This is a genomic window from Streptomyces violaceorubidus (genome assembly GCF_000717995.1).
In the GTDB taxonomy this organism is placed as follows: domain Bacteria; phylum Actinomycetota; class Actinomycetes; order Streptomycetales; family Streptomycetaceae; genus Streptomyces; species Streptomyces violaceorubidus.
This window is the reverse complement of sequence record NZ_JODM01000024.1, coordinates 1-89,134: the sequence shown is the minus strand read 5'-3', so window position 1 is coordinate 89,134 and position 89,134 is coordinate 1. Positions and strand designations below refer to the sequence as shown.

The following is an 89,134-nucleotide window of genomic DNA, read 5'->3' as shown; positions in this document are numbered from 1 at the left end:
CCCGCCGTCGACCCACCCGCCGTCACCGGTACTCCTCCAAGTGCTCCTGAGCCTGCTTCGCCAGCGAACACCCGGCGCACGAGAGGTTCTCCCCGAGACAGTCGTGCCCTCCCGTGATCGGGTACTTGTGCGTCACGGCCGCCAGGTCCACGTAGCGCTTCAGCAGCTCCTCCGCCGCCTGCACGCGCTTCCGTAGCACCTCGGGGTCGTCGTCCTCAGGCTGGTAGCCGGGGACCAGCATCCGCTCGTACTTCGGCCGGTACGCCTCACACCCCTCGCACGTGACCGCCGTGCCCTCCGGCAGCGGGCTCTGCCGCATTGAAGCGCCACACAAGGACATGCCCGTCGCCCACGCCTCGAACATCGGCATCCACTGGTACACGGACCAGTGCGTCACGTCCTCCACACCGGGCAGCAGGAGCGGTGCTACGGGCCGCAGGTAGCGGCGGGACGGGTCCAGCTCGGTCATCGTGTGGTCCTTCCGGTCTGAGGGGTTCGGGCGTGGGCGAGGCGGGCCCGGTGGGCGACGAAGAGCAGGCTGGGCACCAGCCACAACAGCAGCACCCCGGGAATCCACTCGTGGGCGATCGTGAGGGAGGCACCGCCCGCGCATGCGGTGACGGCAGCCACCCGGCACGCGTAGGCGGTCATCAGGTCAACGGTCATCGCGAAGCCTTCCGAATGTGGTGGGGACGGGCGTGCCGACGGTGTGTGCGACCCCGACCCTGGTGACGACGGTGGACTTCCGCAGCCGCAGACAGGACCAGCAGGGCAGTCGCCACGGATATCGCGAACATCGCCCACTGCGGCAACGGCTGGTGGGCGAGGGCGTGCCACCAGGCGAGGACGCTTCCGGTTCCGATGACGCCGCCGGCGAGGATGGACAGGGTGAGCCCGAGGTGTGGACGGATACGGTGCACGAGAGGCCCCTTCCGGGCGTGATCGGTGTTGCCCGCTGGTGGCGGTGTCTAAGATGTCCGGGTTTCCGGTCCGGTTTGGGTGGCTTTCCGCGCCGCACGGCGCTCCCGCCGGTAGGCGCGCTCGCCGTCCCAGCACGCCTCACACGGCTCCTCACCACGCCGACGGTGCGCCACGAACCCCGGATGGTCACCATGACGGCGCCGCGGGTCCAGCACACCGGCCGCGACCGCCAGGAACACGGCGTGGGTGATGTTCCGCGCCCCCAGCTTCCGGGCCAGGCGGAGCGCCATCTTCGACACGCTCTTCTCCTGGTAGCCGAGGTCGCGGGCGATGAGGGCGTAGGTAGCGCCGTTTGCGGCTCGTTCGAGGACTGCCAGTTCGCTGGGGGTGAGGCCGGGCCCGCCTGTGGTGGCGGGGCCCAGTCGTGCGGGTGCTGTGGTCACTGGCCTGTCCCCTCCAGTCGGTCCCGGGCGTTGAGCCAGGCCAGCGCCTCCCGCCAATCGACGGGCATGTCCCCCGACGGCCGGGTCTCCCCCGGGTACAGCTCGGCGGGCGGCTGGCGGCGGGTGAGGGCGGCCAGGGCGGCGGCCTGGCGGTCGGCGAGGGTCACGACTGCACCCCGTCCTGCCGCGCCCCGGCGGCGGGCTGGTAGTCGTGCCGGTCCTCGTCGTCGGGGCAGTCGGCGCACTGGCCGGGGGTGACCGGGTCGTCGCCCTCCCCGTGGGCTGTCTTAGGGTGGTCGCACTCGACGCACGGGGCGGCTGCCGTCTCGGCCTGCCGCGTTCCGGCGGCGGGGCAGTCGGCGTAGTGCCCGGCCGGGCGGAAACTTTCGCCCGCGTCGCCACACGTGCAAGCGTTGGTGCCCGACTTGTCCTGCCGCGCCCCGTTGGTGGGCTGGCCGGTGTCGCACTCGGGTCCGCAGAAGGCGTGCTCACCCTCGGCGTGGGCCTCCGCGCGCTGTGCCGCCATGGCGGGCTGCTCCAGGCACTCGCAGTCCCCGACCGTCTGCCCCTCGCAGACGTGCTCGCAGAGCGGGGTGCCCGTGTCGGCGTGCAGGCGGTACTGGTCCAGCAGGCCGTCAACGGCTGCCCATGAGGACGCGTGTCCGAAGCAGGCGTCCCGTTGCGTCTTCAGCCACGCCTCGAACTCGTCGCCCCGACGCGGCCGGTGCTTGGTCTCGGCGGCTGGTGTCTCGTCGGCCATACGGCGCAGCAGGGCGGGGTCGGTCCAGCCGTCCAATGCGGCAGCGATCTTCCGAGCCGCCGCGCCCCGGGTGATCTCGTCGTCCGGGGAAGTGAGGGCGGTCTCCTCGTCAAGGGCGTCGTGCAGGCGCCGCACTCGGGCGACAGCGGCTTCGGCCTTGACGCGCCGCTCCTGCTCCTCCTTCCACACCTTCCGGTAGGTGTCCCTTTCGCGGGCCACGGCCAGGGTGTTGCGGGCATGCAGCTCGGCGTCGGCCTCGGCCTGCTCGATGCGCTCGTCGGCGGTCTGGCCGGTGGTCGTGGGCAGCACGGCGGCGATCCCGGCGAGCGCTTCCGCCCTCGCGGCAGGCACCAGCGTGTCGCCCAACGCGGTCTCCACGACGGCCAGAACGGCCTCGGCGACGGTGAGCGCGGTCTGGTCGGCGGACGGCAGCGACACGGCAGGCACGACCGCAGGCAGCATCGGCTCCCACGTCTCCCTCAGCGTCTGCCCGCACTCCTCCAGGAATCGCCGCACCGCAGGCTCGTCAGCCTCCGTGACCTCGATCTCGTGCGAGCAGTTGAGCCCCTTGCGCTGGATCACGAAGAACAGCAGCAGCGTGTGCCGGTTGCCGGAGCGCTGCCAGTCCCAGCGGAAGAGCAGGTTCAGTTCCCGGTCACCGGTGACGAACAGCGTCTCCTCAGCGAAGTGCTGCCAGGAGTCCCAGCGGGCGTGCTGGCCATTCTGGAAGTAGTTGCTCTCGGCGCAGTAGTACGGGTGGTCGTAGTCCCAGAGGTGGCGGGCGGTCTCGGTGGTCGGGTCGGTCACGGTGTCCTCCGTGGTGGGTGGGTAGGGTTCGGGCACCGGCCGCCCCTGCTTGCTTCAGGGGCGGCCGACCTGCTGGCGGAGGGCTACTCGCCACGCATTTCAATCGCGGTCTCGATGCCCTCCCAGTTGTCGACACCAGCCGCCTCCAGGCAGCGGAGCCAGGTGACGTCCTCGGCCGCTTCGGTCAGCTCTGCCTGGAGGCGCCGGATCTCGGCGAGCAGTGCGGGCACGCCCTCGGCGACGGTTCGGACATCGTCGGACTGCTCGGAGTACTCGCTGAGTCGGGGCACGGCGCGCTCGATGTCGGCGAGCTGCTGGGTGGTGAGGTGGTCGGTCATGGGTTCTCCTGTGGGTACGGTGCGGGCACGGCCCCGGCGGACAGCCACCGCTAGGGCCGGCGGGTTGGGGTGGGTTTCCGGCACACCGGTCACCCGGCGGCGGTGGGGGCCTTACGGCGGCGTCCGAAGGGCAGGCGCGCCCCGAACACACTCCGCGGAGACGGCGCGCCCGAAACGGGCCGCACAGGCTGCGTAGACGCCGTGGTGGGGACTGGGTGCCAGAGTTCCACCCACACGCCGCCGGTACGCCACACGCAGGCTTCACGGCCCGGCACGGACACGTCCAGGGCCGGGACTTGGTCGCCGGGCTGCTGCGGCTGGTGGGTGAGGTAGCCGGTGTGCCGGTCCGCGAACCGGTGCAACGCACGGCCCGGATCGTTGCCGGTGATCTGCCCGGACAGGAACAGGGTGCCGTCGTCGAGGCGGGACGTCTGCCACGCGCTGAGGGATTCCCGGCGGATGGCTTCGATGCCGGTCCAGCAGCGGATGGTTTCCAGCTTGGCGATGAGGATGTCGGGATGCAGGGCGGGGGTGGTCATGTGGGTCTGCTTTCGAATGGAGTATCGAGAGATCTGTGCTGCTCACGCAGCCGTTGTGGTGGAAACCGTGACGGTCTGCCAGCACTGCCAGGGCCGCCGCCCGGACGCGGCCAGATCCGTTGCCTGCTCAATGAGCGCGGTGGCAGTCGCGGCAACCTCGTCCTCGGTGGTCTCGCCAGCGGCGATGAGGGATCCGGTCGGGCCCTGCAAGTCCATCCACCAAGCGTCGCCCTGGCTGTAGGCGACGACTCGATACCGGCTACCGACCGGTTCGAAGGTCCAATAACTGCCGCCGCCCATTTCGACCCAGTCAGCGTCGACGAAAGCCGGCCGGTGGCGCTTGACCGGGGTGGCATGGGCAATTTCGAACAGCTCACCCAGATTTCCGTCACCGGTGAGTGCCTCGTTGACGAGTCGGATCACATCGGCCGAAGACACTCCCGGCTCGTCGCGGAGAACACCGACAACAGATCGGGCGCGCTGAACAAGGTTGTAGTGGTTGTCGCGCCGCCAGTCGCCGCGTTCCTCCTCCAGAAGGCGCAGCATGTGCTTGACGCTGACAGTAACGTCACGGAGGCGGGCGATGTGCTCGGGCTGAGGCTGCGGCGGAAGCCTCTCCAGTGCGCTGACGAGACGGCCAGCCTCGCGGATGTGCCGCTCTACGGCCTCCGCAGCGATCATGTCAATGCGTTCCCGCAGCGCCTGGATCGCCGCGGCACGCACCGTGTCGCCGTAGTGGCGCTGCTTGGTGAGGAGCCGCATGTAGCGGTCGTTGGTGTTGATGTGGTCCCGCTCGGCCCGCTCTGCGTTCTTATTGAGCAGGTCGAGGTCGGTGAGGTGGTCGACGTTCTCGCCGAGCCGGGCGTACTCGTCACGCAGGGCGGCGACCCTTTCAGCGGCACTCATGGTGTTCATGCGACGTCTTCCTGTCGGCGGGTTACTGGCCGTAGTGGTCGGACGGGTCGTCGGGCTGGCCGTCGCGGGATGTGCAGGGGGTGCCGTGGATGCCGGCGGCGAGGTCTTCGGGGGTGGCATCGCAGTCGCAGGACGGCATGTCAGGCGGTACGGGCGTAGTCGACGGCCTTGGCGAGCAGTCCGGGAACCTCGTCCGTGCTGGCGCCGATCCAGCCAGCCAGCGGGCACCAGATCTTCGGGGCCTTGCCCAGCTCGTAGTTGCGGTCGGTGTCGTCGGGGGTGGGGATGCGGAAGGTTTCGACGGCGTGGGGCGCCCAACGGTCACCGGGGGTCTCGGTGGCGACGACGAAGACCGTGCCGATGCGCTGGACGCTGGTGATTCGGGCGTTGGTAACGCCGGTGGAGGCGAGGGCGCGGCGGGCGATGGATTCGCGGAGCTGGGCGATGCGGATGGTGGACATGGGATCCCCTTTCGGGGGGGTGGGGCTTGGATACCTCCACCGTACCCGCATAGACATGGCAATGCAATGCGTAGTGCGGGATTGGAGGCAGGCATGCGAAAGGGGCCCGACCCCAACGGCCAGACCCCTCACGCGCACCACGATCACCTCAGAACGGCGGGCTGTCGTCACCCCCACCCCACGCCCCCGCCGTCGTCCCCGTACCCGGCACACCCGACGCCCACGGATCCTCACGCCCCTCCCGCGACGACGCCTGCTTCGCCTGCTCGTACTGCTGACGCCCCTGCCCGCCCGAGCTGGCCTTTGTCACCTTCGCCGTCGCCGACCGCAGTGACACCGCCACCTCGTCCCCCTCCACCTCGTACACCGTGCGACGCTGCCCCTCACGATCCTCGAACGACCGCTGCGACAGCCGGCCCTGCACCACCACCCGACAGCCCTGGACCACGCTCTCCGCGACGTGCTCAGCCTGCTGCCGCCACACCGTCACCGGAAGGAACAGCGTCTCGCCGTCCTCCCACGCCTGGGACTGCTTGTTGTACGTCCGCGGTGTCGACGCCACCGTGAACTTCGCTACCGCCGTCCCGCTGCTCGTGTAACGCAGCTCAGGGTCCTTGGTCGCATTACCGATGATCGTCACCACTGTCTCGCCAGCCATCAGGCCACCTTCCTCTCACTCGGCTTCCTCGCAGCCAACGACATGTCCCCGTGACCGCACATCGCCTGCCGAGACCCCGGCAGATGCTGCACCTTCTTCGGCGCCCTGATCGGCCCCCCGTACTGCGGATACCTGCGGCCCCGGCATATCTCGCCCACAGTTTTCTGCGACACGTTGAACGACATCGCCAGCGACAGATCCGTGGCTCCCTCCTGCGCTCGGACACGGATCGCGATGACCTGCTCCTCCGTCAGCACCACCCCCGAGGACGACTTCAGCGACGGGAAGGCGCGGCCGGACCGCTGCCACTGCTTCCTCAGCCGGTTCACCCGGTTCTCCGTCGTCTTCCGCGGCCACCGCCGCAGCTGGTCGACGTCAGCGAGCGTCAAGCCCTTCGCAACGCACTGCTTGACGGCCTCCAGGAACTCGGCGTCGGTGAGATTGTCGACACGGAAGCCCTTGATGAACTTGGCAACGGCGACCTGGTCGACGAAGTCCTCGTCAAGGTCCGTGTCGTCGTCGGGGGCGAGGTCGCGGACCTTCCGGTCCTCCGCCCACGACGCCGGCACCGTCAGGGAGCCGTGCTCGTTGAAGTCGAGCCAACCCAGGGCCCGCCCGACGGGCTGCTCCGGGTCGACCAAACCGGCGAGGACGACGATCAGGGCGTCCTTCTCCGCCGCCGACAGGCCGGCCAGGACCTGGGCAACGTCCTCGGGCCCGCCGTCACCGTGTACGAGAACGGCGAGGTTTGCTGCTTCGGGGAGCATCCGCTCGGCCAGGTCACCGCGCTGCTCCGGAGACATGCTGCTCACGCCGCCACCCCCTGACCGGCCGCGGCCGTGTCCTTCTCCGACTGGAAGTACCGCCACGCCCGACCCACCGCGTGATGCCCCACCCCGAGCTCGTCGGCGATCGTCCGATGCGACGCACCCTCCGACACCCGCCGCTCAATGAAGTCCTGCGCGTCGATGCACAGGGCGTACGCGACACGCTCCCCGGAACGCTTCCGGCCCAGCGTCTGGCGCTCCTGCTCGTCCAGGCCGCCCCACACACCGAACCGCTGATCCGACGCCACCGCCCACTCCAGGCACGCCGTACGGATCGGGCAGCGTCGGCACACCCGCTTCGCGGCCTCGATCGCGTTCGTGATCTGTCCTCCCCGGCCTTCGGGGAAGAACAGGGCGGGGTCGGTTTGGGCGCACAGGGCCCGGTCCCAGTTGGGGGCGGGCGTGGCGGGTGTCGTGCCGAGGCTGGTTGTGGTGGTCATCGGGTGGCTCCGGGAAGGGTGTAGAGGCGGATGATCGCGCCGGGCTGGTCGAGGGCTTCGGGGTGTTCGCCGGGGAAGGTCTTGCGGGCGGTGATGGCGATGATGCGGGAGTCGTCGACTACGGCCTGGCCGTCGGCGATTCCGTCGAAAGTCGAGCGGATCAACTTGTCGACGTCGCCCGAGTGCCGGGTTGTGGGCCAGGTGCGGCGGCGTTTGGGGGCGCTGGCGGGCTTGAGGACGGTGAAGACGATGTCGGCTTCGAGCGGCCCGTCCAGGGGCTCGGTGCGGCCGGTGTCGAGCATGCTGTCCATGGCGGCGCGGGTGACGAGGGCTCGCCAGGGCTTGACGCGCTTGGACTGTTCGACGAGGACGGCGCTGCGGCGGCCTGTGGCGGCGTTGGTTCGGTGGCCCTTATAGGCCTTGCTGCCCTGCGGGGCTGGGCGCCCGTTCACCACGATGGTGAGGCGGAGTTGGCGGTCGGTGTCGGGTTCGGGGGCGAGGGCGGTCATGGGGTGGGCTCCAGGGGTTGTCCGCGTCGGAGGTAGGTGGCGTGGCCGGGCCGATGACCGAGATGCCAGAGGCCGCAGAACTTGGTGCAGTGGTAGGGCCGCATGGCGGGGCCGCCTTCGCGGCGGATCTGGTTGGACCGGTTCTTGGCGGCCCGCCGGTTGGGGAAGCGGCTTTTGCCTTGGCAGGCGATCTCGTATTCGGTCATCGGCTGGGTTCGGGGAGTTTGAGGTCGCGGGCGAGGTTGAGCCTGATGTCGTGGGCGATGGCTTCGTTGTGGAGGAAGCGGACGACGATGGCGAGGCGGCCGCGGTGGACGGCGAGGTCGTTTTCGGCGGAGACCAGGTCGGGGTGGCGGTGCTGGAGTTCGCTCGCCAGCTCGGTGACGTAGGCGTCCTGGTCAGCCATCGCTGCCTGCCTCGGGGTACTCGCGGACGCGGAGCTGTGCGGGCCAGTGAGCGGGGTTGCCGCCCTTGGTGTCGCCCCAAGCCGCGACGGTCTTGCCGCCGACCATGGTGTGGCGGGCCCAGACGGATCCAAGCTGCTTCACGAACGGAGCGGCGCCAGCTTGGCGGGCCTCGTACACGAGGTCGTCGATCCACCAGGGTTCGAGGACTCGCGCGCCGGGCCCGGACTCGCCGCCGATGATCAGCCAGTCGACGTCGGTCAGGTTGAGCGACGGCAGCGGTCCCAGGAGGGGTTCGGCAGAGATGAATCGGATGGCGGCCGGGGTGTTGCGGAGGGCAGCGGCGCGGCGGGTGTAGTCGTCGGACTCGATGGACGTGCCGATCCACACGTTGGGCAGGGGCCAGGCGGAGCGGTGGTATATGCCGGACTCCAGGCCGGGCACGTAGGTGGGGCTGTGAGAGGTGGCGGCCCACTCCATGGATGAGCGGAAGTGCTCGCCGGGCGGGTGACCCACGCCGCAGGTGCACAGGTCGGTAAGGATGCGGGCGGCGCGCTCCGGGCGCTTGGTGAGGATCTGGTAGGTGTGCTGCGGAGTGGCGGCCATGACGGCGAACACGCGGGCCAGGAACTCGCGGGGTACCCGGGCGTGGAAGAGGTCGCTCATGGAGTTGACGAAGACCTTGCGGGGCTTCTTCCAGCGCAGCGGCTCGGTGAGCACGTCCGGGTGGATGGTGAGGGCGAAGCCGGGTCCGGAGGTCTTGGGGTTGCCGTCGTTCTGGTACTTGGCCTGCCCCATGCCCTTGAGTCGCTTGGCCATGGTGAGGGCGTAGCAGTGATCGCATCCGGGGCTGATGCGGTCACAACCCGAAGTCGGGTTCCAGGTCTGCTCGGTCCATTCGATGGTGGTCACGGCTGGGGGTGCTCCTTCGGCTGGTCGTTGTCGGCGCGGGCGGCGATGCCTGCGGCTATCTCGCGGGTGGACATGGGCTGGGTGTCGGCGGCTGATGCGGTAGCGCGGGCGACCGAACGGGCGGGGAGAGGGATGGACTCCGTGGCGGGTTCGCCGGGGAGGGGCCGGGCCCAGGTGGGACCGGTGTGGATGCCGAGGGCGGCGAGTTCGTCCGGGGTGAGGGGCTGCACGGTGGTGAGGTCGGCGTGCTCCTGCTGGCAGCGGTCGGCGTGGACGCGGGCCGCGGCGGCGGTGGACGGTGACGTGAGGACGTACTCGTGGATGCCGCCCATGGGGCAGATGGCTTGCCAGCGGAGGGTGCGGGTGGCGAGCGTGTAGTGGAGGGTGCTGCCGTCGGCCAGGGGCCGGGTGGCGGTGCCGTCTCGGTGGTCGCGCCAGTCGCGGATGCGGTGGATGGGCAGGCCGGCTTGGCGGGCGGTGTGGACGGCGTAGATCTGTGCGTCGGTGATGAAGTCGAGGGCGCGGGCGGGTCGGGGCGGGGTGGGCTTGACCAGGGAGAGGCGGGGCTGGGTCTGCTTGCGGGTACGGGGGGCGGTGGTCTTCTTCGCCGTCTTCTTGGCGGGGGTCTTCTTGGTGGTGGTGCGTACGGTCCTGGTCATTGCTGGCTCCCGGTGGTCGGGGTGGGGCTGGTTTCGGGTGGTGCTCCGGTGCTCGTGCGGTGCGGGGGGATGGTTCAGCGGTGGGTGCGGTGGCGCTGGTGGAGGGTGCTGGTCTCGCGGCCCTGCTTGCGGGCCAGCCAGGTCTGGGCGACGTCGGCCTGCGCGTTGATCTGCGCGATGTGGCTGTTGAAGAGGCCGCGGACGGCGTTGGCGTAGCCGCAGACGTAGTAGTTGGCGGGGACGGGGCCGGTGGGGGCGTTGTCGAGCATCTCGTCGGCGCGGCGCAGGAGGTCGTGGACGCTGAGGCCGGCTTGGTGTTCGTCGTAGGCGTCGGCGGCGCCCATGGCGTAGAAGGGGTCGCGGGCGAAGGGGCTGGTGGGCGGGGTGAAGGTCTGCACGGTCATGGCGTGTCCTTTCAGGCGGCGGTCTGGTGGTTGAGGGTGTCGGCGGCGCGGAGGATGCGGCCGATGACCTCGGAGGTGGTGGGCGGCGCGCTGGCGAAGGGGGCGCGGGTGGCGGCCCAGTTGGAGACGTGCTCGATGTAGTCGGGGACGCCGTTGGTCTCGCAGGGTTCGGTGTCGAGGGCGGCGCTGATCGCGCGGATGGCGGCCATGGCGCGGTCGCTGGACTCGATCAGGGCGAGGGAGGCGCACTCGTCGGTCCGAAACTCGGTGGGGACGTCCAGCCGCTCCGGCAACGTGTACTTCTCGGCGGCCATGTAGATCGCTGCGCAGATGTCCAGAGCGCCGCGGGCGTTGACGAACTGCTCTCCGGTGTTGAGTCCTCGGTGGCTGATCAGGTGGGCAGCGAGCTGAAGGACTCGGCTTGTGCTCCGCATGTGGCTTCTCCTGGGGTTGTTCGCCCGGCGGCGCGGTGTCGGCTTCACGCGCCGCCGGGCGGCTTGGGGGTGTTCACTCGTAGATGCGGGCGAACGAATCGGCGGTACGCAGCGCGTCGATCTCCGCGTTGGACAGACGCCGCATCCGGGCGCGCTCCTGGGAGTCGCCCTCGTAGGCGACGAGCACCCACATGCCCGGATCCATCCCAGCGGCAGCCTCTCTGGGTCAGTCGGTGATGGGGCGGGGGTGGTCGTGACCGCAGGTGGGGCACTGGAGCTGCGACAGGTTGCAGTCCGGGTCGTTGACCGCGGTGACGACGGCGCCGGGGAGGGCGGTGTCGAAGATGACGGAGCATCCGCAGCCGCCGGCGTCGTTGCGGCATGAGCAGATGGCCAGGTCGTTGGAGGCGGGGAGCGCGATGCCCGCGGCGATGGCGACGTACTCCATGGCGTCGGTGTAGTCGCTGGTGGTGAGGGCGTTGTCGGCCTTGTCCATGGCCTTGTCAATGACGGCCTGCGCGACGGGGCTCAGGGTCCGGTAGTCGGCTTCGAGGCTGGGGCGGGCATGCGTCATCACGGCCACGGTGGCTCCAGGGAGGGCAAGAGGAGAGCGTTCACCCCTGGTTGGGGGTGGGGTGCTGTCTTGATGTGTCCACCGTACCCGTATAGACATGGCAACGCAATGCGTACGCCGGGGTTGGTTGTGTCAGGGCATGAGAAAGCCCCTGACCACCTGCTGGGGGCAGACGGTCAGGGGCAGTTCAGGGGGTGGCCGGCGTCAGGGGAGGTCGTCGCGGGAGTCGACCCACGCGGCGTGGACCTTGAGGACGGCAGTCCAGGAAACCCAGTTGGCCCGGTTACGGCGAGTCAAGGGGACGCCGTGCTTGCGGCACTGCCGCTCCAGGGTGCTCTTGGAGATCGGGTAGCCGGTCTCTTCGAGGAGGATGACGGCGTCGTCCATCTTCCGCTCATCGCGGGGAACGTACGGGTTTGCCAGTGCTGTGGCCATGCGGCCTCCCATGGTCGGCGGCCATCGTTCGCAGCTCCGGCGGCCGATACGGGTGGACCCTGAGGGTCCGGGTGTGGTGAAGGTGTGCAGTTGTTTCTCGATGCTAGGTACGACTCGCGTACCCCGTTTCAGGTTGCACGCACCTGCCGAATATTCTTGCGGGCCGCCACGTAGAGGTGGGCGAGGCGGGCGAACTCGACGATGGTGGTCAGGCCGTCCTCGTCGACACACTCCAGGTTGGTGCAGACAATCCGCTGCTTCAGGTTGTCCCACATGAGGCCGAAGGTGCCGCATTCGGGGCAGCGGTGCGGGCGGATGACGGCAACGTCGCCAGCGGCTACGGCGTGCTCCAGCTGGTGCTTGTACTCCAGGGTTTCCCGGCGCTGCTGTTCCGCTTCGGGGGCGTTGACGGTGTTTTCCACGCACCAGCGGTAGACGTCCTGCACGTTCTGGGGGACGGGAGCCGCGGCGGGGTTGTTCTCCCGGGTGTACTGGACGACTTCAGCAACGGTCCGATCGACGTGTTCGAGGACGCGGACGTTGATGGGGAGGCCGGGGTGGGTGGCGGTGCCGCGGGGGGTGTTGCCGATGTACGAGTGGCCTTCGGGTCCGGTGACGGGACGCTCACGCATGTAGGCGGTGAGGTCGCGGAATCTTGAGGCTGCGCTGTCTTCCGGCTGGTTCATGGGTTGTTTCCCCGTCCCCTGGGGTCCCCGGGGGCGCGGGGCGTCCGTGCTGGTGCAGGGGGCGCGCGCCGGAGACCAGTTATGCGGTGTTCCGGTTGTTTCCGGACGCCCCACTATGGCATGCGTGGGTCGGAAGTTGAACGTTTCGCGACTGTTGATCAACAGGCTGTTGCACGGGTGTGGCGTGCACGCCGGGGGCAGAGTGGAAGAACCCCCGGCATACTCGGACAAGCCGTCAGGCGGGCATCGTTAGAGCAGAGTTGGGGCCTGCCGCATGCCGTGCAGGGTTTCCAGCAGCCGGTCGAGTTGCTGGTCGTCGATGGTGCCTTGCGCGTGGTGGCCTTGGAGGATCCGCTCCCACACGTCCAGGGTCCGTTGGAAGGCGGCCGCGGTGTGCGGGTCGGTGAGGGACTGCCCGATTTCCAGGAAGCTCGTTTCGATGCTGCTGGCGAACGCGTCGAGGGCCGGGACACCGTTGTCCGGGCTCTGGCCGGTGTCGCGCAGTGCGTGGACCTGGTCGTGGTCCTCGATGTTGCCCATGGGTGACCACCGTTCCCTGACCGCTCGTAGGACACCGCGGGGTCCGCGGTGCTGGTCGAGGGGGATTACGGCCGCGTCGTCGGGGCCGTTCACGTCTGCTGGGACGTAGGGGTGTGCGGGGTCGGCCGGTTGTGCTGCGGACATGGGGCGTCTCCGCTCCTCCGGCAGTGCGGGAAGGGTGCAGGGTCCTCGTTTGCCCGCTCCCTCACGGGTGTGGGCACCCTGGCGCGGGCCGGCTGCCGTTCCGAACCGCGGGTGCCCACTGTGGCACTGATTTTGGCCGGTGGCGAAGACCGGTGGCAGTTTTCACCGGGCCGTGACCGGTTCCGTGACTGTGGTGGCTGGTTCTGTTACGGGCTGCGACGGTACCCGGTGTACAGGCCGGTCGGGGGATGAAGGTGCCCCCGGCACCAGGGGCGGTTGTTGCCGACAACGCCCGGTTTCCGGTGAGGGGGCTAGAGACCTCACGGGCATGCCCGTTCGGTGACGCCAGTCTAGTCACGGTTGCCGTCACGCTGGTAGACGCGTTCCCCACCGGATCCGGGCCGCTCCCGGGGGTGTGGGCGGGGGTTGCGTCGGGACCGAGGGGAGACGCCGGGAGGCTGCGATACGGGGCGGCCCGTTGCTCCGTGGCGTCTCGTGGGGGTTCCTCGGTCCGACGGCCGGCTACCTAGCGTGGGCCGACAGTGGCCAGCCAAGACGGCTTGGATGCACGGGGCAAGGAGCGGGTGCGGGTGTCACCCGAACGGGCGAGGAGAAACCCCGGCAACCCGCCATGTACTGACCATGGTTCAACGACATCGTCCAGTGAGTCGTCGGTCCGGTACCTTCCCTGCGCATGATCGACTGGTAATTTGCTCGCCATGACACATCCAGGCGCCGACGAAGCGCGCGAAAAGTTGCTCGTCAACCTGACGCCCGAACTCCGCAGGGACCTGCGGATCCGGGCGGCCGAGCACGGGCTGAACATGCAGGACGCCGCCGCGTCCGCCATCACCCTATGGCTGGAGTCCCCGCATTCCCCGGAGGTCGAGACTCGCGGTGCCAAGTCGTGGGGGGTGTTCCTTCCCGCCGGCGGCCCGGCCCGGTTCACTGCCGAGTGCGAAGCCCGGCAGCTGACGAAGGTGCAGGGCATGGCGCAGGCCATCGCCCTGTGGCTCGAGGCGCACCCCTCCCCCACGGAGCGCCGGGTGGCTCAGCCGGTGAAGCGGATCCTGGTGGGCAACCAGAAGGGCGGCGTCGGCAAGACGTTCGTTGCCTCCGGTCTGGCGCAGGCCATGGCAGAGATGGGCCTGAACGTCCTCCTGGTCGACTACGACCCGCAGGGCCACCTCACCAGCCGGCTTCAGATTCCGGGTCTGCCGGAGGGGTCGGACAGTCTGCTGAAGCACATGCTCGGTGAGGCGGACCGGCATCTGGCACGGTCGCTGGTGGCGCTGCCGCACGAGCGGTTCGGCGGCCGACTGCACGTGCTGCCCGCATCGAAGGACGCCTTCTTGATGGACGCCAAGCTGGCGTTGCTCCAGGTTGGCCGGGACACCTGTCTGGCGCGTGCGCTGGCGCCGGTCGAGGACGGCTACGACGTCATCATCCTGGATGGCCCGCCAAACCTGGGTCTGGCCATAGACCTCGCCATCAACTACGTGCAGCGCCGTCCGGGCGAGCTCATCGACCACTCCGGGATCCTGGTGCCGGTCTGGTCGGACCGGTCGTCGTTCGACGCGTACGAGATGTTGAACGAGCAGATCGACACGCACTGCCGGATGACGGGCGCGGTGGTGGACCAGCTGGGCTTCGTTGTGAACGCCTACGACCCGCGGAAGGGTGTCGGAACGCGCTCCTTTTACGAGGGGTGGAACGAGCTGACGACGCCGGGGACGCTGGGCACGATTCGGGATCTGGTGGAGGGCCGGGAGGCGTCGGACTATCAGGTGCCGCTGCTGGTGCATGCGCCGGAGTCTGAGCAGGCTCAGGTGATGCGGTCGCTGGCGAAGGAGTTGGCAGCGTGACCCGGAAGGCGCCACCACCGATTCCGGTGATTGGTCAGGGTGGTGGGGATCAGTCGCGTGAGAATCAGCTGCGGGAGTGGGAAGAGAACCAGCGGCGTGCCCGTGAGGCCGCAGCCGCTCCGGTGCTGACCGCTGTCCCTGCTACGGCACCAGCACTGCCCGAACAGGCCGACGGATCGGTGGACGATTCTACGGGGGAGGACGATTCGACCGGGGAGATCGAGGTGGCGTCGGCCGGGGCTGCGGGCTATCTGCCGATGCCGGCGTTCACCCAGCCTGACAGTGACGACCCGGTGGAGCGGCTGGAGTTCTACTCCCGCGGCATCCTCGCTGTGCAGTACGCGGCCCGCGCCAACCACGAGCGAGCGGAGCAGCAGAAGCTGATCGGGCTGGGGCTGCGGTTGCAGGCGATGAAGGATGAGGAGCTCCACAAGACGGCCGGGTTCAACACCTTCGGTGAGCTGACCGACTCCCGGTTTGGGATCAAGAAGCATCAGGCGAACAACATCCTCCGCGTGATGCCGGTCGCGCAGGCCCTCGAGGACATCACCACCCAGGAACTGAAGGAGCGTCCACTGCGGGTGCTGGTGCCGGTCCTGGAGGCGCACGGTCGGGAGGCGGTGCGGGAGACGTGGTTGGAGGCGGCCCGGCACGGCAACGTCACCGATAAGACGCTGATGCAGGCGGCGAACTTCCTCGGCTATGCGCCGCCGAAGGAGCTGCCGGGGCCGACGGTGCAGAAACAGGAGAAGCCGCCCACGGCGGCTCAGGTGAGTGAGTCGTTGCGGGCGGTGGAGAGGATCCGGGAGTTGGCGGAGCGGGATCCGGCGCGTGCTCGTCGTGAGGCGGAGGAGCTGGAGTCCGCGGTGCGTGAGCTGGTGGAGGAGTTGTCGGGGAATTTGGGCTGACGACTCTGCGACGGGCGGCGTCTCGAGGTGGTGACCATGTGGTCACCACCTTGTCGTCATTCTGACCCGAAGGTGGTGACCACATGGTCACCACTCACCGTTGGGCTCGTCGTCCTCGAGGTCGCCGTCGTTGTATGGCTGCCCGTCCGTGTAGGTGGCCTCACGGAAGAGGGCAGTGTGGTCGCGGACAAGTGGGGGCCGCGGGTAGGTGATGCGGGGTTTGGCGGGCCGCGTGGGCGTGGGGGCGGTCATGCGGTGGCTCCGGCGAGGACGGAAGCGGGCGCGGGGTCGGCCAGCTCGAGGGTGGTGGGGTTGATGAGGCCGCGGGCCCACTGGTCGAGCCAGTGCCGTTCGTCGGCTTCGGCGAGGGTGTGCCAGTCGGGGTGTGGGCCATGGGCGGTCTCCGTTCGTGCGGGTGATCGCTGTCACGATGCACCGGAAACCGGCGGACGTTCCCCTGGCTCAGGATGCGTCCCGGCTCGCGGACTGCTTCTTCCTCCAGCCCGAGGGTGTGCCGCCTACCAGCCGACGCCAGTGGTAGCGGAACAGGGGCTCGTCGTGAAAGCCGGAGCGGCGTGCGACCGCCCGGATGGGGAGGTTGGTGGTGGCCAGCAGGTGCTTGGCGCGGTCCATGCGTCTGGCGGTCAGCCATTCCAGAGGCGCGGAGCCTGTGATCTTGCGGAAGTGACGTTGAAAGGTGCTTCGGCTGACGTGGGCGCGGACGGCGAGGTCTTCGATGCTGAACGTCTGCTCGATGTGGGTCTCCGCCCACCGGATGGCTTCGCTGACGTCGCCTATGGAGCGATTGGTGGGCTGGTGTGGTGCGGTCACGTGGTGCTCCGTGGCGGGGGTGTTAGGCGGCGTCGAAGGCTTTGCGGGGCATGGTGCCACCTGCTTTCTCCTGGCGGGCTCGGGCGATGGCGGCTTGGCGGACGGCTTCCGCCTGGTCAACGCGGGCAGTCTCGAGCCGGTCGAGTTCCCACACGCCGTCGCGGTGTTCGGTCTCGTGCTGCCGGCCGGCGCGCAACGCGGCTTCCTGTCGGGCGCGGGCCTGCTCCTCGTAGGGGTCGGTGCGCTGGTGGCTGCCGCGGTGTTGGAGGGCGAGGGCGAGCGTGGCCTGGTAGCCGGGGTGGGCGGTGTCGCGGATCTTCACGGGCCCGGCTGGCGTGGCGGCCGTCTCCGGCTCGAGGGCGCCGTCCGTGGGCTTGTGGTCGGCGCCTGGGGCGAGGACGCGGATGGTGCGGACGGCGGGCTTGCCCAGCTGCCGGTTGAGGTGGGTGACTAGCTGCTGCTGGAAGAGGCGTATCTGGGTGGCGTAGGCGGGGCTGGTGGGGCGGAGTTCGAGGATGCCGCGGTCGGGGTCGTAGGCGACGGCTTGGACGGTTGCGGCCAACTCGGTGGGGGCGATGGTGGCCCATTGGTCGAGGAGGTTGCCGCCGTTGAGTCCGGCGTCCCAGCCTTGTTCGGTCTGGAGGCGTCCGAGGATGGTGCCGAGTCCTTGGGGGTCGCGTCCTTCGCCGCGGGCGGGTCGGGGTCCGCGGCGGGTCTTTCTGGCGGGTGCGGGGTTGGATTTGGCGTTGGCGCGGGCGGCGGCGAGCGCCATGCGGGCCAGGTCTGCACCGGAAGCCTGCTCGGTCACTGGGCCCCCTCAACGACAACTCGGATGCGCTCCCGCGCCACATCCAGTTCCCGTCGCGCTGCCTCCACTCCGGCGAGTCCCTCCAGCCAGTCGTCATCCACGACCCACTCCGGGTGGCGCGCCTCCCACCTTGCTCGCACCTTGGCGTACTGAGTGGCCGTGAAAATGTCCCAACCCTGCTGCGCTATGCGCTTACGCCACTCGATCCGGCTTCTCTCGTACGCCTGTCGAGACACGTCGTATCCAGTAGTGGGGTCGATGTCGGCAAGGGTGATGCCGCGAACAACGTTGAGCGCGATTCGTGCGTCGCTCATGGACGTTCTGTGGTCTGCGTCGTGGACGGGATCAGGATCCGGCCTGTGCCCCCAGTCGTCGGTGGCGGCGAGCCTCTGTATTCGTCCGATGGCAAGACGTCGGAGCTGGTTCCGGTGGACGGTCGATGCAGATGAAGCAGGCTTGGTTGCCTTGGTTGCGCTCGGGACGTAATCGGCCAGGTCGCGCACGACGTTGACGCACCGGACAGATTCTTGGCTTCCCCTGTACGTGTCTTCCTGGGGCACAGGGAACTCCAACTGGATCGACTCGGGTGCGGGATTGGTCCTGGTGTGGGCGCGGAGGACGCGCGGGTACGACTGGTCGAGTTTGCTGCGGGGCATGGTGGGTCTCCTCAGAAGGCGGGGGCGTAGGTGTCGCGGCGGGCGTTGATGCGCTCGAGGGCGAGGGTCTGGTCGACGACCCGGTTCGTGTACAGGCGGCGGGCGTCTCGCTCCCCGAGGACCTGGATCATGTCGAGGATCACGTCGGGGTTCTTGGCGGCCTCGTGACGGAGGTCGAGGACTTCCTGCCGAGTGAGGTCGTCGATGGAGCCGAGCGGCGACAACTCCACCTCGGGCATCTGGGGAGCGAGCCGGTCGCGGATGGCGGCGAATGCCTCGTCCATCGCCCGACGGGCGGCGAGGCTCTGGGGGCCGGCGGGGGCAGCCTCGTAGTCGGCGTGCCGGTCCTTGGCGGCGGTCCGGGACTCTTCCCACATGGTCACGTAGGCGGCGCGCATCGTGGCGGTCATGTCGGCCTTGCCGCGGAGGCGGTCAGCGAGCATTCCGGAGGGGCGTCGGACGCCGTGGGTGGGCATGGGGATGTTCTCGGCGACGGCCTGGACCTCGCGGACAGTCCAGCCGTTGTCGGCGAAGTCCTTGAGGATCCAGGCGATGCGGGGGGTGGAGGCGCCGTGCAGCCACGGAATGACGGTGATGGCTTCTCGGGCGAGCTGGTAGCGGCGGCCGACGCGGTTCAGGGTGCGCGGTCCGCGCTTCGACGACTTGGGGGTGGGGGACTTGCCTTCCCCGCTTGCGAGCTTGCTCTCAGAGGGAGAGTAGGTACTAGCCGCAGAAGAAGCCGCAGAAGTACCCACCCCCATTGGGGTGCAACGGGTACCGGCCGAAACAGGGGTCCGGCGGCGGGGCCGGCGGACCTTCCGGGCGGCCTTCTTGGCGAGCTTCCCGAGGGTCTTCCGGTGCTCCGGTGAGGCGCCGACGGGACGGCGTTGCACCCCTTCGCCGACGGTGCGGATACCGAGGGCCTCGTCAAAGACGACGGGGATGGTCCGCTCGTACACGGACGCCTGGTTGCCTCCGCCGCGGATGCGGGTGCCCTTGCTGCGGTACACGAGGAGTCCGGTCTCGCGGAGCATGCCGAGGTGGTACTGGACGGTCCTCTCGGACACGCGGAGTTTCCGGGCGAGGTAGTCGACGCCGGGTCGGCACTCCTTGAGTGCGGCGATCTCCTGAGCAACGGCGACCGTGGTGGGCCCCCACTTCGGGGAGCCCTTGGCGGTGGGCTTGTAGTGGCCCTTGGTGGCGTGGTCGGTCATCCAGTGGACGGAGGTCATCCAGGAGTGCGGGTCGGGTGCGATACGGCCTGTCGTGGCGTGCAGCCACTGGTGCGGGGGGGCCACGGGGAGTCGGGTTTCGGGGCACTGGGTGTCGACCGTGCGGGGGGATGTTCCTCGCGTTTCGGGCGTGCGGGAAGCGCCAAGCTGACAAGAAGGGGTGCGCTGAGGCACTATGGACCTGCTTCCGGTTGCGCCGGGAGCACAAAAGGGCCCCGGCTTCGGTGGTCTGGTTCGGTCAGAACCTGTAGTTCGCTCCGGGAATCCGGAGCCTTAGCTCGAAGCGCCAACTTCGAGCCGTGGTACGAGGCCGCGCACGGTGCGCCAACACCAGCGGCCAGGCGGTAGAGGATGAGCCCCCGCCAAGGGGCCCAGGAACCTCCCGCCTCAGCTACTCGCTACGTCATCTGCTTCCTCTCAGGTGGATCGCTCTTGGCCGTCCGCCAGGCGACCAGACTGGTAACGCCCTGACTGACGGAGTCGGCACGGTCGGCTGCGGCCAGCAACGCCATTGCGAGGCGGCGGGCGTCCGACGCGTACATGGGGACGAAGTCTTCGCCGGGGAACATCGACTCCGGCGTGGACACGTGGACCATGCCGTCGGCCGTGTCCTGGTCGTCGATGGCCCTTATGACCCACACGTACTGCCGCTTGGTGTACGGGTGGTCCTGCTCGCGCAGGTCCCATTCGTAGCCGGGCATGGAGTGGTCGGCGGGGTTGATGCGGGTGGGCTTGGGGCGCTCCGCACTGTCGGCAACGGCGACCAGCCGGTGGAGTTCGCTACGCAGGTCGGCGAGGGAGAGGTCGTCGGGGCTCATCGCTCCACCTGCCCAGCGTCGCGAGTGGCGTACCACTGGAGTTCGGCCGGGAGATGCCGCCACCATGCGTTCTCCGTGTGGGAAGCCGGGCCGCGGCCGTCGCCTCCGGCGATCCTCCAGCCGGTGCGGCACAGGACGTACTTCATGCCGCAGGAGCACGACGCGTATGCCTGACTGTCCCGACCGGGACGGGTGTAGATGCCGTCGGTGCGTGGCAGGTGGGCGTCGAAGACGTTCGGGTGTTCAGGGCAGAGGTGGAGGGTGAACTCTCCACGGCATTGCTCGCTGTAGGTCAGGGTGCGAGGTCGGCGCCGCTCGAAGGCAAGCTGCCGGGGCGGGACGGCGATGTGGTCGGTGGACTTCAGCTTCCGCCAGCCGTCGGGTACCTGCCGGAGATCCTCGACGAGTTCAGACGCCAAGCAGTGAGGCGCGTCGCAGAGCAGGCGGTATACCGCCTGGGCGGTCATGCGACTGTGCGGGTAGAAGGGACAGGGCCCGGCTGCATCGGCGGTGTGATCTTCACGCCGGATACGCAGAAACTTCGGGGTGACCTGTCTTCGGGGGAACGACCCCGGGTACTCTTTGCCACGTCGGCACCTTCATTCGTCTCAGCAACGGTGAGTGCCGTCAGCCCTCGCGTCCCGGCTTCGCAAACCGGGACTGCCACCAAGGTGGCAGCGGGGGCTTCCGACTTTTCAGTTTGGTGACGCCTGCCATCCAGCCTCGCAACTGACTGAACGTCTGACGTGTACCACATGCTACCGGTTGAACCTGCCACCTGTCCCAGTCCCTTCCCCTGTGTCTCTAGTCCGACAAGTCACACCGGATGTGACCCGCCGTCAGTGCCCGTGCCCCGCCTCGCCGTCCGCCGGATGCGACGGTGCCTCCGGAACCACCAGCCGCCGCGACCGCGACACCAGACCACCCATCGCATGAAACCCCGCCGCCGCGAACACGCCCGCCAGGCGGTCCAGCTGGTCCCGGAACATGCGCGGCGCAGCCGACACCCGCCCGGCGTGGAACCCGACTGCGAGAGCCCGGTCCCACACCGCCTGCACCAGCGCCGGATCCGCGTCCGGCCACATGTCCCGCGCCAGCTTCTCCGGACGGCCCGCCGTCTCCAACTGCCCGTTGGCGATCAGCCCCGCCAGGAACTCGCCCGACGACATCGCCCGGCCGGCGTTCACCGCGTCCGTGCGCATCGTCTCGAACGCCGCGTCGTCGTCGGAGGCGGACGGGACAGGGGCAGGGGTGGTCTCGGTCATGCTGCGGCCTCCAACGGCTCAGAACGGTGCAGGGGAACAACAGGGGCAGACGGCTGGGGCACCTCGAACATCGACAGCTGCCCAGGGCCTACAGGGACCGGCGGCCCGAGAGTGACGCGCCGGCGGGCAGCACCAGGACGACGAGGGCGACCCCGGACACGTCCCCGAAGGACGGCGGGCGCCTCCACAGGCGGCACCGCCCCGGCCGCCGTGCCGCCCGAGCCACCAGACGCGGCCCGGGACGGGGCAGGCGGAGGCGGCACCGCAGGCACGCTGCCGTCATCCCCCACCACCACGTCCGCGTCCAGCAGCCCCTGAGCGACAGCGGCCGCCAGCAGCTCCCGACGCGACACCGCCTGCGGCAGCGCCAGCATCGTCACCAGACGACGACGCTGCCAATTCGCCGTCCGCACATCCACCCCAGCCGCCGACGCCACCGCCCCCGGATCCCAGTGACCGGCCAGCGCCAACAGCACCGCCTCCCGCTGCCCCGTCAACACCAGCCGCCGCGGCGCCGGCACCGCCACCTCATGCCGGTGCTTGATGAACGCCCGATGCCGCTCCAGCCCCGTCCGGGCACCCCACACACCCGCCGGCTCCGCCAGACGAGCCTGCCCGTCCTCCACCACCACCGAGTTGGCGTAGGCGTCGCACTGCACCATCACCGGGCAGTTCAGACACACCTCGACTGCGGCAGCCTGCCGGGCCTCACGCACCCGCTGCGGCTCCGACCCGTCCCGGTCGTCCCCGTGCCACGCGTCCAGCGACAACGAGACGTCGCCCGCCGCACGGCCCCGTACGTCCTGGTCCTCCGCGCACCCGCGGTACCTGTAGTGCGGGTGGTCCTCCCACGCCTGCCTCAACACCCTCGAACTCGTCACAGCGTTCCTCCCTCCGAGGACGGATCTATTCGCGACGGAGCCGACGCCCACGCCTCATCCACCACCAACCCAGCCGCCGACAACACCGACGCCTCCGCGATCTCCCGATCCAGCCGACGGCGGAACCCCTCCAACTGCACCCGCAGCGCCTCGCTGTCCCGGTGCGCGCAGCCGGCCATCAACTCCGCCGACACCGCCCGACACCGCAACCTGGCCTCCCGACGCCGCACCACCACAACGGCGGCGGCCGCCGCGGTGAGCACCACGACGGCCGCCACGCACACACAAGCCCGAGCACCCAAAGCGCTCACCTCCAACAACAGGGGAAGGGACGGACAGATCAGGACCAGGCCGCTGGCCGCGCTAAGGCCGCGTTCTCCGCAGCCTCCGCAGCGTCCAGAACCGCGTTGTCGTGCGCGGCCTGCACCTCAGTGGGTAGCGACCGCCACTCGGCCATCTCCGCCTCCCACCGACGGCGATACGACGACGGACGGCGCCGCTCACGCCACACCACCCACCACGTCCCTACCGCCGACACGAACAGCAGACCCAGCAGCCACCACACGGAAACAGGCATGAGGAACCTCCAACCGGCAGCCGCCGGAACGGGATGGGTGATGCGATGCCCCAAGACGGGGACTTCAGGGAGGTCACGCCTCCAAGAGCCCGCACGACGGCGGCCCCACGAACTACTTGCGGCTACCCGTGAGCCGGTAGCGACGATCAGCAGCAGCGTTGGCTGCACGACAGACGTCGCAGCGCTCGCCAGCCTTCAGATGCCGGCGATACATGCGCGGCTCCCCACACTTCGGCTCAGGCCGCGGAACCCGGCTACGCGTCTTCGGGTGCTTCCCCGGCTTCCAGCCGTTCTCCTTCCACCCCAACACGGTGGACGAGTCCGCGCCGACCCGCCGGCCGATCTCCTTCACGACCACATTCCGACCGTCCAGGATCCGCGCAGCGTAAATCTTCTCCGCGGTCGTGAGCCGGACCCTCTCACCATTCAGGGCGTACTCAATGGCGATGAAGTCCAGGTCCTGGTCCGGGTCGAAGGTGTCGGTGGTCGACGCGTACAGCCGCTCGCGCGGTGCGACACCGACCCGGACCCCGTTCATGCGGCGCTCCTCTCCGTGTCGCCGCCCTGCGCGGCCTTCCCCTTACCCACCTCGGCGATCTGCGCTAGGTACTCCTCGACTGCACCGTCCGCCCGCGCCGCCTGCCAGATACGGCGCACTGTGGCCGCATCCGACGCCTCGTGCGCCTCGTGCAGGTAGTCCCGGTCCTGAGCCGCCGTCGGCTCCGCGACAGCCTCCGAGACCACGCTCGCAGCCTGCGGCTCCGGCTGCACCGGCGGATCCTCCGGCTCCGGCGCGGGCGGCTCCACCGGCTTCCACTCCTGCGGCGGATGCGCAGCCGAGAAGTGCACCACCGGATCCGACGACCCGTTGTTGTACAGCGACAGACCGAACTGGTCCCCGAGGTTCACCGCGCACCGCTTCAGCGCCTGCGACACCGCCGTCTTCATCGCCAGGTCGTGCGCGTCACCGATGGACGGCTGGTTGATGGCGTCACCCGCAGCCGCGTCCTCGAAGTGCGTGATCTTCCGACCGTCGGGGGTGTACAGCGTCAGACGAACCTGCGCTCGGTACACGATGGTCCACTTCGACCGCTCACCGTTCTTTGTCTCCCGCTCGGAGACCAGGTCCAGACTGACGGTGTCGATGGAGAACCCGCCGAACCCGAAGACACGGATGAGCTGGCGGCGGACGTCCCACGCTTCGAGGTGGGCCATGCCGCGGAGCATGCGGACCCGGTTGGCGTGGATACCGCCGTGGAGCATCCGCAGCTGGTACGGGGAGAAGAGTGCAGCCTGGTTTTGGGTGTGCGAGGTGGGGCCCTCCGCCATCGTCCCGGCGGGGGCCTCAACGGCTTGCGCCATGAGGTCTCTCCTATGAGGTTGTGCAGTGATGAGATCCGGCGGGTATCCGGCCCGGTTGTCGGCGTCCAGGCCGGCCCCGCCCAAATGCTACTCGGCCGGCTGACCCAGCTCAAGCGTCAGAATCTGCCGGACGATCGTCCCCGGATACACGCGGATACCAAGCTCATCCGACAGACGCGGCGCCATCTCGTGCAGCGCATCACGCAAGGAATTGTCGATACGCAGCGACAACTTGCCCCAGTCATCAGACGCCCACGTACCCTTCGGCGCCTTCGACGGACGCGGCAACTCCCACGAACCGTCCACCAACGCCCGCACACGCCCGTCCACCAGCGCATCCAGATCCACGCCCCGGTCCCGGGCCGCAGCAAAGTGGTCACGCAACTGGACCGGCATCTGAAGAACCATCGCCGAACCGGTCCCCCGGTCCACGCCCAGCTCCTCACAGACCCAGGCGACGATGATGCCGCCCTCACTGATCCGGTAGCCGGCCTCCTCCGTCAGACGGCCAAGCTCCGCCTGGACCCGGCGCCGCAGGCTGGCGTCCACGTCAACCTGCCACACGGCCTTCTTACCGCGCGTGCGACGACGGCCGACCTTCTCCGGCAGCCACTCACCGGCCAGCACCTTCTCGTACGCCTGCTCTGCCAGAGCACGCTTCGACCATCCGAACTCGGACAGCGCGTCTTCAATGGCGCTCTTCAGTTCCGAATCCATCGTGACGGACAGCGGCGTGGCAACGCCCTGTCCGGAGGTGTCCCTCAGATGCTTCCAGCCGTCCGGGGCGAGTACGGACTCCACCGCCGACGCGTAGTCGTGGTGGCCGTCCTTCTTCAGCTGGCCGGCGGCGGCGTTGAGGAGGTCACGGGTCGAACCAGACACGAGGTGGTGTCCTCTCGAAGGGCGCCGCCCGTCTCGACGGTTGGGCGGGCGCGTGGTGGGGGCGTTTGCCACCACAGTGTCCTCCATTCTGCATAGGGGTGCCATGCCCATTCGGGATGACTGCCGGGGCGGCGCCCCAACAATCCCTACTGTATCCGCCTTAGACGTTGCCTGGCAATGCCTTTCCAGGTATGTTGAGTGCACCGCACCAACCAAGGGGGAGCCCACCGTGAACGCACGCAGCCGCCAGGCCCGCCAGACCCTCCGCAACCGGACCCGCAGCCAGCGCGCCGCCACCCGCATTAACCGCCGCGGCGTTGGCTCCCTCACCACCCACTGCCTCGCCGCCGGCCTCACCCCCAGCCAAGCCCGCACCGTCGCCAGCAGCCTCCGCAAGAACGCCACCAAGGCTGGCGTGCAGGGCGTCACCGGCACCGCCTACCGCAAGGGCCAGGCCCGCACCTGCACCCGCTACACACCGGCCCAGGTCGCAGCCATTGCCGTCATCTACCGGCCCCGCCGCGCCGAGTACAAGGCCTGCGCCGCCAAGCTCGCCCTCGCCGCCTAGGAACGACGAAGGCCACCAACAGAGGTTGGTGGCCTGGGTGATGACTCGAATCGCGCCCCCGAATCTTAACTCCGGAACTCGTCACCGCGCTACCCCTGTCTCTGAACTGGGAGAACACGAAACCATGCAGCAGTTCACCGTCAGATGCGGATGCAGCAGATCCATGAACCCGTACGGACGCGCCGGCCGCAACGCCTTCCGCTGTGGATGCGGCGCCCGCGTCCAGGTCATCGCGGTATCCGTCACCACTCGAATCTGTGCCTTCGACGACTGCCGCATGCTTGCCACCACAAAGGAGCCACTGCGCTTCTGCGCCGACCACGAGGAAGAAGCGGCGACTCTGCTGGCCCATACCGCCGGAGCAGCCAAGGTCCGCGAACTGGAGGAAGACCTGACCAAGTCCGTCTCGACCTGGACCCGCAAGTACGGGGACAGACTCCAACCGGATCCGCAGTACGGACGACATGCCCCACTCGTCTACTTCGCCCGCCGGGAAAAGCTCATCAAGATCGGCAAGACGACGAACCTTCGCCTGAGGATGACCGCCCTGCATGCAGAAGCTCTGGCAACTGAGCCTGGCGGTATCGACCGTGAACGCCATTTGCAGCGCCGGTTCAAGCATGCCCGCGCATCAGCACGGAGCCGCGAGTGGTTCCATCCGACGCCTGACCTGATCGCTTACATCAACGAGTTGCGTGCCACGTCGAGCATCCCTTCGCTTGGCAGCGCAGCGCCGCCCATAGGCCAGTGTGTGGAGCTGAACTCCTACCTCGCGGAGACCGTGGTGCACCAGACTGTCCGAACGCTCACACAAGACGGAGCACTCCTCGGCGGTCGTATCGTGCGATCCAACCGACGTTCCCTCGTGCACGCAGCCGTCACTGGGACCTGGTCCAGCCGAAGGGCTGCTGTAGCCGCTTGCATCCAGGACAAGGCGCTTGAATCAGGGGCAGGCGGGCTCTCCCCTATGTTCACGGTGCCCAGCCTTGACCGCTGCCGTCGCTCGCCCTGCCGCGCCCGCTGGGGATCACTCCAAGACTGAGTAAGGAAACTGAAGTCATGGCCCGTGACCGGCAGGAGACGCTGCTCATCGACCCCGGCGACCGTACCCGCATCTGGTGCCGCGAATGCCACCGAGAGTTGACGGACGAGGTCTCGCGCAGCCGGCGCCTCGGCCCGGAATGCGATCCCGAACCGCGTCACGGCTACGACCGGCACGACGTGGATCAGGAGCCGATACCCGGCCTGTAGGCCAACGTCCGAACGCTGACACGCCGCCGTTGTGCAGGGGGAACGGTTGTCCGTCCAGCCCGTAGCGTGATTCGTGCAGCCTCGGAGAAGGTCCGCAGGCCCGCCCCGAACCCAAGATCGGCAACCTGTACAAAACCTCGGCCACCCCACCCACCAGGAGAAGCAGCGCGCGATCTCCGCCCCGCACCGCGCCACATACCCAAGCCGCCACCAAGTGGGTGGAGGGTCCCGAGGTTTTGTATAGATCTTGATCTGAGGCGTGGTACGGGCACACTAAGGGGCATGGAACCCCGCGCACTCCTCGACACCTGGCTCACCGGCGGCACCCTCCGCCCCTCCACCGCCATCGAGTACCGCCGCGAGGTCACCTCCTGGCTCGACTGGTGCCACGACTGTCGCGTCAACCCCTACGACTTCGGCCTCGAGAACGTGGCCCGCTGGGCACAGGACCGGCACCTCGCCTGGGCCCTCGACGGCCGGCCCCTCGACGGACCCGACACCCTCGCCTGGCTCGCCCACCACCACCCCGACGTCGCGAAATCCCACGACCGACGCATCACCGCACTCACCGGCTACTACACCGCCGCCCGCGACACCGGCGTCATCCGCCAGCTCCCCGAACTCAACCTGCTGCGCTCCGGAGTCGACCGCGACGCCGAACCACCCCGACGCCTCACCCCCATGGAACGCGTCACCTTCTTCACCTGCCTCGGAGGCTGGGGCCCCGACCAAGCCCGCCACTACCTCCGCGACCGCCTGATCGGCTACCTCCTCCTGGAAGGCCTGCGCCCCGGCGAAATCGTCCGCCTCGACATGCGACACCTGTACGAGAACACCGCCGAAGGCACCTGGACCGTCCGCACCCCCGACGACTTCGAGAACGTCGGCACAAAGCACACCCTCGAACCCCTCACCGCAGCCGCCCTCCACCACTACCTGCCCAAACGACCCCGCCCCGCCGACGGCGTCCACGCGCTGATCCTCGGGCAAGGCGGCCGGCCCATTGCCTCCCGCTACCCCAACATGCTCATCCAGCAGATCTGCGCCACCAACCCCCTCCTCGCCCAACGCACCCCACCCGTCACCGCAGACGTCATCGCCCACACCGGATTCTGGGACACGCCCGCAGGCTGAGTAGGATCACAGCCCACACACCGGGGAGGGGCGCCACGATGACGCTGGTCGAGGGCGAGTACGAGTTCACGTGCGACGAATGCGACGGTGAAGGCTCCGTGCAAGTCATCCAGCCGCCCGACGACGAGGACGGCGAGCCCACTCTCGGCTGGGGCCGCTGCGACGACTGCTTCGGAGACGGCCGGCTCCTGGTGGACGAGAAGGAAACCGCCGAGAAGATCCGGTGGGGGCAGGAGCCGACCCGCAGGCCTACCGCTACGTGAGGTCCGCGCTGGAGCTGTCGTCCCAGCCATCCTTACGGACCGGTTCCGGATCTGCATACCGGCGCGCGAAGGGATCGCGGTACCGAATCGTCAGCCCAAGAATGGCGGTGGGCGGCCGCTGACGATATGCCGCCATGACCGTTCCAGGTACGCCTACGGCAACACCTTCTCGGGTGTTGCATGAGACGCACAGCCAGCCGCGTACCAATCCGGTTTCGTGGTCGTGATCGCAGACCATGGTCCGGTCTGTCTCCCCGCAGATGGCACATCGGCCGGCCTGCCAGGTCCGGAGCGTCCCCTCGTCGTCACACTGGGCGGCGGCTACCTCCTCCAAGAGATCAAGAACGCTGGCACTGTAGCCGGTAGTGTCGATGCCTTCCCAGAATCTCCGAGTGACGTCGTCTTCTCCCGGCCGATCTGCTGGCCATGCCCAACAGGCTGGCGTCTTCATATTCCTCCCCTGTTGACGAACCGGTCTACCAAGTGGTCGTAGACGGCGGCTGCGGCCGCAGCGTGCTTGGCCTTGCGGGCGGCGTCGTCGCGGCGTCGGATGTACCGCAGCGTCGTCTCGATAGCGGCGTGGTCGGCGTACTCCTGAATCTCCTCTACTGGATGGCCGGCGTCGTGCATGTGGGTGAGCTTGGAGGCACGCAGGACGTGCGGTGTGAGGTCCCGGCCGGGGAGAACTCCGGCTTCCTCGCCAAGGCGGTTGAGGAGGCGGTCGACGGCGTGACGGTCCATGGGACGGTCATCGTCGGTCAGGAGCAGCGTCCCGCTATCGCGGCCAGCGGTGGCCACGTCGATGAGGTCGCACAGCCGGTTTGGGAGCGGCCAGACGCGGCCCTTCCCGCCTTTGCGGGACAGGTCCAGTCGGCGCTTCCCGCCCGTCTTCTTAAGGTGCTCTAGCTGGGCGGTGCAGCACTCGGTGACGCGGCCGGCGAGGGTGTAGATGAGGACGGGCACGAGGGCCTGGCGCGGGGTTTGGGCGGCGTTGACGACGGCCTGGAACTCTGGGACTTCGAGGATGGGGGTGGCGGTGGTCTCGTCGCGGGGATCGACGCGTGGCCGGTCGTATTTGGTGACCGGTGAGGCGATGGTCTCCTTCGTCTTCCATGCCGCGTACTGGGTGAGGGCGGTGAGGACGGACAGGCGTCGGTTGATAGTGCGGGGCGCCTTGCCCTGGGCCTTCTGTGTCTTGGTCCAGGTCTCGATGATGCCGGGCGTGATGGCGCCGACGTGGAAGCGTTCGTGGCCGCCCAACTCCCGGGCGACGTCGGCCCAGAGACAGACGTCGTCGGCGTAGGCCTGCTTGGACGTGACCGCGGGGACGGCTTCGGAGCCAAGCCAGGAGGTGATGAGGAGGAAGGTGTCGCGGTCGCAGACTTCGGCAAGGAGTTCGAGGCGGTAGCGGCGTGGGCCGAGGCGGCGGGTGCGTGGGTCGCGGCGTGCGACGGTGCCGAGGGTGTCGCGCAGCCAGTACAGGGCCTCTTCCGCGCTGCCAGGTGTGGCGAGTTCGGCGCGGGGCCGGGCGGTGACGGTGTGTTGGGTCATCGTGCCGTCAACTCCGTGAACCAGCGGCGCAGCGCTTCTTGTTCGTCGGGGGTGGCGTGCTTGAGTGCATAGCCCATGACGACTGCGTACATCGAACCTTCGATGCGGCCAGTGCGTTCCCAGTCCTTGGCGAGCCACTGTGCCGCTTCTGCTGTAGCTGCATCGTGCTGCATTCCGTCGTGCAGCGCGGCGGCTACGAGTAGGCGTCCGGTTGCCTCGTCATCTTCAGCCGTCATGATCTGAGTCTACCGTCGATCATCCATAACACACGTTATGCGCGTCGTCTGGCGCGATCCTCCCGCACCCGACGCATCACGGTCACATGGCTGACGCCATAAGACTTCGCGATCCGGTTCGCCGACTCCCCCGCCCGGTACCGTCGCACGATCTCCGCATCCGGGAGATCCATCCGACGATGCCCCACAGGGATGCGCACGCCGGCCGCCGACAGGCGCCGGGAGATCAGGTTCGGCTTCACCCCGAGCTCGGCAGCAATGTCCTGGATCTGCATCCGCTCGTCCACGTACCGGCGCACCAGGTCGGCATCGGACACGGGCAGTTCGATCTCGCGGCCCTTCCGGACCTGGACTTGGCAGCGCCTCAGGATGGTGAGGATGGTGGTGCTGCTGCACCCGTACTCCCGACCGAGGTCGACGGCGGTAGCGCCTTCCTGGTAGCGGGTGACGATTGGATCCGTCGGAAGGCTGCGTACCAGGTACTCGGCTGGCGGCAGCGGGGTGCGGCCACTGGTGGCACCACGGGAGAGACGGGAGACCTGCGCCTTGCTCAGTCCAGAGGCCCTGGCGACCTCAACCTGTTTGACGCCGGCCTGCGCTGCCTGGGCAACGGCTTCGCGGAGGGCCTGGCGGGCGGCACGCTTCAGCGGCGGCAGATCGGCGGCGAGGTACTTCTTCGCGGCCGCGCGTACTTCCTTGAGCGCCTGCTCCTGGCCTGCGGTACTCGACTTCGGGGGCATGTCCATACCGTGCCACGGTCTAGCCGGGACGTTCCCCCCGCTCACGCCAGCCCGAGATCAGGAACATTAACTGGAGCCAGAGGATCTATTGCCTCACCTCACTGCGAGGTCGGCCGCACTAGGGCCTCTTCGGCTTGCACGTACTGCACGGGGCCAGCCCCGTTTGCAGGGCTTCGTAGAGGGTGATGGTCTCGGGACCGTTCGTCAGCTTGCAGCGGTCGTCCGTACCGGTGTGATAGAGGTGCCGCGCCCCTTCGAACCGCTGGGCCTATGCCGCCACTGCGACGCAACCACCATCGTGTCCAGCTGCTCCAAGTGCCGTTGCACCTGCTCCAGTTCCGCCCGAAGTTCCTGCTGGCGTGCGAGGAGCCGTTCACGAGTGGCGGTGGTGGATTCCATGGGGGGTTCGTCCTCTCGCGGTGGGGACGCCGGCGGCGCGTTCCGCATGAACGTACACCGTGGGCCGTGTACGCCGAACCGGTTCGCGTCGATCACCCCGTGATGCACTGCATGTGAGCTTATCAAGCATCACAAAAATGATCTTGACAGTGAATCTGTCGCCAAACGAAGGATCGGACCCCCGAATCGCATAGGAGTCCGATTCTTCGTCAGGAGCCGTTTGGCAGACGGGCCGCCTTCGTGGCGCAGGGGGATGAACAGTACCGGGCGCGGCCCGCAGGGCTCTTATTCTCGGGCGTTTCCCTGTCGCACTCGGGGTTGCCGCACCGCGTCTCCAGTTCGGGCGTCAGCGCTTCCTGCATCGTTCCCCCATCTTCCGTCATAGGAGTAGTTGAGCTACTCTAAGCGTAGCAGTAGTCAAGCTACTCCGCCCCGCCTACGCTGAACCCATGGACCTGACCGGCTACCTGACCTCCGACCAAGCAGCAGAACGACTCGGCATCAACCGCCAGAGCCTCTACAACCTGGCCAACCGATCAGCGGACTTTCCGAAGCCCAAGAAGATCGGACGCACTTCCCTCTGGCCCGAGGAGGGAGTGGACGCGTGGCGGGCACAGCACCCGAAACGACAGGCAACGAAGCGAGAGAAGTGAGGACACCATGACCGTAAGGAAGCCGTCGAAGCCGTGGCGGGTGACCGTCACCGGCCCGGACGTGGAGGCAACATCTCCGTTCACCAGCGAGGCCAAGGCCTACGCCTTCATCCGCGCCAGCCTCGGCGCCGACAGCCCGGCCACCGCTGCGAAGGTGGAGCAGTGGGAGGACGGCGTCTGGCGTTGGTTCGAGACCGTGACCGCCGACGAGATCTGCGCGGCCCAGGCCGCCACCGAGAAGTGAGGACACCGACCATGCGCACCCCGAAGCCGACGAAGACACAGCGAAACGCGCTCGTCCTCCTCGCCGACGGTACCGCCTACCGCAGCACCCGCGCCTTCGCCGACACCAACGTCTACGCCCCGGGCGGCCGGATCACCGCCGCTACCAGCACGGTCCTGGTTCGCAACGGGTGGGCGACGTGGGGTCCCGAGGTAGGCCTGCGTAAGCCATTCCTGCTGACCGACGCCGGACGTGCCCACCTGCCCGCCACCGAGAAGTGAGGACGCCGACCATGCCCGATCTGAGGGTGATCGCTGATCGACTCCAGCGTGTGCTGTCACGTGCACAGGAAGACCGCAGTGAACGCGAGGATCTCGTCGACGGCCCCGATGGCGTCGAGTGCGGCTGGGCCGCGCACGAGCGGTCCGAAATGTGGAAAGCCGTGAATGCCCTACGCGCCGACCAGGGGCGCCCTGCGGTCTCTCTGGACGACGTTGTGCAGGTCGAGCGGCAGGCGTCTGGCCACTCCGACTACAGCCGCAAGTTCGCGTTCTACTGCGCCGAACTCGCACAGCGCTGACCCACGCATGATGGTGCCCGCCTGAGGAAAGCAGGCGGGCACCATCATGCCCGCACCCTACCCAGGCAACGCTGACCGGTGGAAGTTCTGCCAGGAGCGGGAGGCGGTCGGCCCGCGCTGCCCCTGATACCGGGACCCGCGCACCGCGCTCCCGTACGGATGCTCCGACGGGGAGCTGAGCTGGAACACGCAGATCTGTCCGATCTTCATCCCCGGCCACAGCTTGATCGGCAAGGTCGCCAGATTGCTGAGCTCCAGGGTGACGTGCCCCTCGAACCCGGGGTCGATGAACCCCGCCGTGGAATGCGTGATCAGCCCCAGCCTGCCCAGCGACGACTTCCCCTCCAAGCGGGCCGCCAACGTGTCCGGCAGCGACACCCGCTCCAACGTCGACCCCAACACGAACTCCCCCGGGTGCAACACGAACGCCTCACCCGGCAGCACCTCCACCAGCCGCGTCAGATCGTCCTGCTGCACCGAGGGGTCGATGCAGTCATGCCGGTGACTCTCGAACACCCGGAACGCGGCGTCCAGGCGGACGTCGATCGACGCGGGCTGAAGCATCGACTCGTCGAACGGGTCGATACCGAGCCGGCCGTCGGCTATCGCTTCACGGAGGTGCAGGTCGGAAAGGAGCACACCAGGAGGCTACGGCCGTCCCGCCGACGCCTTCCCCACGCTGGCCCGCCGGCCCTCCAGGGCCCGCGTGCACACCACGCACAGAGGGTTCCCGCCCAGCCCATACCGGTGCGTCGGATGCTGACAGCCACGACACGGCCCCACCTGCGACGGCGCGCACTCAGGGGCTGGAGGGACCGGTCTGTCGGAGATCGTGCTCATGCCCGCCACCCTACGACCGGGCAGAGGGAACACCGGGGCGTGACGGCGGGAGACTGGTCACACCGCCCCTCCCCCGCGATCGGAGCCCTTCCCCATGCCCGAACCCCTCCAGCCCGTCTTCCGCAGCAACGTCACCGTGCAGCTGGTCAAGCAGACCGCGTCCGACGCCGACGTTCTCTTCGCCGCCCGCGTCTCCACCCTCGGCGAGCAGTCCATCGACGAGATCGGCAAGGACCCCGAGCGGTCGAAGGGGCTCATCAACTACCTGGTGCGGGAGCGCCACGGCTCGCCCTTCGAGCACACGTCGATGACGTTCCTGATCAGCGCCCCGATCTTCGTGTTCCGGGAGTTCATGCGGCACCGCGTCGGCTGGTCCTACAACGAGGAGTCCGGTCGCTACCGAGAGCTGGAGCCGGTCTTCTACGTCCCCAACATGTACCGGAACCTGGTGCAGAAAGGCCGTCCGGGACGGTACAAAATCGTCGAGGGCACCAAGCATCAGCTCTGGGTCACTCAGAAGACACTGCAGGACTCCTACCGTCTCGCCTACGAGGCCTACCAACAGATGCTGGCGGAGGGCGTCGCCCGCGAGGTGGCCCGCGCGGTGCTCCCCGTCGGCCTGTACTCGTCGATGTACGCCACCTGCAACGCGCGGTCGCTGATGCACTTCCTGGGGTTGCGCACCACCCACCCCGACGCCGCAGTGGCGTCGTACCCCCAACGCGAGATTGAGATGGTCGGCGAGGCCATGGAAGCCGAGTGGGCAAAGCTGATGCCCCTCACCCACGCCGCGTTCAACGCCAACGGCCGCATCGCCCCCTGACCCGGTTCGCACACCAGTTCAGACAGAAGGCGGCCCCGACGGATCCTGAACAGCATCATGCAGAGCCCGCCGGTGCTGAGCCCGGACGACCATTCGGGTCCGCTGCACCACCAGACCGGCCACGACCAGCAGCAGCAACGTTCGGGTCGACCGCAGCACCACGGCCGGCGCCCCGTGATCCCACACGGTGATCGCAACCGTGTACGCGCCCAGCGCGCCGATCGTCAGCGTGAACAACATGATGTGCCGGCCCACCGCAGTCGACCGCCACGGCGCGCACCGGCTGTACACGATCCCGAACGCGAAACTGCACAGGGCGACCAGGCTCGAGGCTGCAAGGTTTGCGAACTGCGCGCAGTCCATCAGCGGTGCCCTCCCTCAAAGGCGTCGCGGAAGATTTCCGCGAAGTGATTGCGTTCCCGCTCGCTCGCCAAACGCTCGGCGACGCGGGCGACAGCGGGACGGTGCGCTTCCACCGCCCGGCGGGCCTTCCGGGCACGGGACAGCGCCGATTCGGCTTCCCTCTGCCCGCGTGTCTTTCCGGCCTCGTCCGGGCGCTGCGGGGCGGGCTCAGGACGGCGGCGCAGCAACCGACGGATCCATCGCATCCCCGGGCACCTCCCCTCGTATGGCACGCAGAACGTGGTCGGCGACCCTCGACAGCTCGAGGAGTTCACCGACCTGGCTCTGCGCTTCGATGCGTGCGGCTTCGCTCTCACGGTGGGCCTCACGCCACATGTCCCGCTCTTTCGCCAGCTCGGCGACGCGGGCGTCACGGTCCTTCCGTACGTCTTCGAGGACCGCTCGGGCGACGAGGCTCCCGCGGAGGATGAGCAGCACGATGAGGGTGACGATTGCCCCGGCCCCGCCTGGCAGTAGGACGCTGACGGCCGACAGGTCATTCACCTCGCTGCTCCTTATGTGTGGGGGGTGGGGTACGCGGGTGCCGCTGCCAGTCGGCCCCTGCGTACCGTGTGGGCATGGTCAGACGGCGGTCGGGTCGTGCTGCTTGGCGAGGGGGCTTGACGTCTCCAGGCTCACGGCGGGGACGGGGGCGGTGACCTCCTTGCGGAGGAAGATGGCGACGGCGCCCTCCACGAAGAGCATCCATAGGGCCTGCTGTTCTGCGCTCATGTCGAGGCCGAAGCCGAGGAACAGGGCGAGTCCAGCTTGGGCGAGGTTGACGATGGCCGCTGCGGCGGCGCCGGTCTTGAGGACGATCGCGGTGGCGAGGGCGACGATGCAGGACAGGACGGCCATGATGGCGGTCTGCTGGTCGTCGGAGACGTCCAGGCCGTAGGCCGACGCCAGCTTCAGAGCGATGGCGGCGAAGGCCAGCAGGTAGACGGGCTCACGCCCGAGGATCTTCACGATCAGGACTCCTTCTTGAGGGCTGCGACGTCGGCGCGGAGCGCGGCGACGTCCTTTCGGAGCGCGGAGACGTCGCCGGGCAGGCCGACGACCGTGTTGTAGATCGACTGGACGTAGCTGGACAGCGTCCACTTGGTGTTCTTGGCCTTGTCCGGGGCGGACTTCGGTGCGGGGATGTTGTCCCGGTGGATTACGGCGTCGCCGATGTCGGCCTTGCTGTACCCCGCCATGGGGTCCTCCTCCTGTGCGGGTGGCTTGGTGCTAGAGGAGCCGGCGCTCCACGAAGCGGGATGGGTGAGGCGTTCGCCGACGTCGGCGCGGAAACGGTCCATGGAGAAGTCACCGCGGCCTTCGACCGGCCCGGCCGGGTCGATCTTTCCGGGCTGCCACTCCTTGTGGCCGATGACGGACGCGGCACCCCAGCCGTGGGCGCGGCAGATCGCTGCCGCCCACCGGACCGCGGCGTCATACTGCACGGCCGGATAGGTGTCCTTGCCGTTGCCGAGGTTGACGATCTCGATTCCGTAGAAGCGGGCGTTGCCGTCGGTGTTCGCCTCGTTGTCGGCGGGCAGCGCGCGCTCGTCGATGACGGCCTGGAGGACGTCACCGTCGCCGGATCCGGCGTGGTTGGCGCGGCCGTGGCCGACCATGTACAGCTTCCCGGACTTCCCGCCGACGGTGTGGCACAGCGGGCCCGGCAGGTCGGCGTGGCCGTCGTAGCAGAGGGCGACGGAGGAGTCCTCTCCGGAGGAGACGGTGTGGTGGATGACGACGCCGTGGACCGGGCCCCATGCGCCCTTGTGGTTGCGGTTGTGGGTGCGCCAGTCGCGGTACTCGACGACCTGGCAGCCTTCCGCTTTGAGGGCGGCGAGGAGAGCGCTCGCGGACAGGGGTGTGGCCATCAGGACTCCTTGGGGGCGGGGCTGACGCGCGGTACCTGAAGCCGGTTCCAGGCGGTCTCGTCGGGGATACCGCTGGTGTCGCCGCCGCCCTTGGGTCGCAGGGACTCCTGGTAGGACTTCCAGGCGTCGCGGTGGGCGGTCGTCCAGTCCGGGCCGAGGGTCTTGCCTGCGGGGGCGTGGCCTTCGCGGGTGAGGCGCGCGCCGGCCGCGGCGTTGATGGGGCTGTAACGGCCGCCGTGGAAGAACTCCCGGCCGGGGTAGGGCTCGTACTGGCCGCTGGTGTCCGCGGCGGGCTCTACCGGTGCGGGGGCTGGGGCCGGGGTGGCGTCGGACGGGCTGTCGGTCTTCTTACGGGCAGCCGTCTCGTCGTGCTGCTTCGGGTCGGGCATTGCCCGTACTCCTGAACTCCCCGCGCCCAGGTGGAAGGGTATGGCGGGCCACTGTGGTGTGGCCGTCCCTCGGAGGGTGGTGCAGGCGGGCGGAGGGTCGCCCTCTTTGATCAGGGTAGGGGCGGCCGGGTGAGTCGTTCCCCCGGCCGCCCCGGACGGTCTATTCCTCGATCGGCTGCGGGTCGAGCTTGTCGGCGGTGAGGATTCGGCAGTCCTTGCCGCAGCAGCCGTCCGCGCCGCACACCACCCTGATGTACTTCAGCTCGCCGTTGTTGGAGTAGAACATCGGGATCGCGACGATCACGTTCTCCTGCGGGCAGCCGGGCGTGACGCACGCGGAGGTGATCGAGTACCAGGTCTGCGGTTCCCAGTTGATGACGTCCGGCTCCGGAACGGGATCCGGGGTGGGCGGCGGCTCCGACGGCGGCTCCTCCACGGGCGGCGGGGGCGGGTCCTCCACAGGCGGCGGAGGCGGTTCTTCTGCCTGGGTCGCTTCGGTCTGCGGAGCGGGCGCGGTTTCGCTCATGATCCGATCACCATCCAGTTGATAACGGTTGCTGTGGTGTTCTCGCGGTTGACCCAGACGAGCATGCTGCTGGACGTCACAGAGGACACGCTGACTCCGGTGACGCCCTGGGCGCCGACGGGAGTACGGACGCCGGGCACAGTGGTTGACGCGGTGGCGTAGCCGCGGAACGTGGTGCCCTTCAGTGCGGTAAAGCTGACGGACGCGCTGGTTGGGGTGCTGGCAGCGGAGGGGGTGATGGTGGTGGTGCCGGTGACGATGTTCCCGGCAGTCATCATCCCGGCGATCACCGTGTTGCCGTCCTTGTCGACGGTGACCTTGTCCGTGTCCCGGGCCAGGCGCAGCAGGTTTCCGGTGTGTCCAGTCTGTGCGGTCACATGGAGGGCGCTTTCGCTGCTTGCCGCCTGCGGTTCCACCCGGTGACGGCCCTTGCTGGTGATCACTCCGGGCTGGTGCAGGAAGTACCCGGCGTCTGCTGCGACAGCAGAGTCCATGTAGCCGATCTCGGCGTAGTCCGCGCGGAGGTTCATGCGGCCGCCGCGGTGGCTGGACGCCGAGGTGCGGCGGATGCGTTCGATGACGGCCAGGTCGTTACCCATGTACGTGCGCCAGGTGCGGTCGGTGAAGCCGTCACCGGCGAAGGATCCGGCAACGATCTGGAGGTTGGCATCGCCGGGGGTGGCTTCGGCCATCTGGATGTACACGGAGTTGGTGCCAGCGGAGTTGAGGAACCGCAGCTGTGGGAGGACGGCGCTGGGGTCGAGCCACATGATGGCACCGCCGGTTCCTTTGACGAGGAGACCGCGGACGGAAAGTTCACCGATGCTTTCGGTGTCGTTGTAGACGAGGATCATGTTCTCGTCGGCTTCGTTGAGGGTGATCCGTTCGCCACTGTCGGCGGTCTGGATCACGGCGCCGTTGATGATGCCGCCGGTGATGGTCTTACCGGTGATGGCGTCGGCGGCGATGGCGGTGGCGTCCACGGCCCCGGCGGCGATCTTCCCGACAGTGATGGCATTCGCAGCGATCTTGTCTGCGGTGACGGCGAGCGCGTCCAGTTTTGCGGTCGTCACCGCACCCGATGCGATCTTGTCGGCATTGACCGCCCCAGCATCGATCTGCAACGCCTGCACGGCAGCCGCGACCAGCTTCTGAGTAGTGACCGCCCCGTCCTGGATCTGCGTACCGCCCAGCACCGGCCGCAGCGACGCATTGTCGAACCACACCGCGCCCGCCGTACCCCCGGACGATTCGATCCGCAGCCGGGCCACCGTCGCCGTTGCCGGGGCCGTGTACGTGCCCGACAGCCTGGTCCACGCATTCCGCACCGGGGATCCACCCGACGCGGCGATGCCGTACGACACGATCCCACCAGCAGCGGTCTCCCACCGGATGTGAACGTTGACACCCGAGCCCGCCCACGCGGTCTCCACCCAGTAGTCGATGCCGATGTTCAGCTGGTCGCCGGGCAGTACCGGAATCGCGGTGATGGACACGGCCCGGTTGGTGGCACTTCCCGCCGTGGCATCGATCTTTAGGGAGGTGGGTGACCCGTTGCCCCTGGTGGTGTCCTGGCTGGCGTAGGAGAGTCCGGCCAGGATGGACGCCGTGTAGGCGCCCTCGAAGCTGGGGTCGGTGAGGACGTTGGCGCCGCCGGTCACGGTCAGCTTGTCCGTGGTGATCGCCCCGGCAGCGACCGTCGCCGACGTGACCGCCCCCGCCTGAATGTTCCCTGCCACCACCGAGTTCGCGGCGAGCTTCCCCGCGGTGACGGCTTCGGAGGCGATCGCCGGGCCGGTCACCGCATTGTCTGCGATCTTCCCGACCTCCACGGCGGCGTCCGCGAGGTTCTCCGCGAGGACCGCGGACTCCTGTAGGGCGACCGTGCCGACCGCATCGGCGGCGATCTTCGCTTCGGTGACGGCGCCCTCCGCGAGTTTCACCGTGGTGACGATGCCGTCCAGGATGTCCGTCGCTACGACCGGCGCAGGACCCAGCGGCCCGGCCTGCGCGGTCGGCGTGGACGCGGTCCCGGACGTGTTCCGGGCGACGAGGAGGACGTACACGGGCTCCTCGCACGGCACGACGACTGTGCCGCCCTGCGGCGTCTCGAACGTCGTCCGCAGCGTCTCCAGCGACGGGGTGAAGCCGCTGGTGGTGGAGGCGTGAACTTCGACGCGCTGCCAGTCCAGCGGGGGTATCGCACCGTCCGCGAACTGACCGTTCCAGGAGACGGTGATCCCGCCCAGGACAGACCCCAGGATCGGCGGTGTCGGGGCTGGTGGTGGGGGCCCGTTGACGATGTTCACCGCGGTCGTGCCGTCACTCTGCACGCCGACGATCGCACGGAGGCTCCCCGTGTCGTCCTTCACCTCGAGGGCGCTGTCTTCGATGCTGCCGCCGTGCGCGTACCGCTGCCCCCGCTTGGCCTCCTTGAGTTCCTGCCGGAGACGGGCGACTTCACTGGTCAGATCTCGGGCCATGGTCATGCCTCCGCGGGGCCGTAGTGGAAGGAGTCAGCGCGGGCCAGGGTGAGCACCGCCTGATCTGGGGATTCGGTGGGCCGGTAGGAATCGGCCAGAATCCGGCACCAGCCCGACCAACTGGTCCACTGGTTGTTGACCGTCACCTGCACGTCGTCACCGATCTGCCACGACCCCAGCGGAGCGTTCGGATGGTGCCGGATGGTGACCGACTCAACCTGGCCCATGACCTTGCGACGTTTCAGTTCCGCAGCTGCACGCCGGCCGAGGACGTCGTTGCCGTTGACGGTGGCCAGGGCGAGGATCGTCTCCATGCGCAGCCCGCCGTCCCGGGACGGGGCTTCCGCCCGACGGGTGGCAGTTCCCTCACCGGAGCCGGTAGCGATGACGACGTTCGCGAAGTCGTCACCGGAGTAGGTAACGGGAACGGCGTCGATGATGTTCACGCCCGTGCGGAAGGCGATGTCGGTGCGGCGAGCACCCAGCCGCGGATAGCCCAGCTTGAGGCGCTTCTCCACCCCGTTACCGAGGTAGCGGCACGTGTTCGTGTACTGGGGTGCGCCCTCCTCAGAGACGAGGTCGTCGAGGTGGTCGCTGAGTGCGGTGTTCTCGTACCAGTACGAGTGCCACGGCTCCTTGGATGTCCCCACCGTGATCTTCGAGACGGTGGAGTCGACGACCACGCCCAGGTTGCCGTCGGGCTGGGACTGGGCGTACGCCCACACATCCCGGATGATTTTGCACGGATCGGTGTTCACGTACGGGCCACGGCCGGCCAGCTCCCCGTGGGTGTCGTGGCGTTTCGTCAGGTACGACGACCAGGACGCGGCCTCGATCTCGAATTCGCCGTCCTGGACGGTGACGTCCCAGATCAGGCCGCCCCACCGCAGGTAGCCGTCGGCCTCCGCGTAGATGACAGCCTTGCCGGGAATCAGCGAGGCCACGTTGGCCTTCACGAACCGCGGCGTGAGCGTACCCCGCAGCTGGCCGGGCCCGTTGAGCTCGTTCCCGAACTCGGCCTTGGCCAGGGGCAGGTCGGGGTGGAGTTGGGCGCCAGTGAGGGCGTGCTGGGTCCAGAACCGCCAGCGGCCCACTACAGCCGTCCCTCAAGGAACTCCACGTCGATCTTGAAGGTGGTGCGGGAGTCCACCCCGATCGTGCCGTCGTTCAGCGGGTCTGTGCGCATGCGGGACACGATCGGCTGATTGGTGCCGCGCATCGCCGCCCCGGGCGTGGTGGTGAGGTCGATCGTCTCGACCATCTCCACGTTGATGCGGCGGACGACCGCGCCCTGGTTGTCGTCGATGAAGACTTCCTGGGACGCCTCTACGCTGCCGAGCTTGAACCGGAACGCGCCGAACACGTCGCCGGTTGCGAGACGGAGCCCGTTCACGGAGAAGATGACCTTCGCGGTGGCTGCCCAGGAGGGGATGGCGAGGGTGGCGAGGGTGACGTTGGGGTGCGTCTTGTAGGTGCTGGACGTCCCGGAGATCTCGATGACCGGTCCGCCGGGCTGGTAGTAGGGGGTGAGGACCCGGTCACGGCGGGGGTTGGCAACCTGCCGCAGATCCTTGATCATGGCGTTGGTGATGGTGGCCGTGGACGCCGGTATGTCGATCCTGGCCAGCGGGATCGCGGAGTATCCGGCGGGGACGGTGGTCGCGCTGGAGGACACGTTGCCGATGACCTCGAAGAACACAATCGGATCCACGGCCGGATCGCGGTCGCCCTCGTACTCGGGGTCCTCCACGCGCAGCACCAGCATGTCGGAACGGCCCGTAGCGCCGGTCGCGGCGACGTCCTCGGTGTCGGAGCCGATGTTGTACGCGTTGTAGAAGCCCTGTACCGGGGAGACCTTGCCCGCGATGACCGCCGAGCCATCGCCGATCTGCACGCCGGCCCCCGGCGTCGACAGGGCCGTAACCTTGAGGTCGGAGCCCGTGGTCACGCCCTGGTTGTCCCGCGCCAGGTCTTTGATCATCATGCGGAACTGCTGCGCGGAATGCTCCGCACCCCGCGTAGCGATCGGAACAGGTACGAGTGCCATCAGATCCTCACAGGGCCTTGTACGCCGGCCACCAGGTGACGGCGAGAGAACTGGTCAGGGTCGGGTCGGTCGCGCGCCAGTGGATTTCGTTCAGGCCCGGGTCGAGACGGAACAGGTCGATACGGGACTGCGGGGTGAGCGCCATGCCGCCGCCGTTGTCGCGGAGGACGGTCCGCCAGCCGGGACGGGTGTCGATCTCCACCCACTCCCCCGCAGCCAGCGAGCCTTGGACGGTCAGCGTCCGCCCGGACGCGACATGCGTGATCGTCGGGTTGGCGCACGGTCCGGTGACCCGCAGCACTGGCCACGTCGGCGCGGTCCCGGACGTGTCGATGAACCCGGGCCGGCCGACGGCTCCGGCCGTGTACTCGATCGTGAACGGGAACACGAGGGGGAAAGTAAGCCCGCCCCGGGTGAGGGCACCGAGCGGCATCGATGTGGTCTGCTGCTCGTCGTAGAACAGCTGGTCCTGGCCGGTGAACTCAATGTCGAGGGGGATCCAGCCGTGCTTGGCCTGCGTAAGGTCAGCGGCCAGATCACGGATCCGACCTCGCACGATGCGTGCCGGCCGGCCGGGGAACTTCAGCCGCAGGTCAGTGGTGGCCCCGCCGGCCAGGCGGACGGCTTCGTCGTCAGCAGCTTCCTGAAGCTGGGCGTGGATGTCGAGGGCGGCCTGCTGGTTCCCGGGGGTCTTGATCCCGGCGTCGATCTTGATGGTGCGGCCGTTGAACAGGTCCGGGCCCAGCCACAGGCCGTCCTCGCCCGGGGGTTCGACGTCCGCGGTCCGCTGCGGCGTCCTGCCGAGCCCTTCGATCGCCGCGATGACGACCGGGGTGCCCTTCCCGATGAGGACCCCGGCCAGTTCGTGCTGCCCGTCGACCAGTTCCACAGGCGTACTCATCGGCTTCCCCTTGCTGCTACGCCGCCGCGCGCCAGACGGCGCAGCTGATATCCCTGCCGGGACTCGACTGCGCGGGCCAGGTCCCGGTCGGACTGACGGTCACCGATGTGGAAGTGGGACTCTCCAACGAGGGGGCCCTGCTCGCGGATGATGACCCGGGACGCCTGCCCGTCGGTGAGGCCGAGGCCGAAGCGGGAGGCGACGTCGCCGAGGACCCGGGTGGCGGAGCCCCGCTTGTTCTGCCCGAGGGGGATGTACGCCTCACCGTGGGTGGACGGCTCCGCGAACCGGATGATGCCGCCCTGCGTGGCGTACATGCCGGCCCGGATGCCGCCGTTCTCGTACGCCTTGCCGCTGTTGGCCTTCGCCAGGTCCTGGAGGAACTTGAGGGCCTTCGCTCCGAGGAGCTGGTGCAGCTTCAGCTTGCCCTTGTTCCCGACCTCGATGATCTCGTCCTCACCGAGACCGGTCTTGTCCGCGACCTGGTGGATCCCGATGTTCTTGTTGCTGATCGCCGCGATGATCTCGATGAACTTCGCCATCTCGTCGGAGGTCATCTGCGCCTTACGCTGCTTGACCTCCTCGTTCGCTTTCTTCGCCTTCGACTTGCTGCCAGCGGCCTCCGCGGCGAGGTCCATCGCGGCCTGGTCGTTCTGCGCGGCAAGCTGCCCGGCGAGATCGCCGTAGCCCATCGCTGCGAGCTTGGCGAGGTTGTTCTGGAAGATCTGGTTGTTGGCGGAGTCGTGGGACAGCTGGGACGTGAAGTCGGACAGGCGGGCCCGTGCTTCCTTCTCCAGGTTCCTGAGGGCGATGGACATCTGGGCGACGTACTTGTCCGTGCCGGTCGCCATCTTCGCGGCGATCTTCAGGCCGTCCTCGCCCATGGATGCCAGAGCACGGGCGACATCGCCGCCGGCCCGGTCGGCTACCTTTTCCAAGTTGCGGTTCCAGGCGGCTGTGGCTTCGCCGAGGTCCCACAGCTTCTTCTCCACCGCGGCAAGGTCGAAGTACTCGACTTCCTTGGTCTTGCCGCCCTTGGTCTTCACCTTCTTCGTCTTGTGGCCGGCCTGCCCGGCTTCGGACGGCGAGTACAGGGATCCGCTGACCGGGTCGTACTGCCAGCCGTCGATCCCGCCGTTGGCGTGCCATTGGATGGAGGCGGGGTCGCCTCCCAGACGGCGGACGGTCTCCTCGGCGATGGCCCGGGACCGGGGTCGCTTCGACGGGCTGAGAGGGATGTAGCTCTCCCCGCCTGTGGAAGGCTCCGCCCAGACCCTCCACGCGCCCGCTGGTGCGATCTGCGCGACGTGGTTCTCCCGCATGCCGCCGTCGGCGTAGAACTCCAGGACGGAGCCGTGGGCCTGCGGCGTGACGCCCGGGTACTTCTTCCCGTCGATGGCACCGCCGGTGCGGACGGTGTTCAGGTACTCCGTCTTGTAGATACCGATGCCGATGTTCTTGCCCTGCATGCCGTTGATGGCGCTCTGAATGGCTTGGACCGCGCTGATGGGGGTGCCGGTCGGGATGGTGATTTTGACGTTCTTCGACCCCGGTACGTCCTCGATCTTGAATCCGAGGGCTTCAAGCTGGGCACGCGCGGCCGCAGTCGGCGCCTCCATGACGATGGTTTTGCCATGGGTGGTGGCGATCTCGTTCTTGACCGCCTCCAGATCGGTGATCGCGGCTGCCGTCTCAGCCTTGATGATCGTGTTGACCTCGGCGGGCGTCCCCAACAGCGTGTTGACGTAGTCCTCGGCTGCCTTCTTGTTCCCGCCAAAGCCCTTGGTGGCCAGCTCCAGCATCTCCGCGCGCAGCGCCTGAGACTTCCCCGACATGGTCGCGAACGACTCGCCAGCCGCAATCCCGGAAACGATCATTTCGTCCTGCGCTGCGGCCGCCTGAGTCATCGCCTCGCCGTTGCGGCGGCCCGCTTCGGTGTGAATGTCGAGGGTGTTGCCGTTCTCCTTGAACGCTGCGGTCAGGTCGTCCAGGGCCTGCTCGTAGTTGATCTCAGCGGAGTAGGCGTCCCGGTTCGTCTCGTTCAGGGCCACCAAGGAATTCCGCAACCCGTCCGCGGCCTGCTTCTGTGCGCTGAGCTGCGCCTGGACGTCCGCAGCGGCCTTCCCGAACAGCCCCATGGAGTCCGCGGCCATGTCCGACTCGAACTTGAGGTCGGCCAGCGAGGAGTCGTAGCCGTCCAGCTCCTCCCGCAGCCGTGCCGCCTCTTCCGGCGACATGCTGGCGGTCATGTACTTGAGGGCGGCCGCAGCTTGCTCAGCGTTGCCGTTGCGGACCAGGTTCGTCAGGGACTCGTCGATCGCGTCGGCGGACTTGGTGAAGTCCTCGGTAGCATCGGAGGCGTCCAGCAGGCCGTTGGTGACGTCCGCACCCCAGTTGTTGATCGAGTCGACCGTACTGGGGTTCATCACCTTGCTGATCTTGTCGTTCAGCTTCTCGAAGTCGGACCCGAACTGCTCGGCGACGTAGCCGGTGGCCTTACCGGTCCTGCCCAGCTGTCCGAGGCTGGTGGTCAGCCGGTCCACGTTGGGCGGGGCAGACTCCCCAAGGTCCCCCAACTCCTTGACCGCCAGGACCACGGCGGCGATCCCCGCGACGACCACGGACGCCTTCGCTGCGGTGCCGAGGGCGAGGAACGCGGCGCGCAGGCCGGCGAGTCCGCCACCGGCGGCTGTGGACGCTGCTGCCAGGCCGACAATCGACGTACGGACCCGGGTGACCCCGCCCGCCAGAGCAGCCATACCGGCGCCGGACAGCTGAAGCAGCTTCAGCGCGGTCGCGGTCTGAAGGATGATCGCGACCAGTTCGGGCGGGAGTGCGGCGACCAGCTTTGCGGCCGCGGTGACCAGCGTCAGCATCGTGGGTCCGGCCTGCGCTGCGCCCTGCGCGAGGGTGACGACAGCGTCACCGATCGCGTTGACTGCCTCCCGCGCCTCCGGCCCGTTCTCCCGGAAGTAGGCGAGGATCTGTCCGACCGCGCCGGCGTCCGCATCACCCTGGGACACAACGCGGAGCAGGTGGATGATCTGGTCGGTGAAGTCGTCCACCTTCGCCTGCGTCAGTTCCCCGACCCGGTCGGCGAACGCGTCGAAGCCTGGGGTGGATACGGCGCCGCCGGCCACGTTCATGAGCCGGTCGAAGCTGCCCGAGAACGCCTCCACCTCGGGGGACAGCTTCGGAATGACCTGCTCAAGGACCGTGAAGCCCTTCTCGACCGGGGCCATGGTGAAGCTGGCCATGTCGTCCGACCAGTCGCCGAACGTGGTCTTCAACCGGGACAGGGCTACCGCGGCTTTCTGCGTCTCCGCCGGCATCGACGCGAGCTGCTGCTGGTAGGCGAGCTGCGCCTGCGCTGCTTCCTTCGACGCTGCCCCGTGGTCGCGGACGGCGTCTTGGTACGCCTTCTCCGCCTCGGAGGCTTCCTTGAGTGGCCCGACCTGGCCGGCGAGGGCGATCCCGAATGCTGCTGCTGCGCCACCAGTCGCGGCGAACGTACCGGCGAGCGGGGCCAGGTTCGCGGCGAGACCCGCAATCAGGGGGACCACGGCGGTCGCTGCGGGGATGAGAGAACCGAGGTTGAAGTCCAGACCCCCGCCGCCACCAGAACCCCCAGGAAGGCCAGGGAGAGGCGTCCGGAGGCCGCTGGTGTCGGGGTCGACACGGACGCGAATGACCTGGTTCATCGACGCCCACCGGACCGCAGCGGACACGTCCCGGCGCAGCTGCATGGGGTCCTGGAGGGCGATGGGGATCTCGATGCGGTGTCCCCACGCCGCCCACCGCACGGCGTCCTCAACTTCGCGGCGCAGCTGCATGCTGTTGCCGAGGCGCAGGTTCACGGCCAGGCCCTGCCCGGCACCGGCTGCGGACAGGGCGGCGGACACGTCGGCCCGCAGGTGGTCGGCGTCCAGGCCGAGGCGGACGCGGAGCCCCTGCCCGGACCCGGCGCTGGTGAGCGCGGCCCGCACATCGGCCCGCAGATGCCCGGCGTCCACATCCAGACGGACGCGGATCGGGTTGCGGGTCTCGGTGCGAAGCCGGTCGATGTCCCGGCGGAGCGCGTTCACGTTCCGGGAGGCGGTGCGGGCGTCACCGGACAGGTCGCGCAGGGTACGGGCGAGTCCAGAGCCCTGGCCGGTCAGACGTACCGACAGGTTCCACTCGGACACGGGCGGGCTCCTTCCTCTACTGGTGGCTGTGCTGCTTCTGGAATTGCAGGGCGGCGTGGACGCTGGTCGGGATGAGGAGGACCTTCACGCCGTGGCCCTCGTCGCCGTCGGGGATCTCCTTCTGCCGGTCGGCGAGGATCTGGCAGCCGATACAGCGGTGCGTGGTGGCCCGGTAGGCGTCCTCGTCACCACCGGCGTCTTCGTCCCACTCGTCGGGCCGGGTGCCGCAGGTCGGGCAGACCTGCTTGAGGTAGTGCTCGTAGGCGCGTGCCTTGCGCCGGTCGAGGTCGGTCCAGGTGCCGTCTCCGTGGCCGCGGTAGTGGCTGTGCGGGATGCCGTACTGGCGGCACAGCTCCATCTCGGCACGGAAGTCGGCATCGTCGATCAGCCTTTTCCCAGGTCACTTCGCTGCCGCTGCTGTACCGTCCACGCGGCGCCCCACAGGCGCTTCCAGTCGTCGAGGGGCCAGGTCTGCATGGCCTGCTGCGCGTACTCCAGCGGCATGTCGTCTGTGGACGCGGCGGCGATCAGGGCGGGTGCGAAGGTGTCGACGTGGAATTCGGAGTTCTGCTCCTCGTCCTCCTCGCCCGGCGGGTGTGCCTTGATGAGAAGTTCGAGCTGGCCCCGCTCAAGGGCCTGGAAGGTCAGGGTGACGGTCGCGCTCTCGTACGCGTCCGTGGCCGCCTTCAACTCGGCCTGCGCTTCGCGGGTCTGCTTCCGGACAAGGGCAAGGGCGTCCTTGTCGGCGTCCTTGCCGAGCGACTTCTCGTAGTCCTCGGCACGCGCGGCGGCCTGCTTCGCGCTCTGGTAGCGGTCGCGGACGTCGGGGTCGGCACACAGGCGAAGTACCTGAGTGGGCTTGGGCATGCTGTCCAGGCGCTTCTGAATGGCATCCCATGCAGTGCTGCTCATACGGAGGGTCTCCATGTGGGAAGGCCCGGCCGGGCGCGTGGCGCCCTTCCCTGAACCGCGACGGCCCGGCCGGGGGCTGGTGGGATGATGCCGGTCAGGTCAGGGTGGGAACGGTGCCGTTGAACAAGGGACGGTCCGTGATCGTGAACTGGACCGTGACCTTGGCAGCCTCGTTGTCGGCTGCGTAGCTCTTGGAATTGCTGACCACAGTCACGGGGAAGACGTCCATGCCCTTGGTGCCAGCGGTCAGGCCCTTGGAGAAGTGAACGACGAAGCCAGTGGTGCCCTTGGCGAGGTCGGTCTCGATGGCGTCGAGGACCGAGTCCTCGTACATGGTCCAGGAGCTGTCCTCGGCGGAGTCGTCACCGCCGATCTTGCTGACGAACGTGGAGTCCATGTCCGGGGTCTCGATGGTCTGGTTGGTCAGACTGAAGCCCTCGACGGACGTGATGTGCGACGAGTAGTCCGTTCCGCCGTCGATCTCGGCGCCGGTGGGGACGAGCGTGTCGGAGGCGATCGTCGGAAGGAAGTAGTACTTACTGATGCCCTTGCGGTAAAACCTTGCCATGGTGGCCCCTCGCGGATAGGGGCCAAGTCGGGGCCCCTGCTACACGTGTTGGTGTGGCGGCCACCTGTGGTGGTGGCGTCCGCGTGGGGTCCCGCCGCGGTGCGGTACTGCACTGCCCCCGGAGGGGCTATCCGGCCGGCTGCTCCTCGAGGAAGAGCCGGTAACGGATCACTGAAGTGATGATTGCATCGTTCTGGTCGGACGTTCCCCCTGCTTCGCGTGCCTCCCGCCGCCAGCAGTGCACGCCGGGCCCGACACTGAGGGCGTTCGTGTAGCCGGGACTGCCGTCCGCAGGACGTTCGACGACCTTCCACCCGCGGTCGGCCAGCCACTGCGCCTGCTCGTCGCCGCCGCGACTGTTCGGGACGCCGGGGGTGGGCCCGGAAACGAACGTCGCCTGGTAGTCGAGGACAGCTGCCCGCTGGTTGTCGGCGAGGGTGGCGGTGTCGTCGGTCCGGTCCAGGGGGTAGAGCAGCGTGTACGGCGGCGGCAGCGGGGCGCCCTTGCTGTCCAGTGGTACGGATCGGAGGCCGACGGGGCGGCCGGTGAGGGATGCCAGGAGTGCCTGGAGGCCCTGGGTGACGGGGAGGCGTTGGATCACGGTCAGCTCCCGAAGATCCGGTCAAGGGCGGCTTTGAAGGCGTCCTCGTACTCTGCGGACAGCTCCGTCACTGCGGGCTCCACGTGCGGGTATGGCGGCTGGAAGAAATGCCGTCCGATGCTGTCGGTCATGTCCCAAAAGCCGAACTCGAGGCGGCGGCCCTGCGGCCGGTCGGTGCCCACGGTCGCCCCGCCACCATCGGGCACGGCGAACGGTTCGGTGCGCCACGAGTCGAAGTAGTCGCCCGTGATGATGTTCGGTCCGGGGCGGCCGGACGCATTGAAGCGGATCATCGCCTGGGCAAGCCGCGCCTGCTGCTGCACCGTGCGGTTCACCTCGGGGCCGACACGGTCGGCGGCCTCCTCCAGCCGGTCGGAAAGCTCGTCCAGGTCCATCACGCCTCCCCGCCAGTCTGCTGGATCTGGTCGAGGCTGGTGACACGGATGACGCCGAGGGTGCCCGCCTGGGAGGGGTCCATGGTGCGCCACTGCCGTCCGACGAGGGCCTGGTCGCCTCCGTCGTGAACGGAGACGACGGTGACGATGGTGTCCCGGGCGGCGATCGGCGCCGCGAGAGGGGTGAAAGCCTTGTACTTGCTGGTGGTCTCGGTCACCCACGGCTGGGTGGCGACGACTGCGGACGCGGTCTCGGGCAGGCTGCCGGACTGCACAGCACCCGGGCCCTCGTACGTGATGGCGCCTTCCGGTACCTCGAATTGGCCGGTGTCGGGGTTGAAGACGGGCGGCCCGCCGGGGGTGACGAAGCGCACCGTGTCGAGGAGGAGCATCCCCTCGACAAGAGGAGCCACGTTGGCGAGGATCCGGGCGAGATCGACAGCCATCAGCGGGTCCCCCCTTCCGTGTTCCGCGCCCACTCCGTGAGGGTCATGAGCATCGCGCATGCGGTGGCGCCGGGCCCGCCACCGTAGTCGGCCCGGTTGAGGGCCTCCTGATCGAGGATCTGCGGGTCAACCGCGGCCAAGAACTCGCAGATCTGGTCGGCGGGGGTCTTGGGCACGCCGACGGCAACGCGGGCGAGCCCTTCGAAAGCAACGTGATCGGACTGCCGGGTGTGCAGGATCAGGGTGGGCAGGGCCGCGGACACGTCGTGCTGAAGGACGTAGCCGGTGACGGACCCGGGCGGGAGGGCTTCGCCGCCGATACGGATGGTGGCCTGGCCAGGCTGGGCGTCGATACGGACAGCGTGCGCCTGCGGCTCTGCGGGGTTACTCATCGTCTTCGTACTCCACGGTGTCTGGCGTCTCCGGGGCTCGTTCGGTGTCGGAGGAGAGTGCGAATCCGAACGGCTGCTCGTCCTCCGTCGTGTCGTCGGAGGGCGGAAGTGCGTGAAAGAGCCGTAGCGCGGCTTTCTCAGCAGCGCGTAGCGAGACGCCTTCGCCGGGATCGGTGCGTATGTCCACGGTGCAACCGCCGGAGGTGATGGTGAGGCGCATCAGAGAAGCGCTCCAGACCGGATCTCGGTTCGGCCGACGAGGTCGAGGCGCGGTAGCAGCTCGCGTTGGCAGTGAGGGTGAGCAACTGGATGGGCGAGGGCGTCTTGGACGGTGCGCAGCGTGCGGTTGGCCCGGTCGGGATCGTTATGCGATTCCCATCCGCAGTCGGGCCCATCACGAACCTCCACCCACTCCGTGCCGAGCTCGTCCAGTGCGGTCCGGGCGGCCGCCGTGTTGGCGGTGGTCACGGCCTGCCAGGTGATGGCGGCACGCGCCCATGCGTCGACCGGATGCCGTGCGTCGTTGGCGTAGACGACGGTGTCCAGCGGGTGGTCGCGGCGGAGCTGGTTGGTGTCGAAGCGGTCGGCGGTACTGCGGGCAGCGTCCTGGGCGGCCCGGAGGAAGGACCGGGCCCGGCGCAGGGCCTCGCCGATGCGGCTGGTCAGGTCGGCGTAGTACTGGGCAGACGCTGCGGTGACCGCGGCCTGGTGACGTTCGGTCCACTGGAAGCGGTCGGTGCGCCGGTCGGCATTCTCCAGCATCTGCCAGGCGCCCTCCCGGTAGATGAGCGGCAGGTCAGCGGACGCCCACCGTTCAGCAAAGGCACCGGCCGCGCGAGCGAACGTACCGAGGCTGGTGTTGAACGCGGCGATCGCCGCACGCAGGGCACGCCCACCGCCGGACGTCCGGCCGGGCCGGATCCGGGCCAGCGCGTTGAGCAGGCGGGTCTGGGCGATGGTGAGGATGCCCCACGCCGCGCGAAGCCGGTCGACAGCGTCGGTGATGAGCGCCAGGAGGCGCTGGCGGAGGGTGCGGCTGCGGCGTCGGACGGGGGTCGTCATCGTCGGGGCCTTGCCTTGAGAACGATCCAGCCGATGCCGGTTCCGTCGTCGGAGCCGTCCGGGTCGTCAGGTGCAGGAATGTCTCCATCCCGGAGGGCGGAGATCTTTCGTTCCAGGGCCTTGATGTTCTCGCTGAAGCCGAGACCGACGATGCCGGTGACGTTGATGGTGGTGGGCTGTGCCAGGAGGTCGGCGAGACGGCCGGTGAGGACTTCGATGGCGACGGCGCGGGCCGATCCGAGGCGGGCGTAACGAGTCTCAAGGTCGGCGAGGTCGGTGGCTGCGCCGAGCTGGGCAAGGAGCCATGCCTGTACGGCGGTGTCCATGGCTGCCTCCAAAGCTGGTGTGGGAAGGGGTGGTGCGGGTGCGGGCCCGCCCTGTGGCGCCCCCACCGTGGGGGCGGGCCCGCATCCCGCTAGTCGCCGCTGGTGCCCTCGTCAGCGACGTCCCGGCCCCGGGCCGGCTTGCGTGCCGCGGGCTTGCGCCCTGACGGCTTGGCCGGCGGTGCGGCCTTGTCGGTGCTGTCCTCGCTGCTGGACTGGTCCTTGCCACTGTCGGCGGAGTCGTCCTGGACGGAGGGCAGCTTCCCGTCCTCCCACGCGTCGGGGTTGGTGACCAGGGCCGCGAGGCGCGGCTCCGGTTCCTCCCCCGGGCGCAGGACGACGGTGCGGTTGCGTTCCGGGTCCTTCACGAACACGGCCTTCACCAGCTTGGCCATGACCGCTCAGCTCCCGAGGACGGTCGCCGAGATGTGGATGTCCGGCACGTACAGCACCGGCATGCCGATCGCGCAGCCACGTGAGTAGATCTGCACGGGGTCATCCTCGACACCGGTGACCACGACGATGCCCGGGGCCTCTTCCCGCGTCAGGGCAGGGTTCGTTCCGGAGGTGAACTTCGCGGCCTCGCGGGTCCGACCGTACTGCGTCTGGCCCCACTCGGCAGCCGGAACATCCGGCACCATGATCCACTTGTTGTCGGGGAGGACGCGGACGTACTGGTCGTCGTTCCAGACTTGGACGTCATAGGTCACGATCGGCGGAAGGCCGTACCGGGCGCGGACGGTGTCGACTTCGTTGGGTGCGAGGGTGGCTGTCGGGGTGCCACCGACCGTGCTGGACCCGTAGTAGGCCGCACGGTACTCCTCGTTGGAGGCGAGCAGGGCCCGTGCCCGACGCGAGGTGATGATCTCGCGGGGTGCCGGCGCGCCGCTGTCCAGAAGGTAGTCCATCCACGCGCGCTCATCGGACAGCGGGGTGGCTGCCGGATCGTCCCACAGCGTCGCAGCAGTGGGCATGTTGGCGGACGGGACGTTCCAGTCGACGTCAAGGCCGAGGCCGGGCAGGCTGACGGCACCGTTGGCCAGGAGCTGACCAGCGGCAAGTTCCTGCGCGGTCTGGATGGACTCCACGTGCCGGTCGACATCGGAGTACAGCAGGTCGATGTACTCCTGCGTGTCCTTGCCATGGTCGACATCGAGGAGGATCTGGTCCATCTCGGAGACCGGGAGGGTCTGGCCGAGGGCAGGCAGCATGCCCTCGTTGACGATCCGCTCGGCCTGCCGCTGCGCCAGCGCAGTCGGCGCGTTGTAGGCGCGGAACTTGGCCGCGTTGACCCGGCGCTTCGCCGAGGTGGTGCGGAACTTGATGCCCTGCACCCGAGTTTCCGGAAAGACCTCGCGGGTCAGCCGGTACTTGGCGGGCGTGTCGATCTGGCGGGCGTACACCGTGAGGTCGGTGTCGTTCGTGTCCCGCAGGAGGAGCTCGAGAGCCTCCATGGTGATCTCCTCCTTCTACCGGTAGTGGATGTTGACGCCGGGCGCGGTGCTGGCGACGTCGGTCGGGTCGAATGGGATGGGGCACTTGTCGGCGAAGACTTCGCCGTGCCACAGCAGCGCGCCGGCGGCCTTGGTGGACGTCGGGTTGAAGCTGATGGCGTCGACGAGGAACCCGGCGAGGGCCTCGGTGCCGTCCGTGGCGGACGCGCCGCCGCCTGCGGTGGTGGTGGCGACGGCTACGGCGGGGCTGGTGCCGCCGGTGAGGCTGGCACCGGACGCGGTCATCTGGGCGACGTCCTCGCCGAGGTACTGGCCGCCGAAGGTGACGACGACCGCGGTGCCCGGGTGCGGGCCGCCGGAGACAGCGACGTCCCCGACGTTCACGTTGGACAGGGCTTCCAGCGCGGACTTCACCTGCGCGGCGGTCGCGTTGTAGGGGATCCCTGCGGTGGTCTGCCCGCTGAAGGTCAGCGTGTACGTACCGCCGGTGGGTCCGCCGGTGATCGTCACGGTCTGGACCTCGCTGCGCGGCCCCGAGTAGGGGGCGTACAGGCCGGACGCGGTGACCTTGCCCAGCGGGATGCCGGACTTCATGACGTTGCGGCCCTGGAGCATCGGGTTCGCGGAGGTCACGTAGTGGGAGCCCTCGCTGAACTTGGTCAGGTCGAGGGTGATGGTGTTGGTGTCCTGGACTCCTACCAGGGACGCGAGCCAGGGCCGGTCGGCCGTGACGCTGTCCGTGTAGGAGTAGGGCTGGAAGTCGTTCACGACTGCCTCTCCTCATAAAACGGCGTGCGGTGACAGCTGCGCCGCTTGGCGCGCGTCCACGAGGAGAGGGCGTGGTCCCGATGCCCCGGCCGGGTGGCCGGGGAGGTCTAGGCGGCGTTGCGGTTGTGGCCGCGGAGGCGGGCCATCTCGAGGCCGCGGCTTCCGGGCTTGCTGGCGGATGCCTGGCGGGGCGGGGGTCCGCCGGCGGGGGATCCGCCCGGGATCGGCGGCATGCTGCTGGCCGGGGCAGTGGCGGGGGTGGCGCCGAAGAGAGCGGCGCGGCGTTCCTTCAGCGCTTCCGCGGTGGCCTGCACGGTGGCTTCGTCGGCGTCGGGGGTCTGCCGCAGGTCGCGTTCGAGGAGAGCGAGAGCGTCCTCGAGGTCGGTGCCGGTGGCGCCGAGCTGGACGAGGGCGGACTTGCGGATCGCGGCCCGCTCGCGGGCGACGGCTGCGGCTTCACGGTCCTTGAGGTCCTGTTCGCGGCGGTCGAGTTCCTCCTGCCGCTTCTGCTCTTCGGACTTCTTAGCGTCCTCGGCCTTCCGAGCGGCGGCGACGAATGCCTTGACGTCGTCGGGGTTGGTGAAGCCGAGGTCCTTGGCGAGGTCCTCGAGGGCTTGGCGGGCGCCGGCTCGCTGGCCTTGGGCCTTTTCCTTGGCGGCGATGCGGTCGAGGTCGTCCTGGGTGAACTGCGGGCTGGGGCCGGGGGGCGGGCCGGGCTTCGGCGGGTCCGCTGGGTTCGGCTCGGGCGGGTTGCCGCCGTCGTTGTAGAACACGGCGAGCGCGTTCAGGCCGGTGTAGGGGTGGGCCCAGCCGTGGGGGGCGGCGAGGCCGGGGCGGCGGTGGTGCTGCGTGGGGGCACGCATTGCAGACAGTCCTCCCGTAGGACGTTCAGGCCCCGCGCCTAGATCCAAGTGGAGCACAGAATCTGTCACGTGTTCCCCCCGCTCCCTTGCTCCCCCTCGTCGTTGTCTTCCTCGGCGGTCAGGTCGCCGTCGGTTCCGTCGACTTCCGGGAACTCTGGGGGCGGGGCGGCGGCCGGGTCGGGTTCGGTGACGGTGACACCGAGGAAGTCCCCGACGAGGCCGGTGTCGCCGGTAGCGTCGGCAAGCGCTCGGGCCTTCTCGAACTGGCGGGCCTGGATCCGTTCGATCTCCCTGGGGGCGTCCTCGATGGGGAACCCTGCCTCCGTGAGCATCTGCACGGCGGTTTCGAGGGAGAGGACGCCGTCCTTGACGCCGGTTGCGGCGAGCTCGAGGACGGCAGCCTTGTCGGTGGGCTTGTACGAGCCGAACACCAGCCGGGCGGGCTGCACGGTGACGTCGGCCCAGTCGGGATGCTGGCTGCCGATGTACAGGCGTTGCACCATCTTCAGGAGCAGCGCGTACTTGTGGTCCCGGGCGAGCCGCATGGACGCAATGAGGGCGTCGAGCGGGCCGAGGGACACGTCCATGGCGTACCCGGACGGTGCTTGGGACGGGTCGAGGGTGCCGAGGGCGACGGCGGGCAGACGTGCGACCTTCGCGGCCCGGTCCTCCAGGTCGTGGGTGCGGTTGCGGAGCTCGGCGAGGTTTTTGCTGGTGTCCAGGGCTTGCATGCCGCCGCCCTCCCCCAGCTTGAGGAGCATGCCGGCCTGGATGGAGTGCACTTCCAGGCGGGAGTCGGTGGCCTTGCCCCACAGGCCGATCATCGGCGCTCCGGTCGTTGCGGAGGCCCTGGCGGAGTCGGTGTCGGTGGACGTCAGCTCGTCGAAGATCTGCAACACCTTCGCCAGGGACGACTGCCCCCAGTGCTCCTCCGCGGGCGGGACGGTGTTCGGGAGGTGGATCACCGGGACGAAGTCCAGCATGAGGTCGAGGTGGTCGAGGACCTCGCCGTCGCCGCGGGTTGCGAACGTCGCAGACTCCAGCGGGAGGGAGTCGACGTCGGGGCTGCCCTTGATGTCCTCCAGGACCCAGGTGGCGTCGGTGAGGTAGCAGGTGACGTAGGACGGGCCGTCGTTCCATGGGTACTGGCGGGCGATCGCCCCGGTCTCCGGGTAGTACAGGTCCCCCGGGGTGAGAGGCGGCGGCACTTCGGCGTCCGGCTGGTCGGGATCCGGGCCGGTAGCGGGGACGGGGGCGCGAACGGCACGGCCGGTCTCGTCGACTCCGGGGGCGGTCGCCGGGCGGATCCAGTCCAGCTCGTAGGTGATGCGCCGCAGCCGCGCCTTGATACCGCGGCGCGGGTCGGCGGGGAGTTCCCACGCGAAGTGGATGCGGGTCGGGTAGTCGCCGGCGTCTCCGTCCTCAGGCAGGATCGGGAAGTAGAAGCCGGGGTCGTGGACGCGCAGTACGGGACGGTTCTTGCCGGGTTCCCACGCGAGCCGGTACACGCCGTCCCCCAGCGTGACGGCCTTGCGTTCGGTCTGCTGGACCCGCATCGGCAGGAGCTCGGCCTCGGCCCAGTCCCGGAGAAGTTCCTGAACGCGGGCGGCCATGGCCTCGTCGGGGGTGGGCTGCTCGCTGTCGGTGTCCGCGCCGGTGACGGTGATGGTCTGTTCGCGGCCGAGGACGTTCGCCATGACGGTGTCGATGAACATGGCGGGGTCGCCGAACTCTCGCTTCTCCCGGGCGTCCAGGTCGCCGCCGGCTTCGGCGAGTTCGGCTGCCTGGTTGTTGTCGTAGGCCTGGAGGAGCTTGTACGCGGCGAGGCGTTTCTGGTCTTCCTCGGGGACCCACATGGCGTTGGCTTCGGGGAAGGCCCGCCGGTTGGGCATGCCGGGGTTGTCGCCGTCGGAGTAGACGGGCTTGTAGTTGAGCCACGACCAGGCGTGGATGACGACCTCGCGCAGACCCACCTCTGCTCCTCACAGACGTTCCCGCCAGTTGGCGGGCCCCGCGCCTGTGATCAGAGTACGGGCCGTTGCCATGCCCGTTCCCCGTGCCCAGGCCCCGTGGGCATTACCGTCGTCCGCGGAGTCGCTGATCCGTATAGGGCTGGCTGCCCAGACCTTCTTGTGCCGGATCGGCCAGCTCGGTCAGGGCGTGCACGGCGGCGTCCATCCGGTCTGGGGAGTCCATACCCGGTAGCCAGGTGACCATCTGTCCCTCAAGTTCGGTGAACTCCCCGACGTGGTGGACCTTGCCCTGCTTGTACAGCTGCGCGATCGGCTCGGCCCTCAACCTTTTGCCCTGCTTGGCATGGACTTCGATGATCGACGGCATCAGCATCCCGTTGGTCTCGCCCTGCCGGGCAAGTTCCTGCCAGCCCTGCACAACGATCTGCCGGGCCATGTCCCCGCCGAAATTCCGTTCGACGAGGATGGCGTCCGCCTGGCGTTCGATGGCCAACTTGCAGACTTCCGCTCCCCACGTCTCGGCTCCCATGGTGCGGGAGCGGTCGTCCAGGACATAGAGGTCTCCGTCGTGGTCGCGCGCGGCGCAGACGAGTCCGACTTCGTCGTTGCGGAGGGTGTCGCCGCCGGCGTGGTCGACAGCGACAACGACGCGGGTGGGGTTGATGCCGGCCCAGGCTTCGGGCTTGAGCCGGTGGCCGGTGATCCATGCCCACTTCCACACCCCGCCCTCAAGGGGTCGGGGTTTTTGCTGGTAGAGGGCGTACCAGACGCGTTCGCCGACGCTCTCGCGGATGTCGGCAAGTTCTCCGGCGTCGTACTGGTCGGGCCACAGGGGGGCGCCGATGGGGCGGTGGAGGGGGTCGTTGGGGCTGTCGGCGAGGGCGGGCAGGTCGATCTGGAGCCAGCGGTGGGGTTCGTGGGCGAGGAGCCGGCCAGAGAGGTCGTCCTCGTGCCAGCGTGTGTTGATCAGGATGAGGGAGGCGCCGGGGGCGCGCCGGGTGAAGAACACTGACCGGTACCACTCCCAGACGCGGTCGCGTTGGGCGGGGCTGGCGGCGTCGTCGTGGCCTTTGAAGGGGTCGTCGATGATGCCGAGGTTGAAGCCTTTGCCGGTCAGGCCGCCGCCGACGCCTGCGGTGACCATGCCGCCGCGGACGCTGGAGCCACGCTTCTGTTCGAGGTCGAATCGGTTCGCTGCGTGTGAGGCGGGGTGGAGTTTGATGCCGAGGACGGGTGAGTACTCCTTGAGCTGGTCGCGTACCCATCGGCCGTGGTCGTCAGCGAGGTCGGCTCCGTAGGAGGCGATCATGACGCGGTGTTCGGGGTGCCGACGCAGGTACCAGAGTGGCCCCCACCGTGAGGCTCGCTGCGACTTCCCATGTCTTGGCGGGCAGGTCAGCATGACCTGGAGGCGTTCACCTGCGGCGATGCGCCGGAACGCGCTGTCGATCATGTCGAGGTGGGCGGCCTGCTTCTCGCGGCGTTCGGTGAGGACGGCTGCGAGGGCTCCTGGGGAGCGGTCCATGGCCATCTCGCGTTCGATGTGGGCGAGTTTGGCTCGGGTTTCGGGGCGGGCGCGGGTGATAACGCGGCGTCGTTGGTCCGCGGGGAGGCTGCGGTAGCGGGTCTCAAGGTCGGTTTGCCGGTCAGGGGCTGTCGTCACCGTCGTCCTCGTCGTCCAGGTCATCATCGACGCCAGCGTCGTCCTCGTCTTCGTCGTCGAGGTCGGTGTCCTGGTTGATGGCGGGAATTTCGGCGTTGTCGCGGTCGGAGATGTCGATGAGGGCCAGGACTTCGGCGGCTTCGCCGCTGGAGAAGGGGATGGCGCCGCCGTCGGGGCCGCTGATCTCGGTGCGTACGGGCACCTTAAGGCCGAACAGTTCGGTGATGTCGGCGATGAGTTTGCGGGCCTGTTCGTTGGCTTTCAGGTCACCGTCGTCAATGGCGAGGGGCATCACTGCGCGTAGCAGGGTCTCGAGGCGGGAGCCTTGGATGAAGCGGTAGAGCTCCGCGTCCTGGACTTCCATGGCCTTGGCCTTTTTGACGGCTCGGGCGAGGTCGGAGCGTGCGGTGCCTGGTGAGATGTTGAAGTGCTCTGCGATCTGGGCTGCGGTGCGGCCCTGGATCTTCATGATGAGCATCTCGGAGCGCCGCTGGGCGACGAGGGCTTGCTTGGTCTTGGAGGCTGGCATGGCGGTGGGGCTCCCGCTCGGATGGGTGTGTGGTTGTGAGGCCCCGCGCCTGTAACGGATGATCGCTGATTTTCGGTGTTCTGTTCCCCTTGCCTAGGGGCTCGGGCATGCTGCGCGGCATGAACGAGGAGAGACGCGGGTGGCGTCCTACCCGAAATCAGAAGATTGTCGGTGTGCTGGTGTTGCTGCTGGTGTGGACGGTGGCGGCGAACCGGTGGACGGATAAGGGCTGCCAGCTGGGCCAGTCGTATCGGCTTGTGGTGACTCATGGTGCGCCGGAGCGGTATGAGGGGTGCGTTGAGGAGGGGCGGGACCGCGTGGAGTACACGGACGACTACTACGGCTGAGGTGGGCGTGGGACGGCCCCGCAACGCCGGGGGTGGCGTGCGGGGCCGGGTGGTCGGGCACGGCCCGGGCCCGTGTGACTTGGGCGCGGGGACACCGGAGTCGATCGGAGTTACCCGGGCCGTGCAGTTCTGAGTGTGGGGTATGCGGGGGCGTTTGTCTGAGACGCGTTCCCCCTGCGGCCGCTTACCGTCGTGCGGGCTGACCGTCGAGGAGCCGGCCAGCGGCCGTGACGAGGTCGTCGGTCTTGGTGATGGCGTGATCGCGTCGGGATGCGAGTCCGGTCTCGCCGGTCTCCCAGCCGTCGCGGAGGGCGTAGGTGGCGTGGGCGGCGTCCTGCGCGGTCGGGGCGAGTGCGGGCAGTAGCAGTTGCACGCGCAGCAGCGGGGCGGTGATTGCGGACCGGGTGGTGTGGGACTCGGTACGGGCCTGGTCCCAGTCCTCGCCGTGTAAGCGGAGGTCTTCGCGGACCCACATGGCGCGGCGGTGGTCGGCGAGTGCGGTGGCGAGGTCGGTGACGGCGGTCAGGGCTTCGGTCCGACGGGCGGTGGTGGTGTCGGCTTTGCGTTGGGCTCGCTGGCTGAGGTGGGCGAGGGTGCCGGTGAGGAGGGTTCCGGCGAGGGTGCCGAGGACGGCGATGACAGTGGCGGTCACGGGGATCTCCTCTACTTGGGCAGCTGGTTGCGGGTGGATGCCCACATGCCGCGGGTGGTGGTGTTCACGGTCCGCTGGTCCTGGACGACGGTGCCGGTGTAGTGCTGGTGGATGACGGGCGGGGCGGCCTGGACGGTCTCCTTGGCTCGTCGTACGAGTCGGGTGAGGGCGAGGATCGGCACGGCGAGTGTGATGGGGGCGCCGGCGCCGACGGCGAGGGATACGGGGTCGGCGTTGCCGAGGGCGTAGATGATGAGGGCGGTCATGCCGCCGAGGGGGATGGAGGCGGCGCCAGCGGAAAGGATGAGGACGCTGGCGTCGGTGGCCCGCTGTGACATCGGGGTGCGGCCGGGTTGGGGTACCGGGAGGGCGTTGCCGATGGCGGGCACGGGCGTCTCGTCTCGGAAGGCGGTGGGGGTGGCGGTGGCTTGGTCGAGGGCCTGGCTGAAAGCGTTGGCGATGCGGTCGATGCGCTGGTCGTCGACAGGCTGCGCGGCGGGTGGGGCGGTGGGCTGGGTCGGGCCTGTCAGGGGGGCGTTCATCGGTGGGTGTCCTTCGGGGCGGCGGGTGGTGAGGGTGGCGGTGGATACAGAAAACCCCCGGGTACGACCCGGGGGTTTTCCTGGTCGCTGGTTGGTTCAGTCGTCGTCCGTGTCGTTCTGCGACATCTCGTTGAAGTAGATCGCCGCGAAACGGACGGCTGAGTTCTCGCTCAGGCCGGCCTTCTTCAGACCGTCGATCACCTCAGCCATGTGGAGCATCGCCTGGTCCATGTGCGTCATCTTCAGGTCCGGGAACTCGTCCGGCTGCATCAGGAACCTCACCGCTGTTGTTGGCCGCGTAGGTTCCATCATCGCCCTTCACGAGCCTGTCTTGCAGCCCAAGGCGGGCACAAAGGTCACGGAAGGTCCGCCCGGACTTGTCGTAGCCAGCCTTGACCATGAGGGGGTACACCTCGGACGGCTTGGCGGGACGGCCGAGGGACGCGAACAGTTCGACGGCGAGCTGGTCGTGGGTCTTGGGGGTGACGCGGGTCTTGGCGAGTTCGATCGCGGCGTCCTGGGCGGCGACCCGCTCGAGCTCGTCTTCGTCGAGCATGGCCTCGGTGAGACGGGGGATCTCCGTCGCTGCGCCGCGGGCTTCGATCGGGTAGCCGTCGTCGTCGAGGGCGGTACCGAGGAGAACCTCGACCGGCGTGGGCTTGGGCCAGGACTGGTAGAGCTCCCACACGCTCTCGTGCATGCGGTCGGGACCGACGTTTCCGTAGGCGTCGCCGCGGAGGTTGGGGATGCAGCGGGCCCAACGCTGGGACCAGGCGAGGCCCATCGCTCGAGCCGTGACCTCGTCCAGGTCGGGACGGCTGGGCGAAAGCTCGCGAGCGGCGTCCATGAACAGGGTCTGCATCCGCCGGTAGTCGGCGGAGCCCTCCGGGAAGGTCTCGGCCATGGTGGCGTATGCCTTGGCGGGGGTGGGCTGGAAGGGGCCCTTGGTCGTGGACATGTAGGCGACAGTGCCGGGGTCGGTGAAGATCGCCATGTCGGGTGCGCCGGTGTCGGGGAACAGCATCTGGAGCTCGCTGCTGTTGTTGGTGCGGAGTCCGATCCGGCCGGGGGTGAGTTCGTCCATGGTGCCGGTGATGTACTCGCGGGTTGCTCGGAGGCCGGTGTTGGAGACGCGGATGTTGACGGAACGACCTTCTTCGATGATGAAGTCGATGCCTTCGAGGACGTCGTCGGGCATGGACTTGGTCTCGTCAACGCGGATGTGGATGGCGGGGATGTCGGGGCGGGCGGGCAGGTTGTCGACGTCCTCGTCTTCGAGGAGGTCGGCGTACTCGGTTTTGCGGGCGGCAATAGCAGCCTTCGCGGCCTGGATGACGAGGCGGCACTCGTCTGCGGTTGTCGCGGGCCAGTCGATGAGGGGTCGGCCGATGCCGTACCGCAGGTAGGGGTTCACGAAGACTGCGGACATCTTCGCGGAGGTGTCGAGGTCGATGACGATGGCGTCGGTGCAACGGACGAGGCCGAGGCCGAGGGTCTTCATGAGGGCGGTCTTGCCGGAGCCCTGGGCGCCGATCGCGATGAACCCTTCGTCCTTGAGGTTGAGGCCGGCTTCCTGGCCGGTACCGATGACGCCGAACCCGATCGGCTCGTTGATCGTGGTGGGGGTGAGCCCGGGGTAGGGGATGGCCCCGGCCATCATGTTCTTTCGGGTGATGGCGATGAAGACGACGTTGCGGGGGACGTTGGCGCCGCCGTCGGAGAAGGCGACGCCGCCGCCCTTGGGGAGGTGGAGGGCTCCGGCGAGTTCGGCTTCGTAGCCGCGGAGGGCGTTGATGTTGAGGTGCGCCGGGAGGGTGATTTTGACGGTTTCTCCGGCGCCGGACGGCCACCGGTCGACGATGGGGTCCGCGACGGCGCCTTCGATGCCGCAGATGTCGTACAGAAGCTTTGCCCAGCCCTGCTGTGCGGCGGCGATCTGCTCGCCGTTGGCGAGACGCCGGTCGAGCTCCTGCTCGGCTTCGCGGGTGGCTTCGCCCCACTTGTCCATGCCGATGTTGACGGCGGCTCCGGCTCCCCAGATGGTGGTGCCGACGGCCATGGTGGTGAGGGTGGGCTGGGTAGCGAGGGCGTACGACAGCCAGCCGGTGGTGGCCATCCATGTGGAGGCGCGGGCGACGAGGACGCGTCGCCAGGAGCCGCGGGCTTTCTCGTAGAGGACGGCTACGCCGGTGGCGAGGGCTCCGGTGGTGGCGCCGGCCTGCCAGGGGATGTTTGCGAGGGGGGCGACGAGGGCGCTGGCGCAGGCGAGTTCGGCACCCCACGCGGTGAGGCGGCCGGGGGTGACGGCGTCGCGGCTGAAGTCCCATCGCTTGTCGGCGGGTGTCAGGGGCTCGAGGCCGGCAGGGACCTCGGTCTTGGTCTTGGTCATCAGACGACGTCCCACTTCTTCTCGGCGTTGGCGCCCTTCCGGGGCTTGGCGTTGAGCTTCAGTTCGCGGGCGTGGGCGCGCTGGGCGGCCTTGATGGCCTTGTGGAGTTCCGCGGAGATGTTCTTGACCTTGGAGGCGGTGGCCCGGACGGTGTCGTCGACGACGTTCTCGGTGGGCCAGGTGTTGGCCATGCGCCGGTACAGCTTGTTGATGGCGTCGGCGACGATGTCGATACCGCGGGCGGTGCCGGCGACTTCGGACAGGCAGGTGACCATGTGGCCGCGGTCGAAGCCCTTCATGACGTTGATGAGCTTCTTGGTGCTCTCCCCGGAGGCGGGGACGAGTTTCCCGGCCGGGCTGGACGTGTTGGTGCTGCTGCCGCCGGGGAGGGCGAGGCGCTGCTGGCCGGCGGACAGGATCGCGGCGCGGAGCTTGGCTGCGTCGAGGGTTCCGGCGGCATTGCGGATGTTCCACCGCTCCTCGCCGAGGCGGGGCTCCATGACGCGGTAGATGTCGGCGCGGTGGGCCTGGACGAACACGGCGAGGATTGTGTCGGCCATGCGGGCGGCGGTTAGTGCGGACACGGCGGCGTTGTTGAGGTGCTTGATGACGGACGGGTGGAGCGGTGCGGTCTTCTGGAGGGCGTTCGCGGCTTCACGGACGGCGAGGGCGAGGTTGCGGCACATGGCGGGGATCCCGACGAGTTCCACGACGTGGTCGGCCATGTCGGCGTCGGCGTCGTTGTGGAGTCCGTTGGCGAGCTGTTCGGCCATGGCGACCAGGAGCCGGTAGGTGAGAGCGCCGCGGACGTCGATCTGCCGGGCTACCGCGACGCCAGCCGTGCGGGTGCCTGCGGCCTGGATGACGGGTACGGGGTAGGTCACGGGGGTGCTCCTTCGCTGTTCCGTGGATGCCGCGAGCGCGAGCAGCTGTTCGGCTCTGTTCAACTCGTAGTCGATCCGCTGGTTCTCCCAGCGGATCCGTTCGGCCTTGACCTTGATGGGGTCGCCCATGGTGCCGTCGCGGGCGGCGTCCTTCTCGGCTTTCTTGCCGGCGGTGATGGCCTGGCGGCGGGCCTGCTTTTCCCGGCGGGCTTTGACGAGGGCGATGCGGTCTTCGTCGATGACTTCGCCGTCGATGACGTCGTCGGGGGCGTGGGTCGGCTTGGGGGGCAGGCCGTCGTCGACGATTTCGGCGTCGATGTACTCGTCCGGGTCGTGATCGGGCTTCGGCGGCAGGTTGTCACCGTGGCCGTCCTTGGGCCCCTTCGGGTCCAGGCCGTCTCGAGCGGTCGAAGACGCAACGTCGTTGCCGACGCCCTTGCCCTTGCCCTTGCGGTCGCGGTTCTTCTTGTCCTTCTTGACCTTCGGGTCGAGCCCGTCGGGCGAGGACGTCCACGTGGTGTCACCGCCCTTGCCGTTCTTCCTACGGCCGAGCTTGTCCTTCAGCTTCTTCGCATCGTTCTTCAGGGCCTTGGATCCGTCGACAAGGCCGTCCTTCATTCCCTTGCCAGTCTTGTCGCCGCGGTTCTTGAGCTTGTCGGCGAGGCCCTTGCCCGTCTTGGCCAGCTTGTCGGCGACCGGGTCCTTCACCTTCGGCTTGCGGTTTTTCCCGCCACCGCCCAGGCCGCTGTTGCCGGTGCCGGGGCCCTTGCCGGAGCCGGGGCTCTTCGGCGTCTTGTGACGGCCGCCGCCACCGGAACCGTTGGGCGTCCGGTGGCCGCCTCCTCCCCCGCCAGATCCGTTGCCGCGACCACGGCCGCTTCCACCACCGGAGCCGGACCGGTCACGGCCGGACTTCGAGCCGTCGGAGTCGTTGCTGGTGGAGTTGTTGTTGGTGTTGTCGTCGTGTTCGCGGCGGCGGGCCCGCCACATGGAGGCGGCGACGAGGACGGGCAGGGTGGCGCCGCCGATGATGGCGCCGACGGGGCCGGCGGTGAGGAATCCGATGCCGATGGCCGCGGTTTCGCCGCTCACGCTGTGTGAGATTGCGGCGTATCCGTTTCGGAGTGTGTTGTCGGTGTTGTTTCGGTTTGCGGTGGGGGCGGGGCGGGGCGGGGAAGGGTTGCGGGGCTGCTGGACGACCACGAGGGGGCCCTGGGGGCTGTCCTGGCTTCCGCCCCGCCCCGCCCCGCCGCCCGTACTGTCACCCAGTGTGATGGGTGCGGGGCCGGGGTTGCCGGGGTTGATCGAGGTAATCGTGTCGGCGCTCACCTCCTTCACTTCCTTTCCATGCTGCTGAGGGCGGCGGCGGTGTTGCGGGCCTTGGCGGGGGTGATCAGGTGCCAGCGGGACGGCCAACCCGGGGCGGTGATAACGGGCTGGACGGCGGGCGCCAGCGGGGTGGCCCGGCGGGGGGCTGCGGACGGGGTGCCCGTCCGCGGCTCCGTGATCGTGTGACGCGGGCTCACAGGTAGCCCCCGTCGGTAATGTTGCGCTGCTTACTACGGGCCAAGACGGTGCGGACGTATCCAGCGTCCGCTTCGATTCCCTGCTGCGCGAGGCGCTTCACGATCTGCGGCGCTGAAGCGCCGGGGTCCGCCGCACGGACGATACGGACCGCTTCAGCCTTCGACACGCCCTGAAGCGGGAGCGCCTCACTGTCGCGCAGCAGGGGCGCCTCACGGATGATGCGGGGCGTCTCAGCGGAAGCAAGTGACACGCGCGACTGCGGCGCTTCATCGGCCTGATCTGCGGTTTCACCGACCGCTTCAGTGCGCTCCACGGTCTCCGATGCGACGGTCAGCTCGAGCGGGCGGCGCCTCTGAAGCTCCCGTGCCCGGTCCTGCCGCGTCACCTCGATGTCGAAGTCCGTGGACACTTCTGCGATGAGAAGTTCGGCGCGCATCGTGCGGCGCCGCATCTCCGCGGCGTGCTGTGCCTCTTCGAAGACGAGGCCGCGCTCCATCTCGGCGAGGGTGGCCTTCTCTGCGTCGGTGAGTGCGGCGGGGTCGCGCATGTCGGCAAGCGCCAGTGCCCAGACGACCTTGGCTCCGAGGGGGAGGAAGGGGCCGGCGTAGGCCATGGCGAGGTTGTTGTCGGCGAGGCCGTGCCAGACGAGGAAGACGGAGACGGCGAGGAGGGCGGCCCATCCGAAGAGGGCGACGGGCCACCTGCGGCCGGCGAGGCGGACGCTGCGGTATTCGGCGTAGATGACGGATCCCCAGACGGCGTCGGCGCATGCGGCGACGGTGATTCCGGCGGGGCCGGCTCCGAGGAGGTCGAACAGGCTCCACGTCGTCCAGATGAGGGAGCCGAAGGACAGGAGGGCGGCGAGCTTGATGAGGGGCGACGTCTTGGCGGTGGTGGTGTTCACTTGGCCTCTTCCTTTCGGGCGAGTCGGTTCTGGTCGGCGATGAAGTCGACGAGGGCGCCTTCGTAGGCGAACCATTCGGTGTTGCCGATGCGCAGGTCGGCGAACTGATGGTGGTGCTTCCGCTCAAGGGGCTTGCCGCCGTCCAGAAGGAGGGCGACGTTCTCTGCGCGGAGCGCGAGGGTGCGGATACGGCGCTTCAGGTCGGTGGTGGTGCCGATCTTGATGCGGTTGCCGTTGCGGATGAAGTAGACCAGGGGTGCGTGCTTGCGGACCGGGATCTGCCAGCGATTGTCCGCCTGTTCGTCCTGCACGGTGGACGGGGTGAGGGTGTCGGTGAGTTGATAGCCGAGGCTGGTCACGATGGCGTTCAGGCGGTTGCGGCGGTGTTCCTTCTCACTGACGTCGAAGGCGGCTGCGGCCTCCTGTGTCTCGCGGTCGTGGATGGCGTCGATGACGGCCTGATCCTCGGCGGGTAGCTCCTTGGTGCGCATCCAGGCGGACCAGGTCATGAGGGAGATCAGCGTCCCCATACCGAGGATGATCCACATGCCGATTCGCTCATCGTGCGCGGAGGCGGACAAAGCCGCAAAGAACAGGACGCTGACGTGGCCAACGGCCCAGGTCTTGCGGTGGTTGCGTCGTACGCGGCGGTTGTAGAACCAGACCTGTTCTTGGTGGAGGCTACTCATCCAGATGAGCGTCATGCCGATGACGAATCCCCAGGCGGAGATGGCGGGGACCGGGTCATTGTCGAGCATGGGACGCCACACGGCCGGCTGAGCGGTGATGGCCAGGTAGAGAACGGCTACACCAAGTTGGGAGGCCCAGGCGATGGTGCCGAGGGCTCGGTCGATGATGCCGATCGTTCTGGCGGACGGCCGGGCGGCGGTGGTCACGGTGATCGGTTCCTTCCGGGTGTGGGTGGGGGCGGTTGTTCAGGCGGTGTGGTGGATGGCCGGCTGGACGGTGTTGTCGGCGTTGTGGTTGTGGGCGATCTGTTCGAGGGCGCTGGCGATGCGGGTGAGGGCGGAGGCGATGGCGATGTTCGCGCGGGCGGTGGCTTCGTGGGCCTGTTGCGGGTTGGGCTCGTGGAAGCCGGTCTTCGGGTTGAGGGCGTTGAGGGCCTGGTCGATGAGCTGGTCGGTGGTGGCCATGGGCGGTGGTCCTTCCGGGGTTCAGGCGGCGGTGGTGAGGTTGTCCGGGTCGGTGGGGGTGAGGGCGTCGATCTCGGCGAGGTTGATCTCGGTTTCGAAGTCGGCGGTTGTCCAGGACTCCAGAGCGCCGTGCTGCTGACGGAAGCCGAGAGCGCTGCGGGTCGTGATCAGCTCGATCACCTGTGCACTGGTCAGGTCGCCCGACTCTGCGGCGGCGTGGGCGACGGCACTGATCTGCGGCCACAGCGACCGGACCAGGGTTTGGGCACGGTGCTGCGCGGCGGACCAGTCGATGCGGATTCCGTCCTTCGCGGTGAGGCTGAGGACGTCGTCACGGTCGTGGTCGGCGTTGGCGAGGTCTTCGGTGGCGGGGGTTCGCAGGCCGTGGTCGTCGAGCCACTTCAGGGCTGCGATCTCGCCTGCTGCTCCTTGAGTGGCGAACTGGGCGGCAAGGGACGGGTGGTAGATGACGTGGGTGATTCCGCCGACGTGCCAGGTGTCCGCGTCGCCGGTGTTGTCGAGGTGGAGGGAGATGAGCTGGATTCCCTTGTGGTGGGCGATGACGGCGTGGGCGGCTTCGTGGTGGGCGGTGAGGAGGAGTGCCTGCTGCCGGGTGAGGGGGAACTCGGGGCCGGTCATCGGGTGACTCCCTGGCGTCGGGCCTCGGCGACGATGCGGGCGATGTTCTCCGCGCTGGCCTTCATCGCGTAGAGCACGGAGATGGTGATCGTGATGGTGGCCGAGATGGGGACGTTGTGATGGGTGATGGTCCAGACGATGCGGGCGGTGACCGCGATCGCGGTGGCCCAGATGAAGATCTGGGTGCCGGTGGGCTTGTTCACTGCGGTTCCTTCCGGTGCTGGTTCGGGCGGGTGGTCGCTGGTCGTGCTGGGCGCCGTACCGCTGTGGGGGTTGTCAGCGGTACGGCCTCCGGCAGGGCCAGAGGGTGGGGGTCCGGTCCCCGCGGGGGGTGTCGGGGGCCGGACCCCGGTCGGAGGGTCAGATCTGGTCGGCTTCGGCATTTAGGGCTGCTGCCCTCTGGCGGTGACTGGTGATGGCGTTGGCTCGGTCGGCTCGGCGCGTGGTCTCCTCCCTCTCGCTGTAGAGGGCGTCCTCGCTGCTGCTGCGTTCGAGGTGGTTGGCCTGTTCGGTGTGGAAGGAGGCGATCTTGCGGAGTTCGTTGCGGAGGCTCATGCCGGGTCCCTTCTGAGCTGGTGGTCGAGGAGGTTCGGTCCTGTGGTTGGAGGGTCAGGTGAGGAGTTCGAGGGCGCGGCTGCTGGTGCGGGCGGCTTCCGCCCGGTCGCGCCACTCGGCGGCGGTGCGGCGGTGGATGGCGGCTTCGTCAGCGCGGCCGAGGTCTTCGAGCTGGCGGGCGACCTTGTCGTCGTGACGGGCGAGACCGTCGTACTGGCGGGCAAGGCGGGCGCGCTGCTCAGGGGTGTAGCGGGGCGGGCGGCGGCGGGTGAGGAGTCGCATGGTGTGGGGTCCTTACTGGTCGAGTGCGGCGCAGGCGGTTGAGGTGCTGGTGCGGAGGTCGGGGTCGGTGAGGTGGTGGGCGGTCAGCCAGCCCTGGTGGGTGGCCTCCTTCTGCTGGTCGAGGGGCAGGCTGCGCAGGCAGGGGTTCGAATCGGGGTTCGTGAGGCGGGCGATGAGGTGGGCGAGGGCGCCGAGGACGTCGGTGCTGTCCGGGGAGCCGACGAGGGTGGCGAGGAGTACCTGCGTCTGGTTGAGGTCGTGCCGACTCAGGGCGAGGAGGCGCAGGCCGTCGCGGATCAAATCGATGCCGGCGTGGACGCTTTCGAGGTCTTCGAGGGTGTCGCCGAGGTCGGTGCCGTGGATCGGGGGGACGGCGTTGTCGCCGGTGTGGACGTGCATCACAGCTCGCCCTCTTCGGTGATCTCGTCGAACGCGGCAACTGCCCTACGCGGGTCCTCGGCGGCGAGCTGCATGAGGAAGTCCGTGTCGAGGCCGATGCAGTGCTCCTCCAGGTCCTGCTCCAGGACCGGGTCCAGGGCGGCGTCGGCCGGGAAGTCGAGGCCCTTGGTGGCCTCCGTGAACGCCCGTGCGGCGGCCAGTGCCTTCGTCGCGATCTCAAGGTCGCGGGCGGACAGGGAGGCGTCGGCGGCGACCTCGCCGGTCGGGCCGAGGAGGATGATCCGTCCTGCGGTGTTGGTGTCGTCGGACAGGTTGAGGATCTGCTCCATGAACGCGAGGAGACGCAGGTCGTTCTCGTTGGGGTTCTCGCGGTTCATCACGCCACCGCCTTGAGGGCCTGCTCCAGGCGCTTCAGCGCGGCGAGGCCGGCGGTCGGAAGCGGCTCGGTGGACGGCTTGCTGACGCGGACGCGGTGCAGAGCCTCGTCGGCCTGCGTGGTGCTCGTGGTGGAGTGCTGTACCGGTCGGATACGGTTCTGCATGGCAGTCGCTCCTGGTTTGGCGGGTAGCGAGTGCCGGGTCCTACGGGGCCCCTGGACGGCCTGGGTGTGCAACCACCCAGGCCGTTTTGGCGTTTCCGGGGTTCCGTTCTTCCCGACGACACCCAATGTAGCGTCCTCGCGCTCCGAGCGCTAGTACTCGCGCTCGGGGTTTCTTTCGGCTAACCTCAGGGGTGTACCGCCGTACTCCACGAGCGCGGCAGCTAACGACAGAGAGAGGAGGTCGACCATGCGCGACACCCCCGGATACGCGGAGATCGCTCAGCACTTCCGTCGGCAGATCCGCGACGGGACGCTGAGGCCCGGCGACACCCTGCCGAGCTTCAAGGCGGCTAGCGAGCAGTTCGGCGTGGCGCACACGACCGTGAACCGCGCCTACCGGGTCCTCAAGATGGAAGGGCTGACGCACTCCAAGGTTGGAGTGGGGACAGTCGTATCCAGCCCCGTCAGCAACAACATCGGCACCCGCCTGGCTTTGCACGCGGCTACCGGTAGCGCTCTCGATGGCGGTGAGGAGTCGCGAATCCTGGAGGTCGGAACCACCGGCGCCGACGAACTGGTGGCGTCACGGCTCGACGTGGCCCCTGGCACGCCGGTTCAGGTACGCCGGCGAGTGGTCAGCCGGAACGGTCTCCCGATCCACCTGAGCAGCAGCTACTACCCGGCCTATGTGATCGCGGTGACTCCCGAGCTGACGGAGCCGGTGTCTACCGGCGCGTCGCGGGAGCTTGCAGCGTCACGGCTGGGCGTGGCCCAGGATCAGGTGCTGGAGGAGGTCACCAGTCGGCACGCCACGGCCGCGGAGAAGGAGGCCCTCGGGCTGACCGCGGGCGAGGTCGTTGTGACGCAGGTGGTTCGTACAGTGACGCTGGAGGATGGTCGGATCGTTGAGGTGGCTGTGAAGGTTGCCCAGGGTTCGACGATCTTGCGTTGGACCACGTCTCTTCGGCCTCAGGAGTAGAACCGTTTTACGGCCGACCGCACCAGCGGCACGGCCGGCCGCCCTACGTGCCGGGCCCTGCGAAGACTTCGGCAGTAGGGAATCCCCGCTAGGAGATTCGCCATGACTCTATCCCGGCTTCCCTCGGACGGAAGTACTCGCCCTGGGGTGCGCCCGTGACCGAGCGCAAGGACCCCGCCTACATCTCGTTCACCGACGCCGCAGACCTGCTGGTCAGACGGGGAATCGTCGGCTCCATGACCCCCCGCGGCCTCCGCCATATGGCGACCGCCAGGAACGGCAAAACAACGCCCGCTAAGCAGCGCTGGCCGTTCGGCGACGGGCCCGGCCAGGAGCCTTACCTGGTAGCGGGCAGGACACGCATGATGCGCACCGCTCGCCTCCTGAAGTACCTGGAGAAGTACCCGCCCAAGGGGCGCGGCCCCGCGCGGGGGGAACGAACCGCACGCGAACCGGAAGAATGATCCCGTAACCGACCGCCTGTGTTCGCAGCCGCAGGCCCGGATATGCGGAACGGCCGGCTAGAGATCGCAGCGATCTCCCACCGGCCGTCCAAGCAGTACCAGCGGATCGCAGCCCGCTGGCGAGTGAAGATCCCTTATAGCTTCGAGGAAGGGCCTCCACGATGGAGAGTACCCGTTGTCACGCGGTTCGTGACAAGTACCCCCTGACGATCCTCCGCACGGCAGAGGCATCGCGATGACTAACCAGGGCGAGTACACCGGGCTTGTCACCGGGTTGCTGCTGGTGGGAGCCACTTCCGGCATTGCCGTATTTGGCACCGCTTCCTCCTCCGCCAACGCGAAGGGGAGGACCTGGTGAGTGCCGAGTCCGTCGGCCAGGATGGCCTGGAAGTCCGCGAAACGTTCAAGCGTGCCTCGGAGTTCGCTCCGCACGTCACCATGACCGACGAGACCTTCTTCTCGCACGGGTGGCAGCCACTCACGATCACCGTGCTCCAGTCCCTCTGGTTCCTTCCAACCGACGCCACCTTCGACATCCCGTTCCTCGTCGACTGGTACGAGAAGCTCGGCTGGAAGGGCGCCAACGGCAAGCCGTTGGGGGCCAAGGTTGTTCGCCGAGAGATCGGCATCATCCGCGACGCGGGGTACGTCACCGTCAACCGGCTTCGCGGCGAGGACGGTACCGCGGTGGGCATCCAGTACTCCGTCTCGCAGCGCCGAAGCGATCAGCCGCAGCCGTCTGAGTCGTGGGTTCCGGTCATTCCGGGCACAGAGGAAATCCGCAGGTCGCACCACGTGGCACCAATGGCCACACGTGGTGAATCGCCACAGGCGGTCAATGGGGAAAAGCCCAGCTCAAACCACGTTGCATCAATGGCCACATGTGGTAAGTCGCCACAGGTGGTCAATGGAACAAAACCGCAGGTCGCACCACGTGGCACCAATGGGTTCCACCCCCCACACCCCCCGGAGGAGGAGGATTCCTCCTCCCCCTACCCCCTCACACGCCCCACGGGCGGCAAGCCGTCACAGACGGAGGAGGGGCCGGAGTCCTCTCCCGAGGACCTCCGCCGCGCCGAAGCCTTCCTGCAACAGATGCAGCGATGGCAGGCCGGTGGAGCCACAGCCCGCAAGCAGGCGCCCCGTCTGCTCCGCACGATGCGCAAGCAGAACTGGCCGCCCCTCGAAGACCTGGACGACACGCAGCGGGCACTCCTTGAAGCGGAGATCTTCCGCAACACCGGTGGCGCCAAGTCCTGGGTGAGGTGCCTGCCCGGCTGGATCGAGGACCTTCGCCTCTACGACCGCGTCCGCGCCCGCACCGGGGCCACGGCGGGCGGTGACGGCCGGGAGCGGTGCCCAGACCACCCCAGCCGCTACCGAGGCCGCTGCATCGAATGCGCCATGGCCGTACCACCGTCCTGACCACGTGCTGCGGGCCGCTCCCATGCCGGGGAGCGGCCCGCGAATCCCCTGAACGCATCACCGAACAGGAGACCTCCAGTGTCCACCAGCATCCCCCCGCAATACCAGCCGGCCACCGACGACAACCCCGACGACGAGCCCTGCTTCACCCGCATCCCCCCGCAGGACCTCGCCGCGGAACAGTCCGTCCTCGGCTCCCTGCTCCTCGCCGGGGACAAGAGCAGCGCCTCCCACCGGTTCTTCGGCGAGATCCTCGACACCGGCATCACCGCCAGCGAGTACTACCGGCCCGCCCACCAGATCATCCACCGCACCATCCGCGACCTGGCCGCAGCCGGCGAATCCGTAGACCCGATCACCCTCACCGCCGAACTGACCAAACGCGGCGACCTCGCCCGCGCCGGCGGAGCCCCCTACCTCCACGCCTGCACTCAAGCCGTACCCACCCCCGCCAACGGCTCCCGCTACGCCGAAATCGTCCGAGCCAAGGCGTACCGGCGGGCCGTCATCGAATCGGCGAACAGCATCCTGGAGTACGCCTACAGCAACACCGGCGACGACGACGACATCCGCGCCCTCGTCGAGCAGAAACTCACCGACATCATCGCGGGAACCCCCGGCGTCAGCGAGGCACCCCCAACCGTCGGCGACCTGTACCTCGACTTTGTCGCCGACCTCGAAGCCGTCCAGGAAGGGAAGAAGACCGGCCTGCCGTACGGGTTTATCGACCTCGACACGCTCACCTCCGGCATGCAGCCCGGCAACGTCACCGTCGTCGCCGCCCAGTCCGGGATGGGCAAGTCCACGTTCGCCCTCAACTCCGCCGTCGCCGCCGCGAAGACCGGCGCCCCGGTCATGTTCTCGTCGCTGGAGATGAGCGAGACCGAACTCATGCAGAAGATCGCCGCCGCCGAAGGGAAGATCGCCCTCCACCACCTGACACACCAGGGCGGCCTCACCCAGGACGGCTGGGAGACCGTGATGCGGCTCGGCCCAGAGCTGTTCCAGAAGCTCCCCCTGCGCGTTTACCGGCCCGACGGCGCCTCCCTGGGCGACATTGCCTCAGCGGCCCGCGCATGCGCCCGTACGGGCGGCCTGGGGCTCCTCGTCGTCGACTACGTACAGCTGGTCGAAGTTGAGCAGTCCCGCAACGCCAGCCGCGAACAAGCCGTCGCATCCGTGTCCCGCGGGCTGAAGAACCTGTCCGTGCAGCTTGACTGCCACGTGATCGCCCTGTCGCAGCTCAATGACGACGGCCTCATGCGTGAGTCTCGGGCGATCAAGAACGACGCATCCGTGGTGATCAAGGTGGAGCGGCCGGACCTGGAAGAAGAAGGGTCGCCGCGCTCCGGCGAGGTGGACCTGTTCGTGGAGAAGAACCGGTTCGGACCGACCGCCCGCGTGACGGTCGCCGCGCAACTCCACTACAGCCGCTTTGTCGACATGGCCCAGACCTGATTCAGGAAGGATGCAGTGGCATGACAGAGCTTCAGCAGACCGAGTACCTGTACGAGCTGTGGGACGCCAACTGGGACGACGGCCCCCTCGGCAATTACAAGGTGTACGCCCATCCGATCACGAAGAAGACCACCAAGCGGATCTACTTCACCTACCTCAACGATCACCGCACGTCGTTCGTTGACCGGCAGAAGATCGAGGCGGACGGCGAGGTCTACCACGGCTACACCATGCGCCGCCTGCACATGGCGCCGCCGGAGATCCCCCACCAGCCGAAGCGTGCCTCCCTGGCGGAGTTGAAGCAGGCGATGGCCGACGCTCACCCGGACCGGGGTGGCACCGATGAGGCGTTCATCGCCGCGCGCCAGAAGTACGAGACGGCGAAGGCGCGGCAGAACGGCGCCTGACCGTCCCGTCGGCGCCTCTGGGTTACGCCTGGGGGCGCCCGACAATCCCAACCGTCTTCCCGCATGGTGGGACACACGCAGTAGCAGTAGCACCCCCCACCACAGGCGCCGCACTCGTCGGCACAGGCATGCTGACCGCAGTCCGCACAGGTCATTGCGTTGCAGTTGCTGCACTTCCAGCTGTCGTAGCTCACGACGTAGTAACCAGCAGCATCTGGATCGGTCACGCTGTGGGCCCGACTCCAGGCGGCGCCGCGGGGAACGGCTGGCGCGTACCGGGAGACGATGCCTGTACGCCCCTCGCCCCAAGGAGCCCCCCGTGACCGACCAGAACGCCCAGGACCTCCTCGCCTGGCTGGAGACCGCCATCACCGCGCGCGAGGAGGCAGCGCGGAAGGCTGCCGCTCTCTGCGGCTGCCACCCGCCTACCCCGGTCTGGTCCTTCCGCGACGGCGACGGTCCGACGGACGGGCGGATCCTCGTTGTCGACGATCCGCACCCCGGCGTGAAGCGCAAGATCAGCCGTCGGTGGAACGGTTCCTACGAGGGCCTGTTCATGGCAGAGCACGTCGTACGCCACGATCCGGAGTCGGTGCTGCGTCGCTGCGCCGCCGACCGGAAGCTGCTGGAGCTGCACCAGGGCGTTCCCAACCACGGTCGGTACAGCGAGCCGGAATGCCCCGACGACTGTGACGGGCAGCACAACGGGCCGTCCGTCTGCATGGCTTGCCGCGACTACGCCGGTGATCCGTTGGAAGCGCCCTGTCACACGGTGCTGGCCATCGCTGAGGGCTACGGCTGGCCTGTCGGCGGCAAGTAGGGGCCCCAGGGTCCGTCGGCTACGGGACTGTCAGTTCGTCCGTGGTCATCGTCATGTCCACCATCGACGGCCCCAACAACAGCGTCGCCACATACCCGCCGCACTCCGACCCGTCCAACAGCGTCGCCTCCGACGATCCCGCACACCCGCCCTCCGCATACGCGGCCGACGCGTCCTCCACGTCCCCGATCGCCTCCAGCGCCTTCGGGTAGGCGGCGGTTGCGCCAGCGGTGTCGATGGCGTCCCGCACGTCGTACACCAGCTCCGTCAACCTCGTGATGTGGTCCACGCACGGCTTCGCTCCGACGGTCTTGCACACGTCGTCCTGGCTACTGCTGGTGGCGGCCTGAAGCTTCGGCGACCACTCGGTGGACAGCTTCGGCCTGGCGGCCGTCGTCTCCGACTCGGCCGGGGCCGCAGACGACGTGGACGGGGCCGGCGAGCCGTCGGCCTTCCCGTCCCCGTCATCTCCGCTCGAGCAGCCCGCAGCTAGCACGGCGAGCAGAACGGCGGCGGTAGCGGTGGTGGTGTGGCGCATGAGTCCCCCAGAGGTGATCGAATCCCTCCGCGCATCATCCGACCCCGTGAAGGCCAGGTGAAGGGAAGTCACCGACCTGTGACGCGTCATCCCCCTTCGTCCGTCGTTCCCAGCGTCCCAGAGCCGACGGCGTAGGAGAATGCCCCCATGCCCGCCCGAACATCGAAAGCTCTCAATGCCTGGTCCGCGTTGAACGACCGTCAGCAAGGCACCCTCGCCGTCATCTACGAACTCGACCAGGGCGCCGAAACCAGCCGACGAGCCAACGCCGCTCGCGGCTACTACGACGACAGGCCCGCCTACGAGTGGCGTCAGATCGACTTCGCCCACGAACCAGCCCTCCGCAATGTCTTCGGGTGGACAGCGCTGCAAGAGCGGCTGATGTGGCGCGGATGGGACAATCAGGGCAACGGCTCCACCATGGCCGCGTTGGAGCGCCGCGGCCTGATCACCCGCGACGGCAAGCCCACCCAGTGGGGCTACATGCGCACCGTCCAGTTGACGCGGGAAGGCCGTGCAGCAGCCCGCGCCGGAACCAGCCTCAACCCCGGCGGCCCCCGCAAAGCGGCACTCGGCCGCCGCTCGTGGGAAGTCCTCGCCCTGCTATGGGCGGCCGACCAGCGAGGCGAGCACCTGAAGTGGACGCACTCCACAACCATCGAGCGAGCCTTGATCGACAAGCACGTTCCGCCCCTGGCCCGGAACCGTGCTGGCTACGACGGGTACGAGATCACTGACCGGGGGCGCGACTTCTACCGCGAGCACTACGCCGCCCACACCGCCGCGCACCCCGACGTTCGCGCACCTCACCCCAATGGCACCGACGCCGAACCCTGGCCACCCGCGGCAGACCGCCTCCTCGCCGAACACAGGCAGCTCTACCGCGGGCTGCTCACCGCATGGAAGGACGCCTGTGCGGCCCGGCAGGCCGCCGAGACCGAAGCCGCCGCACCCCCGCCCAAGGTGCCGGCCGCCGTACCTGACGCAGTCGCCGCACTGGCTGAAGCCCGACACAAGTTGTGGTGCGACACCGCCCAACAGCGGGCCGCGCTCGCCGCCGAGCACGCCGAAGACCTCCACGCCCGGACCGAGCACGGCGCGCGTGGGTACGCCTCTGCCGCTCTCGCTGCCCACCGTGCGGCAGTCTCACAGACAAACCCCCTCGACAGCCTGACGCCGCCAGCGCCGAACATCGAAGACTGGGACGAACCGCCACTGCTGGCACCAGCAGAGACCGGCATCCACGCGCTCGACGCGGAGGCGGCGAAACTGCACGCGGCCGTCGTCGGCAAGCCCATCAAACGTCGCGGGCCAGCGCCCACCCGACGCACCCGCCGCGGCAACGTCCGCATCCCGCAGACCACCCCCACCGAGCCCGGCGGCGCCCTGTACGCACTCGCGGACTACCTGTTCGGCCAGGTCCGGGGCGGCGATCTCACTCGTCGTCTGCACCCGGCAAGCTGACCTCCGGCTCTACGCCGCCGTCCCCGGCCCGGCCTCCCACGGGTCCCCTGTAGGCCGGGTCAGCCCATCATCCACGGGCAGGCGCCGCGCGGGCTCCGTTTCGTCCAGCTCGTAGAAGTGCGCGCACTCCTCACACCGAACTCCGTCCACCAGGTCCTGATCCTCACCGTTGGGACAATCCGACCCGTCCCCACGCCCCGCGCACACCGTGTCCCCTGAAGCGGCCATGCAGCCGACCGTGCGCTGCTTTTACCCCGGCCCGGGAGGGTGCCCGCGGGGGCGTACAGGCGTACCGGTCAGGCACTACGCCCCACCCGGCAGATACCGCCCCACGTGCCCGCCTTTAGCTGGAAGACTGACCGCGTCACCGACAACGCCTTGGAGCACCGACCATGGACCTCGACCGCAGCCCCTCCCAGATGGCCGCCGAAGCCGCCGCCGCCGTACGCGCCCTGAACCACCGCACCCGCACGGCCGGCGACGACTGGCAGTACCCGGGCGACGCCTACAACGTCGTCGGCAACCTGTCCGAACTCGCCATGATGCTCCCCCAGGCCCTCGAACAGGTCACCCGGCTCATCGAAGACCTGAAAGAGACGGGCCGGCTGCGCAGCGACAAGGACACCCTCACCCAAGACCTCGACGAGGTTTTCTACGGCCTGGGCGTAGCCCGCGACGCCGCGCAGCAGCTGTACAGCGCCCTGAACCGCGCCCACAACGGTCTCGGGTCGATCGGCTACCAGGACTGATCGCGGCCTCAGCGGGCGCGTCTGACGGGCGTTCACGGTCCTGCCGGTGCACGATGGTGGCGCGACCCCCGGTCACTGGGGGATAGCGCCCGCAGAGCGCCCCCACGACCCGGTAGCCCGGCGAGGGGAAACGCTGGTCGACCGCCCCCGGACATCGGCGAATTCCAGGGGGCGTCTTCACGCCTGCACGTCCACCCCGGGCCAGTCTGGATCATCCTGAGCGGTTGGCAGCGTCCCGTACCCCTCGTACCAGGGGTTGGTCCACCCGCAGGCACACGAGTACCGGCCCTTGATCCCCGCGATCTCCGTGCCGCACCCACCGCACTGTGACCGGGTGATCTCCTGCCCGGCGAGGAAGTCCGCTGCGGCGGCCGCAGCTTCCATCGGGCTAGCGCACGGTGCGGCTGGTGTGCTCTGTCGTTTCCTGCTCACGGCTTCGACCCTACGCGCGGTGCCGGCGTGTTCCCGGAGATCGGCCCGCATTGAGGGCACAACCAGGACCCGTCAGGGCCCTGCTGGGCTTGGCCGCCGCACTTGTTGCAGTTCATGGCCGGCTCCCTCCGTGGCGTGGTCGAGCCCAGGATGACGCGGGACGGGTGGCGGCGGTAGAGGGCAGAAGTCGACACCACACACCGTCATACGCATTGCACTGCCATGTCTATATGGGTACGGTGGAGGGGTTGAGAAACCCACCGCATCGACCGTGGGGAAGCCGACGCCCAAACCCCGGCACACTCACCACCACACCCCCAACCCGGGAGCCCTGCATGGTCAAGCCTGCATCCGACCGCTACGTCATCGGCCGAGACGGTGTCTTCGCCACGCTCTACGACCGCCAGGAGCAGCGTTTCGTCGTCGAGAACGCCACCGAGGAGCACTGCCGCAAGGTGCGCACCGAACTGGAAGCCTCCCAGCGTCTCGACTCAAACGTGGAGGCGTGATGCCGCAGAGCAGCAGTGGAGGCTTCTCCGGCATCAGTCTCGCCGGACGCTGGGAGTGCGGGAACTGCGGCGCCAGCGGCAACGGCTGGTACGACGAGGAAGACGGCCTCCTCCTCCAGGACCAGGACGGGCAGCCCTTCGACGCCGACGACCACGAATGCGAGGCGTGATGCCGCAGCGAGTCCAGCGCAAGCGCAGCCCCGGCTGGCGCGCAGGAGCCGCCCTCATCGTCGACCGCAGCAGCCGCTACGGAAACCCCTGGCGGATCATCGACGACCACATCCTCCTCCACCCCGACGGCATCACCCAGCCCTTCGGATCTTCTGAAGAGGCCCGCGCCGCCGCCAGCAGCCACTACCGGGCTTGGCTGCACGGAACCGGCCCCGACACCTGGAAGGTCGGACGGAAAACCTTCGACCGACGGCGGGTGCTCGCCGATCTGTGGCGCCTCAAGGACCGCGACCTCGCGTGCACCTGCCCCCTCCCCGAGGTCGGGCGGCCGGACTTCTGCCACGCCAGCGTCCTCCACGAGTACGCGGACCATCCCGAGAGGCTGGCCTTGTGAGCAGCATCCGACCGGACTTCGCCGCTTACGCCAGCATCGAAGCCATCCGCACCCAGTACGAACGCGCTCAAGCCCAAGCCGACATCGCAGCCGACCGGGCCCGAGACCTGTTCCTCCTCCTCTGCCAACGCGAAGACCAAGCCCGCACCGAAAGGACCAGCCCGTGACCGACAAGCCGGCCCTGACCGACCGCGTCAAGAAGACCATCGGGCCCAACATGCTCTTCGGTCTCCAGGACGCCGAGCTGGACGGCGAAGGCGGCGAGCAGCGTATCCGCGAGTGGGTCGACTGGATCGCTGGAGCTGTTGCACCCCTCGTTGCAGCCGAGGTGGAGGCGGAAGTCGATCGGATCCGGGCCGCCGTCACCGAAGGGAAGGGCATCGGACGTCCGCTGACCGCCTCGGACGTCATGGTCGCCCACGAGGTCACCCGCAAGGCCCTCGCCCACGCCCTGAACGCGGGCCTGCACCTGAACTGGCCGCAGCTCGTAGACGAGGCGCAGCGCGCCCGCGAGGCGAACGCGGCCTGGAAGGCGGACGTCGACCGGGTCCGTGCCCTGCACTACAAGCAAGGCGCGTACTGCGCGATCTGCACCGAAGACTTCGGGCGGCTCTCCGCCCCCTACCCGTGCCCCACCATCCAAGCCCTCGACAGCAAGGAGTCGACGACGTGACTGGTCGCCCGCCGTTGATCGCCGACCACTGGTTCCGTGAGGGACCCGTCCAGCCCGACGGCTCCGACGGCTACTGGATCTGCGGCCGCTGTGGCCAGCACCGCGGTGACCACCTCCAAGCCGAGGGCGACTGGCGGAAGCCGCTGCATGCGGTCGTTCCGATGCGGATCCGTCCGTCGCACTGCAAGGCGTGCGGCAGGCACCACCGCCACACCACACACACCCCGTGGCTGTGGGATCAGCTCACCCCACTCACCGACCCGAAGCAGACCGAGGAGGTCTGACCGTGGGAGCAGCACTGCACCTCGCCCACGTCCAGCACACGCCCGTACGGAAGCGGAAGAGGAAGGGCGGTGGCGACGGAGGAGACGGCTACGACGCCCTCGTAGCCCGCGTCTACCAAGACCAGCGCATGACCCCCGAAGCCCGCGAACTCATCCTCCTCCTCGCCTGGCTCGCCGTCCGCGACCCCAACCGCTACGACGCCGACGGGCACCTCATCAACTGGAGGAAGCGCGCCTCAACGATCCTCGACCGGGACTCCCCCGCCAGGCAGTCCCGCCTCGCAGACCTCGTCTACGCCGACCGTCCCCGTTACGAGGACAAACGCGATGGCTGGGAGCAGCGGACGTGTGCCGCACCGATGATTCGCCGGTCCGGTCTGTGCGGGCAGCATGCTGTCGGTCACGACTACACCGTGGACCAGGCCACCGGCTGGAGGACGGCCGTCTGGTACTGCCGCCGCCACGAGCCGTGGGGTCGGGGCCTCCGCACCCAGCGGCTGGCCAACCCCGGGCCCGAACCGATCCCGAACGCCGGCGGTCTGGTCACCTCGTACCTGCTGGCCGACGGGGAGGGGCAGGAGGCGTCGTGGGCGCGCCTGTACAAGGAGGCCGCGGTGTGGCACTACGACCGTCACTGGGAGCCGCCGAAGACGTACGGGATCGTGGCCGACAACTGGCCTATTCCTGGTAGCGATCCCGTACCTGTGCGCGCCCGGCTCCGTCTGGTCATCGGCGGCGGCCTGGAGGACGCGTGACCAGCCGTACGGCCCGGCGTCGGGTCCCGGCCCGGGTCGAGTCCATCGAGGAACGCCTCGCCCTGCCCACACCCGCCGTCCTACCCGGCCAGGAGACCATCCCCGTCGCCACCATCGCCCACCACGCGCACGAAGGCCCCGGCCTGTGGTGCAGAGCAGACCTGTTCGGCACCCGCTGCGGGGAACACCGCGACGCCCACCACCACACCGGCAAGGACCAGCCGTGACCATCACCGCCGAACACGTCCGCGACCACGTCTACAAGCTCATCTACGAGGATCTCAACCTGTGCTGCGGGTTTCCCGAAGACTCCTACGACCTGGTCCGCGACATCCTGACCGCGTTCCGTACCAAGGACGCCGTACGCACGCTGCTCCCCCACGACGGCGCCCGCTATCTGATCCTCGGACTCCTGGACAACGCCGGCCTCATCGAACACGGGTCGACCATCGACGGCGCCTGGCTCACCAGGAAAGGCGAATGGTACTGGCGGGCCCTCACCCGATTCGACTACGACGACATCCAAGGTGACACGGAGACGGCTGAGGGCGTGAGGCTCCCGCATGACGGCAAGGCGTGCATGGACTCCTGCTTCAAGCCGTTCTGGGGGCTGCACTGACCGGTCAGGCTGTCTGCTCGTACTCCGCCCCCACCGGCCCGGTGGGGGCGCTGTCGTCTGCCTTGTTGTCCACCGACAACGCCCACTGATAGATCAACTCGTTCATCGTCGACACCCCCCACAACGCCTTCAACGCGGCAACCTCGTCGGCGAACTTCCGATCCGACACCCCGAACCGGCGGGCGATCGTGGAATGCGACGCAGGCGTACACAGGTTCCGCATGATCTCCCGCTGACGGCGCGTCGTCCGCACCCCCACCATCGCGGAAGCCGCCGACCCCACCGTGTCCCGGGCATCCCCGCGGGTACGAAGATCCCCCACCCAGGGTTCCGCCCGCATCCACGTCTGCTCGAAAGCGCGAGCCAGCACGGCGACCGCGGCAGGATCAGTGATCAGCCACGCGGCGTGCGGCGGTGATTCGGCGACGATGTAGTCGGGGACGACCGCAGCCTCCCTATCCACGATGATCATCCGTTCGAACTTGCCCGGCAGGGTCCGGTACTGCGCCGACCGGCCCGGCCCGCGGTTCGTCATCGCCTGCACGTAGCCGGCCGTCGGAGCATGGTCCCGCACCGTGTCCCGGTACACGGTCCGCAGGACCACGCCGCGGTCCAGAGCAGCCGAGTCCCGCGGCATCGCCTTGTCCAGCAGGGCCTGGTCGCGGGGCCCGCCGGGCTGCGCGGCGAGGATCTCCCGCTGCGCCCCACCCACCACGTCCTGCAACCGTGCGTTCGCGGCCTCGCCACTGTCCAGGTACACGGACGCGCAGCCCGCCACGCGGAGCTGTACGGCTTCGTAGTGCTGGGACAGCTGGGAGGCAATGTCCGGGAGCTGCCGGAGCAGTGCGACGCGGGCCTCGGCTTCGGCGAACAGCTCGGCCGTCCGCTGCTGCACGGCCTGCTTCGGGTCCCGGACTCCGGGGACGCCGCCGGGCTGGTCCTCGAGGGTGATCAGCCCCCAGTCCAGCAGTTCGGTCTGCGCAGTGGGGTGCGCGGTAGTGATCCGCTCGACTTGTTCGATATCCCGTATGGCGCAGGCGCCGAAAAGCCGCAGGGCCTCCGCCGACAATTCCCGACCGCTACCGTGCGCACTGGTTATGGCCAAAGGTCTCGTATCCCCCGCTGAAATCCCCGTGATCGATTGCGTCTTCCTGCACTGCGAACACCCGCACGATCAAACCCTGGAAGACCCAACCAGCGTACGACACAGTGGCCGTGGGGCGTCCCCCGACGCTCGTAGCCAACATCCTCCCCACACCCCAAACGACTACTGCCAGGTAACAGCCGTTTGAGACAAAGGGATTCGCAGCAGGATGGACAGCAGCGAGAATTCGGGCCAGGCGCCCCACTACACGTTCCGGCACCATTACAGAAAGGCCCCACCGTGAAGCCACTCAAGCGACTCACCGCCGCCCTGTTCCTCACCGCGGCACTCGCCGGCGGCAGCCTCACCATGGCCGGTGCGGCGGCCGCCGACGACACCACCGGCACCCCGACCGTCACCGAACCCGCAACGCCCGGCACCGACGGCACGGATGACACGTGGTGGGGTCTCCAGCCCGCCGACCCGGCCCCCGGCGGGACCACGGCGCGTCCCGCAGACACGTGGTGGGGCTGACCCCCCACCGCACGGTAGACCGGCCCGGCAGCACGCCCCCAACGCTGCCGGGCCTTGTCGTGCAGGGGGAACGGTCGGCCCGAACCGCGCGACCGTAGACGCATGACCCCTTCCCAGGCCACCACCACACCCACGCCACTCGCCGTCGACTACAGCGGACGCCCCCTCCACGTCGGAGACACCGTCGCCTACATCGGCACCGACCCCGTCGCCCTCTACAAGGGCCGCATCGTCGTCACCGCCCCGCTCAACATCTGCATCGAGGCTGGCCCCCACCTCATCACCTTCAGCGGCGTCCCCGAATCCCTCGGTACGCAACGGCCGCGCCCTCTGGACGGGACCGTCAGCCGTAACGAACGGGGCGAGAAGCTGCGGTATCCGCAGGTCGCGCTGACCGACACAGAGGACCGCTTCAGTGCCAGCGTCTACCTCGGCAACCAGGAGATCGGCGACGTCACCCGCGAGATGGACCGCATCACCCGAATCCAACGGGACGGCGTCTGATGCCCAGCCACAAGGACTACAGCGAGCGCCGTGAGGCCTACTGCGCCTGGCTCACCGCCAACCACATTGACCCCGGTGATGTCCTCCTGGACGCCGACGTCTACCTCGACACCGCCAGCGACGGCACCCGCGTCATCGTCTACGAGGCGTGCGCCAAAGACGCCCAGGGCCGCAAGCACGTCAACGAACGCGGCGACGGCGTAGCCATCGAATGCCGCACGACGCCGCTCCTGGTGGAGCCGCCCGACTGGTGGGAGCCGTACCGGAAACCCCCCCGCGACCAACTCCTCGCCGTCCTGGACCGCGTGAAGGCCCTCGCCGACGAGGAAGGCGAAGCCAACACGTACATCGAGCGGGCCCGGCTCCGCGCCGTCCTCAACCTGGCCTATGAGACGGAAGGACTGAAGCCGTGACTCAGCAAGCCGTCATCCACCGCACGGAACTTCCCATCGACGACCGACCCCACGGCATCGACCTCACCGGGGAGATCCTCCACACCGCGGTCCGTCGACCTGGCGCCGTGGACGTCTGGTACCAGCCCCGCCCCGACAGCATGGAGCCGATGCGGCGCAGCTTCCAGATCGTCGGCACCGGCCAGCCCATCCCCACCCACCTCGGCTTCGACGTGATCGGCAGCCACAGAGGCACCGCCATCTCCCCAGACGGGCAGTGGGTGTGGCACGTCCTTGAGAACTGGTGCCCGCATCCGGAAGTGGTGGAGACGCCGAGGATGGAGGACCCGCCGGACCGGGCCCCGGGCATCTGTCAGGCGTGCCGCCTTCACCTGATCGGTGACGGGGAAGGGTTCTGGGTGCCCCGGTAGCCCTATCGAGCGGTGGGAACGGGTGCCGGTTTCGTGCCCAGACTGAAGGGCATGCCTCGCAAACCCTCCCGAACCGTCCGTGCCCTCACCACACTCCTCGGAGCCCTCGGCGGCGTCCTCGCTCTCACCGCCGCCACCCTCACCAGCCCCGTCTACAGCGGCACCGGCTGGAAAGCCCTCACCACCGAAGGCATCTACAGCCTCAGCCCAGACCCGTACGAGATCGTGTTCGCCGACACCACCGCCCGCACCAGGCTCGCGAAGTACTTCCTGCTGCCGGCCGCGCAGGTCACCCGGTCCGTCGGCGTCCCCATCACCGTCACCACCACCCTCGACCTCACACCGCTCGGCACGTGCCCGCCCCGGCACCGCATCGTCGTCCACTACCTGCACCAGCCCCTCGGCCAGCCCGGCATGTCCCAAGCCCGCCCCTGCTACGCCACCGGCAACGGCTCCGCGTGGGGCGGGCACATCCTCATGGACTCCGAGTACTGGACCATCCCCACCTGGTTCGGCCCCGACCCGGCCGTGAACGAAGCCCGCCGCAAGGACGCCTCCACACACGAACTCGGGCACATCCTCGGCCTCGACCACCCCAACACCGACATCGACAGGGACGGCACCGTGGAAGCCGGCGAATGCGTCGCCAAGGACTGGCTGAAGCCCGTCATGTGCTCCCCGAACCGTGGCCTGCCCTGGCCCACGGTGGAGGAGACGACGGGTCCGGTGGCCTACAACTTCACGGAGCCGGGGAAGTTCTCGAAGGACTTCGATCTGCCGGGTCTGCGGCAGTTGCTCGCGAACTACGTGCTGCGGCAGGGCTGACCGCGTTCGGGGGACCTTTGTCAGTGGCGCGTGCCATGCTGGGTGGAGCAGCTCGGTAGCTCAGCGGCAGAGCGCGGTACGGCCGTCTTTGTGACTCCGAGGTCGCCGGTTCGAGTCCGGCCTGGGCTGCGGTCCGCCTTCCGCCCCATCACGCGTCCCCCGTCGTGATGGGGCGGTCGTGCGTTCACACCTTCGGCTGCGCGGGTCGCTCTGGGAGGTCCACTCCCGGCCGTCCGACGTACCACTCCCAGAGTTGGCGGGTGATGTTGCTGCGGTCGCTTCCTGCGGCACGTGCGGCGGCGTCAAAGGTTGTTGCGAGGTCGTCGTCGATGCCGCGTAGGACGCGCTGCTTGTGCCTGTGGACGTTGGCCATGGACCGATCCTCTCAGGTGGCTTGCCACCCGTCAAAAGGCCTGCCATAGTAGAGGTGGCAAGCCACCCTTGAGCAGGGGAGAAGGAAATGGACAACAAGATTCTCGTCAGCGACATCGCAGCACAGGTCAACGCCACCGACGACGACGTCCGGGCGCTCGACAACCAGTGGCAGCGAATGATCCGCATCGACACTGACGGCAGCTACTACGTCGAATCCGCCAACCAGAACTACCTCTGGGGCGCTCTCTACTCGACCGCCCAAAACCGCCGAGAGGCCCGCGTGCAAGCCGCCAATGCGCGACTGATCAAGGCATACACCGCACTCAAGACGTCGACCGCCCCGGCATCCCGCAGCGGCCAGATCGCATGGCAGAGCAAGATGATCGGCCTCTTCACCGAAGTCCGCGACGCGCTCGTGGAACTCTGCGACGCCAAGGTCGCCGCCAAGATGATGAAGCCCAGCACCGCCGAGGCGCTGCGAGTGAGGGCCAACCGAGTGCTCCGTGACGCGGAGGGCAACGCCAGCCACGCCGCCCGCCAGATCCGTGCGATCTCCCGCAGCATCTGAAGGTCTCACGGTCATGACTGCACCCAACTGGTACGCCGACGCCGAATGCCGCCGCGAGGATCCAGACCTCTTCGATCCTCGCGGTGAATCGCTCCAGTACCAAACACAGATCGAGCAGGCGAAAGCCATCTGCCGTCGGTGCCCGACTATCGACGCCTGCCTAGCCTGGGCGCTGGTCAACGAGGGCAGCCTAGGTATCACTGATCGGCAAGGCGTCTGGGGTGGCACCACGCCCCGCGAACGATGGGCAATGAGTCGCCCTGCCGGGCGGTCGAGAAGGGCTTGATGAAGAGCTTCCACATCACGACATGGACGCAGTCAGAATCAACGCCGCAGAGGGGTAGAGGCCCCCGGAGACGTACCCCGTCCACCCCGTCCGCGCATCCCCCGTCGCGGCCGGCGCGGACGTGCGTTCAGGGATCCATCAGAGAATTCGGCGAAGGGCGACCGACCCTCTTGCCAACTATGCAGCACGTGATGCATAGTGATGTCACGTCAAGGGGCCAACCCAAGCCCCAACGCACAGGAGGACACCATGTCCAACGTCACCATCAACGAGAAGGAACTCGCCGCGCTCCGCCTCGCCGCCAAGTTCATCACTGACCACGAAGACATGATCTCCTTCTACAACCAGTTCGCCATCGAAATCGCGAAGATCCACACCCCCAACGCCACGGCGAGGGCCTTCATGGACGTGCGAGAGACCGAACTGAAGATCAACCGAGACTTGGAGGCCGTCCTCGACTCCCTCGGCGAAGCTGGCCTCCTCGACTGACCATGACCGACGACCTCTGGACCATCAAACAAGTCGCCGAACACCTCGGCATCAAGCCCAGCAGCGCACGCGGCACCCTCTCCCGCTGGGGAGTCCAAGCCGTAGAACGCCGCATCGACAGCCACGGCCGCGCCCACTCCCTGTACGACCCGGACGAAGTGAAAACGGCCCATGCCAACCGTCCCGGACGCGGAGCCCGAACCGACCGCGCCACCGAGAAGTGAGGACACCAACCATGAGCACTCCGACCGAACTCCGCGCTCGCGCCGCCGAACTGGAAAGCCGCGTGCCCCCGCTCATCGCCGGGCCGCGTACCGACGATGAGCGGATGTGGCTGGAGAAGGCCGCCGCCCTCCGCGCCGAGGCCGACCAGCAGGAGGAACGGGAGTGGGAGCGTACCGGCCGTATCCCGTGCTCGGACTGCGGGACCCTGGTCCGCACCGAGACGCTGGAGACCCTGCCCGCCCACAACTGCACCGCACACCAGCGGGCACGCCGCCACCGCGCCACCGAGAAGTGAGACCCGAGCCCATAGGCAGAAGCGCCCCCGCCTGAGGAAAGCAGGCGGGGGCGCTCGCATGTCAGCCTACGCCGCCCTCCAGGCCGGGCCCCGGGTTGCACACGCCGCACATCTCCACGACCAGCGTCTCGTCCGCCAACGCCTCCGCCACCTCCGCCCGCTCCAGATAACCGTGCTCGCCCTTCCAAAGCCCGCACCCACCCCGATGCAACACCGTCCGCCGGTCCCGCGTCGGCTCCAGCTTCCACCGCGCCTCAGCGAACGCACGCTGCGCCTTCCGCTTCGCCTGCTCCACCTCCGCCTCAAGCGTGCGAATCGTCGCGTCCGTGGTCCGTAGCTGCCAGGCCAGCCACTCCCGCAGGACACGCTGCTTTGAAAGACGTTCTTCCGGGGGCAGATCGTTCATGTGTTCGATCGTACGGGCCGACGAAAAGGGCCCGCCACCTGGGGACTCCCCCAGCAGCAGGCCCTCTCGTACCGCATCCGACTGCGAAGCCGTGGGTGCCCCCTATGCGGTCCGGTCAGGCTACGCCGCACTACCGTAGTCGGGAAGCACCCTGCGCGCCCGCGCCGCGAGCACCAGCGCGTTGGGCTGTACCGGACCCCTTCCGCCCGGCATGCCCGCCAGCACGTCCAGCAGCCGGTCCGCGCCCAGCACGTGCACCATCCGCTCCCAGCCCGGCACAGACACGTCCAGACGGCCCCCAGGGGCGACTGGGGAACCGTGGACGACCAGCATCGGCATCACCATCGACGCCGGCACCCCCAGAGCACGGGCGACCGCGGACGCGTACCCGGCGACCTTCTCCACCTGTACGTGCCGGTCCTCCTGCCCGCAGTACACCCGACCCCGCACCAGCGTCGTCGACCGTTGGGCGTGCCACTTCTTCGAGTCCAGCACAATCAACCCGGCACCCGACGGCGGTATCAGCACGTGATCCAAGTTGAAGCAGCGACCCGGCACCCGCAGGTCATGGAGAACCGTCCATCCGTCCGGTAATCGGGTCAGCAGGGCTGCGGTCCACTCCTCCCCGAGGCGTCCGTGGTCACGTCGGATTGCGGCGGCCTCGAGACGTCGGTCCACGGTGTTGACGCCGAACCAGCGGAGGACGGTCCGCCACCAGCCGCGCCGGGCGGCCGCGTGGAGGCGGGCGGCCTCACCCGCCGTCGACCCACCCGCCGTCACCGGTACTCCTCCAAGTGCTCCTGAGCCTGCTTCGCCAGCGAACACCCGGCGCACGAGAGGTTCTCCCCGAGAC

Annotated in this window: 130 protein-coding genes, 1 tRNA gene and 1 pseudogene; 41 read left to right on the top strand and 91 right to left on the bottom strand. The window is 68.5% G+C overall.

The genetic code is table 11. The features are described from left to right. Nucleotides 1-22 precede the first annotated feature (22 nt). The 23 genes from IE94_RS0124840 to IE94_RS0124725 form a co-directional block, all read right to left on the bottom strand. Nucleotides 23-469, bottom strand: coding sequence for a hypothetical protein (locus IE94_RS0124840; RefSeq protein WP_030188299.1), 447 nt, complete (start codon nt 467-469; stop codon nt 23-25). Further along, nucleotides 466-666 carry a hypothetical protein gene (locus IE94_RS0124835; protein ID WP_030188296.1) on the bottom strand — a complete coding sequence of 67 codons (201 nt, stop codon included), beginning with the start codon at nt 664-666 and terminating at the stop codon, nt 466-468. The genes IE94_RS0124840 and IE94_RS0124835 overlap by 4 nt, the downstream gene beginning before the upstream one ends. Before the next feature lie 302 nt (nt 667-968). Then, on the bottom strand, nt 969-1,364 hold the full coding sequence (locus tag IE94_RS38390) for a response regulator transcription factor (protein ID WP_157849399.1): 396 nt from the start codon (nt 1,362-1,364) through the stop codon (nt 969-971). Further along, complete coding sequence (locus IE94_RS40040) at nt 1,361-1,531, bottom strand: hypothetical protein (protein WP_157849398.1); 171 nt, start codon at nt 1,529-1,531, stop codon at nt 1,361-1,363. Before IE94_RS40040 ends, IE94_RS38390 begins: the two co-directional genes overlap by 4 nt. Continuing rightward, entirely contained in the window at nt 1,528-2,931 is a 1,404-nt protein-coding gene (locus IE94_RS37300; RefSeq protein ID WP_157849397.1) for a hypothetical protein, read from the bottom strand. Before IE94_RS37300 ends, IE94_RS40040 begins: the two co-directional genes overlap by 4 nt. An 83-nt stretch (nt 2,932-3,014) precedes the next feature. After that, entirely contained in the window at nt 3,015-3,269 is a 255-nt protein-coding gene (locus IE94_RS36020; protein WP_037923462.1) for a hypothetical protein, read from the bottom strand. An 89-nt stretch (nt 3,270-3,358) separates the two neighbouring features. Next, the gene (locus IE94_RS0124815) at nt 3,359-3,808 is read right to left on the bottom strand and encodes a hypothetical protein (protein ID WP_030188294.1); all 450 of its coding nucleotides are present in this window, start codon (nt 3,806-3,808) and stop codon (nt 3,359-3,361) included. Nucleotides 3,809-3,850: 42 nt separating this feature from the next. Continuing rightward, nucleotides 3,851-4,723, bottom strand: coding sequence for a hypothetical protein (locus tag IE94_RS0124810; protein ID WP_030188293.1), 873 nt, complete (start codon nt 4,721-4,723; stop codon nt 3,851-3,853). Nucleotides 4,724-4,863: 140 nt separating this feature from the next. Further along, nucleotides 4,864-5,184 (bottom strand): hypothetical protein, encoded by a 321-nt coding sequence (locus IE94_RS0124800; protein ID WP_030188292.1) that lies wholly within the window; start codon nt 5,182-5,184, stop codon nt 4,864-4,866. Nucleotides 5,185-5,332: 148 nt separating this feature from the next. Then, nucleotides 5,333-5,842 (bottom strand): single-stranded DNA-binding protein, encoded by a 510-nt coding sequence (locus IE94_RS0124795; RefSeq protein ID WP_030188289.1) that lies wholly within the window; start codon nt 5,840-5,842, stop codon nt 5,333-5,335. After that, nucleotides 5,842-6,654 (bottom strand): hypothetical protein, encoded by an 813-nt coding sequence (locus IE94_RS0124790; protein WP_030188288.1) that lies wholly within the window; start codon nt 6,652-6,654, stop codon nt 5,842-5,844. The genes IE94_RS0124795 and IE94_RS0124790 overlap by 1 nt, the downstream gene beginning before the upstream one ends. Continuing rightward, on the bottom strand, nt 6,651-7,109 hold the full coding sequence (locus IE94_RS41590) for a WhiB family transcriptional regulator (RefSeq protein WP_063829734.1): 459 nt from the start codon (nt 7,107-7,109) through the stop codon (nt 6,651-6,653). Before IE94_RS41590 ends, IE94_RS0124790 begins: the two co-directional genes overlap by 4 nt. Next, complete coding sequence (locus IE94_RS0124780; RefSeq protein ID WP_051777672.1) at nt 7,106-7,618, bottom strand: RusA family crossover junction endodeoxyribonuclease; 513 nt, start codon at nt 7,616-7,618, stop codon at nt 7,106-7,108. The genes IE94_RS41590 and IE94_RS0124780 overlap by 4 nt, the downstream gene beginning before the upstream one ends. Further along, nucleotides 7,615-7,824, bottom strand: coding sequence for a hypothetical protein (locus tag IE94_RS40035; RefSeq protein WP_157849396.1), 210 nt, complete (start codon nt 7,822-7,824; stop codon nt 7,615-7,617). Before IE94_RS40035 ends, IE94_RS0124780 begins: the two co-directional genes overlap by 4 nt. Beyond that, nucleotides 7,821-8,024, bottom strand: coding sequence for a hypothetical protein (locus tag IE94_RS0124775; RefSeq protein WP_030188274.1), 204 nt, complete (start codon nt 8,022-8,024; stop codon nt 7,821-7,823). Before IE94_RS0124775 ends, IE94_RS40035 begins: the two co-directional genes overlap by 4 nt. After that, on the bottom strand, nt 8,017-8,934 hold the full coding sequence (locus IE94_RS38385; RefSeq protein ID WP_157849395.1) for a DUF5131 family protein: 918 nt from the start codon (nt 8,932-8,934) through the stop codon (nt 8,017-8,019). The genes IE94_RS0124775 and IE94_RS38385 overlap by 8 nt, the downstream gene beginning before the upstream one ends. Then, the gene (locus IE94_RS40030; protein ID WP_030188272.1) at nt 8,931-9,593 is read right to left on the bottom strand and encodes a hypothetical protein; all 663 of its coding nucleotides are present in this window, start codon (nt 9,591-9,593) and stop codon (nt 8,931-8,933) included. Before IE94_RS40030 ends, IE94_RS38385 begins: the two co-directional genes overlap by 4 nt. 74 nt (nt 9,594-9,667) lie before the next feature. After that, nucleotides 9,668-9,997: a hypothetical protein gene (locus IE94_RS0124755; protein ID WP_030188270.1), complete on the bottom strand. Its 330-nt coding sequence runs from the start codon at nt 9,995-9,997 to the stop codon at nt 9,668-9,670. A gap of 11 nt (nt 9,998-10,008) precedes the next feature. Continuing rightward, entirely contained in the window at nt 10,009-10,431 is a 423-nt protein-coding gene (locus tag IE94_RS0124750) for a DUF6197 family protein (protein WP_030188268.1), read from the bottom strand. Nucleotides 10,432-10,657: 226 nt separating this feature from the next. Next, nucleotides 10,658-11,005, bottom strand: a complete 348-nt coding sequence (locus IE94_RS0124740) for a hypothetical protein (RefSeq protein WP_157849394.1) — start codon at nt 11,003-11,005, stop codon at nt 10,658-10,660. A 204-nt stretch (nt 11,006-11,209) separates the two neighbouring features. Continuing rightward, complete coding sequence (locus IE94_RS0124735) at nt 11,210-11,440, bottom strand: hypothetical protein (RefSeq protein ID WP_157849393.1); 231 nt, start codon at nt 11,438-11,440, stop codon at nt 11,210-11,212. A 128-nt stretch (nt 11,441-11,568) separates the two neighbouring features. Beyond that, a complete protein-coding gene (locus IE94_RS0124730) occupies nt 11,569-12,126 on the bottom strand; it encodes a hypothetical protein (RefSeq protein ID WP_030188261.1) in 558 nt (185 codons plus the stop codon). A gap of 249 nt (nt 12,127-12,375) precedes the next feature. Continuing rightward, a complete protein-coding gene (locus IE94_RS0124725; protein ID WP_157849392.1) occupies nt 12,376-12,810 on the bottom strand; it encodes a hypothetical protein in 435 nt (144 codons plus the stop codon). 719 nt (nt 12,811-13,529) lie between these two features. Here IE94_RS0124725 and IE94_RS0124720 point away from each other — a divergent pair. Next, a complete protein-coding gene (locus tag IE94_RS0124720; protein WP_030188257.1) occupies nt 13,530-14,675 on the top strand; it encodes a ParA family protein in 1,146 nt (381 codons plus the stop codon). Next, the gene (locus IE94_RS0124715) at nt 14,672-15,583 is read left to right on the top strand and encodes a hypothetical protein (RefSeq protein WP_157849391.1); all 912 of its coding nucleotides are present in this window, start codon (nt 14,672-14,674) and stop codon (nt 15,581-15,583) included. Before IE94_RS0124720 ends, IE94_RS0124715 begins: the two co-directional genes overlap by 4 nt. Before the next feature lie 87 nt (nt 15,584-15,670). Here the strand turns inward: IE94_RS0124715 and IE94_RS40025 are convergent, their stop codons facing one another. From IE94_RS40025 to IE94_RS0124645, 13 genes are all read right to left on the bottom strand, one after another. Then, nucleotides 15,671-15,835 carry a hypothetical protein gene (locus IE94_RS40025; RefSeq protein ID WP_157849390.1) on the bottom strand — a complete coding sequence of 55 codons (165 nt, stop codon included), beginning with the start codon at nt 15,833-15,835 and terminating at the stop codon, nt 15,671-15,673. Nucleotides 15,836-16,045: 210 nt separating this feature from the next. Further along, the gene (locus tag IE94_RS0124705; protein WP_030188252.1) at nt 16,046-16,414 is read right to left on the bottom strand and encodes a helix-turn-helix domain-containing protein; all 369 of its coding nucleotides are present in this window, start codon (nt 16,412-16,414) and stop codon (nt 16,046-16,048) included. Between the two features lie 22 nt (nt 16,415-16,436). Next, a complete protein-coding gene (locus IE94_RS0124700; RefSeq protein ID WP_037923456.1) occupies nt 16,437-17,222 on the bottom strand; it encodes a DciA family protein in 786 nt (261 codons plus the stop codon). Continuing rightward, nucleotides 17,219-17,878, bottom strand: coding sequence for a hypothetical protein (locus IE94_RS0124695; RefSeq protein ID WP_030188248.1), 660 nt, complete (start codon nt 17,876-17,878; stop codon nt 17,219-17,221). Before IE94_RS0124695 ends, IE94_RS0124700 begins: the two co-directional genes overlap by 4 nt. Nucleotides 17,879-17,889: 11 nt before the next feature. Next, entirely contained in the window at nt 17,890-19,176 is a 1,287-nt protein-coding gene (locus IE94_RS0124690; RefSeq protein WP_157849389.1) for a helix-turn-helix domain-containing protein, read from the bottom strand. A 332-nt stretch (nt 19,177-19,508) separates the two neighbouring features. Continuing rightward, the gene (locus IE94_RS0124685; RefSeq protein WP_030188242.1) at nt 19,509-19,928 is read right to left on the bottom strand and encodes a hypothetical protein; all 420 of its coding nucleotides are present in this window, start codon (nt 19,926-19,928) and stop codon (nt 19,509-19,511) included. Continuing rightward, the gene (locus tag IE94_RS0124680) at nt 19,925-20,395 is read right to left on the bottom strand and encodes a hypothetical protein (protein ID WP_030188240.1); all 471 of its coding nucleotides are present in this window, start codon (nt 20,393-20,395) and stop codon (nt 19,925-19,927) included. Before IE94_RS0124680 ends, IE94_RS0124685 begins: the two co-directional genes overlap by 4 nt. Before the next feature lie 372 nt (nt 20,396-20,767). Further along, a complete protein-coding gene (locus tag IE94_RS0124675; RefSeq protein WP_030188237.1) occupies nt 20,768-21,193 on the bottom strand; it encodes a hypothetical protein in 426 nt (141 codons plus the stop codon). Further along, entirely contained in the window at nt 21,190-21,909 is a 720-nt protein-coding gene (locus tag IE94_RS0124670; RefSeq protein ID WP_167343976.1) for a WhiB family transcriptional regulator, read from the bottom strand. The genes IE94_RS0124675 and IE94_RS0124670 overlap by 4 nt, the downstream gene beginning before the upstream one ends. 161 nt (nt 21,910-22,070) lie before the next feature. Beyond that, nucleotides 22,071-22,352, bottom strand: coding sequence for a hypothetical protein (locus IE94_RS40460; protein WP_167343975.1), 282 nt, complete (start codon nt 22,350-22,352; stop codon nt 22,071-22,073). Between the two features lie 411 nt (nt 22,353-22,763). Beyond that, a complete protein-coding gene (locus IE94_RS0124655; protein ID WP_030188226.1) occupies nt 22,764-23,189 on the bottom strand; it encodes a hypothetical protein in 426 nt (141 codons plus the stop codon). After that, the gene (locus IE94_RS0124650; protein WP_051777668.1) at nt 23,186-24,013 is read right to left on the bottom strand and encodes a Rad52/Rad22 family DNA repair protein; all 828 of its coding nucleotides are present in this window, start codon (nt 24,011-24,013) and stop codon (nt 23,186-23,188) included. Before IE94_RS0124650 ends, IE94_RS0124655 begins: the two co-directional genes overlap by 4 nt. A gap of 87 nt (nt 24,014-24,100) precedes the next feature. Continuing rightward, entirely contained in the window at nt 24,101-24,895 is a 795-nt protein-coding gene (locus IE94_RS0124645; protein WP_030188221.1) for a hypothetical protein, read from the bottom strand. A 229-nt stretch (nt 24,896-25,124) separates the two neighbouring features. On the opposite strand from IE94_RS0124645, the gene IE94_RS0124640 reads away from it, so the two are divergent. The 5 genes from IE94_RS0124640 to IE94_RS0124625 all read left to right on the top strand — a co-directional run bounded on the left by IE94_RS0124640 (nt 25,125) and on the right by IE94_RS0124625 (nt 28,111). Beyond that, nucleotides 25,125-25,463 (top strand): hypothetical protein, encoded by a 339-nt coding sequence (locus IE94_RS0124640; protein ID WP_030188219.1) that lies wholly within the window; start codon nt 25,125-25,127, stop codon nt 25,461-25,463. A 124-nt stretch (nt 25,464-25,587) separates the two neighbouring features. After that, nucleotides 25,588-26,505 carry a GIY-YIG nuclease family protein gene (locus IE94_RS40020; RefSeq protein WP_157849388.1) on the top strand — a complete coding sequence of 306 codons (918 nt, stop codon included), beginning with the start codon at nt 25,588-25,590 and terminating at the stop codon, nt 26,503-26,505. A 17-nt stretch (nt 26,506-26,522) separates the two neighbouring features. Then, nucleotides 26,523-26,714, top strand: coding sequence for a DUF6011 domain-containing protein (locus tag IE94_RS0124635; RefSeq protein ID WP_030188217.1), 192 nt, complete (start codon nt 26,523-26,525; stop codon nt 26,712-26,714). Nucleotides 26,715-26,996: 282 nt separating this feature from the next. Next, on the top strand, nt 26,997-27,848 hold the full coding sequence (locus IE94_RS0124630) for a site-specific integrase (RefSeq protein ID WP_030188215.1): 852 nt from the start codon (nt 26,997-26,999) through the stop codon (nt 27,846-27,848). A 38-nt stretch (nt 27,849-27,886) separates the two neighbouring features. Next, nucleotides 27,887-28,111: a hypothetical protein gene (locus tag IE94_RS0124625; RefSeq protein ID WP_030188213.1), complete on the top strand. Its 225-nt coding sequence runs from the start codon at nt 27,887-27,889 to the stop codon at nt 28,109-28,111. Here the strand turns inward: IE94_RS0124625 and IE94_RS41240 are convergent. From IE94_RS41240 to IE94_RS0124615, 4 genes are all read right to left on the bottom strand, one after another. Continuing rightward, nucleotides 28,104-28,349 (bottom strand): endonuclease domain-containing protein, encoded by a 246-nt coding sequence (locus IE94_RS41240; protein WP_037923487.1) that lies wholly within the window; start codon nt 28,347-28,349, stop codon nt 28,104-28,106. The genes IE94_RS0124625 and IE94_RS41240 overlap by 8 nt on opposite strands. A 209-nt stretch (nt 28,350-28,558) precedes the next feature. Next, a complete protein-coding gene (locus IE94_RS0124620; protein WP_030188211.1) occupies nt 28,559-29,662 on the bottom strand; it encodes a tyrosine-type recombinase/integrase in 1,104 nt (367 codons plus the stop codon). Then, the gene (locus IE94_RS40015) at nt 29,659-29,898 is read right to left on the bottom strand and encodes a hypothetical protein (RefSeq protein WP_157849387.1); all 240 of its coding nucleotides are present in this window, start codon (nt 29,896-29,898) and stop codon (nt 29,659-29,661) included. The genes IE94_RS0124620 and IE94_RS40015 overlap by 4 nt, the downstream gene beginning before the upstream one ends. Nucleotides 29,899-29,933: 35 nt before the next feature. Then, nucleotides 29,934-30,638 carry a hypothetical protein gene (locus tag IE94_RS0124615; protein ID WP_157849386.1) on the bottom strand — a complete coding sequence of 235 codons (705 nt, stop codon included), beginning with the start codon at nt 30,636-30,638 and terminating at the stop codon, nt 29,934-29,936. An 848-nt stretch (nt 30,639-31,486) separates the two neighbouring features. On the opposite strand from IE94_RS0124615, the gene IE94_RS38375 reads away from it, so the two are divergent. Genes IE94_RS38375 through IE94_RS0124600 form a run of 4 tightly spaced genes read left to right on the top strand, consistent with a single transcriptional unit; the run spans nt 31,487 to nt 32,493 of the window. Then, nucleotides 31,487-31,690 (top strand): helix-turn-helix transcriptional regulator, encoded by a 204-nt coding sequence (locus tag IE94_RS38375; protein ID WP_078606584.1) that lies wholly within the window; start codon nt 31,487-31,489, stop codon nt 31,688-31,690. A 7-nt stretch (nt 31,691-31,697) separates the two neighbouring features. Then, on the top strand, nt 31,698-31,934 hold the full coding sequence (locus tag IE94_RS36000) for a hypothetical protein (RefSeq protein ID WP_037923452.1): 237 nt from the start codon (nt 31,698-31,700) through the stop codon (nt 31,932-31,934). An 11-nt stretch (nt 31,935-31,945) separates the two neighbouring features. Continuing rightward, nucleotides 31,946-32,194, top strand: a complete 249-nt coding sequence (locus tag IE94_RS0124605) for a hypothetical protein (RefSeq protein ID WP_030188204.1) — start codon at nt 31,946-31,948, stop codon at nt 32,192-32,194. An 11-nt stretch (nt 32,195-32,205) separates the two neighbouring features. Continuing rightward, entirely contained in the window at nt 32,206-32,493 is a 288-nt protein-coding gene (locus tag IE94_RS0124600) for a hypothetical protein (protein WP_030188203.1), read from the top strand. A 57-nt stretch (nt 32,494-32,550) separates the two neighbouring features. On the opposite strand, the gene dcd is transcribed toward IE94_RS0124600, so the two are convergent. Beyond that, on the bottom strand, nt 32,551-33,132 hold the full coding sequence (dcd, locus tag IE94_RS0124595; protein ID WP_030188201.1) for a dCTP deaminase: 582 nt from the start codon (nt 33,130-33,132) through the stop codon (nt 32,551-32,553). Between the two features lie 295 nt (nt 33,133-33,427). Here dcd and thyX point away from each other — a divergent pair, with 295 nt between their 5' ends. Then, nucleotides 33,428-34,156 (top strand): FAD-dependent thymidylate synthase, encoded by a 729-nt coding sequence (gene thyX, locus IE94_RS0124590; RefSeq protein WP_030188198.1) that lies wholly within the window; start codon nt 33,428-33,430, stop codon nt 34,154-34,156. 18 nt (nt 34,157-34,174) lie between these two features. On the opposite strand, the gene IE94_RS0124585 is transcribed toward thyX, so the two are convergent. The 29 genes from IE94_RS0124585 to IE94_RS0124450 form a co-directional block, all read right to left on the bottom strand. After that, complete coding sequence (locus tag IE94_RS0124585) at nt 34,175-34,519, bottom strand: putative phage holin (RefSeq protein ID WP_051777664.1); 345 nt, start codon at nt 34,517-34,519, stop codon at nt 34,175-34,177. After that, a complete protein-coding gene (locus IE94_RS41915; RefSeq protein WP_425337982.1) occupies nt 34,519-34,764 on the bottom strand; it encodes a DUF7620 family protein in 246 nt (81 codons plus the stop codon). Before IE94_RS41915 ends, IE94_RS0124585 begins: the two co-directional genes overlap by 1 nt. Further along, entirely contained in the window at nt 34,727-35,062 is a 336-nt protein-coding gene (locus IE94_RS0124580; RefSeq protein WP_030188194.1) for a hypothetical protein, read from the bottom strand. Before IE94_RS0124580 ends, IE94_RS41915 begins: the two co-directional genes overlap by 38 nt. A gap of 78 nt (nt 35,063-35,140) precedes the next feature. Beyond that, nucleotides 35,141-35,527 (bottom strand): hypothetical protein, encoded by a 387-nt coding sequence (locus IE94_RS0124575; RefSeq protein WP_030188192.1) that lies wholly within the window; start codon nt 35,525-35,527, stop codon nt 35,141-35,143. A gap of 2 nt (nt 35,528-35,529) precedes the next feature. Next, the gene (locus IE94_RS38370) at nt 35,530-36,429 is read right to left on the bottom strand and encodes an N-acetylmuramoyl-L-alanine amidase (RefSeq protein WP_030188191.1); all 900 of its coding nucleotides are present in this window, start codon (nt 36,427-36,429) and stop codon (nt 35,530-35,532) included. Further along, complete coding sequence (locus tag IE94_RS0124565) at nt 36,429-36,818, bottom strand: hypothetical protein (protein ID WP_030188190.1); 390 nt, start codon at nt 36,816-36,818, stop codon at nt 36,429-36,431. The genes IE94_RS38370 and IE94_RS0124565 overlap by 1 nt, the downstream gene beginning before the upstream one ends. 160 nt (nt 36,819-36,978) lie before the next feature. Further along, a complete protein-coding gene (locus tag IE94_RS40010) occupies nt 36,979-37,344 on the bottom strand; it encodes a hypothetical protein (RefSeq protein WP_157849385.1) in 366 nt (121 codons plus the stop codon). Further along, nucleotides 37,341-39,833, bottom strand: coding sequence for a phage tail protein (locus IE94_RS35995; protein WP_157849384.1), 2,493 nt, complete (start codon nt 39,831-39,833; stop codon nt 37,341-37,343). Before IE94_RS35995 ends, IE94_RS40010 begins: the two co-directional genes overlap by 4 nt. Further along, on the bottom strand, nt 39,830-40,921 hold the full coding sequence (locus IE94_RS0124550; RefSeq protein ID WP_030188184.1) for a hypothetical protein: 1,092 nt from the start codon (nt 40,919-40,921) through the stop codon (nt 39,830-39,832). Before IE94_RS0124550 ends, IE94_RS35995 begins: the two co-directional genes overlap by 4 nt. Continuing rightward, nucleotides 40,921-41,811 carry a hypothetical protein gene (locus tag IE94_RS0124545; protein WP_030188183.1) on the bottom strand — a complete coding sequence of 297 codons (891 nt, stop codon included), beginning with the start codon at nt 41,809-41,811 and terminating at the stop codon, nt 40,921-40,923. Before IE94_RS0124545 ends, IE94_RS0124550 begins: the two co-directional genes overlap by 1 nt. A gap of 70 nt (nt 41,812-41,881) precedes the next feature. Next, nucleotides 41,882-42,775, bottom strand: a complete 894-nt coding sequence (locus IE94_RS0124540; protein WP_078606583.1) for a phage distal tail protein — start codon at nt 42,773-42,775, stop codon at nt 41,882-41,884. Continuing rightward, on the bottom strand, nt 42,772-46,962 hold the full coding sequence (locus IE94_RS37295) for a type 1 periplasmic-binding domain-containing protein (protein ID WP_051777663.1): 4,191 nt from the start codon (nt 46,960-46,962) through the stop codon (nt 42,772-42,774). Before IE94_RS37295 ends, IE94_RS0124540 begins: the two co-directional genes overlap by 4 nt. A 16-nt stretch (nt 46,963-46,978) precedes the next feature. After that, nucleotides 46,979-47,320 (bottom strand): hypothetical protein, encoded by a 342-nt coding sequence (locus tag IE94_RS35990; protein ID WP_037923443.1) that lies wholly within the window; start codon nt 47,318-47,320, stop codon nt 46,979-46,981. A 26-nt stretch (nt 47,321-47,346) separates the two neighbouring features. After that, nucleotides 47,347-47,874: an ATP synthase subunit B family protein gene (locus tag IE94_RS0124525; RefSeq protein ID WP_157849383.1), complete on the bottom strand. Its 528-nt coding sequence runs from the start codon at nt 47,872-47,874 to the stop codon at nt 47,347-47,349. Between the two features lie 94 nt (nt 47,875-47,968). After that, nucleotides 47,969-48,442 carry a phage tail tube protein gene (locus tag IE94_RS0124520; protein WP_030188176.1) on the bottom strand — a complete coding sequence of 158 codons (474 nt, stop codon included), beginning with the start codon at nt 48,440-48,442 and terminating at the stop codon, nt 47,969-47,971. Between the two features lie 127 nt (nt 48,443-48,569). Further along, nucleotides 48,570-49,043 carry a hypothetical protein gene (locus IE94_RS0124515; protein WP_030188174.1) on the bottom strand — a complete coding sequence of 158 codons (474 nt, stop codon included), beginning with the start codon at nt 49,041-49,043 and terminating at the stop codon, nt 48,570-48,572. Nucleotides 49,044-49,045: 2 nt separating this feature from the next. Beyond that, complete coding sequence (locus IE94_RS0124510) at nt 49,046-49,438, bottom strand: HK97 gp10 family phage protein (protein ID WP_030188173.1); 393 nt, start codon at nt 49,436-49,438, stop codon at nt 49,046-49,048. Next, the gene (locus IE94_RS0124505; protein ID WP_030188171.1) at nt 49,438-49,884 is read right to left on the bottom strand and encodes a DUF6093 family protein; all 447 of its coding nucleotides are present in this window, start codon (nt 49,882-49,884) and stop codon (nt 49,438-49,440) included. Before IE94_RS0124505 ends, IE94_RS0124510 begins: the two co-directional genes overlap by 1 nt. Continuing rightward, on the bottom strand, nt 49,884-50,276 hold the full coding sequence (locus tag IE94_RS0124500) for a hypothetical protein (RefSeq protein ID WP_030188169.1): 393 nt from the start codon (nt 50,274-50,276) through the stop codon (nt 49,884-49,886). Before IE94_RS0124500 ends, IE94_RS0124505 begins: the two co-directional genes overlap by 1 nt. Then, nucleotides 50,269-50,496, bottom strand: coding sequence for a hypothetical protein (locus IE94_RS0124495; protein ID WP_030188166.1), 228 nt, complete (start codon nt 50,494-50,496; stop codon nt 50,269-50,271). Before IE94_RS0124495 ends, IE94_RS0124500 begins: the two co-directional genes overlap by 8 nt. Continuing rightward, complete coding sequence (locus IE94_RS37290) at nt 50,496-51,338, bottom strand: hypothetical protein (RefSeq protein ID WP_051777661.1); 843 nt, start codon at nt 51,336-51,338, stop codon at nt 50,496-50,498. Before IE94_RS37290 ends, IE94_RS0124495 begins: the two co-directional genes overlap by 1 nt. Then, nucleotides 51,335-51,664: a hypothetical protein gene (locus IE94_RS0124485; RefSeq protein ID WP_030188160.1), complete on the bottom strand. Its 330-nt coding sequence runs from the start codon at nt 51,662-51,664 to the stop codon at nt 51,335-51,337. Before IE94_RS0124485 ends, IE94_RS37290 begins: the two co-directional genes overlap by 4 nt. Nucleotides 51,665-51,753: 89 nt before the next feature. Then, nucleotides 51,754-52,056: a hypothetical protein gene (locus IE94_RS0124480; protein ID WP_030188157.1), complete on the bottom strand. Its 303-nt coding sequence runs from the start codon at nt 52,054-52,056 to the stop codon at nt 51,754-51,756. 6 nt (nt 52,057-52,062) lie between these two features. Then, a complete protein-coding gene (locus IE94_RS0124475; protein WP_030188154.1) occupies nt 52,063-53,115 on the bottom strand; it encodes a major capsid protein in 1,053 nt (350 codons plus the stop codon). A 15-nt stretch (nt 53,116-53,130) separates the two neighbouring features. Further along, nucleotides 53,131-53,883, bottom strand: a complete 753-nt coding sequence (locus IE94_RS37285; protein ID WP_051777659.1) for a hypothetical protein — start codon at nt 53,881-53,883, stop codon at nt 53,131-53,133. A 107-nt stretch (nt 53,884-53,990) separates the two neighbouring features. Further along, entirely contained in the window at nt 53,991-54,746 is a 756-nt protein-coding gene (locus tag IE94_RS0124465; protein WP_030188149.1) for a hypothetical protein, read from the bottom strand. Nucleotides 54,747-54,811: 65 nt separating this feature from the next. After that, nucleotides 54,812-56,719, bottom strand: coding sequence for a hypothetical protein (locus tag IE94_RS35980; protein WP_037923439.1), 1,908 nt, complete (start codon nt 56,717-56,719; stop codon nt 54,812-54,814). 103 nt (nt 56,720-56,822) lie between these two features. After that, complete coding sequence (locus IE94_RS0124455) at nt 56,823-58,409, bottom strand: terminase large subunit domain-containing protein (protein WP_078606582.1); 1,587 nt, start codon at nt 58,407-58,409, stop codon at nt 56,823-56,825. After that, nucleotides 58,366-58,911, bottom strand: coding sequence for a sigma factor-like helix-turn-helix DNA-binding protein (locus IE94_RS0124450; protein ID WP_030188144.1), 546 nt, complete (start codon nt 58,909-58,911; stop codon nt 58,366-58,368). Before IE94_RS0124450 ends, IE94_RS0124455 begins: the two co-directional genes overlap by 44 nt. A 119-nt stretch (nt 58,912-59,030) precedes the next feature. On the opposite strand from IE94_RS0124450, the gene IE94_RS40005 reads away from it, so the two are divergent. Continuing rightward, complete coding sequence (locus IE94_RS40005) at nt 59,031-59,258, top strand: hypothetical protein (RefSeq protein WP_030188140.1); 228 nt, start codon at nt 59,031-59,033, stop codon at nt 59,256-59,258. 184 nt (nt 59,259-59,442) lie between these two features. Here IE94_RS40005 and IE94_RS0124440 read toward each other — a convergent pair whose 3' ends face one another. The 16 genes from IE94_RS0124440 to IE94_RS39990 all read right to left on the bottom strand — a co-directional run bounded on the left by IE94_RS0124440 (nt 59,443) and on the right by IE94_RS39990 (nt 69,726). Beyond that, a complete protein-coding gene (locus tag IE94_RS0124440) occupies nt 59,443-59,910 on the bottom strand; it encodes a hypothetical protein (RefSeq protein WP_030188139.1) in 468 nt (155 codons plus the stop codon). An 11-nt stretch (nt 59,911-59,921) separates the two neighbouring features. Further along, the gene (locus tag IE94_RS0124435) at nt 59,922-60,452 is read right to left on the bottom strand and encodes a hypothetical protein (RefSeq protein WP_030188136.1); all 531 of its coding nucleotides are present in this window, start codon (nt 60,450-60,452) and stop codon (nt 59,922-59,924) included. Nucleotides 60,453-60,548: 96 nt separating this feature from the next. Beyond that, nucleotides 60,549-60,671 carry a hypothetical protein gene (locus IE94_RS41585; protein WP_280922714.1) on the bottom strand — a complete coding sequence of 41 codons (123 nt, stop codon included), beginning with the start codon at nt 60,669-60,671 and terminating at the stop codon, nt 60,549-60,551. Then, the gene (locus IE94_RS0124425) at nt 60,655-62,841 is read right to left on the bottom strand and encodes a hypothetical protein (protein WP_030188133.1); all 2,187 of its coding nucleotides are present in this window, start codon (nt 62,839-62,841) and stop codon (nt 60,655-60,657) included. The genes IE94_RS41585 and IE94_RS0124425 overlap by 17 nt, the downstream gene beginning before the upstream one ends. Further along, on the bottom strand, nt 62,841-64,817 hold the full coding sequence (locus tag IE94_RS37280) for a hypothetical protein (RefSeq protein WP_030188132.1): 1,977 nt from the start codon (nt 64,815-64,817) through the stop codon (nt 62,841-62,843). The genes IE94_RS0124425 and IE94_RS37280 overlap by 1 nt, the downstream gene beginning before the upstream one ends. Before the next feature lie 242 nt (nt 64,818-65,059). Next, nucleotides 65,060-65,251: a hypothetical protein gene (locus IE94_RS40000; RefSeq protein WP_157849382.1), complete on the bottom strand. Its 192-nt coding sequence runs from the start codon at nt 65,249-65,251 to the stop codon at nt 65,060-65,062. Beyond that, nucleotides 65,248-66,156, bottom strand: a complete 909-nt coding sequence (locus IE94_RS39995; RefSeq protein WP_030188131.1) for a hypothetical protein — start codon at nt 66,154-66,156, stop codon at nt 65,248-65,250. Before IE94_RS39995 ends, IE94_RS40000 begins: the two co-directional genes overlap by 4 nt. After that, the gene (locus IE94_RS37275; RefSeq protein ID WP_030188130.1) at nt 66,153-67,052 is read right to left on the bottom strand and encodes a GIY-YIG nuclease family protein; all 900 of its coding nucleotides are present in this window, start codon (nt 67,050-67,052) and stop codon (nt 66,153-66,155) included. The genes IE94_RS39995 and IE94_RS37275 overlap by 4 nt, the downstream gene beginning before the upstream one ends. A gap of 39 nt (nt 67,053-67,091) precedes the next feature. Beyond that, nucleotides 67,092-67,310 carry a hypothetical protein gene (locus IE94_RS0124400; RefSeq protein WP_030188128.1) on the bottom strand — a complete coding sequence of 73 codons (219 nt, stop codon included), beginning with the start codon at nt 67,308-67,310 and terminating at the stop codon, nt 67,092-67,094. Between the two features lie 21 nt (nt 67,311-67,331). After that, nucleotides 67,332-67,949, bottom strand: a complete 618-nt coding sequence (locus tag IE94_RS0124395) for a hypothetical protein (protein WP_030188125.1) — start codon at nt 67,947-67,949, stop codon at nt 67,332-67,334. Further along, entirely contained in the window at nt 67,946-68,152 is a 207-nt protein-coding gene (locus IE94_RS0124390; protein ID WP_030188123.1) for a hypothetical protein, read from the bottom strand. The genes IE94_RS0124395 and IE94_RS0124390 overlap by 4 nt, the downstream gene beginning before the upstream one ends. A 157-nt stretch (nt 68,153-68,309) precedes the next feature. Further along, the gene (locus IE94_RS0124385) at nt 68,310-68,504 is read right to left on the bottom strand and encodes a hypothetical protein (protein ID WP_030188120.1); all 195 of its coding nucleotides are present in this window, start codon (nt 68,502-68,504) and stop codon (nt 68,310-68,312) included. A gap of 54 nt (nt 68,505-68,558) precedes the next feature. Further along, entirely contained in the window at nt 68,559-68,786 is a 228-nt protein-coding gene (locus IE94_RS41580) for a hypothetical protein (RefSeq protein WP_030188118.1), read from the bottom strand. A gap of 12 nt (nt 68,787-68,798) precedes the next feature. Then, entirely contained in the window at nt 68,799-69,185 is a 387-nt protein-coding gene (locus IE94_RS0124375) for a hypothetical protein (protein ID WP_030188115.1), read from the bottom strand. Beyond that, a complete protein-coding gene (locus tag IE94_RS0124370; protein WP_030188113.1) occupies nt 69,185-69,562 on the bottom strand; it encodes a hypothetical protein in 378 nt (125 codons plus the stop codon). The genes IE94_RS0124375 and IE94_RS0124370 overlap by 1 nt, the downstream gene beginning before the upstream one ends. Next, on the bottom strand, nt 69,562-69,726 hold the full coding sequence (locus tag IE94_RS39990) for a hypothetical protein (RefSeq protein ID WP_157849381.1): 165 nt from the start codon (nt 69,724-69,726) through the stop codon (nt 69,562-69,564). Before IE94_RS39990 ends, IE94_RS0124370 begins: the two co-directional genes overlap by 1 nt. A gap of 247 nt (nt 69,727-69,973) precedes the next feature. On the opposite strand from IE94_RS39990, the gene IE94_RS0124360 reads away from it, so the two are divergent. The 6 genes and pseudogenes from IE94_RS0124360 (at nt 69,974) to IE94_RS0124335 (ending at nt 75,279) form a co-directional block, all read left to right on the top strand. Then, the gene (locus IE94_RS0124360) at nt 69,974-70,705 is read left to right on the top strand and encodes a GntR family transcriptional regulator (protein ID WP_030188109.1); all 732 of its coding nucleotides are present in this window, start codon (nt 69,974-69,976) and stop codon (nt 70,703-70,705) included. A gap of 155 nt (nt 70,706-70,860) precedes the next feature. Then, complete coding sequence (locus IE94_RS0124355) at nt 70,861-71,169, top strand: hypothetical protein (RefSeq protein ID WP_030188105.1); 309 nt, start codon at nt 70,861-70,863, stop codon at nt 71,167-71,169. A gap of 354 nt (nt 71,170-71,523) precedes the next feature. After that, nucleotides 71,524-72,594: a hypothetical protein gene (locus IE94_RS0124350; RefSeq protein ID WP_030188102.1), complete on the top strand. Its 1,071-nt coding sequence runs from the start codon at nt 71,524-71,526 to the stop codon at nt 72,592-72,594. Nucleotides 72,595-72,810: 216 nt separating this feature from the next. Further along, nucleotides 72,811-74,052: pseudogene (locus IE94_RS0124345) on the top strand (replicative DNA helicase); the annotation flags it as partial. Between the two features lie 20 nt (nt 74,053-74,072). Further along, on the top strand, nt 74,073-74,459 hold the full coding sequence (locus IE94_RS0124340; RefSeq protein ID WP_030188097.1) for a hypothetical protein: 387 nt from the start codon (nt 74,073-74,075) through the stop codon (nt 74,457-74,459). Nucleotides 74,460-74,778: 319 nt separating this feature from the next. Continuing rightward, on the top strand, nt 74,779-75,279 hold the full coding sequence (locus tag IE94_RS0124335) for a DUF6221 family protein (protein ID WP_030188094.1): 501 nt from the start codon (nt 74,779-74,781) through the stop codon (nt 75,277-75,279). Nucleotides 75,280-75,298: 19 nt separating this feature from the next. Here IE94_RS0124335 and IE94_RS41575 read toward each other — a convergent pair whose 3' ends face one another. Next, complete coding sequence (locus tag IE94_RS41575) at nt 75,299-75,817, bottom strand: hypothetical protein (RefSeq protein ID WP_157849380.1); 519 nt, start codon at nt 75,815-75,817, stop codon at nt 75,299-75,301. A gap of 147 nt (nt 75,818-75,964) precedes the next feature. Between IE94_RS41575 and IE94_RS0124325 the strand changes: the two genes are divergently transcribed. The 11 genes from IE94_RS0124325 (at nt 75,965) to IE94_RS0124265 (ending at nt 81,867) form a co-directional block, all read left to right on the top strand. After that, nucleotides 75,965-77,281, top strand: a complete 1,317-nt coding sequence (locus IE94_RS0124325) for a hypothetical protein (RefSeq protein WP_157849379.1) — start codon at nt 75,965-75,967, stop codon at nt 77,279-77,281. A gap of 392 nt (nt 77,282-77,673) precedes the next feature. Continuing rightward, the gene (locus IE94_RS0124315; protein WP_051777655.1) at nt 77,674-78,030 is read left to right on the top strand and encodes a hypothetical protein; all 357 of its coding nucleotides are present in this window, start codon (nt 77,674-77,676) and stop codon (nt 78,028-78,030) included. 767 nt (nt 78,031-78,797) lie between these two features. Beyond that, nucleotides 78,798-78,971, top strand: coding sequence for a hypothetical protein (locus IE94_RS39985; protein ID WP_157849378.1), 174 nt, complete (start codon nt 78,798-78,800; stop codon nt 78,969-78,971). Continuing rightward, complete coding sequence (locus IE94_RS39980; RefSeq protein WP_157849377.1) at nt 78,971-79,141, top strand: hypothetical protein; 171 nt, start codon at nt 78,971-78,973, stop codon at nt 79,139-79,141. The genes IE94_RS39985 and IE94_RS39980 overlap by 1 nt, the downstream gene beginning before the upstream one ends. Beyond that, complete coding sequence (locus tag IE94_RS0124295) at nt 79,141-79,536, top strand: DUF4326 domain-containing protein (RefSeq protein WP_051777653.1); 396 nt, start codon at nt 79,141-79,143, stop codon at nt 79,534-79,536. Before IE94_RS39980 ends, IE94_RS0124295 begins: the two co-directional genes overlap by 1 nt. Continuing rightward, nucleotides 79,533-79,703: a hypothetical protein gene (locus tag IE94_RS39975; protein WP_157849376.1), complete on the top strand. Its 171-nt coding sequence runs from the start codon at nt 79,533-79,535 to the stop codon at nt 79,701-79,703. The genes IE94_RS0124295 and IE94_RS39975 overlap by 4 nt, the downstream gene beginning before the upstream one ends. After that, nucleotides 79,700-80,209, top strand: coding sequence for a hypothetical protein (locus IE94_RS0124285; RefSeq protein ID WP_030188077.1), 510 nt, complete (start codon nt 79,700-79,702; stop codon nt 80,207-80,209). Before IE94_RS39975 ends, IE94_RS0124285 begins: the two co-directional genes overlap by 4 nt. Continuing rightward, nucleotides 80,206-80,493, top strand: a complete 288-nt coding sequence (locus IE94_RS0124280) for a hypothetical protein (RefSeq protein ID WP_157849375.1) — start codon at nt 80,206-80,208, stop codon at nt 80,491-80,493. The genes IE94_RS0124285 and IE94_RS0124280 overlap by 4 nt, the downstream gene beginning before the upstream one ends. A 2-nt stretch (nt 80,494-80,495) precedes the next feature. Then, on the top strand, nt 80,496-81,248 hold the full coding sequence (locus tag IE94_RS0124275) for a hypothetical protein (protein WP_030188072.1): 753 nt from the start codon (nt 80,496-80,498) through the stop codon (nt 81,246-81,248). After that, complete coding sequence (locus tag IE94_RS0124270; RefSeq protein ID WP_030188069.1) at nt 81,245-81,475, top strand: hypothetical protein; 231 nt, start codon at nt 81,245-81,247, stop codon at nt 81,473-81,475. Before IE94_RS0124275 ends, IE94_RS0124270 begins: the two co-directional genes overlap by 4 nt. Next, nucleotides 81,472-81,867: a hypothetical protein gene (locus IE94_RS0124265; RefSeq protein ID WP_030188067.1), complete on the top strand. Its 396-nt coding sequence runs from the start codon at nt 81,472-81,474 to the stop codon at nt 81,865-81,867. The genes IE94_RS0124270 and IE94_RS0124265 overlap by 4 nt, the downstream gene beginning before the upstream one ends. A gap of 4 nt (nt 81,868-81,871) precedes the next feature. Here the strand turns inward: IE94_RS0124265 and IE94_RS37270 are convergent, their stop codons facing one another. Continuing rightward, nucleotides 81,872-82,972: a phospholipase D-like domain-containing protein gene (locus IE94_RS37270; protein WP_157849374.1), complete on the bottom strand. Its 1,101-nt coding sequence runs from the start codon at nt 82,970-82,972 to the stop codon at nt 81,872-81,874. Between the two features lie 279 nt (nt 82,973-83,251). Between IE94_RS37270 and IE94_RS0124255 the strand changes: the two genes are divergently transcribed. The 6 genes from IE94_RS0124255 (at nt 83,252) to IE94_RS0124230 (ending at nt 85,766) form a co-directional block, all read left to right on the top strand. Next, the gene (locus IE94_RS0124255; RefSeq protein ID WP_030188063.1) at nt 83,252-83,485 is read left to right on the top strand and encodes a hypothetical protein; all 234 of its coding nucleotides are present in this window, start codon (nt 83,252-83,254) and stop codon (nt 83,483-83,485) included. A gap of 102 nt (nt 83,486-83,587) precedes the next feature. Continuing rightward, on the top strand, nt 83,588-83,989 hold the full coding sequence (locus IE94_RS0124250; protein ID WP_030188061.1) for a hypothetical protein: 402 nt from the start codon (nt 83,588-83,590) through the stop codon (nt 83,987-83,989). Further along, the gene (locus tag IE94_RS0124245; protein ID WP_030188058.1) at nt 83,989-84,402 is read left to right on the top strand and encodes a hypothetical protein; all 414 of its coding nucleotides are present in this window, start codon (nt 83,989-83,991) and stop codon (nt 84,400-84,402) included. Before IE94_RS0124250 ends, IE94_RS0124245 begins: the two co-directional genes overlap by 1 nt. After that, nucleotides 84,399-84,812, top strand: a complete 414-nt coding sequence (locus IE94_RS0124240) for a DUF7352 domain-containing protein (protein WP_030188056.1) — start codon at nt 84,399-84,401, stop codon at nt 84,810-84,812. The genes IE94_RS0124245 and IE94_RS0124240 overlap by 4 nt, the downstream gene beginning before the upstream one ends. Nucleotides 84,813-84,863: 51 nt before the next feature. Then, on the top strand, nt 84,864-85,637 hold the full coding sequence (locus IE94_RS37265; RefSeq protein WP_051777650.1) for a zinc metalloprotease: 774 nt from the start codon (nt 84,864-84,866) through the stop codon (nt 85,635-85,637). A gap of 49 nt (nt 85,638-85,686) precedes the next feature. Next, nucleotides 85,687-85,766 (top strand) — tRNA-OTHER (locus IE94_RS0124230). A 55-nt stretch (nt 85,767-85,821) separates the two neighbouring features. Here the strand turns inward: IE94_RS0124230 and IE94_RS39970 are convergent. Then, on the bottom strand, nt 85,822-86,010 hold the full coding sequence (locus IE94_RS39970; RefSeq protein ID WP_157849373.1) for a hypothetical protein: 189 nt from the start codon (nt 86,008-86,010) through the stop codon (nt 85,822-85,824). Nucleotides 86,011-86,097: 87 nt separating this feature from the next. Here IE94_RS39970 and IE94_RS0124225 point away from each other — a divergent pair, with 87 nt between their 5' ends. From IE94_RS0124225 to IE94_RS0124210, 5 genes are all read left to right on the top strand, one after another. Next, on the top strand, nt 86,098-86,580 hold the full coding sequence (locus IE94_RS0124225; RefSeq protein WP_030188050.1) for a hypothetical protein: 483 nt from the start codon (nt 86,098-86,100) through the stop codon (nt 86,578-86,580). 13 nt (nt 86,581-86,593) lie between these two features. Continuing rightward, nucleotides 86,594-86,866 carry a WhiB family transcriptional regulator gene (locus IE94_RS38355; RefSeq protein ID WP_078606578.1) on the top strand — a complete coding sequence of 91 codons (273 nt, stop codon included), beginning with the start codon at nt 86,594-86,596 and terminating at the stop codon, nt 86,864-86,866. A gap of 249 nt (nt 86,867-87,115) precedes the next feature. Further along, nucleotides 87,116-87,355 carry a hypothetical protein gene (locus IE94_RS0124220; protein WP_030188047.1) on the top strand — a complete coding sequence of 80 codons (240 nt, stop codon included), beginning with the start codon at nt 87,116-87,118 and terminating at the stop codon, nt 87,353-87,355. Nucleotides 87,356-87,357: 2 nt separating this feature from the next. Beyond that, entirely contained in the window at nt 87,358-87,579 is a 222-nt protein-coding gene (locus IE94_RS0124215) for a hypothetical protein (protein ID WP_030188046.1), read from the top strand. An 11-nt stretch (nt 87,580-87,590) separates the two neighbouring features. Beyond that, nucleotides 87,591-87,875 (top strand): hypothetical protein, encoded by a 285-nt coding sequence (locus IE94_RS0124210; RefSeq protein WP_030188044.1) that lies wholly within the window; start codon nt 87,591-87,593, stop codon nt 87,873-87,875. A gap of 61 nt (nt 87,876-87,936) precedes the next feature. Here IE94_RS0124210 and IE94_RS0124205 read toward each other — a convergent pair whose 3' ends face one another. Together IE94_RS0124205 and IE94_RS37260 are read right to left on the bottom strand one after the other, a co-directional pair. Then, complete coding sequence (locus IE94_RS0124205; protein WP_030188042.1) at nt 87,937-88,281, bottom strand: DUF6233 domain-containing protein; 345 nt, start codon at nt 88,279-88,281, stop codon at nt 87,937-87,939. Between the two features lie 120 nt (nt 88,282-88,401). Beyond that, nucleotides 88,402-88,959 (bottom strand): nuclease-related domain-containing protein, encoded by a 558-nt coding sequence (locus tag IE94_RS37260; RefSeq protein WP_106977998.1) that lies wholly within the window; start codon nt 88,957-88,959, stop codon nt 88,402-88,404. Nucleotides 88,960-89,134: the final 175 nt, after the last annotated feature.

What these genes read in the sequence shown, in the direction of transcription:
- IE94_RS0124840 (WP_030188299.1), bottom strand. Translation starts at nt 469, where the DNA reads ATGACCGAGCTGGACCCGTCCCGCCGCTACCTGCGGCCCGTAGCACCG.
- IE94_RS0124835 (WP_030188296.1), bottom strand. Translation starts at nt 666, where the DNA reads ATGACCGTTGACCTGATGACCGCCTACGCGTGCCGGGTGGCTGCCGTC.
- IE94_RS36020 (WP_037923462.1), bottom strand. Translation starts at nt 3,269, where the DNA reads ATGACCGACCACCTCACCACCCAGCAGCTCGCCGACATCGAGCGCGCC.
- IE94_RS0124815 (WP_030188294.1), bottom strand. Translation starts at nt 3,808, where the DNA reads ATGACCACCCCCGCCCTGCATCCCGACATCCTCATCGCCAAGCTGGAA.
- IE94_RS0124810 (WP_030188293.1), bottom strand. Translation starts at nt 4,723, where the DNA reads ATGAACACCATGAGTGCCGCTGAAAGGGTCGCCGCCCTGCGTGACGAG.
- IE94_RS0124800 (WP_030188292.1), bottom strand. Translation starts at nt 5,184, where the DNA reads ATGTCCACCATCCGCATCGCCCAGCTCCGCGAATCCATCGCCCGCCGC.
- IE94_RS0124795 (WP_030188289.1), bottom strand. Translation starts at nt 5,842, where the DNA reads ATGGCTGGCGAGACAGTGGTGACGATCATCGGTAATGCGACCAAGGAC.
- IE94_RS41590 (WP_063829734.1), bottom strand. Translation starts at nt 7,109, where the DNA reads ATGACCACCACAACCAGCCTCGGCACGACACCCGCCACGCCCGCCCCC.
- IE94_RS0124780 (WP_051777672.1), bottom strand. Translation starts at nt 7,618, where the DNA reads ATGACCGCCCTCGCCCCCGAACCCGACACCGACCGCCAACTCCGCCTC.
- IE94_RS40035 (WP_157849396.1), bottom strand. Translation starts at nt 7,824, where the DNA reads ATGACCGAATACGAGATCGCCTGCCAAGGCAAAAGCCGCTTCCCCAAC.
- IE94_RS0124775 (WP_030188274.1), bottom strand. Translation starts at nt 8,024, where the DNA reads ATGGCTGACCAGGACGCCTACGTCACCGAGCTGGCGAGCGAACTCCAG.
- IE94_RS40030 (WP_030188272.1), bottom strand. Translation starts at nt 9,593, where the DNA reads ATGACCAGGACCGTACGCACCACCACCAAGAAGACCCCCGCCAAGAAG.
- IE94_RS0124755 (WP_030188270.1), bottom strand. Translation starts at nt 9,997, where the DNA reads ATGACCGTGCAGACCTTCACCCCGCCCACCAGCCCCTTCGCCCGCGAC.
- IE94_RS0124750 (WP_030188268.1), bottom strand. Translation starts at nt 10,431, where the DNA reads ATGCGGAGCACAAGCCGAGTCCTTCAGCTCGCTGCCCACCTGATCAGC.
- IE94_RS0124740 (WP_157849394.1), bottom strand. Translation starts at nt 11,005, where the DNA reads ATGACGCATGCCCGCCCCAGCCTCGAAGCCGACTACCGGACCCTGAGC.
- IE94_RS0124735 (WP_157849393.1), bottom strand. Translation starts at nt 11,440, where the DNA reads ATGGCCACAGCACTGGCAAACCCGTACGTTCCCCGCGATGAGCGGAAG.
- IE94_RS0124730 (WP_030188261.1), bottom strand. Translation starts at nt 12,126, where the DNA reads ATGAACCAGCCGGAAGACAGCGCAGCCTCAAGATTCCGCGACCTCACC.
- IE94_RS0124725 (WP_157849392.1), bottom strand. Translation starts at nt 12,810, where the DNA reads ATGTCCGCAGCACAACCGGCCGACCCCGCACACCCCTACGTCCCAGCA.
- IE94_RS0124720 (WP_030188257.1), top strand. Translation starts at nt 13,530, where the DNA reads ATGACACATCCAGGCGCCGACGAAGCGCGCGAAAAGTTGCTCGTCAAC.
- IE94_RS40025 (WP_157849390.1), bottom strand. Translation starts at nt 15,835, where the DNA reads ATGACCGCCCCCACGCCCACGCGGCCCGCCAAACCCCGCATCACCTAC.
- IE94_RS0124695 (WP_030188248.1), bottom strand. Translation starts at nt 17,878, where the DNA reads ATGCCCCGCAGCAAACTCGACCAGTCGTACCCGCGCGTCCTCCGCGCC.
- IE94_RS0124685 (WP_030188242.1), bottom strand. Translation starts at nt 19,928, where the DNA reads ATGAGCCCCGACGACCTCTCCCTCGCCGACCTGCGTAGCGAACTCCAC.
- IE94_RS0124680 (WP_030188240.1), bottom strand. Translation starts at nt 20,395, where the DNA reads ATGACCGCCCAGGCGGTATACCGCCTGCTCTGCGACGCGCCTCACTGC.
- IE94_RS0124675 (WP_030188237.1), bottom strand. Translation starts at nt 21,193, where the DNA reads ATGACCGAGACCACCCCTGCCCCTGTCCCGTCCGCCTCCGACGACGAC.
- IE94_RS0124655 (WP_030188226.1), bottom strand. Translation starts at nt 23,189, where the DNA reads ATGAACGGGGTCCGGGTCGGTGTCGCACCGCGCGAGCGGCTGTACGCG.
- IE94_RS0124650 (WP_051777668.1), bottom strand. Translation starts at nt 24,013, where the DNA reads ATGGCGCAAGCCGTTGAGGCCCCCGCCGGGACGATGGCGGAGGGCCCC.
- IE94_RS40020 (WP_157849388.1), top strand. Translation starts at nt 25,588, where the DNA reads ATGCAGCAGTTCACCGTCAGATGCGGATGCAGCAGATCCATGAACCCG.
- IE94_RS0124635 (WP_030188217.1), top strand. Translation starts at nt 26,523, where the DNA reads ATGGCCCGTGACCGGCAGGAGACGCTGCTCATCGACCCCGGCGACCGT.
- IE94_RS0124630 (WP_030188215.1), top strand. Translation starts at nt 26,997, where the DNA reads ATGGAACCCCGCGCACTCCTCGACACCTGGCTCACCGGCGGCACCCTC.
- IE94_RS0124625 (WP_030188213.1), top strand. Translation starts at nt 27,887, where the DNA reads ATGACGCTGGTCGAGGGCGAGTACGAGTTCACGTGCGACGAATGCGAC.
- IE94_RS41240 (WP_037923487.1), bottom strand. Translation starts at nt 28,349, where the DNA reads ATGGTCTGCGATCACGACCACGAAACCGGATTGGTACGCGGCTGGCTG.
- IE94_RS0124620 (WP_030188211.1), bottom strand. Translation starts at nt 29,662, where the DNA reads ATGACCCAACACACCGTCACCGCCCGGCCCCGCGCCGAACTCGCCACA.
- IE94_RS40015 (WP_157849387.1), bottom strand. Translation starts at nt 29,898, where the DNA reads ATGACGGCTGAAGATGACGAGGCAACCGGACGCCTACTCGTAGCCGCC.
- IE94_RS0124615 (WP_157849386.1), bottom strand. Translation starts at nt 30,638, where the DNA reads ATGCCCCCGAAGTCGAGTACCGCAGGCCAGGAGCAGGCGCTCAAGGAA.
- IE94_RS38375 (WP_078606584.1), top strand. Translation starts at nt 31,487, where the DNA reads ATGGACCTGACCGGCTACCTGACCTCCGACCAAGCAGCAGAACGACTC.
- IE94_RS36000 (WP_037923452.1), top strand. Translation starts at nt 31,698, where the DNA reads ATGACCGTAAGGAAGCCGTCGAAGCCGTGGCGGGTGACCGTCACCGGC.
- IE94_RS0124605 (WP_030188204.1), top strand. Translation starts at nt 31,946, where the DNA reads ATGCGCACCCCGAAGCCGACGAAGACACAGCGAAACGCGCTCGTCCTC.
- IE94_RS0124600 (WP_030188203.1), top strand. Translation starts at nt 32,206, where the DNA reads ATGCCCGATCTGAGGGTGATCGCTGATCGACTCCAGCGTGTGCTGTCA.
- thyX (WP_030188198.1), top strand. Translation starts at nt 33,428, where the DNA reads ATGCCCGAACCCCTCCAGCCCGTCTTCCGCAGCAACGTCACCGTGCAG.
- IE94_RS0124585 (WP_051777664.1), bottom strand. Translation starts at nt 34,519, where the DNA reads ATGGACTGCGCGCAGTTCGCAAACCTTGCAGCCTCGAGCCTGGTCGCC.
- IE94_RS41915 (WP_425337982.1), bottom strand. Translation starts at nt 34,764, where the DNA reads ATGCGATGGATCCGTCGGTTGCTGCGCCGCCGTCCTGAGCCCGCCCCG.
- IE94_RS38370 (WP_030188191.1), bottom strand. Translation starts at nt 36,429, where the DNA reads ATGGCCACACCCCTGTCCGCGAGCGCTCTCCTCGCCGCCCTCAAAGCG.
- IE94_RS0124565 (WP_030188190.1), bottom strand. Translation starts at nt 36,818, where the DNA reads ATGCCCGACCCGAAGCAGCACGACGAGACGGCTGCCCGTAAGAAGACC.
- IE94_RS40010 (WP_157849385.1), bottom strand. Translation starts at nt 37,344, where the DNA reads ATGAGCGAAACCGCGCCCGCTCCGCAGACCGAAGCGACCCAGGCAGAA.
- IE94_RS35995 (WP_157849384.1), bottom strand. Translation starts at nt 39,833, where the DNA reads ATGACCATGGCCCGAGATCTGACCAGTGAAGTCGCCCGTCTCCGGCAG.
- IE94_RS0124545 (WP_030188183.1), bottom strand. Translation starts at nt 41,811, where the DNA reads ATGATGATCAAAGACCTGGCGCGGGACAACCAGGGCGTGACCACGGGC.
- IE94_RS0124540 (WP_078606583.1), bottom strand. Translation starts at nt 42,775, where the DNA reads ATGAGTACGCCTGTGGAACTGGTCGACGGGCAGCACGAACTGGCCGGG.
- IE94_RS35990 (WP_037923443.1), bottom strand. Translation starts at nt 47,320, where the DNA reads ATGGAGCTGTGCCGCCAGTACGGCATCCCGCACAGCCACTACCGCGGC.
- IE94_RS0124525 (WP_157849383.1), bottom strand. Translation starts at nt 47,874, where the DNA reads ATGAGCAGCACTGCATGGGATGCCATTCAGAAGCGCCTGGACAGCATG.
- IE94_RS0124520 (WP_030188176.1), bottom strand. Translation starts at nt 48,442, where the DNA reads ATGGCAAGGTTTTACCGCAAGGGCATCAGTAAGTACTACTTCCTTCCG.
- IE94_RS0124510 (WP_030188173.1), bottom strand. Translation starts at nt 49,438, where the DNA reads ATGGACCTGGACGAGCTTTCCGACCGGCTGGAGGAGGCCGCCGACCGT.
- IE94_RS0124505 (WP_030188171.1), bottom strand. Translation starts at nt 49,884, where the DNA reads ATGGCTGTCGATCTCGCCCGGATCCTCGCCAACGTGGCTCCTCTTGTC.
- IE94_RS0124500 (WP_030188169.1), bottom strand. Translation starts at nt 50,276, where the DNA reads ATGAGTAACCCCGCAGAGCCGCAGGCGCACGCTGTCCGTATCGACGCC.
- IE94_RS0124495 (WP_030188166.1), bottom strand. Translation starts at nt 50,496, where the DNA reads ATGCGCCTCACCATCACCTCCGGCGGTTGCACCGTGGACATACGCACC.
- IE94_RS37290 (WP_051777661.1), bottom strand. Translation starts at nt 51,338, where the DNA reads ATGACGACCCCCGTCCGACGCCGCAGCCGCACCCTCCGCCAGCGCCTC.
- IE94_RS0124485 (WP_030188160.1), bottom strand. Translation starts at nt 51,664, where the DNA reads ATGGACACCGCCGTACAGGCATGGCTCCTTGCCCAGCTCGGCGCAGCC.
- IE94_RS0124480 (WP_030188157.1), bottom strand. Translation starts at nt 52,056, where the DNA reads ATGGCCAAGCTGGTGAAGGCCGTGTTCGTGAAGGACCCGGAACGCAAC.
- IE94_RS0124475 (WP_030188154.1), bottom strand. Translation starts at nt 53,115, where the DNA reads ATGGAGGCTCTCGAGCTCCTCCTGCGGGACACGAACGACACCGACCTC.
- IE94_RS0124465 (WP_030188149.1), bottom strand. Translation starts at nt 54,746, where the DNA reads ATGCGTGCCCCCACGCAGCACCACCGCCGCCCCGGCCTCGCCGCCCCC.
- IE94_RS0124455 (WP_078606582.1), bottom strand. Translation starts at nt 58,409, where the DNA reads ATGATGACCTGGACGACGAGGACGACGGTGACGACAGCCCCTGACCGG.
- IE94_RS0124450 (WP_030188144.1), bottom strand. Translation starts at nt 58,911, where the DNA reads ATGCCAGCCTCCAAGACCAAGCAAGCCCTCGTCGCCCAGCGGCGCTCC.
- IE94_RS40005 (WP_030188140.1), top strand. Translation starts at nt 59,031, where the DNA reads ATGAACGAGGAGAGACGCGGGTGGCGTCCTACCCGAAATCAGAAGATT.
- IE94_RS0124435 (WP_030188136.1), bottom strand. Translation starts at nt 60,452, where the DNA reads ATGAACGCCCCCCTGACAGGCCCGACCCAGCCCACCGCCCCACCCGCC.
- IE94_RS41585 (WP_280922714.1), bottom strand. Translation starts at nt 60,671, where the DNA reads ATGCTCCACATGGCTGAGGTGATCGACGGTCTGAAGAAGGCCGGCCTG.
- IE94_RS0124425 (WP_030188133.1), bottom strand. Translation starts at nt 62,841, where the DNA reads ATGACCAAGACCAAGACCGAGGTCCCTGCCGGCCTCGAGCCCCTGACA.
- IE94_RS0124400 (WP_030188128.1), bottom strand. Translation starts at nt 67,310, where the DNA reads ATGGCCACCACCGACCAGCTCATCGACCAGGCCCTCAACGCCCTCAAC.
- IE94_RS0124395 (WP_030188125.1), bottom strand. Translation starts at nt 67,949, where the DNA reads ATGACCGGCCCCGAGTTCCCCCTCACCCGGCAGCAGGCACTCCTCCTC.
- IE94_RS0124385 (WP_030188120.1), bottom strand. Translation starts at nt 68,504, where the DNA reads ATGAGCCTCCGCAACGAACTCCGCAAGATCGCCTCCTTCCACACCGAA.
- IE94_RS41580 (WP_030188118.1), bottom strand. Translation starts at nt 68,786, where the DNA reads ATGCGACTCCTCACCCGCCGCCGCCCGCCCCGCTACACCCCTGAGCAG.
- IE94_RS0124375 (WP_030188115.1), bottom strand. Translation starts at nt 69,185, where the DNA reads ATGCACGTCCACACCGGCGACAACGCCGTCCCCCCGATCCACGGCACC.
- IE94_RS0124370 (WP_030188113.1), bottom strand. Translation starts at nt 69,562, where the DNA reads ATGAACCGCGAGAACCCCAACGAGAACGACCTGCGTCTCCTCGCGTTC.
- IE94_RS39990 (WP_157849381.1), bottom strand. Translation starts at nt 69,726, where the DNA reads ATGCAGAACCGTATCCGACCGGTACAGCACTCCACCACGAGCACCACG.
- IE94_RS0124360 (WP_030188109.1), top strand. Translation starts at nt 69,974, where the DNA reads ATGCGCGACACCCCCGGATACGCGGAGATCGCTCAGCACTTCCGTCGG.
- IE94_RS0124340 (WP_030188097.1), top strand. Translation starts at nt 74,073, where the DNA reads ATGACAGAGCTTCAGCAGACCGAGTACCTGTACGAGCTGTGGGACGCC.
- IE94_RS41575 (WP_157849380.1), bottom strand. Translation starts at nt 75,817, where the DNA reads ATGCGCCACACCACCACCGCTACCGCCGCCGTTCTGCTCGCCGTGCTA.
- IE94_RS0124325 (WP_157849379.1), top strand. Translation starts at nt 75,965, where the DNA reads ATGCCCGCCCGAACATCGAAAGCTCTCAATGCCTGGTCCGCGTTGAAC.
- IE94_RS0124315 (WP_051777655.1), top strand. Translation starts at nt 77,674, where the DNA reads ATGGACCTCGACCGCAGCCCCTCCCAGATGGCCGCCGAAGCCGCCGCC.
- IE94_RS39985 (WP_157849378.1), top strand. Translation starts at nt 78,798, where the DNA reads ATGGTCAAGCCTGCATCCGACCGCTACGTCATCGGCCGAGACGGTGTC.
- IE94_RS39980 (WP_157849377.1), top strand. Translation starts at nt 78,971, where the DNA reads ATGCCGCAGAGCAGCAGTGGAGGCTTCTCCGGCATCAGTCTCGCCGGA.
- IE94_RS0124295 (WP_051777653.1), top strand. Translation starts at nt 79,141, where the DNA reads ATGCCGCAGCGAGTCCAGCGCAAGCGCAGCCCCGGCTGGCGCGCAGGA.
- IE94_RS0124250 (WP_030188061.1), top strand. Translation starts at nt 83,588, where the DNA reads ATGACCCCTTCCCAGGCCACCACCACACCCACGCCACTCGCCGTCGAC.
- IE94_RS0124245 (WP_030188058.1), top strand. Translation starts at nt 83,989, where the DNA reads ATGCCCAGCCACAAGGACTACAGCGAGCGCCGTGAGGCCTACTGCGCC.
- IE94_RS37265 (WP_051777650.1), top strand. Translation starts at nt 84,864, where the DNA reads ATGCCTCGCAAACCCTCCCGAACCGTCCGTGCCCTCACCACACTCCTC.
- IE94_RS39970 (WP_157849373.1), bottom strand. Translation starts at nt 86,010, where the DNA reads ATGGCCAACGTCCACAGGCACAAGCAGCGCGTCCTACGCGGCATCGAC.
- IE94_RS0124225 (WP_030188050.1), top strand. Translation starts at nt 86,098, where the DNA reads ATGGACAACAAGATTCTCGTCAGCGACATCGCAGCACAGGTCAACGCC.
- IE94_RS38355 (WP_078606578.1), top strand. Translation starts at nt 86,594, where the DNA reads ATGACTGCACCCAACTGGTACGCCGACGCCGAATGCCGCCGCGAGGAT.
- IE94_RS0124220 (WP_030188047.1), top strand. Translation starts at nt 87,116, where the DNA reads ATGTCCAACGTCACCATCAACGAGAAGGAACTCGCCGCGCTCCGCCTC.
- IE94_RS0124215 (WP_030188046.1), top strand. Translation starts at nt 87,358, where the DNA reads ATGACCGACGACCTCTGGACCATCAAACAAGTCGCCGAACACCTCGGC.
- IE94_RS0124210 (WP_030188044.1), top strand. Translation starts at nt 87,591, where the DNA reads ATGAGCACTCCGACCGAACTCCGCGCTCGCGCCGCCGAACTGGAAAGC.
- IE94_RS0124205 (WP_030188042.1), bottom strand. Translation starts at nt 88,281, where the DNA reads ATGAACGATCTGCCCCCGGAAGAACGTCTTTCAAAGCAGCGTGTCCTG.